The organism is Flavobacterium anhuiense, from assembly GCF_050990855.1.
In the GTDB taxonomy this organism is placed as follows: Bacteria; Bacteroidota; Bacteroidia; order Flavobacteriales; family Flavobacteriaceae; genus Flavobacterium; species Flavobacterium anhuiense_C.
The window spans coordinates 2,731,684-2,847,026 of record NZ_CP158861.1; the positions used below are offsets into that span (position 1 = coordinate 2,731,684).

The 115,343-nt window shown below is 34.3% G+C and carries 99 protein-coding genes (2 of these 99 only partly in view); 55 read left to right on the plus strand and 44 right to left on the minus strand.

Annotation, left to right across the window (positions count from 1 at the left end):
* The 3 genes from ABTV69_RS12140 to ABTV69_RS12150 form a co-directional block, all read left to right on the plus strand.
* On the plus strand, positions 1–585 hold the 3' portion of the coding sequence (locus ABTV69_RS12140) for a methylmalonyl-CoA mutase family protein (protein WP_433829086.1). The gene continues 2,856 nt to the left of window position 1, outside the view; only the last 585 of its 3,441 coding nucleotides appear in the window; its start codon lies off the left edge, out of view; its stop codon occupies positions 583–585.
* Between the two features lie 701 nt (positions 586–1,286).
* Positions 1,287–2,087, plus strand: a complete 801-nt coding sequence (locus ABTV69_RS12145) for a hypothetical protein (protein WP_433829088.1) — start codon at positions 1,287–1,289, stop codon at positions 2,085–2,087.
* Between the two features lie 186 nt (positions 2,088–2,273).
* Complete coding sequence (locus tag ABTV69_RS12150) at positions 2,274–2,717, plus strand: hypothetical protein (RefSeq protein ID WP_433829090.1); 444 nt, start codon at positions 2,274–2,276, stop codon at positions 2,715–2,717.
* A gap of 69 nt (positions 2,718–2,786) precedes the next feature.
* Here ABTV69_RS12150 and ABTV69_RS12155 read toward each other — a convergent pair whose 3' ends face one another.
* Complete coding sequence (locus ABTV69_RS12155) at positions 2,787–3,173, minus strand: flagellar motor protein MotB (RefSeq protein WP_433829092.1); 387 nt, start codon at positions 3,171–3,173, stop codon at positions 2,787–2,789.
* 315 nt (positions 3,174–3,488) lie between these two features.
* On the opposite strand from ABTV69_RS12155, the gene ABTV69_RS12160 reads away from it, so the two are divergent.
* A complete protein-coding gene (locus tag ABTV69_RS12160; protein ID WP_433829094.1) occupies positions 3,489–3,938 on the plus strand; it encodes a hypothetical protein in 450 nt (149 codons plus the stop codon).
* Positions 3,939–3,986: 48 nt separating this feature from the next.
* Here ABTV69_RS12160 and ABTV69_RS12165 read toward each other — a convergent pair whose 3' ends face one another.
* From ABTV69_RS12165 to ABTV69_RS12180, 4 genes are all read right to left on the minus strand, one after another.
* Positions 3,987–4,373: a secretion protein gene (locus ABTV69_RS12165; protein WP_433829096.1), complete on the minus strand. Its 387-nt coding sequence runs from the start codon at positions 4,371–4,373 to the stop codon at positions 3,987–3,989.
* A 538-nt stretch (positions 4,374–4,911) separates the two neighbouring features.
* The gene (locus ABTV69_RS12170; RefSeq protein ID WP_433829098.1) at positions 4,912–5,313 is read right to left on the minus strand and encodes a T9SS type A sorting domain-containing protein; all 402 of its coding nucleotides are present in this window, start codon (positions 5,311–5,313) and stop codon (positions 4,912–4,914) included.
* Between the two features lie 465 nt (positions 5,314–5,778).
* A complete protein-coding gene (locus ABTV69_RS12175) occupies positions 5,779–6,183 on the minus strand; it encodes a T9SS type A sorting domain-containing protein (protein ID WP_433829100.1) in 405 nt (134 codons plus the stop codon).
* Positions 6,184–6,912: 729 nt separating this feature from the next.
* Positions 6,913–7,278 carry a T9SS type A sorting domain-containing protein gene (locus ABTV69_RS12180; RefSeq protein ID WP_433829102.1) on the minus strand — a complete coding sequence of 122 codons (366 nt, stop codon included), beginning with the start codon at positions 7,276–7,278 and terminating at the stop codon, positions 6,913–6,915.
* A gap of 450 nt (positions 7,279–7,728) precedes the next feature.
* Here ABTV69_RS12180 and ABTV69_RS12185 point away from each other — a divergent pair, with 450 nt between their 5' ends.
* The 4 genes from ABTV69_RS12185 (at position 7,729) to ABTV69_RS12200 (ending at position 17,502) form a co-directional block, all read left to right on the plus strand.
* Positions 7,729–8,601, plus strand: a complete 873-nt coding sequence (locus ABTV69_RS12185; protein WP_202000552.1) for an AraC family transcriptional regulator — start codon at positions 7,729–7,731, stop codon at positions 8,599–8,601.
* Between the two features lie 162 nt (positions 8,602–8,763).
* A complete protein-coding gene (locus tag ABTV69_RS12190) occupies positions 8,764–9,624 on the plus strand; it encodes an alpha/beta hydrolase (RefSeq protein ID WP_433829104.1) in 861 nt (286 codons plus the stop codon).
* Between the two features lie 530 nt (positions 9,625–10,154).
* Entirely contained in the window at positions 10,155–16,766 is a 6,612-nt protein-coding gene (locus ABTV69_RS12195; protein WP_433829106.1) for a T9SS type A sorting domain-containing protein, read from the plus strand.
* A 217-nt stretch (positions 16,767–16,983) separates the two neighbouring features.
* Positions 16,984–17,502 carry a hypothetical protein gene (locus ABTV69_RS12200; RefSeq protein ID WP_433829108.1) on the plus strand — a complete coding sequence of 173 codons (519 nt, stop codon included), beginning with the start codon at positions 16,984–16,986 and terminating at the stop codon, positions 17,500–17,502.
* 77 nt (positions 17,503–17,579) lie between these two features.
* Here ABTV69_RS12200 and ABTV69_RS12205 read toward each other — a convergent pair whose 3' ends face one another.
* Together ABTV69_RS12205 and ABTV69_RS12210 are read right to left on the minus strand one after the other, a co-directional pair.
* Complete coding sequence (locus tag ABTV69_RS12205; protein ID WP_433829110.1) at positions 17,580–18,554, minus strand: TerC family protein; 975 nt, start codon at positions 18,552–18,554, stop codon at positions 17,580–17,582.
* Between the two features lie 272 nt (positions 18,555–18,826).
* Entirely contained in the window at positions 18,827–19,843 is a 1,017-nt protein-coding gene (locus ABTV69_RS12210) for a glutamine synthetase beta-grasp domain-containing protein (protein ID WP_281234583.1), read from the minus strand.
* Between the two features lie 429 nt (positions 19,844–20,272).
* Here ABTV69_RS12210 and ABTV69_RS12215 point away from each other — a divergent pair, with 429 nt between their 5' ends.
* The 12 genes from ABTV69_RS12215 to ABTV69_RS12270 all read left to right on the plus strand — a co-directional run bounded on the left by ABTV69_RS12215 (position 20,273) and on the right by ABTV69_RS12270 (position 33,356).
* The gene (locus ABTV69_RS12215) at positions 20,273–22,462 is read left to right on the plus strand and encodes a glutamine synthetase III (protein ID WP_433829112.1); all 2,190 of its coding nucleotides are present in this window, start codon (positions 20,273–20,275) and stop codon (positions 22,460–22,462) included.
* Positions 22,463–22,876: 414 nt separating this feature from the next.
* Complete coding sequence (locus tag ABTV69_RS12220; protein WP_433829114.1) at positions 22,877–23,725, plus strand: hypothetical protein; 849 nt, start codon at positions 22,877–22,879, stop codon at positions 23,723–23,725.
* Positions 23,726–23,807: 82 nt separating this feature from the next.
* Entirely contained in the window at positions 23,808–24,332 is a 525-nt protein-coding gene (locus ABTV69_RS12225) for a hypothetical protein (protein ID WP_433829116.1), read from the plus strand.
* A gap of 1 nt (position 24,333) precedes the next feature.
* Positions 24,334–24,741, plus strand: a complete 408-nt coding sequence (locus ABTV69_RS12230; protein ID WP_433829118.1) for a hypothetical protein — start codon at positions 24,334–24,336, stop codon at positions 24,739–24,741.
* 38 nt (positions 24,742–24,779) lie between these two features.
* On the plus strand, positions 24,780–25,067 hold the full coding sequence (locus ABTV69_RS12235) for a CsgE family curli-type amyloid fiber assembly protein (protein WP_433836699.1): 288 nt from the start codon (positions 24,780–24,782) through the stop codon (positions 25,065–25,067).
* 15 nt (positions 25,068–25,082) lie between these two features.
* Positions 25,083–25,490, plus strand: coding sequence for a curli production assembly/transport component CsgF (locus ABTV69_RS12240; protein ID WP_433829119.1), 408 nt, complete (start codon positions 25,083–25,085; stop codon positions 25,488–25,490).
* A gap of 1 nt (position 25,491) precedes the next feature.
* Complete coding sequence (locus ABTV69_RS12245) at positions 25,492–26,853, plus strand: CsgG/HfaB family protein (protein WP_433829121.1); 1,362 nt, start codon at positions 25,492–25,494, stop codon at positions 26,851–26,853.
* A gap of 81 nt (positions 26,854–26,934) precedes the next feature.
* Entirely contained in the window at positions 26,935–28,401 is a 1,467-nt protein-coding gene (locus ABTV69_RS12250; protein ID WP_433829123.1) for a carboxypeptidase regulatory-like domain-containing protein, read from the plus strand.
* Between the two features lie 153 nt (positions 28,402–28,554).
* On the plus strand, positions 28,555–29,733 hold the full coding sequence (locus tag ABTV69_RS12255; RefSeq protein WP_433829125.1) for an AIR synthase related protein: 1,179 nt from the start codon (positions 28,555–28,557) through the stop codon (positions 29,731–29,733).
* 183 nt (positions 29,734–29,916) lie between these two features.
* The gene (locus ABTV69_RS12260) at positions 29,917–30,273 is read left to right on the plus strand and encodes a hypothetical protein (RefSeq protein ID WP_433829127.1); all 357 of its coding nucleotides are present in this window, start codon (positions 29,917–29,919) and stop codon (positions 30,271–30,273) included.
* A gap of 157 nt (positions 30,274–30,430) precedes the next feature.
* Complete coding sequence (locus ABTV69_RS12265; protein ID WP_433829129.1) at positions 30,431–32,767, plus strand: GH92 family glycosyl hydrolase; 2,337 nt, start codon at positions 30,431–30,433, stop codon at positions 32,765–32,767.
* Between the two features lie 145 nt (positions 32,768–32,912).
* Positions 32,913–33,356, plus strand: coding sequence for a hypothetical protein (locus ABTV69_RS12270; RefSeq protein ID WP_433829131.1), 444 nt, complete (start codon positions 32,913–32,915; stop codon positions 33,354–33,356).
* A gap of 176 nt (positions 33,357–33,532) precedes the next feature.
* On the opposite strand, the gene ABTV69_RS12275 is transcribed toward ABTV69_RS12270, so the two are convergent.
* The 15 genes from ABTV69_RS12275 to ABTV69_RS12345 all read right to left on the minus strand — a co-directional run bounded on the left by ABTV69_RS12275 (position 33,533) and on the right by ABTV69_RS12345 (position 46,795).
* Positions 33,533–35,389, minus strand: a complete 1,857-nt coding sequence (locus ABTV69_RS12275) for a peptidase M61 (protein WP_433829133.1) — start codon at positions 35,387–35,389, stop codon at positions 33,533–33,535.
* A 111-nt stretch (positions 35,390–35,500) separates the two neighbouring features.
* Complete coding sequence (locus tag ABTV69_RS12280; RefSeq protein WP_433829134.1) at positions 35,501–35,779, minus strand: DUF2805 domain-containing protein; 279 nt, start codon at positions 35,777–35,779, stop codon at positions 35,501–35,503.
* Positions 35,780–35,900: 121 nt separating this feature from the next.
* Complete coding sequence (locus tag ABTV69_RS12285; protein WP_433829136.1) at positions 35,901–36,728, minus strand: sterol desaturase family protein; 828 nt, start codon at positions 36,726–36,728, stop codon at positions 35,901–35,903.
* Positions 36,729–36,841: 113 nt separating this feature from the next.
* Positions 36,842–37,081 carry a GlsB/YeaQ/YmgE family stress response membrane protein gene (locus tag ABTV69_RS12290; RefSeq protein WP_433829138.1) on the minus strand — a complete coding sequence of 80 codons (240 nt, stop codon included), beginning with the start codon at positions 37,079–37,081 and terminating at the stop codon, positions 36,842–36,844.
* A 25-nt stretch (positions 37,082–37,106) separates the two neighbouring features.
* A complete protein-coding gene (gene aqpZ / locus ABTV69_RS12295) occupies positions 37,107–37,814 on the minus strand; it encodes an aquaporin Z (protein WP_433829140.1) in 708 nt (235 codons plus the stop codon).
* A 26-nt stretch (positions 37,815–37,840) separates the two neighbouring features.
* A complete protein-coding gene (locus ABTV69_RS12300) occupies positions 37,841–38,197 on the minus strand; it encodes a DoxX family protein (protein ID WP_433829142.1) in 357 nt (118 codons plus the stop codon).
* 80 nt (positions 38,198–38,277) lie between these two features.
* On the minus strand, positions 38,278–39,183 hold the full coding sequence (locus ABTV69_RS12305) for an EamA family transporter (protein ID WP_433829144.1): 906 nt from the start codon (positions 39,181–39,183) through the stop codon (positions 38,278–38,280).
* A 219-nt stretch (positions 39,184–39,402) separates the two neighbouring features.
* Positions 39,403–40,527 (minus strand): peptidylprolyl isomerase, encoded by a 1,125-nt coding sequence (locus tag ABTV69_RS12310; RefSeq protein WP_433829146.1) that lies wholly within the window; start codon positions 40,525–40,527, stop codon positions 39,403–39,405.
* Positions 40,528–40,557: 30 nt separating this feature from the next.
* A complete protein-coding gene (locus ABTV69_RS12315) occupies positions 40,558–41,634 on the minus strand; it encodes a peptidylprolyl isomerase (RefSeq protein ID WP_433829148.1) in 1,077 nt (358 codons plus the stop codon).
* Positions 41,635–41,650: 16 nt separating this feature from the next.
* Positions 41,651–42,304 (minus strand): gliding motility-associated peptidyl-prolyl isomerase GldI, encoded by a 654-nt coding sequence (gene gldI / locus ABTV69_RS12320; protein ID WP_433829150.1) that lies wholly within the window; start codon positions 42,302–42,304, stop codon positions 41,651–41,653.
* A gap of 8 nt (positions 42,305–42,312) precedes the next feature.
* The gene (locus ABTV69_RS12325; protein WP_433829152.1) at positions 42,313–43,320 is read right to left on the minus strand and encodes a DHH family phosphoesterase; all 1,008 of its coding nucleotides are present in this window, start codon (positions 43,318–43,320) and stop codon (positions 42,313–42,315) included.
* Positions 43,321–43,637: 317 nt separating this feature from the next.
* On the minus strand, positions 43,638–44,894 hold the full coding sequence (locus ABTV69_RS12330; RefSeq protein ID WP_433829154.1) for a voltage-gated chloride channel family protein: 1,257 nt from the start codon (positions 44,892–44,894) through the stop codon (positions 43,638–43,640).
* Positions 44,895–45,042: 148 nt separating this feature from the next.
* Entirely contained in the window at positions 45,043–45,426 is a 384-nt protein-coding gene (locus ABTV69_RS12335) for a RidA family protein (RefSeq protein WP_433829156.1), read from the minus strand.
* A gap of 149 nt (positions 45,427–45,575) precedes the next feature.
* Entirely contained in the window at positions 45,576–45,881 is a 306-nt protein-coding gene (locus ABTV69_RS12340) for a chaperone modulator CbpM (protein WP_433829158.1), read from the minus strand.
* Positions 45,878–46,795, minus strand: a complete 918-nt coding sequence (locus ABTV69_RS12345; RefSeq protein WP_433829160.1) for a DnaJ C-terminal domain-containing protein — start codon at positions 46,793–46,795, stop codon at positions 45,878–45,880. The genes ABTV69_RS12340 and ABTV69_RS12345 overlap by 4 nt, the downstream gene beginning before the upstream one ends.
* 319 nt (positions 46,796–47,114) lie before the next feature.
* Between ABTV69_RS12345 and ABTV69_RS12350 the strand changes: the two genes are divergently transcribed.
* Positions 47,115–47,828 carry a hypothetical protein gene (locus ABTV69_RS12350; protein WP_433829162.1) on the plus strand — a complete coding sequence of 238 codons (714 nt, stop codon included), beginning with the start codon at positions 47,115–47,117 and terminating at the stop codon, positions 47,826–47,828.
* Between the two features lie 184 nt (positions 47,829–48,012).
* On the opposite strand, the gene ABTV69_RS12355 is transcribed toward ABTV69_RS12350, so the two are convergent.
* Complete coding sequence (locus ABTV69_RS12355; protein WP_433829163.1) at positions 48,013–48,540, minus strand: hypothetical protein; 528 nt, start codon at positions 48,538–48,540, stop codon at positions 48,013–48,015.
* Positions 48,541–48,739: 199 nt separating this feature from the next.
* On the opposite strand from ABTV69_RS12355, the gene guaA reads away from it, so the two are divergent.
* From guaA to ABTV69_RS12375, 4 genes are all read left to right on the plus strand, one after another.
* A complete protein-coding gene (gene guaA, locus ABTV69_RS12360; RefSeq protein ID WP_433829165.1) occupies positions 48,740–50,269 on the plus strand; it encodes a glutamine-hydrolyzing GMP synthase in 1,530 nt (509 codons plus the stop codon).
* A 63-nt stretch (positions 50,270–50,332) separates the two neighbouring features.
* Positions 50,333–52,246, plus strand: a complete 1,914-nt coding sequence (locus tag ABTV69_RS12365; protein ID WP_433829167.1) for a LysM peptidoglycan-binding domain-containing protein — start codon at positions 50,333–50,335, stop codon at positions 52,244–52,246.
* A gap of 93 nt (positions 52,247–52,339) precedes the next feature.
* Positions 52,340–54,412: a LysM peptidoglycan-binding domain-containing protein gene (locus tag ABTV69_RS12370; protein WP_433829169.1), complete on the plus strand. Its 2,073-nt coding sequence runs from the start codon at positions 52,340–52,342 to the stop codon at positions 54,410–54,412.
* Positions 54,412–54,813, plus strand: a complete 402-nt coding sequence (locus ABTV69_RS12375) for an OsmC family protein (RefSeq protein WP_433829171.1) — start codon at positions 54,412–54,414, stop codon at positions 54,811–54,813. Before ABTV69_RS12370 ends, ABTV69_RS12375 begins: the two co-directional genes overlap by 1 nt.
* A gap of 582 nt (positions 54,814–55,395) precedes the next feature.
* Here ABTV69_RS12375 and ABTV69_RS12380 read toward each other — a convergent pair.
* The 4 genes from ABTV69_RS12380 to ABTV69_RS12395 all read right to left on the minus strand — a co-directional run bounded on the left by ABTV69_RS12380 (position 55,396) and on the right by ABTV69_RS12395 (position 63,035).
* Positions 55,396–56,733: a Gfo/Idh/MocA family protein gene (locus tag ABTV69_RS12380; RefSeq protein WP_433836701.1), complete on the minus strand. Its 1,338-nt coding sequence runs from the start codon at positions 56,731–56,733 to the stop codon at positions 55,396–55,398.
* A 123-nt stretch (positions 56,734–56,856) separates the two neighbouring features.
* A complete protein-coding gene (locus tag ABTV69_RS12385) occupies positions 56,857–58,176 on the minus strand; it encodes a DUF3472 domain-containing protein (RefSeq protein ID WP_433829173.1) in 1,320 nt (439 codons plus the stop codon).
* 88 nt (positions 58,177–58,264) lie between these two features.
* On the minus strand, positions 58,265–59,962 hold the full coding sequence (locus ABTV69_RS12390) for a RagB/SusD family nutrient uptake outer membrane protein (RefSeq protein ID WP_433829175.1): 1,698 nt from the start codon (positions 59,960–59,962) through the stop codon (positions 58,265–58,267).
* A 10-nt stretch (positions 59,963–59,972) separates the two neighbouring features.
* Positions 59,973–63,035, minus strand: coding sequence for a SusC/RagA family TonB-linked outer membrane protein (locus ABTV69_RS12395; RefSeq protein WP_433829177.1), 3,063 nt, complete (start codon positions 63,033–63,035; stop codon positions 59,973–59,975).
* Between the two features lie 634 nt (positions 63,036–63,669).
* On the opposite strand from ABTV69_RS12395, the gene ABTV69_RS12400 reads away from it, so the two are divergent.
* The gene (locus ABTV69_RS12400) at positions 63,670–64,320 is read left to right on the plus strand and encodes a sugar-binding protein (RefSeq protein ID WP_433829179.1); all 651 of its coding nucleotides are present in this window, start codon (positions 63,670–63,672) and stop codon (positions 64,318–64,320) included.
* Positions 64,321–64,334: 14 nt separating this feature from the next.
* Here ABTV69_RS12400 and ABTV69_RS12405 read toward each other — a convergent pair whose 3' ends face one another.
* The gene (locus tag ABTV69_RS12405; protein ID WP_433829181.1) at positions 64,335–65,378 is read right to left on the minus strand and encodes a LacI family DNA-binding transcriptional regulator; all 1,044 of its coding nucleotides are present in this window, start codon (positions 65,376–65,378) and stop codon (positions 64,335–64,337) included.
* A 232-nt stretch (positions 65,379–65,610) separates the two neighbouring features.
* Between ABTV69_RS12405 and ABTV69_RS12410 the strand changes: the two genes are divergently transcribed.
* The 9 genes from ABTV69_RS12410 to ABTV69_RS12450 all read left to right on the plus strand — a co-directional run bounded on the left by ABTV69_RS12410 (position 65,611) and on the right by ABTV69_RS12450 (position 76,922).
* A complete protein-coding gene (locus tag ABTV69_RS12410) occupies positions 65,611–66,702 on the plus strand; it encodes a mevalonate kinase family protein (RefSeq protein ID WP_433829183.1) in 1,092 nt (363 codons plus the stop codon).
* 6 nt (positions 66,703–66,708) lie between these two features.
* On the plus strand, positions 66,709–67,590 hold the full coding sequence (locus ABTV69_RS12415) for a sugar phosphate nucleotidyltransferase (protein WP_433829185.1): 882 nt from the start codon (positions 66,709–66,711) through the stop codon (positions 67,588–67,590).
* Between the two features lie 165 nt (positions 67,591–67,755).
* Entirely contained in the window at positions 67,756–69,132 is a 1,377-nt protein-coding gene (locus ABTV69_RS12420) for a sugar MFS transporter (RefSeq protein WP_433829187.1), read from the plus strand.
* Positions 69,133–69,161: 29 nt separating this feature from the next.
* Positions 69,162–71,090 carry a glucosamine-6-phosphate deaminase gene (nagB, locus tag ABTV69_RS12425; protein WP_433829189.1) on the plus strand — a complete coding sequence of 643 codons (1,929 nt, stop codon included), beginning with the start codon at positions 69,162–69,164 and terminating at the stop codon, positions 71,088–71,090.
* Between the two features lie 294 nt (positions 71,091–71,384).
* Entirely contained in the window at positions 71,385–71,615 is a 231-nt protein-coding gene (locus ABTV69_RS12430; protein ID WP_135220046.1) for a DUF3820 family protein, read from the plus strand.
* 222 nt (positions 71,616–71,837) lie between these two features.
* Positions 71,838–73,454, plus strand: coding sequence for a CTP synthase (locus tag ABTV69_RS12435; protein WP_433829191.1), 1,617 nt, complete (start codon positions 71,838–71,840; stop codon positions 73,452–73,454).
* A gap of 79 nt (positions 73,455–73,533) precedes the next feature.
* The gene (gene yidC, locus ABTV69_RS12440) at positions 73,534–75,456 is read left to right on the plus strand and encodes a membrane protein insertase YidC (RefSeq protein WP_433829192.1); all 1,923 of its coding nucleotides are present in this window, start codon (positions 73,534–73,536) and stop codon (positions 75,454–75,456) included.
* A gap of 94 nt (positions 75,457–75,550) precedes the next feature.
* The gene (locus tag ABTV69_RS12445) at positions 75,551–76,276 is read left to right on the plus strand and encodes a toxin-antitoxin system YwqK family antitoxin (protein ID WP_433829194.1); all 726 of its coding nucleotides are present in this window, start codon (positions 75,551–75,553) and stop codon (positions 76,274–76,276) included.
* Between the two features lie 88 nt (positions 76,277–76,364).
* Positions 76,365–76,922, plus strand: coding sequence for a DUF4956 domain-containing protein (locus ABTV69_RS12450; RefSeq protein WP_433829196.1), 558 nt, complete (start codon positions 76,365–76,367; stop codon positions 76,920–76,922).
* On the opposite strand, the gene ABTV69_RS12455 is transcribed toward ABTV69_RS12450, so the two are convergent.
* On the minus strand, positions 76,919–78,796 hold the full coding sequence (locus ABTV69_RS12455) for a PEP/pyruvate-binding domain-containing protein (protein WP_433829198.1): 1,878 nt from the start codon (positions 78,794–78,796) through the stop codon (positions 76,919–76,921). The genes ABTV69_RS12450 and ABTV69_RS12455 overlap by 4 nt on opposite strands.
* 142 nt (positions 78,797–78,938) lie before the next feature.
* Between ABTV69_RS12455 and mnmA the strand changes: the two genes are divergently transcribed.
* From mnmA to ABTV69_RS12475, 4 genes are read left to right on the plus strand one after another with little or no spacing between them, the layout of a single operon-like run.
* Complete coding sequence (gene mnmA / locus ABTV69_RS12460; RefSeq protein WP_433829200.1) at positions 78,939–80,126, plus strand: tRNA 2-thiouridine(34) synthase MnmA; 1,188 nt, start codon at positions 78,939–78,941, stop codon at positions 80,124–80,126.
* A gap of 45 nt (positions 80,127–80,171) precedes the next feature.
* Positions 80,172–81,779: a S8 family serine peptidase gene (locus tag ABTV69_RS12465; RefSeq protein WP_433829202.1), complete on the plus strand. Its 1,608-nt coding sequence runs from the start codon at positions 80,172–80,174 to the stop codon at positions 81,777–81,779.
* A 5-nt stretch (positions 81,780–81,784) separates the two neighbouring features.
* Complete coding sequence (locus tag ABTV69_RS12470) at positions 81,785–82,729, plus strand: NAD(P)H-dependent flavin oxidoreductase (protein WP_433829204.1); 945 nt, start codon at positions 81,785–81,787, stop codon at positions 82,727–82,729.
* A gap of 20 nt (positions 82,730–82,749) precedes the next feature.
* Entirely contained in the window at positions 82,750–83,160 is a 411-nt protein-coding gene (locus tag ABTV69_RS12475) for a hypothetical protein (RefSeq protein ID WP_433829206.1), read from the plus strand.
* A gap of 156 nt (positions 83,161–83,316) precedes the next feature.
* Here the strand turns inward: ABTV69_RS12475 and ABTV69_RS12480 are convergent, their stop codons facing one another.
* Complete coding sequence (locus ABTV69_RS12480) at positions 83,317–83,754, minus strand: DUF4268 domain-containing protein (RefSeq protein ID WP_433829208.1); 438 nt, start codon at positions 83,752–83,754, stop codon at positions 83,317–83,319.
* Positions 83,755–83,848: 94 nt separating this feature from the next.
* On the opposite strand from ABTV69_RS12480, the gene ABTV69_RS12485 reads away from it, so the two are divergent.
* Both ABTV69_RS12485 and ABTV69_RS12490 read left to right on the plus strand, forming a co-directional pair.
* Positions 83,849–84,493, plus strand: coding sequence for an NUDIX hydrolase (locus tag ABTV69_RS12485; RefSeq protein ID WP_433829210.1), 645 nt, complete (start codon positions 83,849–83,851; stop codon positions 84,491–84,493).
* 132 nt (positions 84,494–84,625) lie between these two features.
* Positions 84,626–85,456 carry a lysophospholipid acyltransferase family protein gene (locus tag ABTV69_RS12490; RefSeq protein ID WP_433829212.1) on the plus strand — a complete coding sequence of 277 codons (831 nt, stop codon included), beginning with the start codon at positions 84,626–84,628 and terminating at the stop codon, positions 85,454–85,456.
* Positions 85,457–85,575: 119 nt separating this feature from the next.
* Here ABTV69_RS12490 and ABTV69_RS12495 read toward each other — a convergent pair whose 3' ends face one another.
* Genes ABTV69_RS12495 through ABTV69_RS12505 form a run of 3 tightly spaced genes read right to left on the minus strand, consistent with a single transcriptional unit; the run spans position 85,576 to position 87,814 of the window.
* Positions 85,576–86,208, minus strand: coding sequence for a hypothetical protein (locus ABTV69_RS12495; RefSeq protein WP_433829213.1), 633 nt, complete (start codon positions 86,206–86,208; stop codon positions 85,576–85,578).
* Between the two features lie 8 nt (positions 86,209–86,216).
* Positions 86,217–86,711 (minus strand): RNA polymerase sigma factor, encoded by a 495-nt coding sequence (locus tag ABTV69_RS12500; protein ID WP_008462500.1) that lies wholly within the window; start codon positions 86,709–86,711, stop codon positions 86,217–86,219.
* A 41-nt stretch (positions 86,712–86,752) separates the two neighbouring features.
* Positions 86,753–87,814 (minus strand): DUF3810 domain-containing protein, encoded by a 1,062-nt coding sequence (locus tag ABTV69_RS12505; protein ID WP_433829215.1) that lies wholly within the window; start codon positions 87,812–87,814, stop codon positions 86,753–86,755.
* A 238-nt stretch (positions 87,815–88,052) separates the two neighbouring features.
* On the opposite strand from ABTV69_RS12505, the gene ABTV69_RS12510 reads away from it, so the two are divergent.
* The gene (locus ABTV69_RS12510; protein WP_433829217.1) at positions 88,053–89,513 is read left to right on the plus strand and encodes an aminoacyl-histidine dipeptidase; all 1,461 of its coding nucleotides are present in this window, start codon (positions 88,053–88,055) and stop codon (positions 89,511–89,513) included.
* A gap of 193 nt (positions 89,514–89,706) precedes the next feature.
* Here ABTV69_RS12510 and ABTV69_RS12515 read toward each other — a convergent pair whose 3' ends face one another.
* The 4 genes from ABTV69_RS12515 to ABTV69_RS12530 all read right to left on the minus strand — a co-directional run bounded on the left by ABTV69_RS12515 (position 89,707) and on the right by ABTV69_RS12530 (position 93,764).
* Entirely contained in the window at positions 89,707–90,492 is a 786-nt protein-coding gene (locus tag ABTV69_RS12515) for a carboxypeptidase-like regulatory domain-containing protein (protein WP_433829219.1), read from the minus strand.
* A 206-nt stretch (positions 90,493–90,698) separates the two neighbouring features.
* The gene (locus ABTV69_RS12520) at positions 90,699–92,612 is read right to left on the minus strand and encodes a DEAD/DEAH box helicase (RefSeq protein WP_433829221.1); all 1,914 of its coding nucleotides are present in this window, start codon (positions 92,610–92,612) and stop codon (positions 90,699–90,701) included.
* A 203-nt stretch (positions 92,613–92,815) separates the two neighbouring features.
* A complete protein-coding gene (locus ABTV69_RS12525) occupies positions 92,816–93,394 on the minus strand; it encodes a non-canonical purine NTP diphosphatase (RefSeq protein ID WP_433829223.1) in 579 nt (192 codons plus the stop codon).
* The gene (locus tag ABTV69_RS12530; protein WP_433829225.1) at positions 93,360–93,764 is read right to left on the minus strand and encodes a DUF2809 domain-containing protein; all 405 of its coding nucleotides are present in this window, start codon (positions 93,762–93,764) and stop codon (positions 93,360–93,362) included. The genes ABTV69_RS12525 and ABTV69_RS12530 overlap by 35 nt, the downstream gene beginning before the upstream one ends.
* A gap of 220 nt (positions 93,765–93,984) precedes the next feature.
* Between ABTV69_RS12530 and ABTV69_RS12535 the strand changes: the two genes are divergently transcribed.
* From ABTV69_RS12535 to ABTV69_RS12545, 3 genes are all read left to right on the plus strand, one after another.
* Positions 93,985–95,163: a glycoside hydrolase family 88 protein gene (locus ABTV69_RS12535; RefSeq protein ID WP_433829227.1), complete on the plus strand. Its 1,179-nt coding sequence runs from the start codon at positions 93,985–93,987 to the stop codon at positions 95,161–95,163.
* Positions 95,164–95,169: 6 nt separating this feature from the next.
* The gene (locus ABTV69_RS12540; protein WP_433829229.1) at positions 95,170–95,574 is read left to right on the plus strand and encodes a hypothetical protein; all 405 of its coding nucleotides are present in this window, start codon (positions 95,170–95,172) and stop codon (positions 95,572–95,574) included.
* A 265-nt stretch (positions 95,575–95,839) separates the two neighbouring features.
* Complete coding sequence (locus ABTV69_RS12545; protein ID WP_433829231.1) at positions 95,840–96,271, plus strand: hypothetical protein; 432 nt, start codon at positions 95,840–95,842, stop codon at positions 96,269–96,271.
* Positions 96,272–96,318: 47 nt separating this feature from the next.
* Here ABTV69_RS12545 and ABTV69_RS12550 read toward each other — a convergent pair whose 3' ends face one another.
* Together ABTV69_RS12550 and ABTV69_RS12555 are read right to left on the minus strand one after the other, a co-directional pair.
* Positions 96,319–97,833: an FMN-binding glutamate synthase family protein gene (locus tag ABTV69_RS12550; RefSeq protein ID WP_433829233.1), complete on the minus strand. Its 1,515-nt coding sequence runs from the start codon at positions 97,831–97,833 to the stop codon at positions 96,319–96,321.
* Between the two features lie 37 nt (positions 97,834–97,870).
* Complete coding sequence (locus ABTV69_RS12555) at positions 97,871–98,650, minus strand: NYN domain-containing protein (protein WP_433829235.1); 780 nt, start codon at positions 98,648–98,650, stop codon at positions 97,871–97,873.
* 190 nt (positions 98,651–98,840) lie between these two features.
* Between ABTV69_RS12555 and ABTV69_RS12560 the strand changes: the two genes are divergently transcribed.
* From ABTV69_RS12560 to ABTV69_RS12580, 5 genes are all read left to right on the plus strand, one after another.
* Entirely contained in the window at positions 98,841–99,290 is a 450-nt protein-coding gene (locus ABTV69_RS12560; RefSeq protein ID WP_433836703.1) for an RrF2 family transcriptional regulator, read from the plus strand.
* A 21-nt stretch (positions 99,291–99,311) separates the two neighbouring features.
* The gene (gene azu / locus ABTV69_RS12565) at positions 99,312–99,839 is read left to right on the plus strand and encodes an azurin (protein ID WP_433829237.1); all 528 of its coding nucleotides are present in this window, start codon (positions 99,312–99,314) and stop codon (positions 99,837–99,839) included.
* A 90-nt stretch (positions 99,840–99,929) separates the two neighbouring features.
* Positions 99,930–102,164, plus strand: a complete 2,235-nt coding sequence (locus ABTV69_RS12570; RefSeq protein ID WP_433829239.1) for a nitric-oxide reductase large subunit — start codon at positions 99,930–99,932, stop codon at positions 102,162–102,164.
* A 27-nt stretch (positions 102,165–102,191) separates the two neighbouring features.
* Positions 102,192–102,923: an iron-sulfur cluster repair di-iron protein gene (gene ric, locus ABTV69_RS12575; protein WP_433829241.1), complete on the plus strand. Its 732-nt coding sequence runs from the start codon at positions 102,192–102,194 to the stop codon at positions 102,921–102,923.
* A 246-nt stretch (positions 102,924–103,169) separates the two neighbouring features.
* The gene (locus tag ABTV69_RS12580) at positions 103,170–104,336 is read left to right on the plus strand and encodes a hypothetical protein (RefSeq protein WP_433829243.1); all 1,167 of its coding nucleotides are present in this window, start codon (positions 103,170–103,172) and stop codon (positions 104,334–104,336) included.
* A gap of 319 nt (positions 104,337–104,655) precedes the next feature.
* On the opposite strand, the gene ABTV69_RS12585 is transcribed toward ABTV69_RS12580, so the two are convergent.
* Genes ABTV69_RS12585 through nirK form a run of 3 tightly spaced genes read right to left on the minus strand, consistent with a single transcriptional unit; the run spans position 104,656 to position 107,480 of the window.
* On the minus strand, positions 104,656–105,252 hold the full coding sequence (locus ABTV69_RS12585) for an SCO family protein (RefSeq protein WP_433829245.1): 597 nt from the start codon (positions 105,250–105,252) through the stop codon (positions 104,656–104,658).
* Positions 105,253–105,268: 16 nt separating this feature from the next.
* Positions 105,269–106,048 (minus strand): formylglycine-generating enzyme family protein, encoded by a 780-nt coding sequence (locus ABTV69_RS12590; RefSeq protein ID WP_433829247.1) that lies wholly within the window; start codon positions 106,046–106,048, stop codon positions 105,269–105,271.
* Positions 106,049–106,064: 16 nt separating this feature from the next.
* Positions 106,065–107,480, minus strand: a complete 1,416-nt coding sequence (gene nirK, locus ABTV69_RS12595) for a copper-containing nitrite reductase (RefSeq protein WP_433836705.1) — start codon at positions 107,478–107,480, stop codon at positions 106,065–106,067.
* Between the two features lie 284 nt (positions 107,481–107,764).
* Here nirK and ABTV69_RS12600 point away from each other — a divergent pair, with 284 nt between their 5' ends.
* Both ABTV69_RS12600 and ABTV69_RS12605 read left to right on the plus strand, forming a co-directional pair.
* Positions 107,765–109,024 carry an aminotransferase class I/II-fold pyridoxal phosphate-dependent enzyme gene (locus tag ABTV69_RS12600; protein WP_248726131.1) on the plus strand — a complete coding sequence of 420 codons (1,260 nt, stop codon included), beginning with the start codon at positions 107,765–107,767 and terminating at the stop codon, positions 109,022–109,024.
* 123 nt (positions 109,025–109,147) lie between these two features.
* Entirely contained in the window at positions 109,148–109,633 is a 486-nt protein-coding gene (locus ABTV69_RS12605) for a hypothetical protein (protein WP_433829250.1), read from the plus strand.
* Positions 109,634–109,723: 90 nt separating this feature from the next.
* On the opposite strand, the gene ABTV69_RS12610 is transcribed toward ABTV69_RS12605, so the two are convergent.
* Positions 109,724–110,842 carry a GTP cyclohydrolase gene (locus ABTV69_RS12610; protein WP_433829252.1) on the minus strand — a complete coding sequence of 373 codons (1,119 nt, stop codon included), beginning with the start codon at positions 110,840–110,842 and terminating at the stop codon, positions 109,724–109,726.
* 48 nt (positions 110,843–110,890) lie between these two features.
* The gene (locus ABTV69_RS12615) at positions 110,891–111,859 is read right to left on the minus strand and encodes a transporter (protein ID WP_433829254.1); all 969 of its coding nucleotides are present in this window, start codon (positions 111,857–111,859) and stop codon (positions 110,891–110,893) included.
* Positions 111,860–111,982: 123 nt separating this feature from the next.
* Between ABTV69_RS12615 and ABTV69_RS12620 the strand changes: the two genes are divergently transcribed.
* The 3 genes in view from ABTV69_RS12620 to ABTV69_RS12630 are tightly spaced (at most 57 nt apart) and all read left to right on the plus strand, a layout consistent with a single transcriptional unit that may run on beyond the window.
* Complete coding sequence (locus ABTV69_RS12620; protein ID WP_111378714.1) at positions 111,983–112,276, plus strand: DUF4834 family protein; 294 nt, start codon at positions 111,983–111,985, stop codon at positions 112,274–112,276.
* A gap of 49 nt (positions 112,277–112,325) precedes the next feature.
* Positions 112,326–114,779 carry a YfhO family protein gene (locus ABTV69_RS12625; RefSeq protein ID WP_433829256.1) on the plus strand — a complete coding sequence of 818 codons (2,454 nt, stop codon included), beginning with the start codon at positions 112,326–112,328 and terminating at the stop codon, positions 114,777–114,779.
* Positions 114,780–114,836: 57 nt separating this feature from the next.
* Positions 114,837–115,343, plus strand: the beginning of a protein-coding gene (locus ABTV69_RS12630) for a glycosyltransferase family 4 protein (RefSeq protein WP_433829258.1). 780 nt of this gene lie beyond the right edge of the window; only the first 507 of its 1,287 coding nucleotides appear in the window; it begins with the start codon at positions 114,837–114,839; the stop codon falls past the right edge of the window.

Here is a 115,343-nt window from a genome sequence, read left to right on the forward strand (position 1 = left end):
ACCAATGCTTACGACGAAGCAATTACAACACCAACAGAAGAATCGGTACGTCGCGCGATGGCGATTCAGCTGATTATCAATAAAGAATTAGGTTTAGCGAAAAACGAAAACCCAATTCAAGGTTCATTCATCATCGAAGAATTAACCGATTTAGTCGAAGAAGCTGTTTTACAAGAATTCGACAGAATTACAGAAAGGGGAGGAGTTCTAGGTGCAATGGAAACGATGTACCAGCGTTCTAAAATTCAAGAAGAAAGTTTGTATTACGAAACCTTAAAACACAACGGAGATTTTCCAATTGTGGGTGTAAATACATTCTTGAGTTCAAAAGGTTCGCCAACGGTAATTCCAGCTGAGGTAATTCGTGCCACAGAAGAAGAAAAACAATATCAGATTACGATGCTGGATAACCTGCATAATTTCCACGAAGCAAAAGTAAACGAGCATTTAAGCCAGTTACAAGAAGCCGCCATTAAAAACGAAAACTTATTCGATTATTTAATGGAAGCTACAAAGGTTTGTTCGTTAGGACAGATTACTTCGGCGTTGTTTGAGGTTGGTGGGCAGTATAGAAGGAATATGTAATTTTTGTACTTATAGATTTATAGAAGAACCTCTCAAGATTTTTTGAGAGGTTTTTTTGTTTTGTAAATTTTATCATTTTACAGTATTCTATCGATGAATTTAGTCTTCATACTTGTTTTCCCCAAGCTAGCGAGAGGGTCTCGCTCGTGAACACAAAGTTTATCCTCTCCAATTTGTCATTTCGACCGAAGGGAGAAATCACACTAGTAATTCTACAAAGATTGGCAATATAGATTGTCGATTTCCGAGTGTGATTTCTCCCTTCGGTCGAAATGACAATATTGTGGTTATTTCTCAATGAGTACTATAAAAGTTCCGTAGGAACGAATCATATTGTAGGGATGGATTTTAATCCATCCTCCGTATATAATGTCGCCAATCTTTGTAGAGTTTCTCGCGAAGATTTGCTTCGCTTGTTCGCTATCTATCGCTCGCGTTTCCTTACGTTAAAATGATAAGATTATAAAAAAAAACTTTACAACTTAGCTCTCGATAACTATCGGGATTGCGTGATTTTTTGATATTAAACTTTTCATCTTCGCAAATAAAAATTATACCAACATATCTCAAAAAAAATCAAAGCGTTTAATTCTTTAAGATGGTTTAAGTCTTTTATTAAATTATTCAAAGACTTTAATTTTTTTGCAAATGAACAAACGTTATTATATTTACTACAAAATAACCGAAACCAAAAACTAAAAATGAAACAGTTACTAGCTATTTTAATCATTGTTTTTTCATTTGCCTCTTGCGATAGTGAAGATCAAGAAGTAGATAATAGTCCACTAACCACAACAATTAATATTGATGTTACGTATCCTAAAAGAAGTATCCTTAGCGAGTGGGAAATAAATTTCAAATTTGAATATGATAATAACGGGAGGCTTATCAAAAAAAATGGCGGTTATGGATTATTCCCTGCCGATTTTCTTTATAATGCTTATTTTAATGATCAAATGTATACGACACTAACCTATGTTGATAATAAAGTTACTGTTCAAGATTTTTCAGAAGATCCAATTGCGCAGCCAAAGATATTTTATGTTGTAAATGGTGTAAATCGTATTGAAGAGAAGGAAAAACCAAATCTAAGAGATTCTCAATTTTCAGAAAAACTATTTTACAAATACTCTGGTGATAAATTGATTGAAATAGTAACTGTTTTTCCATATAGAACATCATCAAAATATGTACTAACTTATAGTGAAAAGTTTTATTATGATAGGAACAACAATCTGATAAAAACGGAGTCTGAGGAACTTCATAATGGAGTATATGAAGGGATAAAAACCGTTAGAACTTTTGAGGATTATGATACTTCTTTAAATCCCTTTAAAAGATTAAATTTATTGGAAGAGTACTTTTATCGTTCCCTTTCAAAGAATAATTTTAGAAAATATACAGAAGAACGTTTTGATATGTATTTAGGAAATCTTTCTTCCAGAAGTTTGACTTGGACATTTCAATATAATAATACGGGAACAATAATTATAAGGCATTAGCCCTAAAATAGAAGTGAAAGACCATTGTAAGAACAAAAAAATATCATTTTACGGCATTCCTCAATTTAAAAGAAATTTGTTTGTATATATTAGCAATCAGAAAAATAGAAATGAAAAGCTTTATTAGAAATGCTAATCAGTTTTAAAACCAAAAACTTATATACTAACTTCAAAAATTAATTTTAAATGAAAAAAAGCATTTTTATTCTAGGATTGCTATTTATTACAAGCTTGAGTTTTAGCCAGACCAAGATTAAGGAGGATGTGAAAGCAATTAATAAAACGGAAAACAAAACATACGATTCAAAACTTTTTGGATGCTGGAAAGGCTCTGAAATAGGGCAACAACAAGATGGAGTGAGTAAGTATTGGGTTTCTTGCCGTTTTGAAGACGGAACAAGTGCTTTGTTATTCGTTGTAATTTACCCAAGCGGAAAAGTCGATCAAACAACTGAAAATGGAAAATGGTGGGTTGAAAACGGAAAGTATTATGAATTACATAATTATGATGGTGTAATCGATGTTTATGACTATCAAGTTACAGAAGAAGGAATTAATTTTCAATCGATTGAATTAATGGGGAAAAAGGACAATACTTATAAATTTACCGATTATAAAATCTCAGATTAATGGAAAAGACAGGATCTGATAAAAAAACTCTCAGAAATGGGAGTTTTTTTTATATCAATTTAAGTTTTATTAAACCTTCTTTTTTATTGTTGTTTTTGGTTTACGTTTTAGTTTGTCGATAAGAGCATCAGCTTTTGCATTTTGAGAAATAGAACGTAACGATTCTGCGTAGCGGTAATAATATACAGGATCTAAATCTGTGGTTAAAGAGAAAAGTTCACTATACCATTCGGCTGCTTTTTCTAGTTCGCAATTAGAATAAGAAGAATTTCCTAGTTTTTGAAACAAGTCTACAGATTTATAGCCCTTTGCAGCAACCTTTTCGTAAGTCTTTATGACATCGACATAGACGTACTTTTCGCCGACTTTGTCAGTTCTATAATAGGTTTCATTTTGCGCAGCTGCGCGAATAGAAAATACGATTAACGGTACTAAAAGTGCTAATTTTTTCTGCATAGGTTTTAGTTTAGGTTGTGGTATTTAATCGTATTCTTAATTGTTTTTTTAAAATCTTTTTAAATGCAAAAAAAATCGCATTAAGCAATTATAAACTTCAAAATATTGTTTTTATTATAGGCTTAATGCAGTTTTTATATTACAAAGATATGAAAATCAACAATATGTGTGATTTTAAGGTCCGTTTTTTTGATTTTTATCATTTCGTTACTGTCTGAAAATCAATTGGTTTTAAATGTTTGAATATCCTTTTGGAGAAAGAGATTTAGGATCGGATTTAATGTAATAACTTTATATATAGGAAAGAATATAAAGATGAATATATCAGAATATTTTAATAAAATTGAAGCTTTACAGGAAGGGAAAAGCATAATCCTTCAAGCCAACTACGCTGATTTGGAGTTTTGTATTCAAAAAATAAAGAACATTAGGGCGGTACGGACTTTTTCTCTTGATGCTTTACGGAGCAAAGAAAATTTAGAAAATAATGTTTTAAATAAGGATATTATAAACAAGTTTTCAGGTCATTTAGGTTTGTTATTTCTTGAAGAGCAAGAATCTGGAAATGTTTGTTTTGCCAACAACGATGAGGTGAGACCAGAATACAGACAAAGTTTTAAATTGATTGATTTGCTGGATTATATTTATGCTTATATGCATTCTTCTTTTTTTAATGAATCTCAAAATATAATCCTGACGTCAGATACAAATCTTTTTTGGAAATTGGTTAGAATTGGTTCTGGTTTTAGAAAGCAGAATATATAAAAAAGCATCCGCCGCGACGGATGCTTTTAATTCTTTGGGGGCAAAAAATTAACGACGGAAAGAAGGACTCTGATTAACAGTTTGGTCTAACTTTACTGTCTTTACTTTTTTAGCAGCAACTTTAATTTCGTGTTTCGCAACTTTGTCGTTCGCTTTCACTTCAAGAACATAAGTTCCAGCAGGAAAACTTTCTAAACTAATTGTTTTTGAAACTTCTAATTTGTCTGCTGCAGATTCTCCCGCATAAAGTAAATTGTGATTCTCGTCGTAGATAGAGAAAGATGCATTTTCTACAGTGTCTAAAGTAAAGCTAACTACTTTTCCGTTTCCTGTTTTGATATTTAAAATGTAATCACCTTTTCCGTCTAGGGCGTAGGTAAACACAGTCGCTAAAAAAAAGGCAGCAACTAAACCAGCTTTGGTAAATTTTGTCATGTTTTTTTTAAATTGTTTATTACTAAATGTGGAACGCGTAAAACTACAAATACAAATTTAATTTTTAGCAATAAATCAGCATTTTTAAATGCTTAAGTTGTTGAATTGTAATTATTTCTGTATTTTGTTTGAACTATGTACGTAATTACTGTGTTTTTGGATTTGTTTTAATGAATGTTTTTTAAGACTTAAAAATCAAAGAGTTGGAATTAATAAGAATAATTTTCAGAAAATTTATTTGTTTTATGATTTTGCTTCAAACCTTAAACAAAAAAGCAGCTCTGGAAAAAAAAGCTATTCAAATTTAACCGCAAAGTACGCAAAGATTTATGCAAAGCACGCTAAGTTTTTTAGAATAAAAAAAAGTTCGAAAAGCTTAAAATTAAACTTTGCGAACTTTGCGTAATCTTTGTGTCTTTGCGGTAAAAAGCAAAGTGTAGAGCAAAAAAAACAGCTCTATAACCAAAGAGTTGTTTCTCAAAAAGTAATTTTAAAATTTTCTAACCTTGATTTAAACCTTTTCTGTACGGCTAAATCCTTAGCGGGCAGCAACACTTGAATTTTTGGCAAAACCTGCTTTGTAAGCATAAGAAATTGCATTTTTAGATAAAACTGCATTATCAGTTATTGTAATTTCATATTTTGCTTTTTTTACATTGTCTTCTACTTCTAAGAAATATGTTCCTTCCGGAAATTCTTCTAAACTGAAAGTTCTTAAAATTCCATCTTTTCCAGAGGCGCTCTCAGAATAAATTAAAGTCCCGTCATTGTCATAAATAGCTAAATTGGCTTTCTGTACTTTGTTAAGAGCGAAAGTGATCAGTTTTCCATTAGCTTTTAATACATGAAGATTAAATTCTCCATTTCCATCAATTGCGTAAGTGCTTATTCCTGTGAAAAGCAACGCTGCTACTAAACTCAATTTTGCAATCTTTTTCATGGTACTTAGTTTTTAAATTATTAGTTCTAATTCTCTGATGCTAAATTACTTATATAGTACGATGAAAAGTGCAACTGTATTTTCTGATTTCTATGCTATATTCTCATTTACGAAACCGTTATAGGTTAAAACGTGAATTATATTTATTGTTTTTGTTAATTCAGTTATTATTTTTCAATATTTTAATTGATTTTAACTTTACAGTGGGTTAAGGATTTATTTACAAAAAAAACAGGAGTTTCGCAAAGATTCACAAAGAAATAAAACACAAAGATTCGCAAAGCTTAAAAATGAACTTTGCGAATCTTTGTGAAAAAACTTAGTGAATCTTTGTGGTATAATCCAAAAAAATAAAGCAAAAAAAAACAGCTCAGTAACCACAAAGAGCTGTTTTTAAAACTTTTGAAAGTTTTTAAACTTACTAACTATCTAACCTCACTTATACTTTATGAAAGCATAACTTTTTTAGCGTGTTGCCACGCTAGTATTTTTATCAAAACCTGGTTTGTAAACGGAAGAAACTGCTTTTTGAGATAAAACAGAAACATCATCACTTACTATTATTTCGTATTTTGATTTTTTTACATTGTCTTCTACTTCTAAAAAGTACGTTCCTTCTGGAAATTCTTCTAAACTAAAAGTTCTTAAAATTCCGTCTTTACCTGAAGCACTTTCAGAATAAATTAGAGATCCATCCTTATCATAAATCGCTAAGTTGGCTTTTTGCGTTTGGTTAAGACCAAAAGTGATCATTTTGCCATTAGCTTTAATTACATGCAGGTTGAAATCTGCTGTTCCATCAATTGCATATGTGCTAATTCCTGTGAAAAGCAACGCTGCTACTAAACTCAATCTAACAATCTTTTTCATGGTATTTAGTTTTTAAATTAATAGTTCTAATTCTCTGATGCTAAATTACTTCCGTTGTAAGTAAAAAAGCACAACTATATTTTCCTATTTATATGCTGTATTCTCATTTACGAAACCGTTATAGGTTAAAATTTGAATTATATTTATCGTTTTTGCTAAAACACCTATTATTTTTCAACGTTTTTGGTGATTTTTAATTTACATTACGGTAAAGATTTCTTTAAAAATGTAGGAATGTTTTTTTTTTTAAGATGCTAAGGTGCTAAGATTCTGAGATGCTAAGTTTCTCTTTGGAGTTTTAATTGTGGAGACGAACTACAGTGCGTCTAACGTTTGGTTTGGAAGTTTTTTTTTTGTCGTTTATTTGACCGCAGAGATCGCAGAGGTTTTACGCAAAGAGCACTGAGTTTTTGTTGAGTAAATTCTATATAATAAAAAAGTTCGCAAAGCTTATAAAGATAAAGCTTTGCGAACTTTGTGTTTATGTGTATAATCTTAGTTTAAAAAAATACTTTGTGAGCTTTGCGTAATCTTAGTGCCTTTGCGGTAAAAAAATCTTAGTGGTAAAAAAGTATAGAGCAAAAAAAAACAGCTCAGTAACCACAAAGAGCTGTTTTTAAAACTTTTGAAAGTTTTTAACTTACTAACTATCTAACCTCACTTTTTATACTGTATTAGAGTATAAAGTTTTAAGTGCCTTGAAGAATTGCACTTAGCGTTACTATTTTCTTAGTTTAATGAAGTAGTTCCTTTTGAAGACAAAGTAGAACTAGTTGCATTTACTGTGATATCGTATTTTACTTTTTTGAAGCTATCAGCAACTTCTAAAATATATTTTCCTTGTGGAAACTCTTCTAAACTGAAAGTTCTTAAGATCCCTTCTTTACCAGAAGCGTTCTCAGTATAGATTAAAGTTCCATTTGTATCATATATACTGATAACTGCTTTTTGTAATTGATTAATTCCAAAAGCAATTACCTTGCCATTTCCTTTCAATACATGAAGATTTAACGCTTCATTACCATCAATTGCATAAGTACTCATTCCTGTTAGAAGTACCGCACATACTAAACTTAATTTCATAATCTTTTTCATATTCTATAGTATTAAATTTTTTTCGTTCATTTCTCTGATGCAAAGTTAGAGCAGCAGTTGTGGGATTTTAACATCTATATTTTCCAATTTATATGCTATATTCTCATTTACGAAACCGTTATATGTTAAAATTTGACTTTAATGTTGTGTTTTTGTTAATTTGATTGTTTTTCTTCAAAGTTTTTCAAAAACTAAATACTTCATAAAATTTCCGTTTTTCTTACAATTTTTAACATATTGGTATAAAATGCAGTTTTAAATGGGATAAATAAAAAAAAAGTCGGAAAAAAAAATAAGACCCTAAAAAAAAGCCAATTTAGATGTGAAATTTTCAGTATTAAGAACGTTATTTTAATGTAAAATTCGCATTTACGAAACCGTTATAGGTTAAAATTTAAATTATTTTAGGCGTTTTTGTTAAATTTGCTATTATTTTTTAAAGAAATTATCATGAAGACTATTGCCCCAGCTCTTGAAGTGATAACTAACTCATACGGAAGTTCTTTTACCTACACTAAACACGCCGAAAAGACCAATAGCAAAGCTCATTTATGGCATTATCATCCAGAAATTGAGTTGGTTTATATAAATGGTGGGGCTGGAAAAAGACAAATAGGAAGCCATGTTTCTTATTATACCAATGGTAGTTTACTTTTAATAGGAGCTAATTTGCCGCATTGCGGTTTTACAAATGAGCAGACAGGGAATACAACTGAAACTGTAATTCATATAAAACCTGAATTTTTAGGAAGCGATTTTTTTGTTGCCCCTGAAATGAAAAAGGTGCAGAATATTTTGAAACAAGCTAAAGGTGGAATTGCTTTTGGCGGTGAAACGAAAAAACGTATCGGAAAGAAAATTGAAATGATGGAAAATGAACCGCCATTTCAAAGATTGATTACGCTTTTGAGTGTTCTGGATGAATTGGAGTCAGCTGAAGAGTATACCATTCTAAATGCAGACGGATTCTCGATGGAACTTCAAACTCAAGATAACGACCGTATGAATGTGGTTTTCAACTTTGTAAAAGATCATTTTCAGGAATCAATCTCTATAGATGAGGTTTCAAGTTTGGTAAGCATGACTACGCCTTCGTTTTGTCGTTATTTCAAAAAGATTTCAAACAAAACATTTACTGAGTTTGTAAATGAATATCGTTTGGTACACGCTTCTAAACTTTTGGCAGAACAGCCAATGAGCATTAATGAAGTTTGTTACGAAAGCGGATTTAATAACTTCAGCCACTTTAGTAAATCGTTTAAACAATATACAGGTAAAAGCGCTTCGCAATACCGCCATGAACATAAGATTATAATTAGCTAAGTTTTTAAGCTGAGTTTTCTTTAGCCACTAATTCACGAATATTTTAAAAAATTCGTGAATTAGTGGCTATCTTTTTTACCGAAAACACTAGTCGGATTTTTCATATATTTTATTCTGAAAAAAAGTATATTTACAAACCCTAATCAGAAAAAAATATCGAAAATGGAAAAAATCAAAATGCTATTGTCTGCATTTTTGCTTTGTCTTACCACCATGACATACGCTGCAAAAGTAGACACTTTACAAGTTGCCAGCACGGCTATGGGAAAAACCTATAAAGCGGCTGTTGTTTTACCCAATTCTTATACAAAAAGCAAAACAGCTTTTCCTGTAATGTATCTGTTGCATGGTGCATACGGACATTTTAGCGATTGGCTTAAAAATACTCCAAACAAAAAACTAGTTCATAATCTGGCAGACCAATATAATATGATAATTGTAATGCCAGAAGGAGAGATGTTTAGTTTTTATATTGATAGTCCTGTAAATAAAGAAAGTCAGTTTGAGACTTTTATTACGCAGGAAGTGATTCAGAAAGTAGACAAAACATATAAAACAATTGCTAATAAAAACGGTAGGGTAATTACAGGTCTTTCGATGGGCGGACATGGTGCGTTGTATTTATCTGCAAAGCATCCCGATTTATTCTGCGCAGCTGGAAGTATGAGTGGAGCCGTAGATATGAGCACAATGTTGAATAGAGATTCTTCTGCGCAAATTGTGAAATTAATGCAGCCTGTTTTTGGTGATAAAAGCGGTAATACAGAATTGTATGAGCAGCATTCTGTTTTGAGAATGGCCGATAAATTAAAAGCCAATAAATTGCCATTAATTATAGATTGTGGTGTAGATGATTTTTTAATTGAACCCAACAGAGAATTGCACAGAAGGTTGGTATATAATAAAGTTGACCACGATTATACCGAAAGGCCAGGAGCGCATACTTGGGAATATTGGGAGAATTCGCTTCCTTATCACACATTGTTTTTTAGTAAGATACTGCTAAAAACTAAAGTAAAGTAGTTGTTAAAATGTTGATTTTTAGTTGATAATGTGTTTTTATTGTTTTTAGTTAAAAACTACGTTTTTTTAAGAAATTGATAAAAAACAGGTCTTTATTTTTTATTTTTCGAAAGTTAAGACCTGTTTTTCTATTGGTTCTAAATCGTTGTGTATTATTTTTCTTATTTGTGGTGTTCCATTCATCGATGATTTTTGAATGATATCGATTTTACTTCTTTTTAATTGAGGGCATTTGTGATATTAACTAATTTTAACAAATGTTTTTCCCCCTGATCGTTAATGTCAGATTTTTTCTGAGGGTCAAGTCTTTTTTTAAGAGTTTTAGATTTTGTGCTTCATAATTTTTGAAGATGGTTTATTATTTTAAATGTAATTTCCAAATCTGCAAACTTTCTGGTTTTTACTAATGTGATGGTATTCTAAATACTATGATCATGAAAAAAACTATTTTTTATCACATGAAGATTATACAATTTTGTAAAATCTTTCCTTGTTTCTTTATTGATTTAGTTTTCCCAAATTTTTATTTGATGAAAACTATTGTGCATAAAAGATATCCATTTTATTTGATGGTGTTTTTTATGCTATTTGCTTTTCACCCATATTTGTATTCGCAGGCTATATCTGGAGCAGCTGTAAAAGCTAATTTTGGTATTGACGCTGACGTTTATGCAAACAAAGAGCAATTTTTGGTACCGCCAACGGTTTCAGGTATTTATGATGATTGGTTTTTTAACTCGACTTTTGCTAATGGAACAGGTCAAAATGTTATCGATCAAACTAATTCGGCGGCACTAAAAACATCAATCCAGGCTAATAATAATTTTACATTCGAAAAAAGAATGTCGAAGCCTAAAAATACCATGGTTGGTAATTTTTTGTGGATTGATGCTGTTTACGGGCGTGATGGAAATTCAACGCAAAGTAATAACGATTCTAATACCTTTGCTGGAAATTCTAACAAGAATGGTGATAACCCCGCTACTTGGTCTTTAGGAGCAGGTAGTACTCCACAAAAGGATGACATTGTTGATGTATATGGCTATTTAAGAAGAGACTTATCTCCGGCCGCATTAGCAATTAATCCCGATGGGATTTTATGGGGATATGGAGGAGCATCTAAAATTTCTTCTGATGGGAATTCACATTTTGATTTTGAATTTTTTAGAACAGAAGTTACCTTCAGCGGTAGTGCATTAGTGGGTACAGGTGCTCAAGCAGGGCATACAGCATGGACTTTTGATGCTACCGGAAAAATACTTGTGCCAGGAGACGTACTTGTTGCGATCGATTTTGAAAATGGTGGTACAAAACCGCTTGGTAGTGTAAGGGTTTGGATGTCTAGTGCTGATATCGCTAATTTTAACTCAAGACCTAACAGACCGTTTAATCTTACTGGTGTTTTTGACCAAGGTAATGGTGCACCTCCTTACGGATATGCTGAAATAAATGCAAAAGGAGGAGGTATAAATACAGATGTTTTTGCAGTTGTTAATGTAAGTTCAGCTACACTAGGTCCACCTTGGGGAACTTTAGAAGGTTCGCAAGCTTCTTTTCAAGATAATTATAAAGCTTTGCAATTTTCAGAGTTTGGAATTAATTTGACAGCGTTAGGACTGGATAGCCGAAATGTTAACCAGAAGCCTTGTTCAAATTTATTAGGCAGTCTGATAGTAAAAACAAGATCGTCATCTTCATTTACTGCAGAATTAAAAGATTTTTCAGGACCTTATTTATTCGGAAATATTACGGATGTAGCCGTAGTAGGTAATGTTAGTAATCCATTGACTTGTACTACTACAACAGCTACTTTAACGGCAACACCAACTCCGGCAAATGCTACGATAAAATGGTACGGCCCTTCACCCGATGGTGTAGCTGATGGGCCTTTTATTTCTGGAAATGCTCCGGTTGTTTCTGTTAAGGGAGTTTATACGGTATATGCTTATACAAATTTAGAAGGCTGTTTTGCTAAAAAAACGGTTACAGTTCTTGAAGATAATGCCGCACCAAATGTTAACGCAGGAGAAGATAAAGCCTTAACCTGTTTGATAACGTCGATAAAATTGTCGGGTTCGTCAAGTACACCAAATGCTACTTATTTATGGAGTACATTGGATGGAAACATTGTTTCGGACGGTACAACTCTCACACCAACAATTGATAAAGCAGGAACATACACATTAACAGTTACTAACCCAGCAAACGGATGCCAAAAAGCAGATACAGTAGTTGTAACAAATACTCCGCCAACACCTATTAATATAACTTGTCCTGAAGATAATATCAAAAGTTCTTGTTTTTATGCCGATCAGGCCGCAGTTAATGCCGCTTTTGATACCTTTAAACAAGGCTTTACAGCTTCAGGAGGTAACGGAACTTTAACGATTACAGGATTAGAGAACTTGACTTCTCCAGCTTTATGCGGAGGCACTGTAACCGTAAATTACAATGTTACTGATTCTTGTGGATTGCAAAAATCATGTTCTGCAGCTTTCACCATCACTGTCCCATCAGCAGTAAACCCAGAAGGTCCTGTCTCAGTGAACGCTTCAGCCTGCGCTTATGCGGATCAGGCGGCGTTGGATGCGGCATTTGAAACCTTCAAAGCGGGCTTTAAAGTGAGCGGCGGCTGCGATGCGAAAGGAGAAATCCAAGGCAGTCCGACAGCTCCGAAACTATGCGACGGCGGAACCGTGACCGTTACGTATAAAGTGACAGACAAATGCTACGAGCAGACCATCAGCAGAGACTTCACCATTACGGCTCCATCAGCGGTAAACCCAGAAGCCCCTGCAGCGGTTAACGCTTCAGCCTGCGCTTATGCGGATCAGGCTGCATTGGATGCGGCATTTGAAACCTTCAAAGCGGACTTTAAAGTGAGCGGAGGCTGCGATGCGAAAGGCGAAATCCAAGGAAATCCGACTGCCCCTAAACTTTGCGACGGCGGAACCGTGACCGTTACCTATAAAATTAGCGACAAATGCTATGAGCAGACCATCAGCAGAGACTTCACCATTACGGCTCCATCAGCGGTAAACCCAGAAGCCCCTGCAGCGGTTAACGCTTCAGCCTGCGCTTATGCGGATCAGGCGGCGTTGGATGCTGCGTTTGAAACCTTCAAAGCGGACTTTAAAGTGAGCGGAGGCTGCGATGCGAAAGGCGAAATCCAAGGAAATCCGACTGCCCCTAAACTTTGCGACGGCGGAACCGTGACCGTTACCTATAAAATTAGCGACAAATGCTATGAGCAGACCATCAGCAGAGACTTCACCATTACGGCTCCATCAGCGGTAAACCCAGAAGCCCCTGCAGCGGTTAACGCTTCAGCCTGCGCTTATGCGGATCAGGCGGCGTTGGATGCTGCGTTTGAAACCTTCAAAGCGGACTTTAAAGTGAGCGGAGGCTGCGATGCGAAAGGCGAAATCCAAGGAAATCCGACTGCCCCTAAACTTTGCGACGGCGGAACCGTGACCGTTACCTATAAAATTAGCGACAAATGCTATGAGCAGACCATCAGCAGAGACTTCACCATTACGGCTCCATCAGCGGTAAACCCAGAAGCCCCTGCAGCGGTTAACGCTTCAGCCTGCGCTTATGCGGATCAGGCGGCGTTGGATGCTGCGTTTGAAACTTTCAAAGCAGGCTTTAAAGTGAGCGGAGGATGCGACGCTAAAGGCGAGATCCAAGGAAATCCGACTGCCCCTAAACTTTGCGACGGCGGAACGGTTACGGTGTCTTATAAAGTTACCGACAAATGCTATGAGCAGACCATCAGCCGAGACTTCACCATCACTGCTCCATCAGCAGTAGTTCCTGAAGGCCCTACAGCGGTGAATGCCTCAGCCTGCGCTTATGCGGATCAGGCTGCATTGGATGCGGCATTTGAAACCTTCAAAGCAGGCTTTAAAGTGAGCGGAGGATGCGATGCGAAAGGCGAGATCCAAGGCAGTCCGATGGCGCCGAAACTATGCGACGGCGGAACCGTGACCGTTACGTATAAAGTGACCGACAAATGCTACGAGCAGACCATCAGCCGAGATTTCACCATTACCGCTCCATCAGCGGTAAACCCAGAAGCCCCTACAGCGGTTAACGCTTCAGCCTGCGCTTATGCGGATCAGGCGGCGTTGGATGCTGCTTTCGCAGCTTTCAAAGCGGACTTTAAAGTGAGCGGAGGATGCGACGCGAAAGGCGAGATTCAAGGAAATCCGACTGCCCCTAAACTTTGCGACGGCGGAACCGTGACGGTGTCTTATAAAGTGACAGACAAATGCTATGAGCAGACCATCAGCCGAGATTTCACCATTACCGCTCCATCAGCGGTAAACCCAGAAGCCCCTGCAGCGGTTAACGCTTTAGCCTGCGCTTATGCGGATCAGGCGGCGTTGGATGCTGCTTTCGCAGCTTTCAAAGCGGACTTTAAAGTGAGCGGAGGATGCGACGCGAAAGGCGAGATCCAAGGAAATCCGACTGCCCCTAAACTTTGCGACGGCGGAACCGTGACGGTGTCTTATAAAGTGACAGACAAATGCTATGAGCAGACCATCAGCAGAGACTTCACCATTACAGCTCCTGCGGCCGTAAGCGCTGAAGCTCCGACAGCGGTTAACGCTTCAGCCTGCGCTTATGCGGATCAGAGCGCATTGGATGCTGCTTTCGCAGCTTTCAAAGCGGACTTTAAAGTGAGCGGAGGATGCGACGCGAAAGGCGAGATTCAAGGCAGTCCGACGGCTCCTAAACTTTGCGACGGCGGAACTGTGACGGTGATGTATAAAGTTACCGACAAATGCTATGAGCAGACCATCAGCAGAGACTTCACCATTACGGCTCCATCAGCGGTAAACCCAGAAGCCCCTGCAGCGGTTAACGCTTTAGCCTGCGCTTATGCGGATCAGGCTGCATTGGATGCGGCATTTGAAACCTTCAAAGCGGACTTTAAAGTGAGCGGAGGATGCGATGCGAAAGGCGAAATCCAAGGCAGTCCGACAGCTCCGAAACTTTGCGACGGCGGAACGGTGACGGTGATGTATAAAGTTACCGACAAATGCTATGAGCAGACCATCAGCAGAGACTTCACCATTACGGCTCCTGCAGCGGTAAACCCAGAAGCTCCGACAGCGGTTAATGCTTCAGCCTGCGCTTATGCGGATCAGGCTGCATTGGATGCTGCGTTTGAAACCTTCAAAGCGGGCTTTAAAGTGAGCGGAGGATGCGATGCGAAAGGCGAAATCCAAGGCAGTCCGACAGCTCCGAAACTTTGCGACGGCGGAACGGTGACGGTGATGTATAAAGTTACCGACAAATGCTATGAGCAGACCATCAGCAGAGACTTCACCATTACGGCTCCTGCAGCGGTAAACCCAGAAGCCCCTACAGCAGTGAACGCTTCAGCCTGCGCTTATGCGGATCAGGCGGCATTGGATGCCGCATTTGAAACCTTCAAAGCGGACTTTAAAGTGAGCGGAGGATGCGACGCGAAAGGCGAGATCCAAGGCAGTCCGACGGCTCCTAAACTATGCGACGGCGGAACTGTGACGGTGACGTATAAAGTTACCGACAAATGCTACGAGGAAACCATCAGCAGAGACTTCACCATTACAGCTCCATCAGCGATAAGCGCTGAAGCTCCTTTGGCAGTTAACGCTTTCGCTTGTACTTATGCCGACCAGGCAGCATTGGATGCGGCATTTGAAACCTTCAAAGCGGGCTTTAAAGTGAGCGGAGGATGCGATGCGAAAGGCGAAATCCAAGGCAGTCCGATGGCGCCGAAACTATGCGACGGCGGAACCGTGACCGTTACCTATAAAGTTACCGACAAATGCTACGAGGAAACCATCAGCAGAGACTTCACTATCGCTAAAATTAATTTGCTTAACGTCTTAAGTCCTCCAAACAAAACAGTTGTTTGTGGCGAAAATCCTGATACTGCATTTGCTACATGGATTGCCGGATTCAAATTTACCGGAGGATGTGCTGGTAATATTCAGGCTACAGATTTATCTCAATTTGTGAAACCTCAGGTAGGAACATCATTGGTTATTGAATATGTTGTTTCGAACAATTGTGAAACGATTAAAAAAGTATCAACATTTTTGATCACTCCATGTACAACTCCAATTTGTACGTATACTCAAGGTGCTTATGGAAATCTTGGTGGTACAGCATGTGTAGGAGGACAATCTTACAATACTGTACAGCTTATTGCGAAAGCATTAAGTAGTTATCCAGGAGGAACAATGACAATTGGTTTAGTTGGAAAATCTGTTTTAGTATCTAATAATCAAACTGACATTAATGCTGTTATAGCAGTTTTACCAGGAGGCGGACCAAGTAAAGTTTTAGCAAATGGTAATCCTCATATTAGCGCATTACCAGCGTCATATCTTAAAAAAGGAGCAATCGATAATACATTATTGGCTCAAACCATTACTTTGGGACTTAATTTAGGTATTGATGGTGAGTTAAGTAAATTCAAATTGCAGGCAGGTATATTATCAGTTGCTCAGCCTGAAGGTGGTTGCGGATCTAAAACTCCAAAATTGCGTTCTTGTAATCCTGATGGAACAGTAAGTAATGAATACAAATATTACACTATTCCGAACAATGTAGTTAGTAAACTGGCAGGAGATAAAACGGTAGGTGATTTGTTTAACTTGGCTAATCAAGCATTAGGAGGCGGAAACAGTTATGGACTTTCTCTTTCTGACATTGCAAGTTTGGTAGATTTGATAAACAATGCATTTGATGAATGTAGAATTGCAATAGGATACAACATTCAGCCTCTTGCTTGTGGAACTACTCAACAATCAATAGTTACTCAAACTTCTACAACCCAAGAAACAGTTGTAGTAGAAAGTACAGGAAAAGAAAGTAAAAAACCTGGTTTTGATGCTTATCCTGTTCCATTCAAAAATTACATTACCATTCGTTATAACTTTGATTATGCGACCGATGTTAAAATAGAATTGTTTGATGTTTCTGGAAAATTGTTGTCTTCAAAAACAGATACAGATTCTTACTTAGGAAAAGAATATAACTTTGATATTAATTTCTACGTAGGTAAATTCCAAGTTTACATTCTACAAGTTACGACTAATAGAGGAAGTAGCACTAAAAAAATCATTTCTGATGGTAATTAAATTAATTTATAACTCTTATTTAAAGCATCCGTTAAAAGCGGGTGCTTTTTTTTGAAAATTATTTTTTTGTTTATCTCTTAAGGATATGTGTTTTACAAGTAGAATACTTTAGCTAATACACATACGATTAAAAAAAATAAGGGAAAAATGATGTTTTTCTTTTTTTTGGTTTAATTTTTGGAATACCTTTATAGTATAATCCTTAAAAAATATAATTATGAAAAAGATACTTACCTTATTTGCAGTTATCGGTTTAATTGCATTTTCTAGCTGTGAAGGGCCAGAAGGGCCTCCGGGGCCTCCAGGATATGATGGAGTAGGAACTGTCTATGAAAATGTTCCGCCAAATTATTATAATTTTACTACAGCTAACAACTTTAGAGTTAGGTTTGTTTTTCCTCAACGTATTTTGGATTCGGATGTAGTTTTAGTTTATAGATTTGCAGGTGTTGACAGTGGTAGAGATGTTTGGGAATTTTTGCCTGAAACTCATTATTTCGATGATGGTACAAGAGATTTTTCTTTCGATTTTACATTTAGTGATTCATTTGTCGACATTTATTTAAATGGAGGAGGTTTAACGGATCCAGAACTTGATCCTTATCGATTGAATCAGATTTTTAGAATTGTAGTAGTTCCTGCTGATTTTGCTAAATCTGTTAATAAGACTAATTATCTAGAGGTAATGAAAGCTGCTAATCTAAGTGAAAGTCAAGTACAGAAAATTAAGTTTTAATATCATTAATACACAATGATAAAAAAAGGAAATCATATGATTTCCTTTTTTTTTTTATGCAATACAGTTTTTTAATATTATTCTTCATTTAAATGAGAATCGGTTAGTATTTTCTCCTTTCCAAATTTAAGAGAAACTAGAACTCCGACTAAAAGGGATAACGCGATAAAGCCCAAAGAAGCCCATTCTGGAACTTCGATATAATCGTGCAATAGCATTTTTAATCCAACAAATGCTAAAATAGCGACTAAGCTATATTCTAGATAACTGAATTTTGCCAGCATATTAGCTAAGAAGAAATACATAGAACGTAATCCTAAAATGGCAAAAATATTAGAGCTAAATACTAGAAACGGATCTTTTGTAATAGCCAAAATTGCAGGAACGCTGTCTACCGCAAAAAGTACGTCCATAACTTCAATTACAATTAAAGCAACAAATAAAGGTGTTGCCGCTTTTTTAGCCGTTTTGGTGGCGATAAAGAATTTTTCGCCATCAGTTTCTGAAGTAATCGGCATTACTTTTCCTAATGTCTTATAAATAAAAGAGTCTTTCGGGTGGAAATCTTCGTCTTCGCCAGAAAAGAGCATTTTTATAGCAGTAAAAATTAAGAAGATACCAAATACGTAAGTCGTCCAAGTGAATTTACTAATCAGCATTACGCCAAAGAAAATCATTAAACCACGGAAAACTATAGCTCCGAGAATTCCCCAGAATAAAACGCGGTGCTGGTATTTTTGCGGAATTTTAAACGAAGCAAAAATAATAGCAATAACAAAAATGTTATCGACACTTAGTGAAAGCTCAATTAAATAACCCGTGATAAACTTCATGGAAGCGACTGCTGGTTTTAAATTATCTGGGTTTGCAATATAATCTGTGGTGTATAGCCAATAAATTACTCCTGAGAATAAAAAGGATAGAGTAACCCAAACCAGTGTCCATTTGCTGGCTTCTTTAGTGCTGATAATATGGGGTGTTTTGTTGAAGACACCTAAGTCTAAAGCAAGAATAAAAACTACAGCAAGTAAAAAGAGAGTCCAGACTATCATAATGATTTTGTTTAAATGATTTACAAAGATAAGTTTTGAAGTTCAACTTAAAAATTAAATTTAGTACTAAAATTAAGTAATATTTGTTATTTGTAAAATGTTAAGTGTTATAAAGTTATGAGATTTTTAAATTCGAAATAACGGTTTAAACCTTAAAATCAGATGAGAACTTTGTCAAAGTTTTAAACTTTGACAAAGTTGAAAGATGATATATAAAAAAAGTGCCAACAAATAAATGTTGACACTTTTTAGCATATAATGTGAGCTTTGAATTATAGCGCTGAGTTAACAGTTTTGATAATTCTAGCAGCAATTTTGTAAGGGTCTCCGTTTGAAGCTGGTCTTCTGTCTTCCAACCAACCTTTCCATCCTTTTTGAACTGTCATTAAAGGAATTCTGATAGAACATCCTCTGTCTGAAACTCCATAAGAGAAATCGTTGATAGAAGCAGTTTCGTGTTTACCAGTTAAACGTTGATCGTTGTAAGCTCCATAAACTTCGATGTGCTCTTTTGTAACAGGACGGAAAGCCTCACAGATTTTCTCGTAAGTTTCTTGAGAACCACATGTTCTAAGAACTGTGTTAGAGAAGTTAGCGTGCATTCCAGAACCATTCCAGTCAGTATCTCCTAGAGGTTTTGGGTGATATTCGATATAGTAACCATATTTCTCAGTTAAACGGTCTAATAGGTAACGAGCAACCCAGATTTCGTCTCCAGCTTTTTTAGCTCCTTTAGCGAATAATTGGAATTCCCATTGTCCGCAAGCAACCTCTTGGTTGATTCCTTCAAAGTTGATTCCAGCAGCGATACATAAGTCAGCGTGCTCTTCAACTAATTTTCTACCGTGCGTGTTTTTTCCACCTACTGAACAGTAGTACATCCCTTGTGGAGCAGGGTATCCTCCAACTGGGAAACCAAGTGGAAGTTGTGTTTTAGTATCCATGATGAAATACTCTTGTTCGAATCCAAACCAAAAATCATCATTATCATCATCAATTGTAGCTCTACCGTTAGAAGGGTGTGGTGTTCCGTCAGCATACATAACTTCGCACATTACTAACCATCCATTGATACGAGTTGGATCTGGATAAATTGCAACTGGAACTAATAAACAGTCAGAAGATCCACCTTCAGCTTGTCTTGTTGATGAACCATCAAATGACCAATTTCCAAGTTCTTCTAATGTTCCTTTGAAGTTTTCGTGCTCTTCAACTTTAGTTTTACTTCTAAGATTTTGAGTTGGTTCATATCCATCTAACCAAATGTACTCTAACTTAATTTTAGCCATAATAATATAAATTAATTTTTTTGTTTTTTTTCGTTGGGTCAAATATAGATTTATTTTTTCAGTCCCAAAAATTAGGGGGCTATTTTGTTTTACGAAGTATAATTTTTTGGATAAGCGTAATTTTGATAGGGGTATATTTCAAAAAAAGCAATTTTAATAACCTTAAAAAAACAAATTCGTAATAATTACGGTGCTTTTTTGAATTTCTGAGTTAAGAAATTATGAAAAAATGTTTATTTAATCAATATTACCGTACAGTTTTGTTATATTTCTGTGATTTGAATTCATTATTCTTTGAAAAAAGCAATTTATATTGAGAAATTCTATTTCAAAAATCTAATATTTATATTCCGAATAGGTATTTTAATTGTTTATATTTGCTGATCATTTTTTAATGAAAATTATTACGAATTTAAAATATATATAACCATGTCAACATTACGTTTCCAAGCTTTACAACAAGCTTCAAACAGAAAGCCGGTGCCTTTTGAAGAAATTGGCAGAAAATCTAATCTTTTCGGATCAAATGTGTTTAATGAAAAAGCAATGAAGCAATATTTGACTTCGGATGCTTTTAGAGGAGTAAGAGATGCTATTCAGCATGGTACAAAAATAGACCGAAAGCTTGCCGATTATATTGCTATGGGAATGAAGGAATGGGCTCTTTCTAAAGGTGTTACACATTATACACACTGGTTTCAGCCACTTACAGGAACAACAGCAGAGAAACATGATGCTTTTTTTGAAACTTCTTATGACGGTAGCGAATCTGTGGAAAAATTTGGCGGTGCGCAATTGGTACAGCAAGAGCCGGATGCATCAAGTTTTCCAAACGGCGGAATCAGAAATACATTTGAAGCAAGAGGTTACACCGCTTGGGATCCAACTTCTCCTGCTTTTATATATGGTACAACTTTATGTATTCCGACAGTATTTATTGCTTATACAGGTGAAGCTTTAGACAATAAGATACCTTTATTAAGAGCATTGTCTGCAATTGACGAAGCAGCTACAGAGGTTTGTAAATATTTTGACAAAAACGTAAAAAAAGTAACGGCTACTTTAGGATGGGAGCAAGAATATTTCTTGATTGACAAAGCTTTGGCAAATTCTCGTCCAGACTTAATGATGACAGGAAGAACCTTATTAGGACATACTTCTGCAAAAGGACAGCAATTAGATGATCATTATTTCGGATCTATTCCAACTCGCGCTCTTACTTATATGAGAGATTTGGAGCAAGAATGTATGCTATTGGGTATTCCGGTTAAGACACGTCATAACGAGGTTGCACCAAATCAGTTTGAGTTGGCTCCGATTTTTGAAGAGACCAACCTAGCGGTAGATCACAACTCTTTATTAATGGATGTAATGCAGAGAGTGGCTGAGCGTCATGACTTTAAAGTATTATTTCACGAAAAACCATTTAAAGGAGTAAACGGTTCTGGAAAACATAATAACTGGTCTTTAGCAACAGATACAGGAGTTAACTTATTGAGTCCGAGCAAAACGCCAATGAGTAATTTACAGTTCTTGACTTTCTTTATCAATACAATTAAAGCGGTAAACGATAACGAAACTTTATTAAGAGCTTCTATCGCAACAGCAAGTAATGACCACAGGTTAGGAGCAAACGAAGCACCGCCAGCAATTATGTCGGTATTTATTGGTGCTCAATTGACCAAAGTTTTATCTGAATTAGAAAGCGTTACAACAGGGAAACTTTCGCCAGAAGAAAAAACAGATCTAAAACTAAATGTTGTTGGTAAAATTCCAGACGTATTACTAGACAATACAGACAGAAATAGAACTTCGCCATTTGCTTTTACAGGAAATAAATTTGAGTTTAGAGCGGTGGGTTCAAATTCAAACTGTTCTAATGCAATGACAACGTTGAATGCAATTGTTGCAAAACAGTTAATTGACTTTAAAAATGAAGTAGAAAACTTGATCGAGTCGAAAGACATGAAAAAGGATGATGCTATTTTTAATGTTTTAAGAGAATACATTAAACACTCTAAAAAAATCCTTTTTGAGGGAGACGGTTATAGCGAAGCTTGGGAAAAAGAAGCTGCGAAGCGTGGATTGAGCAACTTCAAAACAACTCCAGAAGCAATTAAAGCTAAAGTTTCTAAACAAGCTTTAGACTTATTTGAGCAATTAGGAATCTTTAATCACGTAGAAGCTGAAGCGCGTTACGAAATCGAATTGGAAGAATACACTAAAAAAATCCAAATCGAAGGAAGAGTTTTAGGAGATATTGCAAGAAACCATGTCATTCCAACTGCAATTCGCTACCAAAATACATTAATTGATAATGTAAAAGGATTAAAAGAGATTTTTGCAAAAGAATTTGAATCATTAGCAAAAGAGCAAATTGTTCTAATTAAAGAAATTTCAGGTCATATTGAAGGAATCAATTCTAAAGTATTGGCGATGACTAACGAAAGAAAAAAAGCAAACCAATTGACAGACGCTCAAAAAATGGCGGAAGCGTATTGTAATAACGTAAAACCATATTTTGACGAAATTCGTAATCACTGTGATAAATTAGAATTATTAGTGGACGACGAAAGTTGGACATTGACTAAATACAGAGAATTATTGTTTACGAAATAATCTGCTCTTTATAAAATAAAAACCCGTCTCAAAAAGACGGGTTTTTTTGATTCAAAATAGTAAAAAAACACTTACGCAATTTCAGTTATATAACCATTCTAGGTGCTTCAAATGTAAGTAAATTGTGATAAGTAACTTTTTTCTTATAAAAATTTCTTACAAGTTGAGTAGTTCATCGGGATAGTTTTACAGTTTGTCGAAAAGAGATTAACTTATTGTAAAATAGGTGTTTATACTTGAGTGGTTTTTGGATAAGTTTTCTAATTTTGGTCACGAGGTTGAGAAAACATATTTAAAGATTGTTTTCAAATGAATGAAGTTATGAAGTCCCCCCTTCTTATTTTACCCAAATTTAGAAACCTGCATATTACCTACATAATAAGTTGTATTAATAACCAATTAAATATATTTATTATGAAAAAAGTAATTTTAAGCATCTCAGCGATGCTGTTTGTAGGATTTGCGGCTATTGCGCAGAACACTTCGGCTGTAGGCCAAGTAGGAAATGGTAATACTGGTAATGCTTCTCAGAACGGATCTGATAACAAATCTACTGTTGCACAAAATGGAGACACAAACAAGTCTGAAGTCTTTCAAGGACTTCAACCAGGTTTGTATAATGCACAGAAAAACCTTGCTGATGTTAAACAAACAGGTAATTTGAACACTTCATGGGTTTCTCAAAGCAACAAAAACAATGAGGCATACCAAGATCAAAAAGGGAACTCAAACAAAGCTACAATCTGGCAAGATCAAATAGCAGGGCCTGGGTCTGCACTTAATGGTGGAGATAAAGCTTGGCAATTCCAAACAGGAAACAACAATGAAGCAACTGTAGACCAAGGAACAACAGGAAACGAAACGCCAACAGGACTTCCTTTTTCTGCTGCTCAAATTGCACAATTACCAACCACAGTTCCTATCTCGCCTAATGGAAGCAATAGAGCTACTCAAACTCAAACTGGAAACCACAATTTAGCTTACACAAGCCAAGGTGGTACAGCAAACATTTCTGAGCAAACTCAAAACTCTACATCAGTTGGCTTAGCAGATAGAAATATCTCAAGACACTATCAGTATGGTAATGGCAATAGATCATTGACTACACAAGGAAGAAATAATAACCAAGAAAACACATTGCAAATTGGTAATACTAACACTTCAATTGTAACTCAGAACAACTTATCTGGATTAGGTAATCAACAAGTTGGTTTCTCTAAAGGAAATAACAACAGTATTACTGTAAGTCAAACAGGATATTAATTAGAGAATTATTTTTAGATATGAGATAGTCCTAGAACGACTGTCTCATATCTCTTTATTTTTAATATCTAAAAAAGCAATCATGAGAGTTTTAGTTTTAAATATAGTACTGGTACTTCTTTGCTGTCCTGTTTTTTATGGTCAGGGGAAAGAAGATAATTCGGAGTTTAAATCCTATAGTTCATCGGTTTTTAATTCTAAAGAAGCAGCAATGACTGTCGTTTCTGGATTAAATAAACAGGCTCAAAATAATTTGAATTTAAAACTGCAATCTGGAATACAAATTCAGCAAATTGGAGATTTAAATAAAGTAAATGCAACTTTAAAAAGCAGCCAATCAAAAGTTTACGTAGAGCAAAATGGAGACGGAAACAATGTTCTGATTGATAAAAATGGAAAATCTATTGTTCAAAGTGTTCTTCAGCAAGGAGATAATAATCGGCTTTTTGATTTTACATACAAAACCAATTATGATATAAATATGGAGATTGTTCAAAAAGGAGACAATCAAAATATTCAAAATATTGGCACCAATTCCTTGTCGAAAAACATGAAAATTACACAGACAGGAAATGGAGCTTCTGTAATTCTTATTAATAAGTTGTAATATGTATTTTCTTAATAGATCTATTATTATACTGTTTTTATTCTGTGCTGTAATTTGTTATGGGCAAGTTCCTCAGGATAAAATAAAAGCAAAAATAGAAATCGAAAAAGTAGAAGGCAACGTAAAAATTACTGGTACTGCCGAAAACATGACCGATGTGATTAGAAGTGCTGCCTATAGATTATCTGTGATTAAAAATAATGATAGTAATAATAATCAGTCTAAGAATGAACAGGTTGGTATATTTACCTTACAACCAAACGAAAAACAAAAATTATCTACATCTCAAATAAACCTAATTGAGACAGACGAGGTGATTATTATGTTGTTGTTTTATGATGAAGACAAACAAATAATAGCAAAAGACCGAGTAGTTTTAGGTGAAGAAAAAAAAAAGATGGGCCCGTAATACTGCTTCAAGATGAAGGATTCGAATTACGAGGCATCATTACTGATGATACTAAAACGAAAATGGGTAAGGATTTTTATGATAGATATTATTATAGATATAATGAGATTGAAATAAATTCTAAGAAGATAGTAACCATAGGTGAAGAATATAGTTTTGCTAGAAATACAGCAATTACAATAACTATTGAAAATGAAGTTGTTTATGAATTTTTGGTTCGACCGGATGATGAATTTTTAGATGCAGTCGCACAAGAAGCTGTAGATGCCACCTTTACATATTTAAAAGAAAAAGAAAAAGAACGCAAATATTTCACTCAGTATTAATTTATTATTAAAGATATGAAACCCATACTAACCATAATCGTGTGTCTGTTTTTTTCTGTCTGTACTAATGCTCAGGCTTTAGTTTATAAACCTGTAAATCCTGCATTTGGTGGAGATACTTTTAATTACCAATGGCTATTAAGTAGTGCCGAATCGCAAAACAAACAGAAAGATAAAACAGCTGCAACAACAAAAGAACAAACCGATTTAGAAAAGTTTAAAGCCAATTTAAATGCGCAATTATTAAGTCAGATTTCAGGTTCTCTTTATCGACAGCAGTTTGGAACCGATGGTATTAAAGAAGGCTCTTATACTTTTGGAACGTATTCGGTTGATGTCTTTCCTTCTACAGAAGGACTTACACTTAATATCTTAGATACAAATACAGGAGAGCAAACCCAAGTTATCATCCCAAATCAATAATATGAGATTACATCACTACCTATTAATTGTATTTGTGTTTCTTTTTACTGGTTGCGGCGCTTATTATAATCAACCCACTGGAGTGCAAAAGGCTGTTTTGGGAGAAGGGACACCTGCGACTTCTTTATTAAAAGATTTGCCAAAACCTAAAGAGCAAGTTGTGGTTGGTGTCTATAAATTTAGAGATCAGACCGGACAATATAAACCTCAAGAAAACGGAAGCAGTTTTAGTACAGCTGTTACCCAAGGCGCAACTTCTATCTTGATTAAAGCTTTGGAAGATTCGAAATGGTTTATTCCAATTGAACGTGAAAACATTGGAAATCTCTTGCAGGAACGAAATCTTATTCGTTCTACCCGTCAGGAATACATAAAAAATGCAAATCCAAATGAGCCGCAATTGAGCCCATTATTGTATGCGGGAGTTTTATTGGAAGGCGGAATTGTTTCTTACGATTCTAATATTATTACAGGCGGATTTGGAGCAAGATATTTTGGAGCGGGCGCCTCTGTAAAATACCGTCAGGATCGCGTTACAATTTATTTGAGAATGATTTCTACCTCAAATGGAAAAATTTTAAAATCAGTTTATATTTCAAAAACCATTTTGTCACAGGCAATTGATGAAAGCCTTTTTAGATATGTAAATTTTAAAAGACTTCTCGAAGTAGAAACGGGATATACAACTAACGAACCTGTGCATATGGCTGTTACAGAAGCGATAGAAAAAGCAGTAGAATCTTTAGTTTTAGAAGGTATAAAAGATAATGTATGGGAAGCTGATGCACCAAAATGGCAAGTCGATAATTTGCTAAAAGCTTATGCAGAAGAGAATAAAACCGCCGATGTAACAGGACTTTATGATAGAGTTTTGGAAAACAGAAGGAGTAAATTTGCGATAGAACTTTCAGGCGGAACTACTTTGATGGATGGAGATTATAAAGATCCGCAACTTAGACCTTTCGGTCGCGGCGCTTTAAAATTCTTTATTTCTCCAAGTTTTAATGTAAGTGCTTCTACAAACGTGGTAAATCTTGCTAACAAAAATTTATTAGATGTTGGCTATATTACATACGACCTTAATATGGAATGGGTCATACTTCCTAAAGACCGCCTTACACCTTACTTATATCTAGGTGGGGGGTACGGAATGAACAGTAAATTTGAAAATACACACAGCAAAATACAATACGGCGGAGGTCTTGAATACATGGCTTCAGATCGAATAGGGATAAAACTCTTTGCTGAACAAAATATCAATTTCAGTGATAACATTGATTATATCGTTGCAGGAACTCGGGACGATTATTATTATAAATTCGGATTAGGACTGACGTATTATTTTGCAAAAAAGAAAAAATAATGTTCATGATCTGAAATTTATAGATTGAAGTTTAAAATTAAAATAGAATTGATAATGAGGTGTTTAGATAAAATTTACAGTGTGCTTTTTTTATTATTTTTAGTTTCATGCAGCGAAGAGAAAATAGGAGAACAAGCAGAGTATGGCACTGTTACAGGAAAAGTTGTTTTTGCAGATACTTTTGAGCCCATGGAAAATGTGAAGATACTTTCAAGTCCTACGACAAGTACCGTGTTTACAGATGCCGAAGGAAAATTTATAATTTCTAATATAAAAGTTGGGGAATACTCTTTTCAAGCTCAAAAAGAAGGATACGTTTCTAAATTTGAAGCCGTGACGGTTAATGCTAATGGAACTTCTGAAGTAGTCTTTGAACTCAAAAAAGTAACAACAGATAATAAACCTCCAACAGTCCCTGTGTTGGTTAGTCCAACAGATAATAGTACAAATCAGCCTGTTTCGTTAGATTTAACTTGGACGGTAACAGATCCGGATGACGATGAGCTGACTTTTAAGGTTACCCTTAGAAATGATAGTAATTCTGAAGTAAAAACATTTGAAGCCATAAAGGAAAAAAAGCTTTCGCTTACAAATCTTATTTATGGCGCAAAATATTATTGGCAGGTTGAAGTTAATGACGGAGTCAATACTCCTATTTTAAGTGCCATTAGTGCATTTTCAACAGTAACTTTCCCAACATCAAGATATTTGTTTGTCAAAGAAGTTAACGGTAATAATGTGATTTTTACGGCAGATGATGCAGGAAAACAGTATCAATTAACAAGTTCCGATAAAAATTCGTGGCGTCCTAGACGAAATAATCAAGTTAAAAGGATTGCTTTTATAGCAACAAATGGTTCTAAAAATGATATTTACATGATGAATTTTGATGGTACTGGCGTTAAAAAAATCACTAATTCGGTTTCTGTCGCTGGATTTAATTCAGATTATGTAGGATATTCATGGAATACTTCAGGAAGTGCCTTAATTTATCCAAATTTTGATAAGCTCTATAAAATTAATAATGATGGAAGTGGTTTGTCAAAAGTATTTCAAACGCCAAACGGCAAGTTTATTTCAGAATGTGATTGGAGTGCTGACGAATCAAAAATTGTAATTAAAGTAAATGATGCAAATGGTTATAATGTTGAAATTTATGTTATCAATATGTCGGGGACTATAATTGCAAATGTCATTTCGGGTCAAGCGGGCGCTTTTAGCGGGTTGAATTTTTCGGTCACAGGGCAAAAATTAGTTTATTCCTGGGATATTACAGGGTACGAAAGTGCAAACTATCGTCAGTTGGATTCAAGAATCTTTGAATATAGTTTCGCTACAGGAACTTCAGCACAAATTTTACTCGATAAAACTGTAGGAACAAATGATTTAGATGTGCGATATTCTCCAAATGAAGCGGAAGTAATTTTTGTAAATACTTCTAATGATGGTATATCAGAAAAAAAGATTTATAAAGCATTAGTGAAAAATACCAATGAAAATATTAGAACATTATTGTTCTCAGGTACCACAATGCCTGATTGGAAATAAAAGTAGTAAGCCAAAGCTTCATAACCAATTTTATTTCAGGAGATCGGCAGAATATATACTTCTGCCGATTTTTTTAGCAATCAAATAATCGAATAAGGCAAAGAATTAAAAAAAGGGATTATCTTTGCAGCACATCAACACAAACTAATTTTCATGAGTTCAGATTCTAGCAAAAGATATGCACAAAGAGGTGTTTCGGCATCCAAAGAAGACGTACATAACGCTATAAAAAATATTGACAAAGGTTTATTTCCGCAGGCCTTCTGCAAAATCGTTCCTGATTATTTAACTCAAGACAATGATCACTGCCTTATTATGCATGCTGACGGAGCGGGTACAAAGTCGTCTTTGGCGTATATGTATTGGAAAGAAACTGGAGATCTTTCGGTTTGGAAAGGAATCGCTCAAGATGCGTTAATCATGAATATTGACGATTTATTGTGTGTGGGTGCAACAGACAATATTTTGCTTTCTTCAACAATTGGAAGAAATAAAAACTTGATTCCAGCTGAAGTAATTTCTGCCATTATCAATGGAACAGAAGAATTAATCAACGAATTAAAATCTTTTGGAGTTACCATTCATTCAACAGGAGGGGAAACTGCCGATGTTGGAGATGTAGTCCGTACAATCATTGTAGATTCTACAGTAACTGCACGTATGAAACGTAGCGATGTTGTAGATAATGCAAACATCAAAGCTGGAGACGTAATTGTTGGTTTGGCTTCGTTCGGACAAGCAACTTATGAGAAAAGCTATAACGGCGGAATGGGAAGTAACGGATTAACTTCTGCTCGTCACGATGTTTTCGGAAAATATTTGGCTAAAAAATACCCAGAAAGCTACGATGCAGCAGTTCCAGAAGAATTAATCTATTCAGGACAAGTAAATTTGACTGATGAAGTTGAAAATAGCCCAATCAATGCTGGACAATTAGTGCTTTCTCCAACAAGAACTTACGCGCCAATTATCAAGAAAATTTTAGATAAATATACTCCAGAAGATATTCACGGAATGGTGCACTGCAGTGGTGGAGCGCAAACTAAGATTTTGCATTTCGTAAAAGATTTACACGTTATAAAAGACAATTTATTTCCAGTACCGCCATTGTTCAAATTAATTCAAGAACAATCAAAAACAGATTGGAAAGAAATGTATCAAGTTTTCAATTGCGGTCACAGAATGGAGCTTTATGTTCCAGAAAGTATCGCACAAGATATTATCGAAATTTCAAAATCATTCAATGTTGATGCGCAAATTGTAGGTAGAGTAGAAGCTTCAGATGCTAAAAAACTGACTATTACAAGCGAATACGGGACATTTAATTATTAAAAAATATTTAAACCATATAAGTTATATAAGTTCATTTTAATTTGACAGATCAGATTTTGTCAGACTGAGCGTCCCGAAGCTTCGGGAGAAGCCCTATTTTGATTTGGCTGTCTTTTATTTTCATTTAGAAAGAATTTATATTTTCTTATATAACTTATATGGTTTAAAAAATACACACAGAGTATGTACGAATTACTTTTTTGGAGATATCTAGATGAAATTTACCTGAACAATCAGGAAGTTTATGAAGCTCTTGTAGAAAAACAAGAAGTTGAAGGTCTGGCTGCGCTTCAAGTAGAAGTAATCGTGAACAGAATTAATTCGGTCTTTTCGGAATGGGAAAGAGTGGATGAAAACAGCTGGAAAAATCCAAAAGGAAAAGGCGCATTCCAAGTTATTACCACACCTCAAAGCGTAAAAATTGACTGCTACGGAACAGAAGGAAAAACCATGAACAAATTAGTTGATGTTATGGAAGAATTCAAATGTCCGCTTTACGACCCGCAGGTTCCAGAACGTTACGATGAAATGAACGAGTAGGCTTTTGGTTTATTTTGTTTCAAGTTTCATGTTTCAAGTATTTATGCAAAGTTTTGGAATTTAAAATATCAATTCTCCATTATGTTTTTTTAAAATAGATTTTGTTGTATTTTTCTGCATTAAAATAACAGAATATATTTCAACGAAAAACTATAAAATGACTAAGACAAAATTTAGCAATTTGCTTTTTAGTATATCGGTTTTAATGCTTTTTTCCACTACAATGAATGGACAAAAAAAAGTGGAAGGAAACCGAAATCTTATCCAATACGTCGATCCAATGATTGGAACAGCCAAAATGGGACACACCTATCCAGGTGCAACAGTTCCTTTTGGAAGCGTACAATTAAGTCCAGAAACCGATACTATTGCTTACAGTCTAAACGGAAAATATAACGGAGAAGTTTATAAATACTGTGCCGGTTATCAATACGAAGACAAAACGATTGTAGGATTCAGTCATACTCATTTCAGCGGAACGGGACACTCAGATTTAGGCGATTTCTTAATTATGCCCACAACCGGAAAATTGCAATTGAATCCAGGTGTCGCATCAAAACCTTTGTCAGGTTATAGATCGGCATTTTCGCATTCGACAGAAAAAGCAGAACCAGCTTATTACAGCGTTTTTTTGGAAGATCATAAGATTAAAGCAGAATTGACGGCAACCACACGCGTAGGAATGCATCAATATACTTTTCCAAAATCGGATCAAGCGCATATAATTTTAGACTTAACTTCAGGAATTTACAATTACGATAAAAAGAATGTTTGGACATTTGTTCGTGTAGAAAACGATACTTTGATAACTGGATATCGCCAAACAAACGGATGGGCAAGAACCAGAACCGTTTATTTTGCGATGTCTTTCAATAAACCAATTAAAAGTTACGGACAAGCGGCTCAAGAAAAGAGTGTTTATAGAGGTTTTTGGGGAAGATTCGACCAAACGAAAAACTTTCCAGAAATGGCAGGACAAAATCTAAAATTGTTTTTTGATTTTGATACGAATGAAGGAGAAAAAATAAAAATAAAAATGGCTTTGTCTCCTGTGAGTTCTGCAGGCGCATTAGAAAATATGAAAAAAGAAGTTCCAGGCTGGGATTTTGAAAAAGTAAAAAAGCAAAGCCAAGAAGTTTGGAACAAAGAATTGAATAAAATTCAAGTTGAAACGATTCAAAAAGAAGATCTAGTTAATTTTTATACGGCTATGTACCATGCTTTTCTCGGTCCTACAGAATATATGGACTTAGATAAAAATTATAAAGGACTTGATATGAACGTTCATAAAGCAGAAAATTTTACCAATTATACCAGTTATTCGCTTTGGGATACGTATCGTGCTTTGCATCCATTATTTAATATTGTGCAACCAAAAAGAAACGCCGATATGGTAAGTTCAATGTTGGCACATTCTGATCAAAGTGTTCATAAAATGCTTCCAATTTGGTCGCATTATGCAAATGAAAATTGGTGTATGATTGGCTATCATTCGGTTTCTGTTGTGGCAGATGCTATTGTAAAAGGCAATATTAGTTTTGATGCCGAAAAAGCACTTCAAGTTTGTGTAAATACTGCAAAAGTGCCTTATTATGATGGTTTAGAATTTTACATGAGTAAAGGATATGTTCCGGAAGATAAAAATGGAGCTTCGGTTTCTAAAACTTTAGAGTATGCTTACGATGATTGGGCAATTGCACAAGCGGCTAAGAAACTTGGAAAAACAGATATTTATAATGAATTCATCAATAGATCGAAAAATTATAAAAATGTATTTGATGAGAAAACAGGTTTCATGCGTCCGAAGTTGAATGACGGAACATTCAAAAAAGAATTTGATCCGTTGGATACGCACGGACAAGGATTTATTGAAGGAAATTCTTGGAATTACAGTTTGTATGTTCCGCAAGATCCTGTTGATATGATTCAATTGATGGGCGGAAACGAGAAATTTAAAGTCCGTTTAGATTCTTTGTTCAATATGCATCTTCCAGATAAATATTTTGAAAACACAGAAGATATCACCAGAGATGGAATTATCGGAAACTATGTTCACGGAAACGAGCCTTCTCATCATGTAGTTTATTTGTACAATTGGACAGATTCGCCTTGGAAATCACAAGATAAAATTAGAATGATTTTGAAGAAAATGTACAGAAATGGCGCTGACGGTTTAGGCGGAAATGACGATTTCGGACAAATGAGTGCTTGGTACATTTTCAGTAGTTTAGGATTTTATCCAGTTGCTCCAGGTTCTGACGAATATGCTTTAGGAAGTCCGTTATTGAAAAACGCGGTTTTGAATTTAGAAAACGGAAAAACTTTTGAAGTCGCAACAGTGAATCAGTCGGATAAAAATGTGTTTGTTTCAAAAGTGATTTTAAACGGAAAAGAACTTTCTACACCTTTCTTAAAACATGAAGATGTTATGAATGGTGGGAAAATTACTTTTTATATGAGTAGTAAACCGAATAAAAAGAATTTTAAAAATTAATGTCCAATAGTAGACCTAACAGGTTTTGAAAACCTGTTAGGTTTTTGGGTCAGATGAATATAATTTAAATTCGATAAAATTTGTGCAATTCGTGGCGAAACAACAAAAAACTTCACGAAATTTGCACTTCAAATAAAAACGAAACATGAAAATAAATCTAAAATCAGGAATTGATAAACTACTTTTCGGAATGAAGCAGAATGATGTCACGGCTGCTTTAGGAAAACCTGATAAAAACTATAAAGATGAAGATGATAATGTGATTTTTGTTTACAATGCACACAAAATCAGATTGACTTTTTACGAAGAAGAAGATTTGAAATTAGGATATATTGTAGCTTCAAGCACTGATCTAGAGGTTTTCGGATTCAAATTAATCGGAAGAAAAATTGCTGATGTAAAGAAAGATTTGGCAACAAAAGGAATCACAAAATACAATCAAGAAACTTTTGATACTTTCGAAAATTACTTTAATGAAGACAATTGGTTTATCCTTCAAACAGAATTTGATGAGGTGGTAAAGTTTGAAATCGGAGCTATCATTAATAGCAAAGATGAGTTTGATTGGAAATTTCCTGTGAAGAAATAAGAAGAAAGAATAAAGAGGAAAGAAGTTGAATCTAGCATTGTCAGGCTGAGCGAAGTCGAAGCCACGCAAACTGAATCACAGCGTTAGACTTCGACTTTGCTCAGTCTGACAAAAATGTATAAAAAAACCGTCTCGTTAATAAAACGAGACGGTTTTTTTATTGTCTTGAAAAGAAATTATCCCTTTAACCATGCATTTTTTAGTTTCTCTTTTGAGGCGTCAGTTGCTTTAAAAGTTTCAGATTCTTCAAATGGTAATTTCACAGTTCCTTTTATTGTCTCTTCTTTAGTGCCACGTTTAATTTTAAGCGTAATTGGATCGTTGTCTTTCCAGTTTTCACTTTCTGTAATCAAATCATAAATGTTATCCAAATTGTATGATTTATTGTTTACAGCTAAAATTTTATCTCCACCTTTTAAATTCAGGTTTTTATAGAATGATATAGATTCTGACTCAGGGCGAACCGCGATTTCTTTTGTTGCTTTATCAATGCTAATGTTTGGAATTTGCCCTTTAATAAATGGATTTCCTGATTTTTTTTCCATTGCTTTTGTAACACCCACCTTCGCTAAGTAGAAATCATAAGGGATTGGAGTAGTTCCTGCAACATATTTGTTTAAAAAGTCACCAACTTCTGGATAAGTTAGCGAAGTGATTTTTGCGAATAACTCTTCGTCATTGAAAGGTTTTTCAATGCCATATTCATCAGATAATTTATGCATTAGATCGAGAATTCCTCTTTCTCCATTGCTTTTCTCTCTAATGATAATATCGATGCACATCCCAATCAAAGCTCCTTTTTGGTATACGTTTAAGTATTGGTCTTTATAAGGCTGTTCTAAAACATTTTTACTCATTACCGTAAACGACATCGTGTCATTTAATTGCTTCGATTGCTCAATTTTATCAGCAATACGAGTGTAAAATTCTGCTTCATCAATCAAACCTTGGTTGATTTGGAAAAGATTAGCAAAATATTCGGTTACACCTTCATACATCCATAAATGCTGAGACATTTGTGGTGCATTGTAATCAAAAAATTGAATTTCTTTTGAGTGAATAGTCAAAGGAGTTACAATGTGGAAGAATTCGTGAGAAACTACATCTTTCATAGATTCCACTAATTTTTCTTTCGGCATAGATTCTGGTAAAACTACAGTCGTAGCAGTAGGATGTTCTAATGCTCCAAAACCGTGAGCATCATCTTTTGCCATACTTGAAAGATATAATAACACGGTATATTTTTTCGTAGAATTTACTTTTCCTAGAAAGTTTTTCTGTGCGGTCATCATGGTTTTCATTTCTGGCGTAATGCTTTCAGCAGTATATTTTCCAGTAGGCGAGTAGACTGCAATTAAAATATCCATTCCGTTTACATTAAAAGTAGTGTAATCCGGTTTAGAATACATAATTGGATTTTCCACCAAAATAGCATAACGAGAAGTTGTAAACACATCAGAAGTAGTGCTAGCATCTTGATCTGTCATAGAAGTAGCTCCCCATAGTGTTTCTGGGTGTGTCACAGTAACTTTGTACGGAACATCTAATTTATCTTTAAAGTATCCTACAAAACCATGAGTGTTAACCATGAAATTTTTTCCGGCATCTATGTTAGTTCCTGCTGGAGAAAAAACATCATCATTTCCAAATCCAGTTCCTTTTTCGGTATCAAAAGTGTCGTTTACTAGATAAGTGATTTTTTTTAATGCTTTTGCGTTTGAAATAGACCAAGAGTTGTCGTCTAATCTTTTTACCGTAAGAAGATTGCCTTTAGCATCAAATGCTTTGAAGTCTTCTGAAAATTTTCCGTAATTATCTGTCGAGTAGGTACCTGGAACAGTTTTCGGAATACTGTAAACAATTTCGTCAGTTTTTATTGCTGGTGGAGTGACGGTTACCAAAACTTTATCGTCTTTAACATCGGTTAAATTGATATTAACTTCAACTATATTGCTTTTTGCGGCACCAGTGCTTCCTGTTTTACAGCTCCAAAAAGTTACCGCTAGAGCTAAGGTGTAAAGTATTTTTTTCATTTCTATATGTTTAGTTAATTGTATTTGACACAAAAAGTGATGAAAAGTTACTGAAAAATAACATTAAATTTAAAAATAAAAAAAAAACTCCTGAAAAACAGGAGCTTTATGTTAGTCTAATTTATTCTTGATATAATATTTTCCATCCAAATCTTCGTCAAAATCATCTATTTTTACAGGTTTGGGTTTGGGCTTATTTGCGATTGCCTTCTTTTTCCACATCTCAAATTTTTCAAGAGGCATTTTCTGTTTCATGATGTCCAGGACTTCTTTTTCTGCCAATCCAAATTCTTTCTTTATAATTTCAAATGGATTTCTTTCTTCTAAAGCTAACGAAACAAGTCTTTCGGTTTGTTCCGGAGTTAATTCTTTGCGGCTACTCTTTTTCATCTCGTGAAAATTAATTCAAAATAGGGTGTTAATTATTAATAGATTGATTTTCAATTTCTGTATCAATATTAAAAAAAAAAATAATAAGTTGGTTCAGTAAAGTTCACTTTTTTTAATGATTTTAACTGTTTTTGAAGGATCTTGATTTTTGAAATGGAATTTTTAGCAGATTCTTTAATTGATTGTTTTCCTCAGGCTGCATATGAGTGTCTACACCATATTTAAGCTGATCTTTAGGTAAATAGGTAAAGGTTCCAAAAAGCCGGTCCCAAACAGAAAAAATATTTCCATAATTGCTATCGGTGTAAGGCAAAACGTAATGATGGTGTACTTTATGCATATTTGGTGAAACGATAAAATAACTTAAGAAAACATCTAACTTTTCTGGAAGCGAAATATTGGCGTGATTAAATTGTGAAGCAATAACAGATAAGGATTGATAGAGAAAAACCATCCACATTGGAGTTCCCACAATTAAAACGCCCAAAGTGGTAAAAATAAAGCGAACAACACTTTCTCCAGGATGATGTCTATTTGCAGTTGTAGTATCGATCCAAGTATCGGTATGATGAACCAAATGAAACTGCCATAGTATTTTTACTTTATGTTCTACTAAATGTGCTAAATATGCTCCAATTAAATCCAAAAGCAACAAACCAAGCAATGTATAAAGCCAGATTGGCATTTGAGGAAGCCACTGCAGAATTCCGAAATTATGATCGATTGTCCAAGCAGCAGTGCGTATTAAAATAAATGCCAAAATAAAGTTGACGACGATGGTGGTAAATGTAAGAAAGAAATTTATTCCTGCATGCGGCCATTTTTTGTACTGCATTTTAAAGAGCGGAAAACTGTTTTCGATAAGCCAGAAAATAGTAATACCGCCAACCAAAATTAAACTTCTGTGTGAAGAAGGAATCGTAGAAAAATAATTAATAATGTCATTCATGGTACACAAATATTTGAATTAATTAAAGCTTTCTTTCGATTTTACTCAAAGAAAAAGAGAAAACCAAATATAAATATATCTGATTTTCTCTTTAGAAAGTATTATTTAAGATATTATTTTTTGATAAAGCTTATTATAAATAATAAAACCCAAGCGCCTCCAACAGCAATTAGAATTTGCCAAAGAAGTCCGCCACCACCAATACCGAGTTTGCCAGCAATCCATCCTCCGATAAATCCTCCGACAATACCAACTACAATATTGCCTATTATTCCAAAACCGCGACCTTTCCAGATTTGACCTGCTAACCAACCAGAAATAGCACCAATAAGTAAAAAATATAAAAAATCCATATTTTTTATCTAGTGTATGATTATTTTAGGCTTCTTCGTGATTTTGCAATAATGTTTTATAAAGAAAACCAGCAGCCAAAGCGCCAAGAATAGGAGCGACCCAAAATAGCCAAACTTGAGACAATGGTTCCCCGCCAACAAAAATAGCTTGTGATAAAGATCTTGCTGGGTTTACAGACGTATTTGTAATTGGAATACTAATTAGGTGGATTAAAGTTAATCCCAAACCAATTGCAATTCCGCAGAAAGGCGTATTTGATAATTTGTCTGTTGCGCCTAAAATGATTAGTATAAAGAATAATGTAAGTACAAATTCTGCGATGAAACAAGCTTGTAAAGAATAACCATCAGGAGAAAATGCTCCAAAACCATTAGATGCAAATGCTCCCGCTTTTGTATTGTCAATTGCGAAGCCAGCCTTTCCAGAAGCTATTGTGTATAAGGTTCCTGCGGCTGCGGCGGCTCCTACGCATTGTGAAATGATGTACGGAACAAGCTCTTTACCAGAAAATCTTCCGCCAGCCCATAGACCAAAAGAAACAGCTGGATTAAAATGACCACCAGAAATATGGCCAACAGCGTATGCCATTGTAAGTACTGTTAAACCAAAAGCTAAAGCAACACCTGCAAATCCGATTCCTAAATTTGGAATTCCTGCAGCAAATATCGCACTTCCGCACCCTCCAAAAACAAGCCAATAAGTTCCAAAAAACTCTGCAAATAATTTTTTCATAATAAAATAATTTAAATGGTTAATGTTTAGAATGTATATTGGTAAGCCCAATAAATCAAAACGATTTGTAAGGGCAAACGTACAAATAAAATCCATGATGGTAAACCAAAACCTGCTTTTTTATTTTGATACATATACAAATTGGCAGGAAAAACGGCGATTAACAGCAATATTATTCCCCAAGCAGCAAAATGTGTAGTAAAAGGCAGGATTAATAAGGTGCCCAAAATGATTTCTGCGGCACCACTTAAAATATTTATTAATTTGGGGTTTTTAAATGCGGGTGGAATGATTTTGATGTACATTCCAGGTTTTCTAAAATGATTTATCCCAGCAAGAATATATAAAGAAGCCATTAAATATAGATGCCAAGGTAAAATCATGATATTTAGTTGTTTATCACGAAATTATAAAAAAATTAACAATTATTGCATTACAGATCTTATTTTTTTGTACTGTTTATTTAACCTTGTTTTTTGGATTTGAAATTTACATTCATAATAATGATGGCAAGTATAATAAGAACAATACCAATCCATTGAGAAAGGATTACTTTTTCATTTAATAAAACGTAGGCCATTGTAACAGAAACAGGCAGTTCAAGTGCAGAAACAATACTTCCTAGTCCGATTCCTGTCAATGGAAAACCTGCAGTCATTAAAAGTGGCGGAATTATAGTTCCAAACAATGACAAGACAATTCCCCATTTTAAGAAAATTTCAAAATTGAAAGCGGTCACTTGTGTTGCAAAGGCAAAAGAAAAAACAATAATAGCTCCACCCAAAAGCATATAAAGACTTCTTTGTGCTGATGAAATCTCAGTAGCAACACGATTGGCAGTAAACATTGTCGTAGTAAAAGAAGCTGCTGCCAGCATTCCCCAAACCAAACCTCTCCAATCTAGTTCAATATCATTATGAATAAGATTTGTAGCTAGGACAGTTCCAAAAAGAACTATGAATACCGCGATTACTTTTTGTTTTGAAGGCAATTTTTTTTCTAAAATCATTTCAAGTAAGACGCCCATCCAAACGGTTTGCATCAATAAAACGATTCCTATAGAAACGGGAATATATTTTACAGCCAAGTAATAGAATAAGCTTGTCATTCCTAATGAAGTTCCAGCAAGCATTAAATTAAAAATATTTTTCGGAGAAGCTTTTACTGCTGTATTTTTGTTTTTTACGCGTTGAAAAAAATTGATTATAAGAATTCCTATAATTCCATATATAAACTGTGATGTCGTAACTTCTGCAGTTGTGTATCCTTCAGAATAAGCCATTTTTACAAAAGTAGCTAGCATTCCGTAAGTAGTAGCTCCTAGAGCAACCAAAAAAACACCCTTTAATACATTATTTTGCGACGTCATAAATTATCTGTTTAAAAAAATTAGCCGGCAAAGGTAAGCTATTTTGTTTAGGATTTTATAGCACTATGTTGAAAATAGTAATTTAATGGCAATAAAATTCAATTTTAAAGTCTTGAATTATGAATTCTTTAAAGAAATTAAATACTGAAAAAGAGAAAGCCATCAAAAATAATTCTGATGGCTTTTTATTAATAAAGATTAAAAAAATCTCTGTACTAATTACTTAGGTTGGTTTTGGTACGTTTCGATTTCGAAAATCAAAGTAGCATTTGGTGGAATTACACCTCCGGCACCTTTTTCTCCGTAAGCTAAATTTGAAGGCAAGAAGAAAATTGCTTTTTCTCCGTCAGTCATCATATCAAGAGCTTCTAGAAATCCAGGAATCATTCCGTCTTTTTTGCCCACTGTGAAAGGAAAAGCTTTATAGCCGCCTTGTGCGTCTCTATTCGCATCATATTTTCCGTATATTTTTGTTACAGTAGCCATACTGCTGTCAAATAAGTTACCATCTTCAAAATATCCAGCATAATGGAAATAGATTGTAGAACCTTCGGCTCCTTTAACACCTGTACCTTTTTGAGTAATAACATATTTTAAACCAGAAGCAGTAGTTGTAGCTTTTGCTTTTGTTGCTGCAAAATACGCAGCTTTTGCAGCTACTACTTTTTTAGCCTCTTCTTTTTTAGCAGCTTCTTTTTTAACATCGTCGCTTAAAACTTTTAAAGGATCAAATTTCTTTGCTGCCGCACCTTTGCGTGTAATAACAATTTTTGTCATTACATCATCCTGAACAATTTTATTTACGACATCCATTCCAGAAACCACATGACCAAAAATTGTGTGTTTTCCGTTTAACCAAGGCGTATCTTTATGTGTAATGAAAAACTGGCTTCCGTTTGTTGCTGGACCAGAATTTGCCATTGCTAGAACACCGCCTTTTTCAAATCTTAAATCGTCTACAAATTCATCTTTAAAAGAATATCCAGGACCTCCAGAACCATTTCCGTCGGGATCACCACCTTGAATCATGAAATCATTAATAACTCTATGGAATTTTAAGCCATTATAAAATGGTTTTCCTTTAAGAGATGCTTTAACGTTAGGATTTGTACCTTCTGCCAAAGTAATAAAATTGGCTACGGTAACAGGAGCTTTAACATATTCTAAAGAAAGGATAATATCTCCTTTTGTGGTAGAAATTGTAGCGAATATTCCATCACCTGGATTTGCCGCCGCCGCCGCTGTAGTTGTAGGTTTAGCTGCTGGTTTAACAGCAGGTTTTTTAGTTTGAGCTTGTATATTTACTATTGCTAAGCAAAACAGAAATAGAAATTTAAATTTCATTGCTTTTTTAATTTTAGGTCTTTAATTTAATTATTGTTTGTCCGAAATCTCGATTTCAAAAATAATATTTGCGTTTGGCGGAATTACACCTCCAGCGCCAGTTGCTCCATAAGCCAAGTGAGATGGGATAAAAAGAATCGCTTTATCGCCATAAGACAATTGCTCAACGCCTTCGATAAAACCAGGAATTAAACCGTCTTTTTTACCAGCTTTAAATTCAATTGGTTTGTATGCTTGTGCTTGTGCTCTCGCAGCATCAAATTTTCCGAATTCTTTTGCTACTTCTTCAATGCTAGTATCAAATAAAGTTCCGTTTTCTAGAAAACCAGCATATTTAATATAGATTAGATTTCCGGCAACCGGTTTTTTACCGTTTCCTTTTTCTGTAATCACGTATTCTAAACCGCTAGCCGTTTTAATTGCTTTTGGTTTTAAAGTGGCGTAAGAATCTACTTTTTCTTTTTGAACTCCTGCCGCTTTCTGTTGTTCTTTAGCGATGTCAGCAAAATAATCGTGGAATATTTTTACAGCATCAAATTTTTTAGCCGCTTCACCATTTCTGATAATAGTTACAGAAACGATATTATCGCCTTGTACTACTTTGTTTACTACTTCTTGATCTTTTGCACTTACAACATGACCAAAAATAGTATGTAGATTATCTAACCAAGGAGTTTCTACGTGAGTGATAAAAAATTGACTACTGTTTGTTCCAGGACCATTATTTGCCATTGCCAAAACTCCAGCTTTGTCAAATTTCAAATCTGAAAATTCATCTTTAAATTTATACCCAGTATCTCCAGAACCAGTTCCTAATGGGTCACCACTTTGAATCATGAAATTTTCAATTACTCTGTGGAATTTTAGACCGTTAAAAAATGGCTTCTTTTTTAATTGTTCGTGTGTTACAAACTCGTTTTTACCTTCAGCTAAAGTAACAAAGTTAGCTACTGTTATAGGTGCTTTTTTGTAATCAAGTTCTACAATGATATGGCCTTTGGTTGTTTCGATATCGGCATATAAACCATCAGGCAGATTAGCGTGGTCGTCTTTACAAGAATAAAATGAGCTTACTGCTAATAGTAATAATAAAATACTCTTTTTCATTTTAAGATGTTGTTTTTTATGGAGTTAATGTATCTTTTTTAGCTGGTGAAGCAGGTTTTGTAACCGCTGGTTTTGGTGTTACGGCCGAAGGCTGAGCAGCAGGCTTTGCCGTTTGTGCCGCAGGATCTGGAACAAAATTTCTAAGCGTGACTGTAACAATCAAAGATTCGTTTGGACCGATTTTTTTGTTGTCTCCATGGTATCCGTAAGCGATGTGTGATGGAAATAGAAAGGTAACGGTTTCGTTTTTGTGCATTCTTTTAATACCATCACGAAGTCCCATCATAATGTCTTGCTTGTCTACATAATACGTTTGCGGACCAAGGTCTGACTCAGAATAAATAGTAGCCCCTTTAATGTCTTTTATTTCCATATTAAAGTACGCGATATCACCTTTTCTTGGAGCTGCAGTTTCATTTATGTTTTTTTCGTCGTAAGAAAACCAATAGCCTTTAGGTGTAGCGTAATATTTTACTTTCGGATTGCTTTTGATTATTTTCTTAATGACATCTTCTTCATTTGCCACTAATTTTTTGTTTCTGTCCGCCGATTTTTTCATGAATGTTCCCGAAGTCCTGGAGATAGGTCTTCTGGCTTCTTCATGATGCTTACAGCTGCTTAACAAAACGGTAAAAAGCAAAGTGTAAATGCTAAGTTTTAGATACTTCATGATTTGGACTATAATTTTAGTTTTTTTACTAAATCTTCAAATTTATTAACCGTTTCCTCCATCGAATTTTGAGATCTTCCGCCAGCTGCATTGCTATGTCCACCACCATTGAAATGATCTCTTGCAAACTGATTTACATCAAAACCTCCTTGCGAACGGAATGAAATCTTGATAATGCCTTCGTCTTTATTTTCGATAAAAATAGCAGTAAAAACAATATCTTTTATACTTAAGCCGTAATTTACAATTCCTTCTGTATCACCTTTGACATAATTAAAAGAATCTAGCTCTTCTTGTGTTAACGTCGTATACGAAGTTTTATGATCTTCAAATATCTTCATATTTTGCAAAGCACGTCCTAATAACTGTAATCTGCTGAAAGAACTATTGTCAAAAAGCAGCACAGGAATCTGAGTATTCTCAACTCCTAAATCAATCAATTCGGCTATAATTCTGTGTGTATTTCCTGTCGTTCCCGGAAAACGGAAAGAACCAGAATCGGTTAAAATTCCTGTATAAATACAAGTTGCAATGTTTTTATCAATATCTTCTCTTTTGTTTAAGAAATCGATAAAATTATAAACCATCTCGCAAGTTGATCCGTATGAAGTGTCTGAATAAGTGTATGTAGCATAATCATCAGGTTTTTGATGATGATCGATCATAATGAAAGTCGCTTTCAGTTTTTCTAAAGCTTGTTCCATCATTTCGCCTGTACGGTGAAAAGCATTAAAATCAAGTGTAAAAATGATTTCAGCTTCTTCTAAAATTTGTGTACAAGCCTCAGTTTCTTTTTCGAATATTTTTACCGTTTCAGATCCTGGAAGCCAAGCTAAAAAATTAGGAAAATCATTCGGAGCAATTACCGTTGCCTGATGATTGTTTTTTATTAAAAAATGGTATAAACCTAATGTTGATCCCATTGCGTCGCCATCTGGTCCTCTGTGTGGAATTATGACGATTTTCTTTGGGGTGGCGAGTAACAATTGAATCGCTTGAATATCTTGTATTTTCATAGTGTGCGAATTTACATTTTTTTAATGTAATGCTGAAAATAATTTTAGTACTCAGTCTCAGTATTCAGTCTCAGTCTCAGTGACAGTGTTCAGTTTTTTAAAGTACTTAGTCTTGATGCAATGTTCTTTTATTTTTAAATGCTTAAAACTTGAACGCGAATGAAACGGATTCGCTATCGCGAAAACGCTGATTTGGCGGATTTTTTTTATTCACTAGTTCCGTAGGAACGAAATATATTTTAATTGGAATTTGAAATTTTACTATTGGAATTTTTACCCCAGTTTGGAATGTGGGATTTTAAAAAGTGGAATTTCACTTAAAGATTTTGTAGTTCTTCTTTACGAAACTTTTGATACAGTTTATGTTTAGCACCTTTCACAATTTGAGATTTGTAAATTCCAATAGAACCAGAACAGAAATATGCAATGATACAAGCGATTGCGATGAAAACGCCAGGAGCAATTCCGAATAATTCCATGCCCATGATTGTGCAGGCGATAGGAGTGTGGGTTGCGCCAGAGAAAACGGCAACAAATCCAATTCCTGCTAAAAGGGCGATTGGCATCGGAATTACAGTTGAAAGAGCACTTCCTAAAGTCGCGCCAACAAAGAATAATGGCGTTACTTCGCCACCTTTAAAGCCAGCTCCTAAAGTAAATCCGGTAAACAAGATTTTAAGCAGAAAGTCGTACCACTGATTCGGATTTGAAAATGAATCGACAATTACAGGAACGCCTAATCCTGAGAATTTGGTGAATCCTAAGCCTGCAATTGCAATAGCCAAAACAACGCCGCCAATTACAGGACGAAGCGGTGGATATTTTATATTTTTTGAAAAAAGAGAACCCCAGAAATGAGTGCTTCTAGAAAATAATAAAGCAGCAAATCCAGATAAAAGGCCAACAATTATGGTATAAAAAACGTTACTTAAACTAAGTGCTGGAATGGTTGGAATGCTGTAATGCGTATGCTTTATTTCCCAAAATTCTACGGTGAAATACGCAGCATAAGCAACTAAAAAAGAAAGTAAAATGCTTTTAAAATTGATTTTACTGAAATATAAAACTTCCAAAGCGAAGATTGCTCCTGCTAAAGGAGTTCCGAAAACAGAAGCAAAACCAGCACTGATTCCGAGAATGATTAAAATTTTGCGTTCTGAATTATCAAGTTTAAAGAGTTTGGTAAACTGATCGGCAATTGCGCCTCCCATTTGTACCGCAGTTCCTTCTCGTCCTGCAGATCCTCCAAACAGATGCGTCAATAAGGTTCCTAAAAGTACTAAAGGTGCCATTTTAAACGGAATTACTTTTTTAGGATTTTCGTATTCTTCCAATAAAAGATTGTTTCCTTTCGCGACAGATTCTCCCCAATAATAATAGCTCAATCCAACCAGAAATCCGCCGAAAGGCAAAAGCCAAACAATCCAATCATGCTGAATTCGAAATTGCGTAACCCATTCTAAAGAAACTAAGAAAAATGCTGAAGCCAATCCTGAAAGAATGCCGATCAAAGCACAAATAACAATCCATTTCGGAATATCAAGAAGTAATTGTTTTGGATTTAGGGAATTCATTAAAAGGTAAAAAAAAGTTTTAGCCACGAATTTCGCCAATTTTCACGAATTAAAAGAAAAAAATAATCATTTTTAATTCTTTATCCCGATAGCTATCGGAAGTGGCAATAAGAAAAATAATTAGTGCAATTCGTGGCTAAAAAAAATATTACTGAACAACAGCAGTAAATTCTATTTCAACCAAATATTCTGGAGCAACCAGTTTACTGATTTCGTAAAATCCTGTTGTTGGTTTTACATCTTTAAAGAAAGCAGAGTGTGCTCTTGCGACTTCTTCGAAAGTAGAAACATCTGTTGTGAAAATCCTAGTTCTAATAACATCTTTCATGCCTACATTTAAATCTTCTAAAACTTTTTCAACTCGCTCCAAAATATTATAGGTTTGAGCGTAAGCGTCATCAGCTTTTACTTTTTCGCCGTCAACAATGGCTACAGTTCCAGAAACTTCAACGATGTTGCCAATTCTTACCGCTCGGCAATATCCCATTTTGTCTTCCCACGGAGATCCAGTTAAGATGTTTTCTCTTTTCATTTTTATGATTTTTGCGAATTTGTTTGTTGGTTTTAAAAGCAAATTCAGGTTAATTAAAGATGCTGCAATTTAAGAATTATGCTTCTGAAAGTGCTTAAAAAAAGCTTGAAATCAGTTCAGAAATCAAGCTTTTTTGTGATATTTAATTGTTATTCCGTTTCTCTTTCTTCGTAAAGGCGAAGCTTATTTTGAATCGTATTTATGTTTTGCTGTAAGGCTTCAATTTTATTCAGAAGGTTAGAAATGGCATCAATACCTTCCAAATTAATTTTGAGGTCGTAATGCATTCGGATCATTTTTTCTACCGTAGGAAGCTGTTCAGGTTCGAGGTATTCGTCATTTTCTTCTGTAATGATATGAATGAGTCCGTAGTTATGAAGTTCGGTTATAAAGGTATTTTCAATTTCGTGATAAATACAAAACTGTTTGATCTGGATTAAGTTTTTATTTTTCATGATTTTCTTAGTTTTGCTAATTCTTCAAATAACTCTTTTTCTTTGTCTGACAATTTTGTTGGAAGTTTTATACTATATGTGATGTATAAATCACCAAATTGATTTTCTTTTTTGTAAACAGGAAAACCTTTACCTTTCAGCTTTACCTTAGTTCCCGGCTGCGTTTCTGCTGGAACTTTGATTTTTACTTTTCCGTCAAAAGTATTGATGTGCGTTTCCCCGCCCAAAATTGCCGTATACAAATCAATCGGCGCTTCGGCGTACAGATTATTTCCGTCACGTTTAAAATCGGAATTATTAGAAATAATAAATGTAATGTATAAATCTCCGTTTGGACCGCCGTTTACTCCAGGTCCGCCATGGTTCGGAATTTTTATGATTTGTCCGTTTTCTACACCAGCAGGAATGGTGATTCGGATATTTTTACCGTTTACAGATAAGTTTCGTTTATGTGTTGTGTAAGCTTCAGCTAAATCTAATTCTAGTTCGGCATTAAAATCCTGACCTCTATATTTAGATTGTGATCTGCTTCGTCCACCGCCGCCATACATTGAATTGAAAAAATCGGAGAAATCGCTTCCAGAAAAGTCGCCGCCAAAACCAGAAAAATCGCCTCCAGAATATTGAGAACCGCTTTGTCTGCTTTGCTGCTGATTCGGGTCGTAACCAGCTTTTTCAAACTCATCGGCATGTTTCCAATCTTTTCCGTACTTGTCATATTTTTTTCGGTTTTCGGGATTGCTTAAAACTTCGTTGGCTTCATTGATTTCTTTGAACTTTTTTTCAGCTTCCTTATCATTCGGATTCAAATCGGGATGATATTTTCTCGCCAGTTTTCTATATGCTTTTTTGATGTCTGCGTCGTTAGCAGATTTTGCAACATCCAATACTTTGTAGTAATCTATATAATCCATTTTAGTATGATTTTATAAATGGTAAATAAAGACTTCAAGGTAAGAATAAGTTGCTAATAATCAAAATGCTGCTTTAAGTTTTGGAGTGAAAAGAATATTCGTTGGGATAGTTTTTGGAATTTGGATTTTTAAAAAGTTGGAATTTATTTTTTGCGAAGTGAAAAATCAGTTTGGCAGGTTTTTTGATTCCAAAAATTAGCTTAATTTAATGTTATAAAACTCCTAAAGTTGTAGTGCCTAACGAAATTATACTATTTTTGTGATGCTGGACTTTTGATTTATATTAATTATAAAAGGCGATTCGATAATACTTTTTTCAATGAAGCACATTTTATTATTCATATTATTTTTTACGGGACTGTCTTTATCAGCCCAAATTGAGTCTAGTACTAAATTCAAAACTATTCCTGGGGGGAAATTTACTGCCAAACCTAAAAAGACTCCAATTCCTGAGGTCAAAGATCCACAGGCAGAATTTAATGATATGCCAGCAATTAAAACTCCAAATGTTTTTGAAAATACGACTATAACTCCAAAATCAAAATTTCAGATTGGAGAAGAAAAAAGCAAATTTACTATGTCTACAGAAACAGATTTTGCTAATCCAGGCGATCGATACGTAGCAAAAATGGAAAAGGATTTGGATAAAAGTCTAAAAGATGCTGGTTTAAGAGAAGGACGTGGTGTCTTAGTAAAGAGAAATATTTCGTTAGGAGATTTTAAAACGAAATCGGAATATTTTGTTGTGAAGTTTAGAGATTTTGGTGCAATCGATGGTGATCTTGTAAAGGTGTCTTCTAATGATTATGTGATTAGAGATCGAATTTTGTTGGATTCAAACTTCCAGTCAGTAAAAATCAATTTAGCACAAGGTTTTAATAAACTAGACTTCGAAGCCTTAAACATCGGTACATTAGGAGGAAACACAGCGGAAATACAAGTCTATGACGATAAAGGTAATCTGGTAACAAATGATTATTGGGATAATCTTGCAGCAGGATTTAAGGCGTCGATTGTTGTTACAAAAGAATGATTTTTTTAAAGATGCTAAGTTTCTGAGATGCTGAGATTCTAAGTTTCTTATTTTGTGGAAATATAAAACGACATTATGATATAAAAAGAGAGGTTCTAAAATTTAGAACCTCTCTTTTTATATCTAAAATTCTAAAAACTTAGAATCTTAGAATCTCAGCATCTTAGTATCTCAGAACCTCAGATTAAAATGGATCCGCAGTAACCTTAAATTTCATATCGGCCTTAACCGTTACATCTTTAGTTAAAGTTTCTTTTAAAGTTACTTTAGTTCTTATTTTGTAGCTATCGGCTTTAATGTATTCGTCTAGTCTTTTATCGGTACAAATCAAATCGATTGAATTGCTTGATATGTTGATATTGTCTGCATAGGCTAACTCGATTTCTTCTGAATTAGCTGTTGAAATATACAAGTGAACCGATTTTAAAAATGTAAAAGTTTTATCGGACGGATCTGTAATCGATAATTTCAGCGATTTGATTTTAACATCCTTTACTAAGCTAGCTTTTGTTTTATTGTTTTGGAATTCAGCCGAAGAATTAGTTGTCACTTCTGGCGTAATAATTTCCGAGGGAAGATTAATTGGCGAAGTGCTTTGAATTTTAATCGAAGCATTATTCGAAATTGTAAAAGTCAATAAATCATCAACTGTGTTACAAGAAGAAAAAAAGATTGACATAAAAACAGTCAAGGCAATAAGTTTTGATTTCATAGTTAATTTAAATGGGTTTTCCGTAAATACGAAATTTTGGATGGTTTGGATTTTTTACGAAGATACTAAGTTGCTAAGATTCTTAGTCACTAAGTTGGAAAAAGCTTAGAATCTTAGCAACTTAGTATCTTAGAATCTTTTGATTAAAAAAAATCAAAAATCAATTTTTCAATTTCAAATATAAAAAGTACTTTTGCGCATGCAACACAACGTACTTATTTTAGATTTCGGATCGCAATATACCCAGCTTATTGCGCGTAGAGTTCGCGAATTAAATATATTCTGCGAAATTTTTCCTTACAATCACATTCCAAGTGATTTATCAAGTTATAAAGCCGTAATTTTAGGAGGAAGCCCTTTCTCTGTTAGAGGAGAAGATGCACCACATCCTGATTTATCGCAAATTAGAGGCAAAATGCCTTTGCTTGCCGTTTGTTATGGAGCTCAATATTTAGCTCATTTCAGCGGAGGTGAAGTAGCAGCTTCAAACACAAGAGAATACGGAAGAGCTAACTTGTCTTATATTAAAGAAAACGAAACTTTCTTTGACGGAGTTTCACCAAACAGTCAAGTTTGGATGAGCCATAGCGATAGCATCAAAGCGCTTCCAACAAATGCTGTAAAACTAGCAAGTACACATGATGTAGAATTCGCAGCGTACAAAATTGAAGGCGAAACTACGTATGCAATTCAATACCATCCAGAAGTTTATCACTCTACAGAAGGAGCAAAAATGTTGGAGAACTTTTTAGTGAAAATTGCTGAAGTTCCTCAAAACTTTACACCAAATGCTTTCGTAGAAGAAATGGTAGGAGAATTGAAAGAAAAATTAGGAAACGACAAAGTGGTTCTTGGTTTATCTGGAGGAGTAGATTCTACTGTAGCAGCAGTTTTATTAAACAAAGCAATCGGACAAAACTTATACTGTATTTTCGTTAACAACGGACTTTTACGTAAAAACGAATTCCAAAATGTATTAGATCAATACAAAGGAATGGGATTAAATGTAAAAGGTGTTGATGCTGGAGACCGTTTCCTTGGAGAATTAGCAGGAATCAGTGATCCTGAAACAAAGCGTAAAACAATTGGTCGTGTATTTATCGAAGTTTTTGATGATGAATCGCACTTATTAGAAGACGTAAAATGGTTAGCACAAGGAACAATTTACCCAGACGTAATTGAATCTGTTTCTGTAAAAGGGCCGTCTGCGACAATTAAATCGCACCACAACGTTGGTGGATTGCCAGATTATATGAAATTGAAAATTGTTGAACCACTTAGAATGCTTTTCAAAGACGAAGTAAGACGAGTTGGTGCTTCATTAGGAATAGATCCAGAATTATTAGGAAGACATCCTTTTCCTGGACCTGGATTATCAATTAGAATTTTAGGAGATATTACTCCAGAGAAAGTTAGAATTTTACAAGATGTAGATTCTGTTTTCATCGAAGGATTAAAATCTTGGGGATTATACGATAAAGTTTGGCAGGCTGGAGCAATTTTGCTTCCTGTAAACTCTGTTGGTGTTATGGGCGATGAGCGTACTTACGAAAAAGTAGTAGCGCTTAGAGCTGTAGAATCTACAGATGGTATGACGGCTGACTGGGTTCATTTACCTTACGATTTCTTGATGAAAGTGTCAAACGACATTATCAATAAAGTAAAAGGCGTGAATCGTGTAGTTTACGATATTAGTTCAAAACCACCTGCAACAATTGAGTGGGAATAGTAGTATAATTTAAAATTAAGGTCTTACATTTGTAAGGCCTTAATTTTTTATAACCTACTATTTATGAGAGAACTTTTAACGATTTCTCTTGTGTTTATTTTGTCTTTTAACAAAATAACTGCACAAGATGCAATAATTGAACACAGAATTCAAAAAGGAGAAACCGCTTTTTTCATTGCCCAAAAATACAAGGTTTCTGTAGACGAGATTTACAAACTCAATCCCGAATCGCAAAATGGAATCAAAGACAATCAGATTATCAAGATTCCAATTCACCCCTCAGAAAATACAAAAACAAAGCAACACACTCATATTGTTGCGCCCAAAGAAACATTGTTTGGTTTGTCTAAACAATACCATGTTTCGGTAGAAGCCATTCAAAATGTCAATCAGGAAATTTTGGCTAGCGGACTTCAAATTGGTCAAGAATTAGTAATTCCCCAAAATTCAGATACAACAGTAAAATCGGAAACGGCTGTTTCTTCCAAAACTACACATCAAGTTGTGGCTAAAGAATCTTTATTCAGCATTGCCAGACAATACAATGTTTCGGTTCAGGATTTAGAAAATTTAAACAAAGACATTTTAATTAACGGATTGCAGATTGGTCAGACGATTTCAATTCCGAATAAAAGAAAAACGTTGGACGGAAGAGTTCGTGTAATTAATGAGGAAACCGTTTTTCATGTTGTAGAGCCCAAAGAAACAAAGTTTTCGATTGCTAAGAAATACGGAATTTCAATAGATCAATTAGAATCGCAAAATCCAGAAATCGTAAACGGATTGATTGTTGGGAATAAATTGGCCATCAATACCGCAGCAATAAAACCATCAAACGAAAGTGAAGAATTGATGTTGGCTTTGGCTGAAAAACAAGTTGTGGTTGAGAAAACAAAAGCCAAAACAGTTGAAATTGAGGATTTAAAAGATCGTTTGGTTGTTCAGAAAGAAATGAATCAGAAAATTATAAAAATTAATGATCTGAAAGTGAATCTGAACGATATGAATGGTTCTAAAGAAAACTCGGTAGAAAAACTGCGTTTGGTTTTGGAAGCCAATAAAAATGTTCAAGATATTTTAATGGCAAAATTAGATTCGCTTGTTGCTTCAATGAACAATGATTTGAAAGAATTAAAGCGAATGGATATTTTAAACGTGGAAGAATCTAAAAGGCTGGAAAAACAATCTTCGGAAGGAATTAATAAAACAAATGAATTATCATCTCAGCTGAAAAAAGAATTGGCAGAAAACAGAAAAGCCTATGCCGGTTTAATGAATAAGGTCGAAAAAATCGCAGTTGAGGAAAATCAGGAATACAAAAAGAAAATCCGCGAAAGCGAAAAAAATAATAATACGGCATCTTTGCAGCAGCGTTTGTCTTTAGAAGAAATAAAAAAATATAAAGCAGAGCAGGAAAAAGGCGATGCGCAAAATCTGCTTTTGATTGCAAAAATTGATTCTTTGGATAATCAGAAAAAAATTGAAGTCAAAAGGCACATCAGTAAAGCTTCTTATTACAGCATGGAAGCTCGAAAATTTGATGATAAATTGGCTTTGGTCAAACTGAAAAAATATCACGATGAAGCGGTTAAAAAGCAACAGAAAAATAATTCGGGAGAAAATTCAAAAATAATTTCATTGGAAGAAATGAAGCAAGAATTGAAAGACAATCCGTTGAGGGCTGATAAAACAGTAAAAGTAGAAGTTTATGATAATCTTAGAGAAGTTTCAAACGGGTATTACTTAGTTTTAGGTATATTTACAGACGCGGTTGACCGAGATAAGCTTATTATGAAACTCATTGATTCTGGTGAATTTAACGCTAGTTTCTTTTTCAATATTAACAGCCTTTCGTACTATGTTTACGCCGATAAGTTCGAAAACATGGAAGAAGTGCTTTACAAATGCAAGAAAAAGGAAGAAGATGAGTTATATAAAGAAATCATTATTGCAAAAGTAGAAATCGATTTGAGGTAATTTTTACGGTGATAAACAAACGGCGCGAATTTTGCTTTTAGTAAAATTGTAACTTATTTTAGAATTAGAAATTAAATTGTTTTAAGCCTTATTATGAAATATTATTTAACAGTATTGTCTCTCGTATTTTTTATGACTTCAAGCGCATTTTCGCAAGAGAAAGTGGTGAAGTATAAAGTGTCGAGTGGTGAGACGATCAATCAGATTGCACAAAAATTTAAGGTAACGCCTTATGATATTTACCAGCTCAATCCAGACGCAAGAACAGGATTGGTGCCAAATTCTGTGCTGTTGATTCCGACAAAAACAGGAGAAGCAAAAAAAGAAGTTTCTGAAACTAAAGCTGCTGTAACTTCAGGGAAAGAAATTATTCATGAAGTGCAGCCAAAAGAAACGTTTTACAGCATTGAGCATAAATACGGAATTTCAGATGAAGCTTTAAAAGCTGCAAATCCGTTTTTGGAAAAAACTGGTGTTCAAATTGGGCAAAAATTGGTAATTCCAGCAAAAGGATCTGCTCCAAAAGCAGTTGCAAAACCTGCCAAAGAAAAAGGTGCTGAAAAATATGTGTATCATGATGTGCAGCCAAAAGAAACTAAATTTGGTATTGCAAAACAGTACAATATGACTGTTGAAGAATTGGAAAAACGAAATCCAGATATCGTTAACAATTTGCCTGTTGGTTATAGATTGACTATAAAAGGAACAGCTCCAAAAACAGAAGCTGCCCCAGTACAAACGGCAAAAGCTGTTGAAAGTAAAAAGCCTGCTGAAACTTCAAAAAAAGCGGTGACTTACATGGAATATCAGGTAAAACCAAAAGAGACTTTTTACAGTCTGGGAAGAGTTTTCCATTTGTCGCAAGATGAACTAGTAGCATTAAATCCGTCACTTTCTGAAGGTGTGAAAGAAGGAATGGTTTTAAAAGTTCCTGCAGGGTATATAGCTCCAGCTCCAATTGTTACAGCTCAAATACCAGATAAACCAGCTGATTCTTCATGGAATAAACCAGTTGAAAATACAGGAGGTGGAATTAAGATTGTTGATAAAGTAAAATCGACTGAAAACGAAGACGCAGAAATTGTAGAGTTAACCAAAAAGAAAGGGCTTAATGAGCGTAAAAAAGTAGTTTTATTGCTTCCTTTTAATATGGCTAAAGTGCAAAGCGATACTTCTGGCACAGCTAACAGAATTAAAAACGATAAGTTTTTAAACATGACTCTGGATTTTTATTCTGGAGCGATGATGGCGATTGATTCCGCAAAAGTTTTAAAATTGCCAATTGACGTTGCGATCTACGATTCTCAGGAAACTAAAACAACATCTAATGTGGTCGGCTTAACTCCGAAAATTCAAGATGCAGATGCTGTAATTGGGCCATTTTACCAAAGTAATGCAGAAACGACAGCGAACATGCTTCGTTCGTACAATGTTCCTGTAATTTCGCCATTATCAAAAGATAGCGCGAATCCAATTGATAATTTATACCAAACAATACCTTCAAATGACGTGATTAAAAATTCGGTTTTTGATTATATGCGTTCTAAAAACGGAAATATTGTAGCGGTTGTAGATAAGAAAAAGGAATCGGTTATTAATTACATTAAACAAAATCAAAAAGGAGTTGCATTTGCTTCGTTGACAGAAACTGGAGGTTTGGATGTGGCGAATTTGAAAAGCTTATTGATTCCAAATCGTATGAATTACGTGGTGATGGAAACAGGTAATACGGCTATGGTCAAAGCTACGATTAAAGCTTTGTTGGACTCTCAGAAAACGTGTCAAGTTCAATTGGTGATTTTAGAGCCAAACAGTACATTGGATACAGACGAAATCAGTTTTGATAATTTGGTGAAATTGAAATTGATGTATCCTTCTGTAACACGCGAAAGTGATGAACAACCGGTTTTAATTTATGAAAAACAATACCGTTTGAAAAACAAAGCCAATCCAACCACCTACGCAACAAGAGGATTTGACGTAACGTTTGACACAATGATGCGTTTGTCTCAAGGAAAAACATTTCAAGAAACAGCTGATTTAATGACAACTCAGCAAGTAGATAATAAATTTCAGTATTATAGAAAAGAAGATGGCGGACACGCCAATAAAGGGGTGTACATCTTGTATTATGATAGTGACTTAACTTTAAAAGTAGCAAATTAATGACATCAAAAGTAACCTATTTAGGAGATTTAAGAACAAGTTCAATTCATGTGCAATCAGGAAGTGAAATCATTTCTGATGCACCAGTGGATAATAACGGAAAAGGTGAGGCATTCTCTCCAACAGATACTGTAGCAAATGCTTTGGCGAGCTGCATGATGACGATTATGGGAATTAAAGCTCGCGATATGGAAGTAGATTTTGTTGGTTCTACTGCAGCAGTAACAAAAATCATGAATGCAGAACCAAGACGAATTGGAGCAATCGAAATCGTGTTTGAAATGCAAGGTGTAGCTGACGAAAAAAGCAGAACTATCTTAGAACGCGCGGCAATGACTTGTCCTGTTTTTTTAAGTTTAAGCAGTGAAATCGAAAAAAGAATTACATTCAACTGGAATTAATTTTAGAATAAATATTAAAAAGGGAGCTATTTCAAAAGAATAGCTCCTTTTTTTTGTAAGCCTCAGAGAAGTAAAATATTTATAGTAAAGAATATTCATTTCTTCATATATAGCTCTGTAGGCTTAGGAGCGATATGTTTTTCAAAATCTATTAGATTGCGCTTCTCTGCAGCTTTTTTGAAGGGATTGTTGAATTCTATAGATATTTCGCCCCGATGGGGGCTTTGAAAATCTTTGCCACGTATAATAGGAAGTAATTTTTGTAAACATAAAAATAGGCTCTCGCAAAATACCAACCTATTTTTTAGCCCCATTTGGGCGAAATATCTATAGAATTGTATTTGTGTATCTTTATAAAAAGCTCTGTAGGAGCGAAATATGTTTTAGGCAAGCATAGCCAATGGTTTTAACCATTGCGAAAAAGTATAGATTATCGATTGCGCCCCAATGGTTGGAACCATTGGCTAAGTGTCTTTGTGATCCGTAATGTAAAAAAGGATTTTTTTGTTTTTACGAATGGCTTAAAACAAACAAGAGAGCAATGTTAACTTTGCCCTCTTGTCTTCTTTAACTAACCAATATTTATTCTGAGAATTCTAATTTTTTTAATTTATTCCAGCCGCCACGAGTGAAATCTGGTATTTCAACAGGAGCAGAATTATTGTCTAATGAAATTTCTGTTAGTGGACCAAGGCAAGACCATTCAGCTAAATCGTAAACGTCCATATCTAAAGGAAGTCCTTTTTGCAAGCAGTAGATTAATCTGTAATCCATGATGAAATCCATTCCGCCATGCCCTCCAACTTTTTTAGCTTGTTCTTCAATGCCTTTTGCAATTGGATGCTTGTATTTTTCCATCAAAGCTTTTTTAACTTCTTCTGGAACAAAAGAGTGAGCGCTTAATTTTTCGTGATTTGGTTTTACATCGCCACTTAATTCTTTTCCGTCAAGAGCATAACCTTCTAATGGGTATTTATTTGCAAAACCTTTTGTACCACTTAACTGGTACATTCTGCTGTACGGACGAGGAGAAGTTACGTCATGTTGAATCTGAATTGTTTTTCCGTTTTCAGTACGAATCATTGTCATGGTGTGATCTCCATTTCTAAAATCTTTAATTTCTTTTCCAGATTTTTCTTTGATATAAGCAGGATTTCCAACCGCTTTTGTATCCATAGAAACCAAGAAATTCATTTTATCTCCACGGTGAATGTTTAATGCCTGACAAGCTGGTCCCATACCATGCGTTGCGTAAACATCTCCACGGTGTTTAATGTTGTAGTCCATTCTCCAGTTGTTCCAGTATTCTCCCCAAAAAGGCTGTAAGCCGTGAATGTAAGAACCTTCAGCATGAAGAATTTCTCCAAAAACACCTTGCTGTGCCATATTTAAAGTAGTCAATTCGAAAAAATCGTACACACAATTTTCTAATTGCATACAGTGTTTACGAGTTTTTTCAGAAGTATCAATCAATTCCCAAATTTCTTTCATTGTTAAAGCACCCGGAACTTCGATTGCGACGTGTTTTCCGTCTTTCATGGCTTGAACTCCAATAATGGCATGATGTTTCCAATCGGTCGCAACATATACTAAATCTACGTTTGGTAGAGCAGTAACTTTTCTCCAAGCATTTTCATCGCCGTAAAATTCTTGCGCTTTTGGAAAACCAGCTTTCGTTAAAATTTCATTTGATTTAGAAGTATTTTCTTGTGTCATGTCACATAAAGCCACAATTTCAACACCGGGAATATGTGTCATGCGTTCTACAGCTCCAGGGCCGCGCATACCAAGTCCGATAAAGGCAACGCGAACAGTTGGAATTGCCGGCGCAGCCAAACGTAAAACATCGGTTTGACCTTTAGCACGAGCTGGAGTTTTTGTTTTTATCATTTGAGCCGATGCAAATGTCCCCCATAACATAATGCATACGGCTAAAATGAATTTTAAATTACTGGTTTTCATAATTAATTTGTTTTAAAATGTTTTGATAATCAATATTATGATCATCGGAAATAGTGAGATTTTTTATTTTTTAGAAATTGTCTACGGTAAATTAGTAAAATTTATTTCAGGTTTTTTGTTCGTAAATGCTCTTGTAAAATTAGTTTTTGGTGTGGTATAATTGTTAAAAAAGCCTCCATTTTTTAGATAGAAAGAATTGTTTTCTGTTCCGCCCGAAAAATCCATTCGGTATTCTTTTGCACCCGTATTGTCGTTGGTAAATCTTGCTGTGTTTATTGCTGTCCAATTGCCTTTTTCATCGCAAATCCATTGATTGTTGAAAAGAACTTTACGAGATAAGTCGCCTTGTTCTGGAATGAAATTTTCTAAAAACGAATGAAATCTTTTTAGATAAGTATTCGTTTCTGGACGATTAAAACTCGCAATCAACAACCATTTATTTTGTTCAGGTGCATAAAAATAGGCTGTGTATGTTGTGCTGTTATTTCCGTTTGGAAATCCTCTCAATAAAAATTTATACGTTGTACCCGCTTTCCAATTGTATTTCAAATAACTCTGTCCGCCAGATCCTTCATTTCCGAATTCTCCTGTATGAACATTTTCTCCCTTTTTGAGCATTTTAATTTTGTGCGATTCAGGAATACTATTTGGATCATCGGTTGTAAACGGACTCCAAACTGAGAATAAAACTCTCCGTTCTGTTGCCGAGTTTACTTGAATTCCGAAATAGCCTTCGCCAAAACCATTTGCCATAAAATAAGAACCAATTTTGTCTTCGTTTTCAGGAACAGTAATTTCGTTATAAAACCATTCAGCATTAATGTTTTCAGGAATAGGATAATTTAAGTGAACGGATGGTCCGCGTCGTCCCCAATGATAAAAATTACCTTCGTTATTTGGGACAAAAGAAATTTTCCCGTCATAATCAGCGCTGGAAATTTTTAATCTGTTGATGGATGGAAATCGATCCCCATTTTTACTAATTCCTTTAATTTTCAATGCCACATAACCTTCCTGATTGATTTTCCAATTTCCAACTAAAACGGTTTTTTTTGAGGAATTGAAAGTCACTTTTTTGGCTTCGTTGTGAATTGAAAATTCGAGTTCTGATTTCCCATAAACTTCAACCGATTCTTCAACAGCAATCTGAAAAGTTCCGGGTTTAAAAATTCGGAAATAAACCGTAAAGGTCTCGTCAGCATTTTTCCAATTTTCAATTCCATTATCTGTGATGACATCGCTTTCTAAATGTTTGGAACTGTATGCATTTCCTGCTAATGGAAGTGAAATTTCTGTTTTCGGATTTTCTAATGCAAGATCCGTTTCTTCTGTTTCATTGTGACCTGCACAAGAAAAAGACAGAAGTGAAAAAGCTAAAATCAGGCTAAATAAATTTTTCATTAGTAAGTGTTGAAGGATTAACTTTTTTAAACCTCTCTAATTTTGCAACTAGAGAGGCTGTTAAAAACAATAAACAAATCTAAAACGATTATGGATTTTGGGTTAATGTTCCCGGATATGCATTAATTTCTGATTGTGGAATGTACTGAACTACACGCAGACTTGTTGCCGGAACATCATTCATTGGTAAATGAGGACCTGGGTAACGACGTATCATAGTTTGTCCGTTTCTGTAAACATCATAACCACGATGTGCTTCAAAAGCAAGTTCTAATTGACGTTCTTCGTCAATTCTTTGTACCGCATTTGTACTGTTTAAAGAAGTATAGCTTCCGCCTAAAATTGCTCTTTCTCTTACTTTATTCAAATTTGTTAAGGCATTGCTGTAATCTCCTTTTTTGGCATACGCTTCAGCCAGATTCAAATACATTTCAGCCAATCTCGAAATAATAGGCGAGTGCAAGTGAGAATCATTATCTTGAAGCGAACATTTTGTAACATAATACATTGGATACACACGATTTAAAAGCATCATGTAATCTTTTTCGCCCGTATAGTTTTTTCCTTCATAAACAATTGAATACTGATTTTCTGCGGCGTTTACAGTTGTCAAATTGTAATTTGTTGTTCCAATTGTAATATAAAATGAACCATCAGGATTACGTTTTAAAGGTTGTTGCATGTAATTATATCCAGTTTGGGTTCCTCCTGCATTAAATACATCGTAAATAAAACGGAAAGCTTCTGTTTTGTTTCCTGCATCATCAGTAGCATATTGCGGATCAATAAAGGCCCAACGTGCATCATTTTTTCCTCCCGCTTTTCTAAGCAGATCTAAATACTTTGCACTGGCATACATTTCTCCCCAGCCTTGACCTTGAATGTTGGCATACATACCCCCAATTCCGTAATAATGATCATATCCAGAGAATTCAGAAGCCACTTGTTTCACTGCAAAAATGGTTTCTGTTTGTTCCGGAGCATCTGGAGCATAAGTATTATATTTCATAAAACTTGCACGGCTCAATAAATTGTAACGACCACTAGCAATTACTTTATTTGAATATTCGATAGACTGAGTTGCATACTCTTGATTTGGTGTTTCATAAGTACCACTCATATACAAATAGATTCTGGAAAGCATTGCTTGAGCGGCCTCTTTCGTTGCATAAGCAGCCGTTTTATTTGCATTCATTAAAGTTTCAGCTTTTTTCAAATCATTGATTGCCTGAGCGTAAGTATCTTTTACAGTCGAACGATCTGGTAAAGTCAAATTGTTTAAATCTGCTGGAAGTCCATTTACAATCGGCACCCCCAAATTAGTTTCAGGAGATTGTGCGTAAGGTCTTCCGTAAGTTTTACACAAATAAAAGTAAATCATACCTCTTAAATAGTAAGCTTCTCCCAATTGTTGATCTACAGCATCACTTTCTCCTTCTTTAATAATTTTAATTAAATCACTTGATTGAGAAATGATTTTATAACTGTTATTCCAAAAAACAGATAAACGATCGTTATTGGTAACATGCTGATAGGAAATAAAAGAATAAAAAGAATCAGTAGAAGTTCCTCTAATCATGATATTGTCACCAGGATACTCGCCAACTCGGTGCATAACATCAGACCAGCCTTTAAGCTGTGCGTAACATCCGTTTAGTAAAACTTCAATAGAAGCTTCCTTATCTTCCTGAATTTTGTCTTGTGTGTAGGAATCAAATGGCTCTCTGTCTAACTCACATGAAGACAGGAAACTAATTGCTGTAAATAATAAAAATAGCTTTTTCATGATTTTGTTTTTAAAGAGTTAAATTAAGTCCTAATACCACTTTTCTTGTCGAAGGATACACTTGTGTTGCAACACCAGAAATAGCGCCGTTGATTGGCGGAATTTCAGGATCAACACCAGAATAATGAGTAATCGTAAATAAATTTTCCCCAGCGATGTACAGTCTTAAATTAGAAATGTAAAGACTTTCGATTGGCATGTTGTAGCCTAAAGTCATACTTCTCATTTTTACATAAGTTCCAGTTTCTAAGAAACGAGAAGAAGCTTTGTTGGAGTTGCTTGGATTGTTGTAAATCGCCTGCGGATGTGTAGCAATATCTCCAGGTTTTTCCCAACGGCTCCAACCGCTATGCAAATTCATTTGATTACGATCGGTATAAGCTCCATCTGAGTCAAATTCTGCTCTCGCGTAGTTGTAGATTTCTCCACCAACAGAATAACTGAAAACGGCAGCAAAATCAAAGTTTTTATAATTCAAATTGGTAGAAAAACCTCCAAAGAAATCGGGAGTATAAGCTCCAATTACTTTTTGATTTTTAGAAGCATCTCCATAATTGTACGTTTTAACACGAGCTCCATTTGCATCGGTTGTCATCCATTGTGGTTTTCCATTTTCAGGATCAACGCCAGCCCATTCTGTTAAGTACCAACTGTCAACATCTCTTCCTGGAGTTAGTAATTTACTCGCAGAACCAGCAATACCGCTTCCGTCTCCAACGATAATTTGTGTTTTACCACCGTAAAGACTTGTTACTTTATTTTTGTTTGTACCAATATTAGCATCAACAGACCATTTAAAATTGTCATTTTTAATAATATCAACATTGATGGATGCTTCAAAACCTCTGTTATTTACTGCTCCAACGTTTCTCCAAATGCTGGTTACACCAATTACACCTGGAAGAGGTACTCTGTACAAAAGATCCGAAGTATTTTTGTTGTAATAATCTAAAGTAATATTCACTCGGTTGAATAATCCGATATCTAAACCAATATCACCTGTATATGTTTTTTCCCAGCTTAAATCTGGATTGGCCAATTGTGAAATTAAAGCACCTGGATTTTCATTATAACTTTGTGAAAAAGAATATAATGGAAGGTGAGGGTACAAGCTATTTGGTCTGTTTCCTACTGAACCATAACTCGCTTTCAATTTTAAGTTATGAATAAAATCTGCGTGGAAAAAGCTTTCTTTATGGATGTTCCATCCACCACTTACAGAAAAGAAATTTCCGTATTGTGCATTTTTACCAAAGTTTGAAGCTCCATCACGACGGAAAGAAACTTGTGCCAAATAACGGTCATCATAAGAATAATTTACATTTGACAATAAAGATTGTACTGCCCATTGCGATCTTCCTCCCGCTACTTTTTCTGGAACTGCCGCAGCATCTGCAACCACGATTCCCGGCGGAATTCCCGTTGCTATTCCGTTGCTGTATTTAGAATTGTATTCGTTCCATTCATAACCTGCAACAGCATTAAAGCTATGTTTGTCAAAAGTTTTATTAAATCTTAAAAGCTGATTGGTGTATATTCTATCATAAGTACTGAAATAATCTTCAATTCTTCCTTTCACCGCTTCTCCAGATGAAGATCTTGGGTCTGAATAGTAGGTTGAATTATAGTTTCCAAAAATATAGTTGTTTACAGAAGCAAAAGTCAGCCAGCTTGTAAGTTTGATGTCAAAATCTAAATTAGCACGAACCGTGTAATTTTCAGTTTCACCGTAATTCCATTGTAAATCATACAAATAATTTGATCCAGTTGTATTTACCCAAGTCGGATTTGGAGCATTTCCTACCAAAGTGCCATCCTCTAAAGAGGGACTATCCCAAGGCATGTTACCGTACAAAGCACCTACAGAATGCTGTTGATCAAAAGTAGTTTGTTTCGTTAAGTTAATTTGAGGACGCAATGTAAACCAAGTATTCGGTTTGTATTCAAATTTCATTAACCCATTATATCTTTTGTAGTCGTAACCTTTTATAGCACCAGTTTCATCATAATATCCTAAAGAAACATAGCTTTTAAAATTGTCTCCGCCTCCGCTGATCGACAAGTTGTAGTCGTTTGCTATTCCTGTTTTACTGCCATTCTTCCACCAATCGTAGTTTTTGTTTCTCAATTCTGGGTTCCACCACCAAACATTTTGAAAATCTTCTTTGTTAGCAAAAGAATCATATAAATCATATAATTCTGAACCATTCATAATATCAAAATTTCCGTTGTTGATCATAGTCATTGCAGTTTTTGTAGAAAAACTAATAGATGGTTTTCCTTTTTTTCCACTTTTTGTAGTTACTACAATAACCCCATTGGCACCTTGCGAACCGTAAACTGCGGTAGAAGCAGCATCTTTAAGAACAGTAAGCGTTTCAATATCGGCTGGATTCATGTTCCCAGAGCTATTTCCAACAATTACTCCATCAATAACCCATAGCGGGTCTGTACTACCGTTTACAGTAGTTCTACCACGAATAATAATCTTTCCAACAGATCCAGGCTGGCCTCCGCCTGTGTTTACAAAAACTCCTGTCGCTTTTCCTGCAAGCATATTTTCTACTGCTGGAGTTGTGACGTCAACGATTTTTTTGTTGTCTAATGTTTGAAGCGATCCAGTTAAACTCTCTTTTTTTACTTTGCTATATCCCACTACAACCACTTCATCCATTTGTTGGTCTGATTCTTTCATTGTAATTTTTAAAGAAGAATTTCCTGCAGCAACCTCTTGTTCCTGCATTCCAAGAAATGAAAATACTAATATCGTTGAGGCGCTTGGTACTTCAATGGCAAAGCTACCATCCATATCGGTTTGAACGCCTGTTTTACTTCCTTTAATCACAACATTAACTCCAGGAATTGGAGTCCCTTTTTCATCTACTACTTTCCCTTTAACAATTTTTTGAAATGCTAATAAACTGGTTTTGTTTGAAACGATTTCACTAATGGGTGCTGCAGACGCTGCTTGAATGCTTAAAGACAACAATGAAAACAAAGCAGTTTTTAAGCTTTTTTCAAGTACTGAATGCATTCTAAAAGTACTAGACTTTTTAGCGAATACTTTTTTCATACTCTGGTTAGGTTTTGGTTAATAATTGAGTCCTTGTTTAGTCGTTTTATTTTTCTTTTTACAGATTAGAATTTTAGTTTTTAAATTCAATTTTTTTAGCTAAAAATGATCGAAAATGAATGCAAAAAAGATGGTGTAAATTCTAATTGTTCGACGAAACTATAGATTAAAAATTTATAAAACAAGAAAAAACACAAAAAATGTGCTCGAACACACAAAATTTATGTTCTCGAGCACATAAAATTGTAGCAATCATTTTTTTTGGCTGAAAAAGTTGATGATTTTTTAAAATAAAATGTAAAATCAACAGTTGTCTGATTTAATCGGATTCTTCGCGGGAAGTTTTATTTTTTACAGAATATAAAGTGCTTTGATTTTTTACTGATAATTTCGCAATTGATGATTTTAAATTCTAATAATTAATCAAAGATTTTTAAGAGCTTGAGATGTGAGTTTTTTCTTTCTCTTATTTTTTTGTTTTGAAAGTTTAGAAAAATGAGATTGGATTTTCTTAGAAAGTTTGCCTTATATTAGCATTTTTAAAAGAAAGAAAAAGAGTGTGTTTTTTGAAATCGAAAATGCGACCTTAAAACGACGTTTTATATTTTGAAAAATTGAATTAAAAAACAGAAAAATGAGTTCAGATTTAAAAGCCTACAAAGTCGGTTTCGTTAAACAAAGTGAAAAAGTAGATATCGAAAATTTAGATGCTGATTTTTGGCAAAAAGCAAATTGTCTGACCGATTTTTGTTCGCCTTGGAAAACGGAATCATTTTCTAAAATCGAATTCAGAGCAAGATGGGATTTTGATTATCTATATTTTAATTTTCAAGTTTTTGATTCTGAAATTTACATTGATAGAAAAGACGATTCTACAGACAGTATTTGCAACTCAGATAGAGTAGAGCTCTTTTTTAGAAAAGATGAAAAATTGAGTCCGTATTATTGTTTAGAAATGGATGTTGATACTCGAATTTTAGATTTTGAAGCGTATCCTAATTGGAATTTTGATTACGATTGGAAATGGCCAAAAGGACAATTGGACATCTACTCGTTTAAAAATCCAAATTCTTTTACCGTTCAGGGAAGAATAAGTATGTCTTCTCTAAAAGAATTAGATTTAATTCAAAATAATGTAATCGAAGCAGGTGTTTATCGTGCAAAATTTTCGCAAAACGAAAATATGGAATACGAGCCAACATGGATTTCCTGGGTGAATCCAAACACAGAAACACCCAATTTTCATATTCCTTCTTCATTTGGAAAGTTTATTCTCGAAGAGTAATTTTTTAAGAGAATTTAGTAGATATAGAAATCAGCATTTTCGACATTAATAATGTCGATTGGCAATAAAATAGTTTCAGGAATTTCTTTGCTGTACAAGAAATGTTCTGCTAATGTGCTCACGCCCAAATAAGCCTGTCTTTTTTGATTTTGATGAATTAAAAAATGAAGTAATCCTTGATTTAAATAGCTAACATTCTTTTCTATTAAATCATAACCAATCAGTGCTATCTTCTTTTTGTCTTTTACTGTTGAAAGCGTATTAGCAATTTGGTACGCTTTAGAAGTTGTGATAAAAATACCAGTCAAATCAGGATTTTCTTCTAAGAAATTTAAAAACTTACTTTCAACATTCGGATGTTTTAGTTTTAGTGTTGTCAACGTAAAAGAGTTTAGATTTTTTTCTTCAAAATAACTTCTGAAACCTTTTTCTTTTTCCTGCATGTGGACGGCATTTTTCAGACTTTCATCAATATGGACAATAGCGATTTGTCCTTTAGACAAAACAAGATTCATTAAACTTGCTGCAACACGACCGCTTTTGTAAAGATCCTGACCCACAAAACATTTTACAGAATTCGATTCTACCTGATTGTTGAAAGTGTTGACAATAATATCCAGTTCAGCATACGTCTTAACGGCTTCAATAGTTTCTTTATGAAAAACAGGAGCTATTAAAACAGCATCAGGTTCAAGACCTAAAACCGTTTCATTCGTATTAACGAAAGATTTTTTGCTTTCTGGATTAAAATAATGAATACTAATATTGACACTGTAAGGCTTAAATTCCTTTACCGCATCCTTAATACCGTTGACACACGGAAGCCAGTAAGAATCTATTTCTGGATCTGGAAGCAAAACACAGATTTTATAGATTTTAGTGTTTTTTAAATTTCTTGCAATTAGGTTCGGCTCATAATCAATAACATTCAAGACTTCATTGATTTTTTCAAGTGCCGCAGGAGAAACTTTTCCTCTATTATGCAAAACCCTGTCGACAGTTCCTTTAGAAACGCCGGCCATTTGCGCAATGTCTTTAATAGTATATTTTTTATCCATATAAGCAAATATATAAATTACATTTAATTTTTTGGAATAATAGTTTGGCTAATTTGAAAAATGTGCTCGAGAACATTTTTAAGTGTGTTCGAGCACATTTTTTCTAAATTTATTTGTTTTATCAAAATATAATCTATAGTTTCGTAAAATTAAAACCCAAAATCAGAATAAATTTACTAATCAAAATATACTTTAAAACCCTGTTTTTTAGTATTTTAATATCTTGTTTTTAATGAGAAAAATTACAGCTTCAGCGCCAGGTCGAACCTGTCTCTTTGGAGATCATCAAGATTATTTAGGATTGCCTGTTATAGCCTGCGCTATTGATCGAAATATTAAACTAATTGCAAATGAAAATCAAACCGATACTTTCGTTCTCAATATGATTGATATTGATGAGATTCGGGTTATAGATATATATGCTTCATTTGAAAAATTAGAACCTCGAGATTATTTTGCTTCTTCGTTGCGTGTATTACGCAGATACGGTTGCATACCAACAAAAGGCTACACGATTACGATTACAGGAGATATTCCAATAAACTCAGGAACATCAAGTTCTTCTGCTTTGTTAATGGCATGGATCCGCTTTTTGATAGAAGCTTTTGGAATTGATCATGAAGTTACGCCAGATTTTCTTTCCAAGTTAGGATATGAATCAGAAGTATTAGAACACGGAGAGCCAGGTGGTATGATGGATCATTTTAGCATTGGAGTTGGGAATATCGTGTACATTAATACTAAAAAGCCTTTTTCTTTTGATGTAATAGGAACAGAATTAAAAGGTTTGATCACAGGTGTTTCAGGTGTGCCAAAAGAAACAATTGGTTTGCTAGGGGAACTGAAAGGGAATGCTTTGATGGCAATTGAGATGGTAAAGCAAAATTACCCCCTGTTTGATCTTTATACTTCAGAAATTGAAGATGTAGATAGATATAAAAACTGCCTTCCAGATCGTCTGATTCCGTTTTTTGAGGCGGCAGTCAAAAACTTTTATTATACAAAAGAAGCTTTAAAGGAGTTTGAAAAGCCAGTTTTGGATCTTAAAAAAATTGGCGCTTTAATGAATGGGCATCATGAAGTTTTACGCGATTTATTGAAAATTACAGTTCCAAGAATTGATGAAATGGTAAATGCAGCGCTAAAAGCAGGAGCGTACGGCGCTAAAATTGTGGGTTCTGGCGGCGGCGGAAGCATTGTTGTAATTGCAGATCCTGAAAATGAGGATGTGGTTATTAAAGCGATTTTAGATGCTGGAGCGCAAGAAGCCTATGCGGTAAATGTGGATCCAGGAGTACGAATTATTGATAATATTGAAAATTAAAATAAAATGCATGACAGTTTAGTGATTTTAGCCGGTGGAGCTTCTTCTCGAATGAAAAAAGAAGCGATCACGAATAATTTATCTCAAGAAGAGATTGCGCAAGCTAATGAAAGAAGTAAAGGTTTAATAGGTGTTGGTGCAAGCGGAAGGCCTTTAATGGATTATCTTTTATGGAATGCGAAAAAAGCGGGGTATAAAAACATCTATATTATTATAGGGGAACAAGGCGAATTGTTTAAAGAGTTTTATGGAAGTAAAATGAAAGATAATGATTTTCATGGACTTAATATTTCATTTGCGATTCAGTACATTCCTGAAGGAAGAGTAAAACCTTTTGGAACGGCAGATGCTTTGTTTCAGGCGGTAGAGCAATATCCAGAGCTAAACTCTCAATTTTATTCAGTATGCAATAGCGATAATCTGTATTCGGTAGAAGCATTGCGTAAGTTAAGGGAAACAGATAGTCCGAATGCTTTTATAAGTTATGACCGTGACGCAATGGATTTTCCGTTAGAGCGTATTTCTCGTTTTGCAATTGCTAAATTGGATGCAAATAATCAGTTGCTGGATATTTTAGAAAAGCCTTCAGAAGATGTTTTGGAACAATATAAAGATACAGAAGGAAAAATACGTGTCAGTATGAATGCTTTTAAGTTTAATGGCAAAACCTTATATGCACATCTTAAAAATTGTCCGGTTCATCCAGAGCGTGACGAAAAGGAGCTGCCAACTGTACTTTTAAACTCTGTAAAAGAAAATCCGAATACGACGGTCGGAATTCCGTTTTCTGAGCACGTTCCAGACCTAACAGCCAAAGAAGATATTGCCGATGTAAAAACATATTTGGCAAAATATTATCCTGATTTAAATTGGAATAACAAAAATTAACAAAACTTTCATATCTAAATTAGGAAATAAGGAAATTTAATGTACTACTTTTGTTTTGCAAAAAAAATGCAGATATTTGCATAAATTACGCAATCAATAATGTGAGAGTTGATTCTAATTTAGATTTTGAATTAAATAAATCTATAAACTAATCAACCAAAAATTATGACAAACATTCAAAGTACATTACAAGCAGAGAAAAAAAGTGCCATTGTTCCGATGGTTATTTTAACCTTATTGTTTTTTATTCTAGGATTCGTAACCTGGCTTAACGGACCACTAATTCCGTTTTTTGAATTAGCTTGCGAACTAACCTCTTCGCAAGCCTATTTTGTGACTTTCGCCTTTTATATTGCCTATTTTGTAATGGCAGTTCCTTCCTCCTATATCATTGAAAAAGTAGGATATAAAAACGGAATTTCTCTAGGATTATTGATTATTGCTGCTGGAGCTTTTATGTTTTATCCAGCGGCTTCAAGTCGTACATTTCTCTTGTTTTTATTGGCATTATTTATAATGGGAACTGGATTGGCAGTTCTGCAAACAGCATCAAACCCATATGTGGTGGTAATTGGGCCAAGAGAAAGTGCTGCGGCGAGAATCAGTGTTTTAGGAATTGCCAATAAACTAGCTGGATTTGTAGCACCAATTGTGCTTACAGTTCTGGTTCTGTCTAATATGCAGGACTTTACATCCGATAAAATTGCTTTGATGGATGAAGCTGCAAAAACGAGTGCATTAAATTCTCTTGCTTTACAATTGCAAACACCGTATCTTTATATGGGATTGATTATTACTGTTTTAGCTTTGCTTGTGAAATTTTCTCCACTACCAGAAATTGATTTGGACGAAGAAGGAAATGTTTCTGAACTCAGTATTTTTCAACAGATTAAAAATGCTTTCAAATATCCGCAGTTAGTTTTAGGAGTCATTACTTTGATGCTGTATTTGTCTGCCGAAGTTTTGGCCGGAGATTCTATCGGAGCTTTCGGAAAACAGCTTGGAGTTTATGGTACAGAAGGGAATTTCTATCTTAAATTAACCTCATTTACAATGTCGGCAATGGTTGTTGGATACGTTCTTGGAATAGTGTTGATTCCTAAATATGTTTCGCAAGTGACAGCTTTAAAAGTGTCTGGAATGCTTGGTTTAGTGCTGGTTTTAGCAATTGTTTTGATTTCGCCAAAAATAATGATCGCATTGCCAGGAACTCCAAATATACCATTAGTAATATTATTAGTAGCATTTTTAGGATTAGCAAATGCATTGTGCTGGCCGGCAATTTGGCCAATGGCTTTGCAGGATTTGGGAGGCTATACAAAGATCGGAAGCGCTATTTTGATTATGGGAATTATCGGTGGGGCAGTTTTTCCACTTTTTTACGGAATGATCACAGAAAGTATTAATTCTGCAAATATTGCAAAAAATATGCAAGATGTTTCAAAAAGTGGAAATCAGTTGGCGTATTTGATGTTACTGCCGTCGTATGCAATGATTTTGTTTTATGCTGTAAAAGGGCATAAGTACAGGAAATGGAATTAGTTGAACAAAAAATAAAAAATTAATATATCATGTTAAAAAGTAAAATCGACAAAGCAACAGGTTTCGAAAAACGATTCGAAAACATCAATACTGTTGTTTTTGAAAACTCAACAGATGCTTCAAAAGAAGTAGCGCAAGAAATTGCAGCTTTAATCAAAGAAAAGCAAAAAGAAGGAAAACCATGTATTCTTGGTTTGGCAACAGGTTCTTCTCCAAAAGGATTGTATGCTGAATTAGTGCGTTTGCATAAAGAAGAAGGGTTGAGTTTTAAAAACGTAATCAGTTTTAACTTGGATGAATACTATCCAATGGAACCAAATTCAATCAACAGTTATGTTCGTTTCATGAAAGAGCTTTTGTTTGATCATGTCGATATTTTACCTGAAAACGCTCACGTTCCAGACGGACTTTTGACGAAAGAGCAAATTGCAGATTATTGCCATGAATATGAAGCTAAAATTGAAGCTCTAGGCGGAATCGATCTTCAAATTCTTGGAATTGGAGGGAACGGACACATTGGTTTTAACGAATCAGGTTCGCTTCAAAACTCTAAAACGCGTTTAGTGGCTTTAGATCACATTACAAGAGTTGCGGCAAGTAAAGATTTTTATGGTTTGAACCATACGCCAAGAACTGCAATTACGCTTGGAGTTAAAAAAATCATGGAAGCAAAAAGAGTAATCTTATTGGCTTGGGGAGAAGGAAAAGCAAGTATTGTAAAGAAATCTGTTGAAGATGAAGTTACAAACAGAGTTCCAGCTTCATTTTTGCAAGAGCACAATAATGCAGTTTTTATTTTAGATAAAGAGGCTTCTTCAAAACTTACCAGAGTTAATAAGCCTTGGTTGGTTGAGAAAATTGTTTGGACAGATAAATTAATCCGTAAAGCAGTTTTAGGATTAGCACTAGATCTTAAAAAGCCAATTTTGATGCTTACAGATGCAGATTATATCGAAAATGGTATGAGTGATTTGTTGGCAGATTCAGGCCCGGCTTACGATATCAATATTAAGATTTTTAATAAATTACAAAATACAATTACAGGTTGGCCAGGTGGAAAACCAAATTCAGACGATTCAAACCGTCCAGAAAGAGCAGAGCCAGCAAAAAAACGTGTATTGATTTTCTCTCCGCACCCAGATGACGATATCATTAGTATGGGAGGAACTTTCATGCGTTTGCAAGAGCAAGGTCATGAAGTTCACGTGGCCTACCAAACTTCTGGAAACATTGCAGTTGCTGATGATGAGGCCTTGCGTTTTGCAAGATTCGTAATTGATTACAACGAGAAATTCGGAATCAAAAGTCCAGAAGCAGATGATATTTACAAAAAAGCAGAAGCTTTCTTAGAGAACAAAAAGAACAGTGAAATTGATATTCCTGAAGTTCGTTATATTAAAGGTTTAATCAGAAAAGGAGAGGCGAGAGCGACAAGTTATTTCGTAGGTCTTCCAGATTCTCAGATTCACTTTATGGAATTGCCTTTCTACGAAACAGGAACAATTGAGAAAAAACCAATCGGACCAGAAGATATTCAGTTGACAGTTGATTTAATTGAGAAAATTAAACCACATCAGATTTATGCAGCTGGTGATTTAGCAGATCCACACGGAACGCACAAAGTTTGTTTGGATGCTATTTTTGAAGCAGTAAAAGTTTTAAAACCAAAAGAATTCATGAACGACTGCTGGTTATGGTTGTACCGTGGAGCTTGGCAAGAATGGGGAATTGACGAAGTTGAAATGGCAGTTCCAATGAGTCCAGATCAGGTTTTAGCAAAACGTCACGGAATCTTCAAACACCAATCTCAAAAAGATGGAGTTGTTTTCCAGGGAACAGACGCAAGAGAGTTCTGGCAGAGAGCAGAAGACAGAAACCGCGAAACAGCTGAATTGTACCACCAATTAGGTTTAGCAACTTATGCGGCTATGGAGGCTTTTGTGAGATGGCATTATTAAGACACTAAGGTTCTAAGTTGCTAAGATTCTAAGTTTTTTTAGTTTCTAGACAATTAGAATAGATAATATTTTTGAAGCAGGGAGAGGGAACGAAAAGAAGTTCTTTTTTCTTGCTTCTTTTGTTTAGTTTCTAAGTTGCTGAGATACTGAGATGCTAAGATTTAAACTGATAATTATTTTATCCCGATGACTATCGGGAGTGGCAAAAGAAAAAAATAATAGTAGTTTTGCATACAGTGAAATAAGCGAAAAGGCGAATCAGTCTTTCCTCTTGCTTCTTTCCTCTTCTAAACTATGGAACAAGACAAAAAACAACTCATAAAATTAGCCCACACCAAAATGCCTTTCGGAAAGTATGAAGGAAAATATTTAATTGATCTTCCAGAATATTATGTCGTTTGGTATCATAATAAGGGTTTTCCAAAAGGAGAGCTTGGGCAACAACTGCAACTTATTTACGAATTAAAACTAAACGGTCTAGAAGAATTAATTCGAAATATAAAAAAGCAATATCCTAAACCATAAAATAATTAAATAATGAGAAAATAAGAAAATTAGATAATGTTTAGAGAGATAACATTAAAATGTTGCTTTAAAGTGAATTTAATTCATTGTTTTCTAATATCACTTATCTATTTCTTAAATTTTCTAATTGATACATTTTCTAATTTTCTAATTAGCAAATTGTCTAATTAAATTTGTACTTTTGCCAAGTTTTTTACACAACTACTTACAAACAACAACAGAATGAATCAAACAAAATATATTTTTGTTACAGGAGGTGTGACCTCTTCATTAGGAAAAGGAATTATCGCGGCATCTTTGGCAAAATTGTTACAAGGAAGAGGATACCGCACGACTATTCAGAAATTTGATCCATACATTAACGTAGATCCAGGGACACTAAACCCGTACGAGCACGGAGAATGTTATGTGACAGACGATGGAGCTGAAACTGACTTAGACTTAGGGCACTACGAGCGTTTCTTGAACGTTCCTACTTCTCAGGCTAATAACGTTACTACAGGAAGAGTTTATCTTTCGGTTATTGAAAAAGAAAGAAGAGGAGAATTTTTAGGAAAAACAGTTCAAGTTGTTCCTCATATCACAAACGAAATCAAAGACAGAATGCAATTGCTAGGTAAATCTGGCGATTATGATATTGTTATTACTGAAATTGGTGGTACTGTTGGTGATATCGAATCTCTACCTTATATAGAATCTGTTCGTCAATTGGTTTGGGAGTTAGGTGAAAATAACGGAATTGTTATTCATTTAACTTTAGTTCCTTATTTGGCTGCAGCGGGAGAATTAAAAACAAAACCAACACAACACTCTGTTAAAACTTTAATGGAGAGTGGTATCAAAGCCGATATTTTGGTTTGTAGAACAGAGCACGAATTGTCTCAGGAATTACGCCAAAAATTAGCTTTATTCTGTAATGTGAAGAAAGAAGCGGTTATTCAATCTATTGATGCTTCTACAATATATGAAGTTCCAAATTTAATGCTTGAAGAAGGATTAGATGTTGTGGCTTTAAAGAAATTAGATCTTCCTAAAAAAGCATCTCCAGATTTAAAAACTTGGAATACTTTCTTAAAAAGATTAAAAAGTCCAAAACAAACGGTAAACATTGGTTTGGTTGGGAAATATGTAGAAATGCAAGATTGCTACAAATCTATTTTAGAGGCGTTCATTCATGCAGGTGCTGCAAATGAAACTAAAGTAAATGTAATTTCGATTCACTCAGAGCATATTAATGCTGAGAATGTAGAAGAGAAATTAGGATCTCTTGACGGAGTTTTAGTTGCTCCAGGTTTTGGAGAAAGAGGTATTGAAGGAAAAATCGAAGCGGTTCGTTTTGTACGTGAAAACAACATTCCTTTCTTCGGAATTTGTTTAGGAATGCAAATGTCTGTTATCGAATATTCTAGAAATATTTTAGGTTACGCTGAAGCGAATTCAACAGAGATGAACGAGAAAACGTCTCATCCAGTTGTGAGCTTAATGGAAGAACAGAAAAACGTAACAGACAAAGGAGGAACAATGCGTTTAGGTGCTTGGAAATGTGATATTAAACCAGACACTTTAGCGTATAGAATTTACGGAGAAAAAACTATTTCGGAGCGTCACCGCCACCGTTATGAGTACAACAATAAATATGCTGATGAATTGCAAAAAGCTGGTTTAAAAGCTTCTGGAGTTAACCCAGATACAGGTTTAGTAGAAATCGTAGAGCTTGAAAACCACCCATTTTTCATTGGTGTACAATACCACCCAGAATATAAGAGTACAGTTGCGAATCCGCATCCTATTTTTGTAAACTTTGTGGCAGCTGCTGTAAATGCACACAAAAAACAGTAATTAATATTTGGAGAAGTTTGTAACTTTTGAGATAGACTCAGTACTAATAGACTTCAATGAATAACTTTTTTAAATTATAATGGAAGAAAAAAAATTAGACCTTAATTCGATCATCGGTTTTGTATTGATATTCGGAATTTTGATTTGGATTATGTACCAGAATCAGCCTTCTGAAAAAGAAATCGCTGCAGAAAAAGCTAAGAAAGAATTAGTTGCTAAACAAGAAGCACAAGCAAAAGCAGATAAAGCTAAAACTGCGTCATTACCAGCTGCTGCTGTAACTCCTGGAGATACAGTTCAATTGGCACAATTGCAAAAAACTTTAGGAGGATTTGCTTATTCTGCAACACTTCCTTCTGCAAAAGAAGCTTTCACTACAATCGAAAACGAAAAATTAAGATTGAAGATTGCTAATAAAGGTGGTTATATTGTTGAAGCGACTTTAAAAGAATTCGAAAGATTAAAAAAAGGTTCTGGTCAATTAGTTGAGTTAATTAAAAATAACAACTCAAATTTAAATTTACAGCTTCTTACTACAGATAATAGAACATTAAATTCTAAAGATTTGTATTTTGAACCAACATTAGAAAAAATTGGTGCAGACCAAGTTTTATCTATGCGTTTGAAAGCAGGAGCTAACGAATTTTTAGAATATAAATATATTCTTAAACCAAATGATTATTTAGTTGGTTTTGATATCCGTTCTCAAGGTTTAAACAGAGTTTTAAATGCTGTTAAGCCAGTTGATATGCAATGGGATTTAAAAACATACAGAAACGAAAAAAGCGTTGCGTATGAAAATCGTTATGCACAAATCGATTATAAATACGAAGAATCGAAATATAATAATGTAACTTCTCGCGGACAAGGAAAAGAAGAGACGCCTACAAAAGTTAGTTATGTAGCTTTCAAACAGCATTTCTTTACCACTATTTTATCTACAGAAAAACCTTTTGAAACTTCAAAATTACAATCTGACGATTTAGTTAAAGATGAAAAAATCGATACTGTTTTTACAAAGCAGTTTAGAGCTAGTTTGCCTTTAGCATTTTCTAATGGAGAGATCGATTACAAGATGAATTTGTATATGGGTCCTGCAGATTACAAAACTTTAAAAGCTTACGATAAAAACTTCGAAAAGATTATTCCATTAGGATGGGGAATCTTCGGATGGATCAATAAATGGATTTTCATTCCTTTATTCGGTTTCTTAAGCTCAACAATTGGATTGTCTTTAGGAATTGCGATCATTATTTTTACCATTATCATCAAATTGGCTATGTCGCCAATTACGTATAAGTCATTCTTGTCTCAGGCAAAAATGAAAGTTTTAAGACCTGATATTGCAGAGTTGGGAGAGAAATTCAAAAAAGACCCAATGAAGAAACAACAGGAGACAATGAAACTATACAACAAAGCAGGTGTAAACCCAATGGCAGGATGTATCCCAGCATTGATTCAGTTGCCTTTTATGTATGCATCGTTCCAGTTTTTCCCTGCAGCGTTTGAATTAAGACAAAAAAGCTTCCTTTGGGCAGACGATTTATCTTCTTTTGACTCGGTTGTAAAATTACCTTTCAATATTCCAATGTATGGAGATCACATCAGTTTGTTCCCAATCTTGGCAGCAATTGCGATTTTTTTCTACATGAAAATGACTTCTGGAGATCAGCAAATGGCTGCTCCTCAACAAGAAGGAATGCCGGATATGGCAAAAATGATGAAAATCATGATTTATGTTTCGCCATTAATGATGTTAATTTTCTTCAACAACTACGGTTCTGGATTATCTTTATACAACTTTATTTCGAACTTAATTACAATCGGAATTATGTTTGTGATCAAGAATTATATTGTAGACAGTGATAAAATTCACGCTCAGATTCAAGAGAACAAGCAAAGAGAACCTAAAAAGCCAAGTAAGTTCCAACAGCGTCTTCAAGAAGTAATGGAACAGCAAGAAGCGGCAAAAGCAGCTCAGGCAAATAAAAAGAAGAAATAATTCTAAATAAAAAAATCTCGATTTATCGGGATTTTTTTATACCATTATACTTTATAATTCAGTTTTTCGTTAAGCATATAAAATAAAATTTATCATGATCTCAAAAAGAATCTTATTTGGTTTATTGTTCCTAATAGCATTGGTTTCGAATGCGCAAACTGATAGTAACAAACTTGATGCTGCAGGAAAAAAAGACGGACTTTGGAAAGGAACTTATGCAGAATCTAAACGCCCGCGTTACGAGGGCACTTTTGATCATGGAAAAGAAACGGGTGTTTTTAAATTTTTTGATGATACAAAGAAGGGAGACATTATCGCTACAAGAGATTTTAGCGCAAATGATGGAAGTTCGTACACCATTTTTTTCGATCAAAATAAAAACAAAGTAAGCGAAGGGAAAGAAATCGGTAAAGCTCGTGAAGGCGAATGGAAATATTATCATAAAGCTTCTAAAATTGTAATGACGGTAGAGAATTATAAAAATGGAAAATTGGAAGGCTTAAAAACGATTTATTATCCAAATGGCAATGTTGCAGAAGAAATGAGATATAAAAATGGTTTGCAAGAAGGAGCATATAAAAAAATAGGAATCGATGGGACGCTTCTTGAAGAATCCAATTTTAAAAATAACGAATACAACGGAGATGCTATATTTTACGATTCAGACAAATCGATTGCTTCTAAAGGTAAATTTATAAATGGTAAAAAAGCAGGAATTTGGCAGTTTTATCAAAAAGGAAAATTGGTTAAAGAAGTTAATATGAGCGATCCTAAAAATACCAATAAAGCTGCTGAAAAAGGAGGAACAACTAAAAAATAATAGTTTTAAAAGCTGAGGTTCATTGTTTAAAAAAATAAATGGTTAAATTTAAAATGTTTACTTTTGATTAACCAATTATGCCCAACTAATGGATTTGCAAGAACTTTTAGGACGATTTTTATTGCTGTTTTTCTCGATTTTGGTTTTGTATTTTTTCTCTAATAGAAAAGATAACGCCACCATAAATCCGTTAATGGTTATTGTGGGACTTTGCACTTTTTCTCTTTGTTATCTTTTTACCAAAATAGAAATTGGAGTCGGAATTGGTTTCGGACTTTTTGCGATTTTTTCGATACTCCGTTTTAGAACACAATCTTTTACCGTCAATGCGATAATATTTCTTTTTGCGACAATAACTTTGTCAATTTTGGACATTATGTATCCATTTGAAAAGATAGAATTGCTTTTGTTTTTTCAAATCACTATCATCGGATTTTATATCGCCGCTTCGGTGATCGTAAATAAAAAAGTTTCAAAATATCTGAATTCTGTCGATTTGAAAATTCCGCTTGATGAAAACTTTTCTTTGAACTCAGAAGCAATTCGAAAGTCCATTCAGGAGAAAATAAAGATTGAAGATTTTGATTTTAGAATTGTTTTAATCAATACATCTGCCAACGAAATAGATTTATTAGTTTTCTACTAATCGTTGAAAGGACGGACTTGCTTGATATATAAATCTCTTTTTTCGCCGACAATTTTAAACTCAATATCTACAGGATGAAATTGGTTTTTACGCCAATAGCGATACATTTTACTCTCAATTTTCTTGCTGACATCATAAAGATTGCTCATTTCTTTTCGTGTCAATAAAGGTTCATTATTGTTCAAGTTGGAATTGGACGTGTAATCAATATCAAAATCAGTTTCGTCTTTTCCGTCATTAAAATGATAAGCAACAAATTGTTCGCAGATTTCCCCTTTTTCGGGTTTTACAACCGAATTTTCTCCTTTTTGAACATTAACTGTAATACCTGGGAAATTAGCTCTAAATATATTTTTAGTGATAATTACGCCATTTACCAATTCATCAGGGAAAGAGCGATGCACTAAAACTCCCATTGCAATATTTTGCTGATCGATTCCAAAAAGCTCCCTTTCGTTATACGAGGCTTCATTCCAAACGCTTGCCCAAACTTGTTTTATGGCTTTTTCGAAAGTTTTGACACTGTCGCCTAATATTCCAGTTTTAGAATCGTACAATCCTGCACCATTAAAATCATCTAAATCTTCTGCATTTGTTGACGAACGAAATCTGAAGTTTTTGAATTTTGCATTTTTAAAAGTTTCATTTAGTTTGGCAATCAATGCGGGATCAACGTTTTCTTTTTTTATAGCCTCTCTAATTTTTTTCAGTTGCTTGTTAATCCAAATTGTAGAATCTTTATGCGGATAAGCCAAAAGTTCTGCAATTAAAGGAGAAATAGAAGCTTTCTGAATATGTTGCGTATAAAAATAAAACGGAATGGCATGTGCATCTTCTGGAGTTTTAAAAGGAATTTCTTTTGAAATTGCAATCAAATACGCCATGTTTTGCGCTTTCGAACCAATATAATTCACTCCTTTTTTAGGAATTGTCGATAAACTGACTAATTCGGTGATAGAATTGTCAATCGTTAGTTTTTTCTTTTTTTCGACTGATTTTATAGGGATTTTCTTGGAAGTTTCTTTTATGAAAAAAGTATCGACCTGAATTTTTAATTCTACTTTTTTAGAAAGCAATCTTTTGATGTTATTGTCTTTTTCAATATCAGTGTACGCCATAATCGGAATCTTTCTGTTTTTACCTAAAAGTACCAAATGGCTTAGTGGAGTTTGAAGTTCGTTTACAATAATTCCTCTCACATTCGGGAGGATATCTGGCGTTCCATCCAAGATAATAATTTCGTCAGAATTCGGTTTTACGGTTTCTAATTCTTTAATTTTGTATTGCTTCAAAATTCCAATATTTGTTCCTCGAACAACTTCTTGATATTTAATTTCTCCAAAAATATAATCTGATTTTACGCAAGGAATTTTGAATTTTTGTTGCTGAAACCATTCCATCATTTCTGAATTATTTAGATAAAATTTTAATTTTTCGCCAATAAATGTGGAGTTTTTGACCATATTAAAAAAACGTTCAATCAAAGGCAAAGGCATATGATCGGACGCAGCCAGTTCAAAAATCCATTTGTCGGTTCCTTTAATGTGATTTAAATTTCCGAGAAGAAAATCCCTGTTTTTTTCTGTATCGCTATAATTTTCATTGTTGAATATTTCAAGATCTTGGCTGTAGCCTAAATAATTAACTACAAAATCGTAATGAAGCGGAATAACGCTGCTGTTGAAATAATACATTTTCTGTTTTCGAAGATCGTAAATCACTTTTACAGACTCAATATTCGAAAATTTATCCGACAAAGGTTTTCCTCTAAATACTTTATATGCTTCATAATTTGGCAAAGAGGCGCTAAATCGCTGCGCGCTAAGAGAAGTTAGAGCGAGAAGGAAAAATAGACTGTAAATGTATTTTTTCATGCTGTAAAAATGTATGATTAAATGTACTTAAAAAAGCAATAAGTTTTATCTACAGCAGCATTACTTAAACTAATGCAAACCTTTGTGCAATTTTCTATTATTTGGCGTACCTTTGCAACCTTAAAAAATTAAACATTTCAAAATGAAACGAGTAGTTGTTGGACTTTCAGGTGGAGTAGATTCTAGTGTTGCAGCCTATTTATTGCAACAACAAGGATACGAAGTAATTGGCCTTTTTATGAAGAATTGGCACGATGATTCGGTTACTATTTCTAATGAATGTCCTTGGCTTGAAGACAGTAACGATGCTTTGCTTGTTGCTGAAAAACTAGGAATTCCGTTTCAAACTGTTGATTTAAGCGAAGAATACAAAGAAAAAATTGTTGATTACATGTTCAACGAATACGAAAAAGGACGAACTCCAAATCCTGACGTGCTTTGTAACCGCGAAATCAAATTTGATGTGTTTATGAAAATCGCTTTAAGTCTTGGTGCAGATTACGTTGCAACTGGACATTATTGTCAAAAAAGCGAAATTGAAGTAGACGGAAAACCGGTTTATCAATTAATTGCTGGAGTAGATAATAATAAAGATCAATCTTATTTCTTATGTCAGCTTTCGCAAGAGCAATTGTCTAAAGCTTTGTTCCCAATTGGCGCTTTAACTAAACCAGAAGTTCGTGAAATTGCGGCTGAAATGGAGTTGGTTACAGCAGAAAAGAAAGATTCTCAAGGTTTGTGTTTTATTGGAAAAGTTCGTCTTCCAGAATTTTTGCAGCAAAAACTACAGCCAAAAGAAGGGAAAATTGTTCAGGTCGATAAAAACGATCCGATTTATAATTCTGAAATATCAGGTGAACTTTCTTCGGAAGAGCGATTAAAATTTGAATCTCGAAAATTAGAATATCTTCCAACAATGGGAAAAGTGGTTGGGAAACATCAAGGAGCTCACTATTTTACAGTTGGACAAAGAAAAGGTCTGAACGTAGGAGGAACTACAGATCCTTTGTTTGTAATTGCAACCGATGTGGAAACTAATACTATTTATACAGGTTTGTCAAGCCAACACCCTGGTTTATTTAAAAAAGCACTTTTTGTTGGAAAAACTGAAGTACACTGGGTTAGAGAAGATATGGCACTGAAAGCTGGAGAAAAAATGGAAGTAATGGCTAGGATTCGTTACCGTCAGCCTTTGCAAAAAGCCGTTTTATATCAGTTTGAAGACGGAATGTATGTTGAGTTTGAAGAACCACAATCTGCTATTACAGAAGGACAATTTGTTGCTTGGTATTTAGAAAATGAATTAGTTGGTTCGGGAGTAATTTCTTAGCTTTATACTTTAATTTAGGACTAAATCCCTAAAAGGTATAAATGAATGAGATATAACTTTACTTTACTTTTATTATTTCTTTCGTTTGCGGTATTTGCACAAGAAGATGCATGGGTATATTTTAACGGAAAACCTAATGCACAAGCTTTTTATGATAATCCGCTAACCGAACTTTCGCAAAGAGCCTTGGATCGAAGAACGAACCAGAATATCGCTTTGGATATTACAGATGCTCCTTTAGAAACTTCTTATATAAATCAAATTGCGGCAAGTACGGGAATTACAGTAAAGGCGCAATCAAAATGGCTTAATGCACTCCATGTTCAAGGAAGTCAGGCTAATATTAATGCTTTAAAATCTTTAGCGTTCGTTCAAAAAGCAGAATTTGCAGATAGAACTTTAAACACTACAGGGAAAAAAGTTTCTGAAACTGCAATCAATCAGACAAAAAAGCAATCACAAACCGCTATTGATTATGCTTACGGTAATTCAGCCAATCAAATTCAGATGTTGAATGGGCAGGTTTTACATCAGCAGAATTATACTGGAGAAGGTAAAGTTATTGCTGTTTTAGATGCTGGATTTCCGGGCGTCAATACCGCTCAGCCTTTTGCAAATCTCAGAAATAATAATAAAATTTTGGGAGGATACGATTATACTACTCGAAATGCTAATTTTTATGCTGGGGGAGATCATGGAACAAAAGTGCTTTCTACAATGGGCGGTTACAAAGAAAATGCTCTAATAGGAACGGCTCCAAATGCTTCCTATTATCTTTTTATAACTGAAATTGATGCTGAAGAAAATCCGCTTGAAGAATCGCTTTGGGTTGAAGCTGCTGAGAAAGCAGATGCTTTGGGGGTTGATATTATTACAACTTCACTCGGATATTTCCTTGATCGTGATGAAACCAGATATAATCATACTTACAGCGATATGAACGGAACTACTACTTTTATTTCTCGTGGTGCTGAAATCGCTTTTAGTAAAGGAATGTTAGTTTTGGCTTCTGCTGGAAATGAAGGAACTCAACCTGAAAAGCATATTGGCGCTCCTGCTGATGCTATTTCTGTTTTAGCCATTGGTTCGGTTACGGCATCTAAAGTGAAAGCGAGTTCCAGTTCAATTGGACCGACTTATGATGGTAGAATAAAGCCAGATGTTATGGCTCAGGGTGCAGCAGCAATAGTTTCTGATCCAAATGGAACTATTGGAACTGCAAGCGGAACTTCTTTTTCGTGTCCGATAATGGCAGGAATGGCGGCTTCTTTATGGCAGGCTTTTCCATCAAAAACAAACAAAGAAATAAGGCAAATGATTTTGGCTTCCGCCGATCGATATACTAATCCAGACAATAATTATGGATACGGAATCCCTAATTTTGGTGCAGCATTAAGTGTGGATAGTTTTATTGCTGAAGCTTCTTTTTCAGTATACCCAAATCCAGTCAAAAATGAAATTTCATTTTCTTTTTTAAATGAAAATAATACAGCTTCGGTAACGATTTATTCCATTTTAGGGCAAAAATTAATCGAAGAAAAAATCAATAATTCAAATCCAGTTCTTTCCTTGCAATCGCTTCAAAATGGACTTTACATTTATAGTTTTGATGCCGATAATCTGCATAAAACAGGAAAGATCATCAAGCAATAATTTTAATGAATAAAATCACCCAGCTTTTTAATATAAAATACCCAATCATTCAAGGCGGAATGATTTGGAATAGTGGTTACAAATTGGCTTCGGCAGTTAGCAATGCAGGAGGTTTAGGACTTATTGGTGCGGGTTCTATGTATCCAGAAGTTTTAAGAGAACATATTCAGAAATGTAAAAAAGCAACTGATAAACCTTTTGGCGTAAACATTCCAATGTTGTATCCGAATATTGAAGAAATCATGAATATTGTGGTTGAGGAAGGAGTGAAAATTGTTTTTACTTCAGCAGGAAATCCAAAAACTTGGACCTCTTTTTTGAAAGAAAGAGGCATTACAGTGGTTCATGTGGTAAGCAGCAGTGTTTTTGCTTTAAAAGCACAAGATGCTGGAGTTGATGCTGTCGTAGCTGAAGGTTTTGAAGCGGGCGGACATAACGGACGCGAAGAAACTACTACTTTAACGTTGATTCCGATGGTAAAGGAAAAAATAAAAATTCCTTTAATCGCAGCGGGCGGAATCGCAACTGGAAGAGGAATGCTGGCTGCTATGGTTTTAGGAGCAGACGGTGTTCAGGTTGGAAGCCGTTTTGCAGCATCGCTAGAATCTTCTGCACACAATAATTTTAAAGATACTATAGTTAGTACTTTAGAAGGAGGTACGCAATTGACATTGAAAGAATTAGCGCCGGTTAGATTGGTTAAAAATAAGTTTTATCAGGATGTTCAAGATTTGTATCAAAAATGTCCTTCCAAAGAAGAATTGGTACAGCTTTTAGGTCGAGCAAGAGCCAAAAAAGGAATGTTTGAAGGAGATTTGGATGAAGGAGAATTGGAAATCGGACAAGTTGCAGGTCTGATTCATGAAATTTTACCGGTTGAAGAAATTATTCAACAAATGATTGCAGAATTTGAAGTCGCATCCAAAGAAAAGACTACATTTGAGTTTTAATTGACTGCAAGAAATAAACTATGAATTCTATACGCACATATATTTTATTACTTTTTTTAGGATTGGGTTTTCAACAAGCTAGAAGTCAGTCATATCATTTTAAAACTTCAGGATTTAGCGTTCTAGAAAAAAACGAAAGAGGAAAATGGGGCGAGTGGTCCAATCTAGATTTAGTAAATCTTTCGGTTGTTTTAGATACCAATAAACACAGAATTGTAGTTTACTCGCAAGAAATCCAGCTTTACAATATTTTAGATTATATCGAAAGAGAAGAAAACGATACCGATATTGTGTATTCTTTTATGTGTAAAGACAACGACGGAAAAGAATGTAAACTGTCAATTATTACGAGAAAAAAACAAGATTATCGTAAACAGCTTTATATTAATTACGATGATCATATTATTGTTTATAATATTATTACAGTTTAGTTTTAAGGTTCTGAGATACTAAGATGCTAAGGTTCTAAGTTTTTTTTAGAGCTTGCACAAAATAATAAACCCGACAGGTTTTTAAAACCTGTCGGGTTTGCTATATGAAATCAGAACTTAGAATCTCAAAATCTTAGGATCTCAGCATCTTAGGCCTCAATTCTCAACATCTTTAATAAACTCGTCGTATTCTAAATAGAACATTTCCAGAGCGTGCATATTTTCGTTGAAAAAATCAAAAATAGTATCCCAAGTATTTCGGTTGCTAAAACCAACTCCTAATTTTTCAACCCAAATTCGGCTGATATTTTTACCGCTTTCTAGAGTGTGATTTTTTTCAAAAACCAGATCTTTAATAAATTCTTCTTCTAAGATGTTTTTTAGAGCTTCCAATTTTTCAAAATACGCATAACGTTTTTCATCGCTTCGTTGTTCAATATCAATTAAAACTTGCGCCTTTTTATTGTCAACATAAAATTTAAAAGAAAAGTCTTTAATCTTTGTATCATAAAGCACCCACTTACGAGGATATTTTTCTGCAAAAGCTACCCAAAATTCTCTTTTTATTCGTTGCGATTCTTCTCTGCTGTACATTTTTTTTTAGGCTTTAAGATTAGAAAACTTGCGGTACTGCGTTTTCTGAAGTATATTTATGTTTTATTTGAAAGTACAAAAATAAGCTTTGATTATGAATTTTCAAGACTTTTTGAAATATGTTCCCAATATAATTCCTGTAGAGCTGCCAGCTGTAACATCACACTTAAAAATGGCTCCAAAAGAGCGTATAGAGGGATTAAAAAATCTTGATATTGATGCTTTAAACGCTAGAATGGCGGGGGTAATGATGCTGTTTTATCCAAAACAGGAAAAAACGCATTTGGTTTTGATTGTTAGAAATGCTTATGATGGAGTTCATTCAGCTCAAATTGCATTTCCTGGTGGAAAATACGAAAAGGAGGATATAAATTTTGAAACCACAGCACTTAGAGAAACACATGAAGAGGTCGGAATTACGGGAGATAAGATAGAAATTATTAAACAATTTTCTCCAATGTATATTCCGCCAAGTAATTTTTTGGTGCATCCTTTTTTAGGAATTGCAACAGAAGAACTTTCTTTTTATCCCGATATACGTGAAGTTGCTGGAATTATCGAATTGCCTTTATCAGTTTTTTTAAATGATGATATCATTATCGAGGCCAGATTATCAACTTCTTACGGAGCTAATATTTTAGTTCCTGCTTTTAATATTCAAAATCATATTGTTTGGGGAGCCACCGCAATGATTTTGAGTGAATTGCGCGATGTTTTAAATACCGCTATTGCGAAATAAATTTGATAAAGTTTATTTAATGATTTGATATTCATTTGGATAACTGTTAATTCGAGAAATTGTTTTAAAGTGTTGCTAAAAGAATAATTTTTGTATGTTTGCGACCTAACAAAAAAATAAGACAAATTAGTTATGGGATTGTTTAAACGAAATCCTTTTGGGCATATTTTATTCATCAAGAAATGGTTGATCCGAGTTCTGGGTGCAATGACTCATAAGAGATATAGAGGTTTTAATGAATTGCAGATTGAAGGGTCTGAAATTATTAAAACACTTCCAGATACTAATGTTTTGTTTATTTCCAATCACCAGACTTATTTTGCAGACGTTGTAGCGATGTTTCATGTTTTTAATGCTAGTTTATCAGGACGTCAGGATACGATTAAGAATATTGGTTATTTGTGGCAACCAAAAATGAACATCTATTATGTAGCAGCAAAAGAAACTATGCAAGCTGGATTGCTGCCACGAATTTTAGCTTATGTGGGAGCTATTACAGTTGAAAGAACTTGGCGTGCAAAAGGTGTTGATGTTACGGAAAAGAGAGAAGTAAATCCTAACGATACAGAAAATATCAGAATTGCACTTGAAGACGGTTGGGTTATTACTTTTCCGCAAGGAACTACAAAATCGTTTAAACCAGTTCGTAAAGGAACTGCTCATATTATTAAACAGCACAAACCAATCGTTATCCCTATTGTAATTGATGGTTTTCGCCGTTCGTTTGATAAAAAAGGACTTCGAATGAAGAAAAAAGGAATTCTTCAATCTTTCATTATCAAAGAACCTCTTGATATTGATTATGAAAATGACACCATCGATCAAATCGTTGAAAAAGTAGAATACGCAATCGAACAGCATCCTTCATTTTTAAAAGTTATCCCTGCTGAAGAAATAAAAGCACAAGAAGAACTTAATGAAATGAGAAGATGGAGCTACAAGGATTCAGAAAATGAATATTAAGATTTTAGATTTAGGAATTCTGATTTTAGATTTCAGATTTTTTGTTTCAAGTTTCAAATTTACTCCAAGCTTAAAAAAAAACTTAGAACCTTAGAATCTTAGCACCCCATAACCTTTCTTTAGAAATCTATCTTCTTCAACTCTTTATAATTCGCATATAATCTGCGCAAAAGTGTTCCGTAAATAACTCTATAGAAACACCAGAACAATCCAAAGAAACCTAAAATTACTAGGAACAATATGCCGATTGTAGCAAACATTGCTTTTCCGTTCAGGGCTAATTTTTCTCTAAGAAACTCCATATCTGGATTGTAGACAAAAGCAATAAAGAAGCTTAAAATAGCTGTAATGACAATCATTCCCAGATTGTACCAAACGTAATACTGTACTGTTTTGCGAGTTTTGAGAATAGCACTCATCAAAGATTTTGTAGCTACTGTAGTCGAAATAGTTTTGTAATTTTTGTAGAAAATGTAAACAAAAATCAATACCACAACGTAATTGAAGTACGTTAGAAACTCTAAAGCAGTAACAATTTCAGGATGATTTATTTTCCGCAGTACATCATCTGTATTAATGAATAAGTTTGAAAACGTCCAAAATGAAATTTCTAAAATACTGATAATCAATATCCATTTTACAATAGAGGATGATTTTTTGTGGATCATCTTATAGATTTCAGTTTCAGAAATTTGTTGAAAAGAAGCAGCGCTCTTTTGCCAGTCTTTTTTTAGTAAATCCAGTTCTTTCATAATAATTTTTAAGGATTTAATATTTTTTTAAGTTTCCCTTTGATTCTGTTCATTTTCACGCGTGCATTCACTTCGCTGATTCCTAAGGTTTCAGCTATTTCTTGATAATCTTTGTCTTCTAAATACATAAAAACTAATGCCTTTTCGATGTCATTCAATTGATAAACCGCTTTATACATCAGTTTAATCTGTTCTTCTTCTTCATAATTGTAGTCAACATCTTTTACAAAATGCTGATGGTTTTCATAATCTACGGTCGATATAGTTCTTTTGGTTTTTCGGTATAAGGTAATTGCTGTGTTTAAGGCGACACGATACGTCCAAGTCGAAAATTTACTGTCGCCTCTAAATTTTGGATAAGCTTTCCAAAGCTGAATAGTAATTTCTTGAAACAAGTCTTTATGAGCATCTTCGCCAGCAGTATACAATCTACAAATCTTGTGGATTATATTCTGATTTGCCTGCAGCTGCGCAACAAATGACTGTTCTAGATTTTCGCTCATACAGTATTAGTAGTTATGAAATCATTTTTGTTACAGTTGAATTATAATTTTCTCGTTTTATAATAATTTATCGTCAAATCGATAAACTTACTATAACTTTCCATTCCGTCTTTCTGGTTATTTGTTTTTAAGAAATTATCCCACAGAAAGTGAAATCCTTCGTCTATAAAGGTGTCATATTTTTTCCAGAAATCTTGGCTTTCCATATAGTTTTTTAGAATTCCTACGTGAACGGTTTTCTTCAATTCGTTAAATATCTTTTCATTTTTATATTTCCAGATTCCTAAACAATAACTTAAAGTAAAGCTATATCCTGAATATTGGTAATAAAGGTTTTCGTTTTTAACCGAAGCCAATACGCCTATGAAATTACATTCGCTTTCACTAGCAAAACCAATCTGATGTGCCATTTCGTGAGAAGTTGTTAGAGGGAAATTGTACATTGGCAACAAATAATTAAGCTGAGCTTCGTTTGTAAAAGGGTTTAAATAACCGCCAAACCCCATATAAGTTAATGGAACGCTGAATAGTGATTTCTTTACACTTAAAGTTTTATATTTAAAATAAGGATGTTCTTTCGCTAAATTATTATAACCATTTAAAATCAACTCAAATGATTCTTTTTGCGAATAAGGAAAAACAACTTTAGCGCTGTCATTTTTGGTGATTTGAAACTGAACTTCATTTGTCTTTGCAATTAATCTTTTAGTGAAAGCAAGAAGATCGGCATCGGTATATTCTCTTTTGATTTCCATTTTCTCAAAAAGCGGTTTTCGATAATAATTGAAAGCCCAAAGAAGATGGAAGAAAAAGTAAAAAACAGAGATCTTTCCTAAGATTTTCAGAAGATGATCTTTCCAATCCGTTTTCCATGTTTTTCTAATTTTCCAGAACCAGCTAATAATCGAAAGTATTAGAATTGCATAAATAATGTCGCCTACAGAAAACGGAATTTTACCTAAAACAGTTCTTGAAAAATGAGAAATTCTAACAAATAGATTCTTGCTGTAAAAGCCTTCCACAAAATCAGGGAAGTAGGGCAAGATTTTATAGAAAATAATCTGAACAAGAAGAAATATAGGTAAAACGTATTTTGATTTCACAGTGTAATTTTTAGATAAGTAAATATAAATACAAATATTAACGGATGAAAAGAAGTTCGTTAGGAATTCTGAGAATTTTCGCTAAACAATAGTCCTTAATTGTCAAAACAAGAATTTGTTCGATAAATTGTATTTTAATTTCAATAAGATTAGTGCTAATTCATGGAATTCGTGGCGAAAAGACTTTGAAACTTTGTAACTTTGGAACTCTTAATTGTTAAACATCAAACAAAATATAATGAGTCAAGAAATAAGAAATCTGGAGCCAAAAGCACTTTGGAACAAATTCGCAGATTTAAACGAAGTTCCTCGTCCATCTAAGAAAGAAGAGCGTGTAATTGAGTTTATGAAAAACTTCGGAAACAGCCTAGGTTTAGAAACTTTTGAAGATGAAATTAGAAACGTAATCATCAGAAAACCGGCAACTCCAGGAATGGAAAATCGCAAACCAATCGTAATGCAAGGACATTTAGATATGGTGCATCAAAAAAATGCAGATACCGTTTTTGATTTTGATACGCAAGGAATCGATATGTATGTTGATGGTGATTGGGTTCGCGCGCGCGGCACAACACTTGGAGCTGATAATGGGTTAGGAGTAGCCACTATCATGGCTATTCTAGAAAGTAAAGATATTCCGCATCCTGCAATTGAAGCTTTGTTTACTGTGGATGAAGAGACTGGAATGACAGGAGCTTTAAACTTAAAAGGAGGCATTTTGCAAGGTCAGATTTTATTGAATTTGGATACGGAAGAAGATGATGAAATTGATATTGGATGTGCTGGTGGAATTGATGTAACAGCAACTAGAACGTATCATGAAGAAGAAGTTCCAGAAGGTTCTGTTGGTTATACTATTACAGTGAAAGGCTTAAATGGTGGGCATTCAGGAATGGATATTCATAAAGGCTTAGGAAATGCCAACAAAATCATGAATCGTTTGTTGTTTGATGCATTTGAAAACTTTGGTTTGCAGATTGTAGAAATTAACGGAGGAAGTCTTAGAAATGCAATTCCGAGAGAAAGTGTTGCGAAAGTAATTATTTCTCAAATGTTTGATGAAGCTTATGTATACGATATGCAGGAAATTATTGCTGATATCAAAGCTGAATACAAAACAACTGAACCGAATTTAACTATTGAAATCGTAAAAGGTGATTTACCTGAAAAAGTGATGGATTTAGGGGTTCAAGAAGGAATTATCAGAGCTATTTATGCCGCTCAAAATGGCGTTTACAGAATGAGTGCAGATATGGCTGATTTAGTAGAAACTTCAAATAATATTGCTCGTGTCGTGATTAAAGATGGAGAAATCTTAGTTGGGTGCTTAACACGTTCTTCTGTTGAATCTTCAAAATTTGATTTGGCTAATTCGTTGCGTTCAGCTTTTGAATTGGTTGGATGTGAAGTGGAGCTTTCGGGTTCTTATCCAGGATGGACGCCAAATGTAAACTCTGAAATATTAGAAGTTTTAAAAGAAATTTACGAAAAGCAAAATGGAGAACAGCCTAAAGTTGTGGCTTGTCACGCTGGTTTAGAATGCGGAATTTTAGGAACAAATTATCCAGGTATGGATATGATTTCTTTTGGACCAACAATTCACGGAGCACACTCGCCAGACGAAAGAGCAAGTATTTCATCTGCACAGAAATATTGGAAATTTGTATTGGAAATTCTTTCTAATATACCGTTGAAATAGTGTTCAGTGATCAGTTTTTTTTTAGTGTTCAGGTAATATCTGTGAGCAAAAAAAAACTTGTATGCAAATAAAAAAGAAAGCGATTCAATAATTTGAATCGCTTTCTTTTTTTATTTTAACTGATCGCTAAAAGCTGATCACTGAATACTATTCAGATGCTGATCACTAAAAAATTGACCACTGACCACTCAGATTAGTTTCTCTTTAAGACTTTATATTGTTCGTAACAAGCGCTAATGGCGTCCATAATCTGTAGATCATTTGCACTTTGAATGAAAGAATCAGAATAATTGCAACGGTGCATAATTTCAGGAATTTCATCCTTGCTAATGCCTAATAATACTGCAACTGTTTCGCGATCGTATTTCGATTCTAAAAGCGTTCGTACGGTATCATCCTTTTTCATTTCCTTCAGCTTCTTGAGTTCTTTTCCGTTCTTTCCAAAGAAATTATAGAGCATATCGGCCGGGTTAAAGATCGAACCGAGAACTTTTCCAAATGCATTTGGAGCATATTCTCCCGCTTCATAACCTTGTGTAAGACCCGAAATACTATAACGATAGTTTTCTTTTGTTGGAATTAATTTAGAATCAATTTCAAGATATCCTGTCAGAGAGAAAGGAGCAATAACTACTTCTTCCAAAGCAATTGCTTTTTCTGTAAGCTGAATTCTAGTTACTTTATTCTTGATCCAGTCATTTGTAACTCTGATTCTTAGCGATTGAAATCCTAGAATAGAAAAATGAAGCGTATCGTTGACTTGGACGTCAATTTCAAAATACCCTTTTTCGTCCGATTTTGCACCACGCACTTTGTTGGTATTAATGATGTTTACTCCAGCAAGTGGCTGTTTGCTGTCGTCATTAATAACATAACCTGAAACTCTTTGTGGAACTGTTGGCTGTGTATCTTGTTGCGTATCTTGCGCAAAACCAAGGTTAGCGAGAAGTGTAAAAAAGAAAACTGCGAAATATTTCATATCCTGATTTAAAGCTCTAAAAGTAGTAAATCGGGATTAAATATCTCGCAGTCTATGAATTTAATTATAAGAAAATTAACAAAGGCTATCGTATTGCTTTTTTGAATTGTAAAACTCGCTTACAGAGAACGAAATTCTTGTGTAAAAAAAATCCCAAGTTCCAGTTATGTTTGGAATTTGGGATTTTGTATTAAGAAATTGAATTATTAATCTCTTCTAGATCTTCTTGGTCGTGAGTTATCGCCAAAATTTTCCGAACGTCTTGGAGCTCTATCAGAACCGCCTTCGTTTCTTGGGGCAGAACTTCTAAAACCTTCTCTTCTTGAAGATGAGTTTCTGTCGCTTCTGAAACCTCCATCACGAGATCCGCCATCGCGTGAACCTCCGTCTCTTGAAGAATTTCTATCGCCTCTGAATCCACCTTCACGTCTTGGAGCGAAGTTTCCGTCTCTTCTTCCAGAATCGCGTCTTCCTCCACGGTTGTTGTGGTCACGTCTTCCTCCACCATCATTTTTAGAAATCTCAACATTAATACGACGACCTTCTAATTGTACGTTGTTTAAAACGTCCATTACTTTGTCTGTATGCTGTGGATCTGTGTTGAAGAAAGAGAATCCTTCTTTTACATCTACTTTAAAGATGTCATCACGACCTAAGTCTAATGTTTCTTTTAAGTAATCTTTTAATGACATCCAATCGAAGTTATCTCTAGAACCAATGTTTACGAAATAACGAACGGCTCCATTATTGCTGAATTCTCTTGGCTCCGAATCACCTCTTTCACGTCTTTCGCCACCAGAAACAGAAATGTCTCTGTTTTTCTTGTAGTAAGCAATGAAACGGTTAAATTCTACAGATACCATTTTCTTAATCAATTCTTCTTTAGATAAATCTTCAAGAACATTATTGATTGCTGGTAAATAGTTGTCAATTTCGTGATCAACCTCAGTATCTTTAATTTTGTTTGCTAAGTGCAATAATTGAATTTCACAGATTTCGATTCCAGATGGAATAGATTTTTCTTCAAATTTTTGTTTGATGATTCTCTCGATAGAAGAAATTTTACGTAATTCACTTTTTGTAACGATTACAATAGAAGTACCTAATTTTCCAGCTCTACCTGTACGTCCAGAACGGTGGTTGTATGTTTCAATTTCGTCAGGTAATTGGTAGTTTACAACGTGAGTTACGTTATCAACGTCAATACCACGTGCAGCAACATCAGTAGCAACAAGCATCTGAATTTGTCTTCCACGGAACGATTTCATTACACCATCTCGTTGTGCTTGAGATAAATCTCCGTGTAACGCAGCGGCGCTATATCCATCCTCAATTAATTTCTCAGCAATAGCTTGCGTATCTCTTTTTGTACGACAGAAAACTACAGAGAAAATGTCTGGATTAGCATCAGCTAAACGTTTTAGAGCTTCGTAACGGTCACGAGCATTTACTAAATAAAATTCGTGAGAAACTGTAGAAGAACCAGAGTTTTTAGCTCCTACAGTGATTTCTAATGGTTCGCTCATGAATTGTTTTGCAATTCTGGCAACCTCTTGCGGCATAGTTGCAGAGAACAACCATGTGCTTTTTTCATCTGGAGTATCTGATAAAATAGATACAATGTCATCATAGAATCCCATGTTTAACATTTCGTCAGCCTCATCCAAAACACAGTAATCTATGTTTTTGATGTTAACCAAACCTCTGTTAATCATGTCTTGCATTCTTCCTGGAGTTGCCACAATAATTTGTGCACCTCTCTTTATTTCTCTAGCTTGTTCTGTTATACTAGCTCCTCCGTAAACTGCTACCACATTAATACCTTTTTCGTATTTTGAGTAGTTTTTAAGTTCGTTAGTAATCTGTAAACATAACTCGCGTGTTGGCGATAAAACTAATGCTTGTGTATTTCTGTTGTCGGCATCAATTTTTTGAATTAGCGGAAAACCGAAAGCTGCCGTTTTCCCTGTCCCTGTTTGAGCCAACGCAACCATATCCGTGTCTTTTTCCAATAATAGGGGAATCGCCTTTTCCTGTACCTCTGACGGATTTTCAAATCCTAGATCTAAAATCGCCTTCAGTAACGATTCATTCAATCCTAATTGTTCAAATTTATTCATATGTGTTTTAAAATAGGGTGCAAAATTACTGTTAATTATTCAGATAAACTAATGCAATTTTAAGAATTATGTATTTGTTAAGAATTGATTATCAAAAAGTTACAGTTTTATTAAAATTATTTTTTCATTGAATTGACGAAATGCCCCAAAAAATACGTCGCGAAATGTAAAATTTAGCCTCTAAATTGTTGTATTTTAAACAATTATTTTGTGGTGTTCAGAAAATCAATCAGTTGCTTAACGGCTTTTCCGCGGTGACCTATAGTGTTTTTGGTTTCTAACGGCAGTTCTGCAAAGGTTTCGTTGAAATTTTCAGGTTTAAAAATAGGATCATAACCAAATCCATTTGTTCCAGTTTTTACATGTGTAATTTCTCCTTTTGCAATTCCAGTAAATAAATATTGTTTTCCTTTTAAGTTTAAAGTGATAACGGTCTTAAATTGTGCGTTGCGATTTTCTTCTTCTTTCAAAGCTTCTAAAAGCTTATTCATGTTGTCATCTGCATTTTTTTGTTCTCCTGCATATCGCGCAGAATAAACTCCAGGTTCTCCATTTAAAGCGCTTACTTCTAAACCTGTATCATCTGCAAAACAGTCGTAACCATATTTTAGAGTTACATAATCGGCTTTTAGAATTGCATTTCCTTCAATAGTTGCTGCTGTTTCTGGAATGTCTTCGAAGCAATTGATATCTTCTAAGCTTAAGATTTTAATGCTTTCTGGCAGCATGCTCTGAATTTCTGCGATTTTATTCTTGTTGTTTGATGCGAAAACGAGATTCATGTTTTGTGATATTTAAAAATGATTTTTCAGTAATTAAAGCAAATGCGATTCCAAATGTATAAGCAAGAATATCAGACCATAAAAATCCTTGACCTAAAACATATCTGCCGAAAAGTGTTTTTCTAAGATCAACCATCCATTCCCCTTGATAAAGCTGCAAAAATTCAATGCAATAACAAATAAAAAGAGAAAGTAGTATGATAAAGAAGAACTTTTTTGATGGGAAAAAGACTCGAACTAAAAAGTAAATCATGACAGCATAAAGAAAATCGCCACTCCATAAAGGAATAAAAGAGATTTTTCTTGAAAGTATTCCGAAGAAAATAGTGCTTAGAAAAACGAAGAAATAGCAGATTCTTGATTTGTTCAAAATTTGGTCTGGTTTATTGAAAAACAAATTTACAATATCTTTTGAATATTTTTTGATGTGATCACTTTGTCAAGGTTTTAAACTTTGACAAAGAGGAATAAACGAGATAATTTGGTATTGTATAATCCCATTATGGTGGTAGAAAAATACAAAGTATACGATAAGTTTACTTTATTTTATAAATTTATCGGTTCAATTAACTATCTATCCAAATAACCACATGAAGGCAAAATTTTTTACCCTGATTGCTGCTTCGTTTCTTTTAGCAAATCAAGGCTATTCTCAAAAAGATAATTCGTTTAATATTAAAAGGCAATTGGATTATTGCGCAGCACAAGCTTCAAAAACTTTACAAGTAATTCCGAACGACGGAACATCCCCTAGAACAGTTCCAAACGGAAGCAAGGAATGGAAATTTGTTGGCTACAAAGATTGGACAAGCGGATTCTGGCCTGGAGAATTGTGGTTTTTGTATGAAGCAACAAAAGATAAAAAATGGGAAAAAGAAGCCGATAAATTCAGTCGTTTTTTAACGCCGTTGTCTGTAACTAAAGCAGGAGATCACGATTTAGGTTTTCAGATTTTCAATAGTTTTGGAAACGCATATCGATTGACTAAAAATCCAGAATACAAACAAATTATTCTCAAAACTGCCGATACATTGGCCACACTTTTTAATCCGAAAGTGGGAACAATTCAATCTTGGCCTCACAATAAAATGGGCGGTCATAATACAATTATCGACAATATGATGAATTTGGAGCTTTTGTTTTGGGCTTCAAAAAATGGAGGAAGCAAAAAATTGTATGATGTTGCTGTAAAACATGCCGAAACTACAATGGCAAATCATTTTAGGCCCGATAATACTTCGTATCACGTAATTATTTACGACTTCGAAACAGGAAAAAAGATAAAAGGAAGAACAGCGCAAGGATACAGTGACGACAGTATGTGGGCGCGCGGACAAGCGTGGGCGATTTACGGATTTACAATGACGTATAGAGAAACTAAAGACACTAAGTTTTTAGATTTTGCTCATAAATTGGCGCGAGTTTATTTGGATAAATTGACGACAGAAGATTTAATTCCGTATTGGGATTTTAATGCGCCAAATATTCCGAACGAACCAAGAGATGCTTCTGCAGCGGCAATTGTTTCGTCTGCTCTTTTAGAATTGAGTTCTTATACAAAAGATAAGAATTTGAAAGCAGAATACTTAACAAAAGCTAAAAAGATGATCGTTTCGCTTTCAGATCATTATCAAAGTCATGATGTGAATTCGGCATTTTTGTTGCATTCAACTGGGCATAAACCTGCGGGAAGCGAGATAGATTGTTCTATAAATTACGCAGATTATTACTATCTTGAAGCACTTTTAAGACTTCAGAAACTAAAATAAAAAATTATGCTAAAGAAAATAAGCCAAATTGCCTTCGCAATAATGATGGTAGTAATGCTTGCGAGCTGTAAAAATACCAAACAAAAACTTCAAGAGTATGTTGTAACCTACAACAAAACTATTGCGCCGAGTTTTAGAGCCGAAAATGTAACGCTTACCACAGCAAGAGGTTACATTAATGATAATAAAATTGAATTACGTTTTGAAACTAATTTAAAACAAGAGGATGCTAAAAAAGTTGCAACCTCTGTGGCATTTGCAAAAATGAGACAATCGATGATTAAGAAAAATCAGATTCCAACAGAATTAATTGAAGAAGGAGTAGAATTTCACCTTTATTATTTAGCTGATGATAATACTGTTTTAAATAAGGAAGTGCTCACAAAGGAATCGCTGCAGTATTTAAAATAATCAATCCAATTTTTATAGCATATACAGATTATATTCTTACATATTAAAGGTCTCTTTAAATAAATTTTAAAGAGACTTTTTTGCGTTTAAGGCCAAAAGTTAAGTTTGAAAGAACTTTTTTATTCTTACAAAAACTCCCTTTTTTTTAGGTATAAAAGGTTTGTTTTCAAAGAATTAGTGATGTTCTTTTTCTAATTGAATGTTGTTTTTGTGTTATGAATTAATTATGTTTGAGTTAAAAAAATAACTATTAAACCAAAAAATTATGAAAAAAATTACCCAAATCGCATTTGTTTTAGCATTTGCTTTATTTTTAGTAAGCTGTAAAAATACCAAACAGAAGATTCAAGAACATGTAAGTAATTACAATAATTCTGTTTCTATCAAAGGAAATGGTATTACGAGCACATCTGCCAAAGCTTTTCTAAATGACAATAAAATCGAAATTAGAATTGAAACTAATTTAGAAGAAAACGATGCAAACAAATTGGCCTACAAAGAATCTTTTCCTGACTTATTGAAAGAAATGATCAAGAACGATCAAATTTCGTCTTCTTTGATTGCAGAAGGAGTAAAGTTTGATGTTTATTTCTTGGCTTACAATAATGCCATTTTAGCGCAAGAAGTAGTAGATCAGGATGAATTAGCTGTTTTAGAAGGAAATGCAAAAGCAGGTAAAGAAACTGCTAAATTATAATCGCAATTACAGATAAAAAAAACCTCTTCATTTGAAGAGGATTTTTTTTATGAGAACTGAGTAACATTTTTCAAATTATCAGGGAAATAAAGTTCTGATAAGTTGGTAAACTCATCTCCGCGCATAAAAATATTTATATCAACATCTGCAAACGATGTTTTTCCAGCTGCCGCTAAAAGTTCATTTGCAGAATGAAGCGTATTTTTGTGGAAATGATATACTCTTTCAGATTTGTCTGTAACCACCAAACCTTTCATTAGCATTTTATTTTGTGTAGCCACTCCCGTTGGACATTCGTTATTATGACAACGCAAAGCTTGAATGCAGCCTAAAGAAAACATAAATCCTCTTGCGCTATTACACATATCTGCGCCCAAAGCAATTGCATGTAAAATAGAATAACCAGAAATGATTTTTCCGCTTCCGATAATGCGCATTTTATCGCGAATCCCTAAACGCACCAAGGTTTGATTAACAAAGATCAAAGCTGGTTCAAACGGCATTCCGACACCATCAGCAAACTCAAGCGGCGCCGCTCCAGTTCCTCCTTCAGCACCGTCAACGGTAATGAAATCTGGATAAATATCTTCATTAATCATTTCTTGACAGATATTTTCAAATTCAGCAGTATTTCCAATACACAATTTAAATCCAATTGGTTTCCCATTAGATAAATCACGTAATTGTTTAATAAAATGTATTAGTCCTTTGGCATCATTAAAAGCATGGTGGCCAGGAGGCGAAAGAATCATAGTGTGAGGCACAACACCCCTAATTTTTGCAATTTGTTCCGTGTTTTTTCTAGCCGGAAGAACACCGCCATGACCAGGTTTTGCACCTTGAGAAAGCTTAATTTCAATCATTTTTACATTCGGAAGATTAGCTTTCTCTTTGAAGTTTTCTGGACTAAAATTTCCTTCTGCATCACGGCATCCAAAATATCCAGTTCCAATTTGCCAAGTAATATCGCCACCGCCAGCAAGATGATATTCGGTCAATCCGCCTTCACCTGTATTTTGATAAAAATTTCCTTTTTGGGCTCCAATATTAATCGCACGAACGGCGTTTTCGCTAAGAGAACCAAAACTCATCGCCGACACATTAAATAAAGAAGCTGAATAAGGTTGTTTGCAGTCTTTTCCTCCTACTAAAACGCGAGGTAATTCTTCGTTTACTTTTGCTGGGAAAATAGAATGTTTGATACCTTCGTAACTTTCTGTATTTAAGTTTAATTGCGTTCCAAAAGGAGTGCTCGAATCAATGTTTTTTGCTCTTTGATACACTAATGAACGCTGATTTCTAGAAAAAGGTTTTCCGTCGGTAGATCTTTCAATAAAATATTGTTGGATTTCGGGAGCAATCATTTCAAACAAATATCTGAAATAACCCAAAACAGGAAAGTTTCTTAAAATAGCGTGTTTTTCTTGAATAGCATTGTAAATGCCTACTACTAATAATATAGGTAGAATTATAACCAATAGAAATCCGCGCTCAGTATAGTAATAAATTGTGGCAACAAGAAGAAACACTAAGAATCCGTATATAAAGAATTTTTTTCTCATGTTTTAAAAAAAATAAAATGGTAATAAATACACTAATTTAGTTGAATCTTAAACGTACATAAACGTGTTTGATTCCTTTTTTGTCAGACTCTCTTTCGTCAATTTCCAGAATATCTGTTAATGATTTAAGCATTGGAGTCAGTTTAGAATAGCCATAATTTCGGGGGTCAAACTCGGGTTTTTTCTTTACAATCAAATTCCCTACATCTCCCAAAAATGCCCATCCATCATCATCTTCAATATCTTCGATTGTAGCTTCAATAAGTTCAATAGTTTGTTTGTCAACTTTATGAAGTGCTTTTTCTGCTGGTTTTTCAGTTGGTTTTTTGGTATCGGCAGCAACAGTTTTTGGTTTTTTCTTTTGAGTTGCTCCGTCCAAAACTTCAATATAAATAAATCGGTCGCAGGCTACAATAAACGAATTTGGTGTTTTCTTTTCTCCAATTCCAATTACTTTCATGCCGGATTCACGAAGTCTTACGGCCAGTCTAGTAAAATCGCTGTCGCTCGAAACAATGCAAAATCCATCCAATTTTCCAGAATAAAGCAAATCCATGGCATCGATAATCAAAGCCGAATCTGACGAATTTTTTCCAACGGTATAACTATATTGCTGAATAGGAGTGATGGCATGTTCCAATAAAACGCCTTTCCAGCCATTTGCATTTGGTTTTGTCCAGTCGGCATAAATCCTTTTTGTAGTTGGTGTTCCCAGTTTTGCAATTTCTTCCATCATGCCTTTTACATTACTGTAGGGCACGTTGTCTGCATCAATAAGAACAGCCAGTTTTAAATCTTTTGAATTGCTTAAAGGCATTATTTTAATATTTAAAATTAAATACACTCAAAGTTAAAATTAAAATTGGTTTTTATCAGAATTCAATGATGAATTAGTGTTTTTATGAGTATTAATTAGTTTCATTATAAATAATATAAAAATTAATTAAAGATAAATTTGTCTTTTATATAAAAGCTTTCTATCTTTGTCTAGAATTAATCAGGGATGTATGTTTTCAAAAGCGTGTGAATACGGAATAAGAGCTTCAATATTTATTGCAACTAAATCTTCCAAAGGGATGAGAGTTGGAATAAAAGATGTTGCAAAAGAAATTGATTCGCCAGAACCTTTTACAGCCAAGATTATGCAGATTTTGACCAAAAATGGCATTATTCATTCGACAAAAGGAGTAGGCGGTGGTTTTGAAGTTTCGCCAGAAGCATCTAAAAAAATAAAATTAATTCAAATTGTAGATGCTATTGACGGGAATAAAATATACAGTGGTTGCGGAATCGGATTAAAAGAATGCTCAGAAGAACATCCTTGTCCAGTTCATCACGAATTCAAAAAAATAAGAGGTTTGCTTTTGGAAATGCTTATGAAAACAACTTTAGAACAGCTTGCTTCCGATGTAAAATCAGGTGATTTCTTTCTAAAAACACTCAACACAAACGAATAATATTAATAAACTATCATAAAAATGAATACAAAAACCAAAATTTCAGTATTAATCCTAATGGGATTTTTAGCAGTTACTTCTTGTGGTAAAAAAGAAACAGCTCCTGCTGATCAAACGGAAGCAACTGAAACTTCTACTGAAGGAGAACCAGCTCCAACAACTGCGCCTACTGAAGAAAACGTATTGGTCATTGAAGGAAATGACCAAATGCAGTTTAGTGCAAACGAATTGAAAGCTGTTGCAGGAAAATCAATCAAATTGACTTTGAAACACGTTGGTAAAATTCCAAAAGAAGCAATGGGACACAATTTAGTGATTTTACAAGAAGGAACAGACCAAGCAGCTTTTGCTTTAAAAGCAAATGATGCTAAAGCAACAGATTATATTCCAGAATCTGAAAAAGCTTCAATTATCGCTCATACAAAATTAATTGGCGGTGGAGAAGAAGATACAATCGAGTTTACAATTGATAAAAAAGGATCTTATCCATTTATTTGCTCTTTTCCTGGTCACGTAGCCATGATGAAAGGTGTATTAATTGTTGAGTAAATAATCAAAACTCCAAATGCTGTACTAAGATTTGGAGTTTTTTTAAAAACTAATAAAAGATAAAAATGTCTTTTATTAAATAAGAAAAGAATGAAAAGAGAGAAAAAATTATGGATAGTTTTTGCATTGGTAATGAGTATATCATTTGCAGTGCTTGGTTATTATGGTTACGAAATCTATCAACAGGCACCACCAGTTCCAAAAGAAATTATAACCGATTCTGGTAAAGCTGTTTTTAGTGAAAGCGAAATTAAAGACGGACAAAATATCTGGCAGAGTATAGGAGGCCAGGAAGTAGGATCTATCTGGGGGCACGGCGCCTATGTGGCCCCAGACTGGACCGCAGATTGGCTGCATAGAGAAGCTTTGTTTATACTAGATATTTATGCCCAAAAAGATTTTAATAAAAAGTATGAAGAATTAGATGCTGAAAAGCAATCGGCATTAAAAATACGTCTTCAAAAGGACGTAAGAACCAATCGATACAATCCAGACACAGGAGTACTTACAATTTCTGAAAACCGTTTGGCAGCAATTGAACATTTAAGCGAATATTACAAAGGCCTTTTTACGAATGATCCGAAATTTGATAAACTGAGAGGCGACTATGCGATTCCGAAAAACTCTATTACAGATGTCGAAAGAATGCATAAAATGAATGCCTTTTTTTTCTGGGCAACTTGGGCAACAGTTACTAATCGTCCTGATGGAGATATTTCATACACGCACAACTGGCCTTCTGATGAATTGGTTGGAAATACTGCCACAACAGAACTTTTAGCGTGGTCTGGAGTAAGTATTATTTTATTGATTTTAAGTGTCGGAATTTTAGTTTTCTATCATGCAAAATCAGGTGAAGAAGAAGAATTTCCGTTGCCAAAAGAAGATCCGTTGATCAAGCAGGGTAAAACCAAATCGATGGGATTGGTAACCAAGTATTTTTGGATTGTGAGTTTGCTGATGGTTTTGCAAATGGTTTTCGGAATCATCACAGCGCACTACGGAGTAGAAGGAAATGGTTTATACGGAATTCCAATTGATAAAATCTTGCCTTATGCTGTAACGCGCACATGGCACACGCAACTGGCGATTTTCTGGATTGCGACGGCTTGGCTGGCGACTGGATTATACATTGCTCCAGCGGTTTCTGGTAAAGATCCTAAATTCCAGTGTTTTGGTATCAACTTCTTGTTTATTGCTCTGTTGATTATTGTTTTAGGTTCAATGGCTGGGCAATGGTTTGGAGTAATGCAGAAACTGAATTTAGTGCAAAACTTCTGGTTTGGACACCAAGGTTACGAATATGTTGATTTAGGTCGTTTCTGGCAGATTTTCCTTTTAGTGGGACTGTTTTTATGGTTGGCTTTAATGATTCGCCCGTTACTTCCCGTTTTAAAGAAAAAAACAGAAGAGAAAAATCTAATCATTTTGTTCTTGGTTTCTTGTACTGCAATTGCGATGTTCTACGGAGCAGGATTAATGTGGGGAAGACAAACCAATCTGGCAATTGCTGAATATTGGAGATGGTGGGTGGTTCACCTTTGGGTTGAAGGTTTCTTCGAAGTATTTGCAACAGTTGTAATTGCCTTCTTATTTGTTCGCTTGGGATTGTTAAAAACTAAAACAGCGACTTTAAATGTGCTTTTCGCAACGATCATTTTTATGTCTGGAGGTATTTTAGGAACATTCCATCACTTGTATTTCTCTGGAACGCCAACAGCAATTATGGCTTTAGGAGCGACATTTAGTGCATTAGAAGTGGTGCCTTTAACTTTAATCGGATTTGAAGCGTATCAAAACTATAAAATCTCAAAATCAACACAATGGATTGCCGATTACAAATGGCCGATTTATTTTATGATTTCTGTTGCTTTTTGGAATTTCCTTGGAGCTGGAATCTTCGGATTCATTATTAATCCGCCAATTGCGTTGTATTATGTTCAGGGATTAAATACAACTCCTTTACACGGACATACCGCTTTATTCGGAGTTTACGGAATGTTAGGAATTGGATTGGTCTTATTTGTACTAAGAAGTTTATATCGAAATGTGAGCTGGAATAACAAACTGCTCAAAATTACTTTCTGGTCTTTAAATATTGGTTTATTTCTAATGGCAATTTTGAGCTTATTACCGATTGGAGTTTGGCAGGCAGTAGAAAGTATCAGTCACGGAATGTGGTACGCTCGTTCATCAGAGTTAATGCAGCAGCCAACGATGATTACTTTAAAATGGCTGCGTGCTATTGGAGATTCGATTTTCGGAATCGGATTTATTACGATGGCTTGCTTTGTATTTGAACTGACATTAAAAAACAAAAAATAAAACACACAAAATATAAAATAGAATATCATGGAAAATTTAAAAAACAAAACAATAGGATCGTTTGTAGCTGAGGATTTTAGAACAGCTGCTGTATTCTCTAAATATAGAATTGATTTTTGCTGTAAAGGAAACCGAACAGTAACTGAAGTTTGCGAAAAACAAAATATTGATGCCGATACTTTATTAGAAAATGTGCTTCAAGTTGTGCAATCAGAAAATGGTGGAAGCATTGATTTTAACTCATGGTCTTTAGATTTATTGGCAGATTATATCGAGAAAACACATCACCGTTATGTAGAAGAAAAAACAAATGTTTTGCTTCCGTTTTTAGATAAATTATGCAAAGTTCATGGTGCCAATCATCCTGAATTATTTAAAATAAACGAATTGTTTATTGGCTGTGCAGGTGAATTGTCGCAACACATGAAAAAAGAAGAATTGGTTTTATTTCCATTTGTAAAAAGAATGGTGAAAACCAAAGAATCTGACGGAATTTTATCTCAGCCTTCATTCGGAACCGTTTCAAATCCGATTGCGATGATGATGCACGAGCATGATAATGAAGGCGAACGTTTTAGAGAAATCGCAGCTTTAACGAATAATTACACTCCGCCAGCAGATGCTTGTACGACTTACAGAGTAACTTTTGCGATGCTAAAAGAGTTTGAAGCAGATTTACACAAACACATTCATTTGGAAAACAATATTTTATTTCCAAAAGCTGTGATTTTAGAAAAAGACTTTGTTGAAGTAGAGTAAAGGTTAATTTTAATAGTTGGGAAAAGCACCGATAAAATATCTAAATATGATAATTATCGGTGTTTTTTATATAATTCAAATTTTAAAACCATATAAGTTATATAAGTTCATTTCAGCAAAACTTATAATTTCTTATGTGACTTATATGGTTTAATTTTTCTATATCTTTAGTATATGAATTCTCAAAAAGCCTGGATACTTTGCTGTTTTTTTAATTTTCTGATTGCCTGCGTTTTCGGATTATTAATGCGGTTGATATATCTTTTTCCTTTAGATTCTTTAAACTATAGTTTTCTACTTCATGCGCATTCTCATGTGGCTATGTTAGGCTGGGTTTATATGATTGTTTATGTTTTTGGGGTTCATTTTTTTATTCCAAAAGAAAAGAAGCAGAAACCTATTTATAACCGTTTGTTTTGGCTGACAGAGTTTTCGATTATCGGAATGATGATTGCTTTTCCAATTCAGGGATATGCTTTGTTTTCGATTATTTTCTCAACGATGCATATTTTATTGAGCTATGTTTTTTGCCGTTTGGTTTGGAAAGACAGTTTAAAAGATAAATCGCCATCGCAAAGACTTTTATTGGTTTCGATTCTGTTTATGGTTTTATCGACTTTCGGAGTTTGGTGTCTCGGACCAGCTGTAAGCACGTTAGGAAAACAAAGCGCTTTCTATCAAATTGCCATTCAGTTTTTCCTTCATTTTCAATTTAATGGCTGGTTTATTTTGGCAATTTTAGCTTTGTTTTTAAAACAATTTCAAGACAAAATAGATGAGGTAACGTTTAAGAGATTTTATTTTTTAATAATTATTTCAACAATAATAACTGTTTGTTTTCCGATTCGCTGGTTCATCGAAAATGATATTTTGAGCTATCTTAATGGATTTGGAGTTTTAATACAACTAGGAGCTTTTGTTTGCTTCTATAAAATGCTGGAACCGAAAATAAATCATTTCAAAAGCACTTTAGATAAAACAACAAAAATAGTTTACAGTTTGGCTGTGTGCTCTTTGTTTTTGAAAGTCGGAATTCAGTTACTGACTATTTTTCCAAACTTAGCTGAAGTTTCACATCAAATCAGAAATTTTGTAATCGGATTTATTCATTTAACAACTTTAGGAATTATAACTGGATTTCTGTTTGGAATTCTACTTCAGAATAAAATGCTTTCAGCGAATTCTTCGTCATTAAAAATAGGAGTGAAGTGTTTTATTTCAGGATATATTTTGACAGAAGTTTTATTATTTCTTCAGGGCTGGTTTTTCTTTTTTGGAGAAGGAAGTATTCCAGGATATTTTCAAAGCATTCTGATTTTTAGTATTCTTTTGGTTTTGGGATTGATTCTAATCATGCTATCAATAATAAAATTAAAATTTGATGTTTTAGAAAATAAATTAATGATTAAGTAAAAAGTCCCAGCGGGACGACATATTTATAGAAAAAGAGATCGTATAGAAAAAAAGCTCCAGCGGAGCGAAATATTTATAGAAAATGTTTTAATAAGAATAAAGAGCCCCAGCGGGGCGAAATATTTATCGATTTATGATGTTTTTTTATATGTCGCTCCGCTGGAGCTTTACAACATATCGTGTAATAATGTTATCTATAAATATTTCGCTTCTCCGAAGCTTTACAATATGTTTCTTTCTTAATTTATTATAAATAAAAAACAAGAGCCGATTTTATTATAAACCTGCTCTTGTTTCTTACTAATTAACCTATTTAAAACTATATTTTTCCTGCTTCCATATTTATTGCTTCAATTGTTTTATCATTGTTTACTCCTAGACCTTCTTGTTGAAAAACCAATTCGCCTTCTGGATTAAAAACGCTGATAATATTCGAATGCGAAAAATCTATTGGTGATATTTTTTTATAATTTACCGCTAAAACTGCTGCGAATTCACGAGTATTTTCTTCAGATGAACGAAGGAAAATCCAAGGATCTTGATTCATTTTGTTTTCGATAGCAAATGATTTTAATCTTTCTGGCGTATCGGTATTTGGATCTATACTAACCAAAATCAATTTTACGTGTTGTTTGGTTTGCTTCTCCAATTTGGATTCAATATCGCGCATATCGGCAACTAATCTCGGGCAAGCCGATTTACAACTCGTGTAAATCATTACCATTACCAAAACGTTTCCTCTCAGACTTTTTAATTCAATGTCTTTTCCGTCTTGAGTTGTCCATTTAGAGGGTAGATTATAAATCGATAAATCACTGATTTCCTTTTTTATTGCTGTTTTAACTTCTTTTTTATCCGTTTCTTTACAGCTGTAAAATGAGAATAAAAGAAGAAAAGCAAGTGCTATTTTTTTCATTGTAAACGAATTTAAATTAGATTTTAGGTTTTGTTGTGCTGGCGCATCTAAATCCGAGGTTTCGTGTTGAATATTGCGCTTTCAAGCTTCCGCGAAAAGCGTAACGCATAAAAGCGGCATAATCCATTAAGTCTGATGCATTTACAGAAGCGCTTCCGCAAAAGAGGTTCTTGTCACTGCTTTTGTCTTTTCTAGATTCTCCAGATAAAAATATGCTATTGAAATCAGAAGTCCATTCCCAAACTAAACCGTGCATGTCGTAAACTCCCCAATAATTTTTGAAAGTCTTTCCAATTTCATTTTCATACGTTTTCGATTTCTCATACCAAGACAAAATATATTCGTTGAATTCTTTCTTGGTTCTGGCATCGCTTTTTTGGGTATCCGCCATTGCTACATATTCCCATTCATCCATTGTGGCTAAACGTTTTCCTTGGCATTCGCAGTATTTTTTTGCGGCAAACCAAGAAACGCTTGTAACAGGCGATTTGGGTTTGGCATTTCCAAAATCTAAATCAGTCGGCCAATACGACAAATAACTTTTGTCGGCAAAAATTCCTTTAATTTTTGATTTTTGGTATGAAGGATTTTTTTTGACAAATTCTAAAAACTCGCTATTTGTTACAGGAAAAGCATCGATATAAAAAGATTGTACTGTAACAGGTTTTTGAGAAACAGCTCCATAAAGAGGGATATAAGATCCCTCTTTTATGAAAGCCATTCCTTTTTCCTGAGCTTTCATGACACTAACCGCAGAGAAAAAGAAAATTGTAAGTATGAAAATGTATTTTTTCATGCTAGAAGTTTTGCTGTTATCTTAATGCTTTAACCATTTCTGGAGTAATTTCTGTTTTGTTATTTCCCCAACTACTATAAATGTAGGTTAGTACATTTGCAATTTCATCGTCAGATAAATTCTGAGCCGGCATTACGTTGTTGTATTTTTTACCGTTCACGGTTACTTCTCCAGTTAAACCATGAAGAATCGTATTAATAGCACGTTTAGAATCAGCATTTAAATAATCTGATTTTGCCAAAGGAGGGAAAGTATTTGGAATTCCTTGGCCTTCAGATTGATGGCAAGCGAAACAAGTCGTTCCAAAAATTTGTTTACCAATTTTGACCTTTTCTTCAATTGTACGTTTTGGAACTGCAACTTTAGCTGCTGCCGTTCCTGGCATTTTCTGAATTGTTCCGCCTTCAGGCAAATAAATACCTTCTTGAATAGTTCCTGAGTAAATGTTTTTATTTTCTTTTCCTTCAACTTTGAGCATTCCTAGTGCCCCTTTATTAAAGGCTCTGAAAATAGAATGGTCTACTAAAATGAAAGTTCCAGGAGTTTCTACTTTAAAATCTACAATTGCGGCGCCACCAGCAGGAATCAAAGTCGTTTGAACATTTTTATTTACAACACTTCCGCCTTCAATGTGCACACTATCGAATATTTCACCAATTACGTGGAAAGAAGAAACCAAGTTTGGTCCTCCGTTCCCAACAAACAAACGTACTGTTTCGCCTACTTTAGCGGTTAATTCGTTTCCATTCGTTAAAGCGCCTACTTTTCCATTGAAAACTACATAATCTGGTGTCTCTTTTACCGCTTTATTCATGTCAAAGGCCTGTAATCCTTTTGCTCCATATTCGCCTTGAGTGTAAAAATCACCTTGCATGACGTAATATTCTTTATCAACAGGAGGAAGTCCGCCTTCTGGTTCAACCAAAATCAATCCATACATACCATTTGCAATATGCATTCCCACAGGAGCAGTTGCACAGTGATATACGTATAATCCTGGATTTATAACTTTAAAACTGAAAACTTTTTCGTGTCCAGGAGCCACAAGAGACGAAGTTGCTCCACCGCCAGGACCAGTTACAGCGTGTAAATCGATGTTGTGAGGCAATTTGTTGTCAGGATGGTTTTTTAAGTGAAATTCTACTTCATCACCAACTCGAGTTCTAATAAAGCTTCCAGGAACAGAACCTCCAAAAGTCCAATAGGTATATTTTACACCATCAGTCATTGTTCCTTCTTGTTCTTTAATTTCCATGTTAAGTTTCAGTTTCATCGCCGTTCTATTTCCAACAGGTTTAGGAACGTGAGGAGGCGATGTAAGCTCTGCGTTCATTTCTCCTTCAGTCATGATGTCTGCATAATTTTTATCTTCCTCTTTTTTGCAACTGCCTAAGAGAAGAATCATAAAAAATGAACATAACAGAATGTTCATTTGAGTCCAAAATTTGATATTCTTTTTCATAATCACTTGGTTTTGTTTTCGTTTAAATATAGATCAAAAATAAAAGACTATTTTATCTTTTATTATGATAAAAATCATGTTCGAAAATTATTTTGATTCAAAGATTGAATAAGTATATATTAAATTTGAAGACAAATCTTACAAACTGTAAATCTAATATTATTTTTAAATAAAAATAATTGAGGCTCTTCATTTTAAATTAATAATGATTATTTTTGCTCGCTGATAAGTAAAAAAAATTACTACAATATATTATGGTAAAAGATTTATTCGAAAGAATTCAGGACAATAAGGGACCTTTAGGAAAATGGGCTTCTCAAGCAGAAGGTTATTATGTTTTCCCAAAGTTAGAAGGAGAGTTGGGTCCTAGAATGCAATTTCACGGAAAAAATATTTTAAACTGGAGTTTAAATGATTATTTAGGTTTAGCCAATCATCCAGAAGTTCGTCAAGCAGATACAGATGCGGCAATTCAGTTTGGTGCGGCGTATCCGATGGGAGCTCGTATGATGTCTGGACATACTACGTACCACGAACAATTAGAAAATGAGTTAGCTGAATTCGTAATGAAAGAATCTGCTTATTTATTAAATTTTGGTTACCAAGGAATGGTATCTATCATTGATGCTTTGGTTACTAAAAATGATATTATTGTTTACGACGTAGATTCACATGCTTGTATCATTGATGGTGTTCGTTTGCACATGGGTAAACGTTTCACATACAAACACAATGATTTGGAAAGTATGGAGAAAAACTTGCAACGTGCTACCAAAATGGCAGAAGAAACAGGCGGAGGTATTTTATTTATTACTGAAGGTGTTTTTGGAATGCGCGGACAGCAAGGAAAATTAAAAGAAATTGCTGAATTAAAGAAAAAATACAATTTCAGATTATTAGTAGATGATGCACACGGTTTTGGTACACTTGGTAAAACAGGTGCTGGAGCAGGTGAGGAGCAAGGAGTTCAAGATCAAATTGATGTTTACTTCTCTACTTTCGCAAAATCTATGGCTAATATTGGTGCTTTCGTAGCGGCTGATAAAACAGTTATCGATTACTTGAAATACAACTTACGTTCTCAAATGTTTGCTAAAGCGTTGCCAATGATTCAAACAATTGGTTCTTTGAAACGTTTAGAGTTATTGCGTAAATCTTCTGCAATTAAAGATAAACTTTGGGAAAACGTTAATGCATTGCAAAACGGTCTTAAAGAAAAAGGATTTAATATTGGAGATACCAATACTTGCATTACACCAGTTTACTTAGAAGGAAGTATTCCTGAAGCGATGGTAATGGTAAACGATTTAAGAGAAAATTATGGTATTTTCCTTTCTATCGTGGTTTATCCAGTTATTCCAAAAGGAATCATTTTGTTAAGAATGATCCCTACAGCTTCTCATACATTAGCAGATATCGAAGAAACTTTAACAGCTTTCGAGGCAATCCGTGAGAAATTGACTAACGGAACTTATAAAGAAATTGCAGAACGTACTACTGTTGACGTTTCGTAAATTCAAAATAAAATAGATTTCCTTAAGTGGGAATTATGTAAAAAAATCCATTTGTTCTACGAATGGATTTTTTTTATTTAGGGTAACTTTAATATCATAATCACAAGATAAAAATAAAGAATTATGAAAAAAGTACTTACAATAGCGGTAGTAGCGCTGACTGTTTTTGTCTCTTGTAAAAAAGAAGCAACTACGACAGAGCCGATACAAATTACGCCAAGTCCGCCAAAAGAAGCTGAAATTGTAGAACCGGCTGGAGATCAATGTTATGCTTGGAAATCTAACGGAAGTGTAATCGAAATGAGTTTTAATGTTAACTCTCATCAGGAAGTAAACGGAAAACTAAGTTATAATCTGGTTGGAAAAGATAAAAACGAAGGAACCTTAATAGGGAATATGAAAGGCGATACTTTAATTGCTGATTATACTTTCAATTCAGAAGGAGTTTCATCTGTAAGAGAAGTTGCTTTTCTTCAAAAAGATGGATCTTTTATTGAAGGATACGGCGATATAGTAACTGCTAATGATAAGGTTTCTTTTAAAGATAAATCAAAACTAAAATTTGATCAAAAAAATACTTTGGTAAAAGTAGATTGCAAAGTAGAGTAATGATGTGTTTTATAAAGTGAAAAATCCATTCGTTTTGGGGCGAATGGATTTTTTTATTTTTTTTACGTTTTACTTTTTTACATTTCACTTTTAAAGATTCTTCAAATAAGTTTTTCTTTGGCAGTGAATAATTGGATCAAAGTTTTTCCAAAGCAAGTGTATCGCATTATTTTCTAATAACTCTGGAGTTCTAATGCAGGTCTGAATTCCTTTTGCAGAAAAAGTCTTGTAATATTCATCAAAAATAAGCGCTGTTACCCCTTTGTTTTGGTAATCAGGATGAACTCCGATAAGGTAAAACACAACATCTTTACTGTGTTTTCTGGCCTTTAATAAATGAAGAAAACCAAATGGAAATAATTTACCTTTCATTTTCTGTAATGCCTCAACAAAACTTGGCATTACAATGCTGAAAGCTACTAAATTATCGTCTTTATCAACCACAAATTTGATATATTCGGGATTGATGAAGCTAATGTATTTCTTTTTAAAATATTCTTTCTGTACATCTGAAATGGCTACAAACGAAGCCAGTTTTTCATACGATTCATTAAACAAATCGAACATCTTGTCTACGTGAGGCATAATGTCTTTTGTTTTTGTAAAAGTTAGAGATTTAAGTCCGTAGCGTTTTTGAATTAAAGTTACAGCTTTTTGGAAAAACTCTGGTTTTACATTTGAGAAAGGAAATATACTTTCTATATATTGTTTTTCAATCTGAAAGCCTAACTGCTCCAAATGTGTTACATAATAAGGGTGGTTGTACCAGGTAATCATGGTTCCAATTTGATCGTACCCTTCGGTTAAAACGCCAACTTTATCTAAATTCGAAAATCCCATTGGACCTTCAGCGTGTTCTAAATTGTGTTTTCTTCCTAATTCGAAAACTTTTTCAAGTAAAGCTTTTGTAACTTCAATATCATCGATTACATCAAACCATCCAAAACGCACTTTTCTTTTGTGCTGATTGTTAACTTCAGCCCAATTGATGATGGCTGTAATACGCCCAACAATTTTATTGTCTTTATAGGCTAGATAAAAATAAGCTTCGGCATTGTCAAACGCAGGATTTTTGGTTTTATCGAAAGATTCCAATTCGTCTGAAATAATGGGTGGCACCCAATACGGATTGTCCTTGTATAATGAAAAAGGAAATTTGATGTATTCGGTTAATTCTTTCTTGCTTTTGGCTTCTTTAATTGTAATCATTAAGATATTATTGAGAGTCTTTATAAAAGCCTCTGGTTATTTTACGCTTTATTCGTATTTTGCTTTACGTTTTCTTTCTTTTTCTTGATAATCAACTTTTTTCTCGTTGTCGGGATTCTTTTTGGCTCTAGCAGCTGCTTTGTCCTCAATAACTTTTTCTTTGTACCATCCGTCATAACGCCATGATACTCCAACACCTCCGTATAAAATAGATGGAGTGTTTTTGAAATTGGTACTTATAGATGCATCGACCTGCATGTTGGAAGAAAGAAGGAAAGCAGCGCCTCCGCGAAGAATTGAATCGCTGTAGAAATCGCTTTTATACCCTTGATTTTCAATAAATCCAGACCATCTGTCATTAAATCCGTGCGTCAAAGTTAATACATATCCGTAACTTGGATAGTCTGTTCCGATATAATCTGCAATAATATTTGTCACAAAGACCCAAGATCCACCTCCTAATATGTTTTGTGTTATCAAGGAAACCTTAGGAGAAATAGCACCATCAGGAGAAAAATAATACGGATTATCTGCTCCAACAAAATTTGCTCCTGCGAAAACAGAAACAGCTGGAATTAATTCGCGCCATTGAAAATTACGATTGGCTTTATAGCTGTAGATGTTTACTTCTCTTTTATAGTTTTTGTAGGGATCATAGATAAGATATTTAGCACCTAAAACCGTTTGTCTGAAATTGTTCTTTTTATAGCTTGTGTAAGGAGTGTCAAAATTTTCTGTTTGATATTGTATGTCGGCAATAAATTCTAATTGTTCTAGAAAAGCTCCAAATCTAATGGTAAGATCTGTACCAAATCCGCTAGCATCGTAATCTAATAAATCGTGTTTTTCTTTAATGCCATAAACGCCAAGTTCGGCTTGAATTACGGATTTTCCAACAGCATAGGCAGACATGGTTTCTCCTGGGCGGTTGGAATTAATAACGTCGGTGTATTGCGCAAAAAACAGTTGTGGAATAAAAAAAAGTACCGGGGCAAGTAAGTTTTTAATTTTGAACATATAATTTTTTTTGGGTTAAAAAATAATAACGCATTTCAAATGTACATATTTTATTATTTATTTAAGATTCATATTTTATTTTTAAAGAATGGATTTATTAATTTTGGAAAAAAATATATAGTTATGCAAGAAGCATCTTTTTCAGGTTTGTTTAAGACCATCATGTGGGTTATAGCTTTTTATTACATTTTTAAATTTTTAGCTAGAATCTTTTTGCCAGTATTGGTTAAAAAGGCGGTGGAAAATGCTAGTGAAAATTTTCAAAGACAACAACAGCAATATAATCAAGGCAATACGTATCAGAATAATCGCAATACAAATAATAATGATGAAATAATCATTAACACCGCTAATGCTAAAAATCCGCGCGAAACCAAAAAAGTGGGAGAGTATGTCGATTACGAAGAAATAGATTAGATTTGTGTCCTGAAAATTTAGGATTCATTTTAACCCAAACTAGCCAAAATTGAAAATAGTAAATAAGTTCTATCCGCATGCCCTTGTTATCTTGGGCTTTATTTTTGTTTCGTTAATTTATTTTTATCCAGTTCTACAAGGAAAACAAATCTTCCAGTCAGATATTGCTCAATACACTGGTATGGCAAAAGAGCAAAATGACTTTAGAGCAATGGAAAATGCTGAGCCTTATTGGACCAACTCTGCTTTTGGAGGTATGCCAACGTATCAGCTTGGAGCAAATTATCCGAACGATTTTATAGGTAAGGTAGATGACGTTTTGCGTTTTCTTCCGCGTCCTGCAGATTACTTGTTTTTATATTTCCTTGGTTTTTATGGCTTATTATTGGTTTTAAAAACAGATCCGTTAAAAGCTTTTATCGGTTCAATTGCGTTTGGTTTTTCAACGTATATGATCATCATTTTAGGAGTTGGTCACAATGCCAAAGCCCACGCTATTGCTTACATGCCTTTGGTAATAGCTGGATTTATACTCGTCTTTCAGAAAAAATACATTAAGGGAGGTCTGCTCACCATGTTTGCAGTGGCATTAGAAATTAGTGCCAACCACTTCCAAATGACATATTACCTGTTGATCTTCTTATTGATTCTATCAGGTTACTACGCTTATAATTTTATCAAAGAAAAAGACTTTAAAGGACTTTTGATCTCTTGCGGCGTTTTACTAGTTGCTGGAATTTTTGCTTTGGGAGCAAATGCTGGTAATTTGATGGCAACAAACGAATATGCTAAATATAGTATTAGAGATAAAAGTGAGTTGACATTTAATCCAGACGGATCTAAAAATGAAACCACTGCATCTATGACTACAGACTATATTACAGAATATAGTTATGGTATTGCAGAAAGTTTAAACTTAATTGCTCCAAGAATTTTTGGAGGTTCAAGCCATGAAAATGTTGGTACAGACAGCCGTATGTATGCCTTTATGCTTGAACAGGGAGTTCCTGCTTCTCAAGCAGAAGATTTTGTTTCGGGAATGCCAACGTATTGGGGAGATCAACCAATTGTTTCTGCACCAGCTTATATCGGTGCTGTAGTTTTCTTCTTGGCAGTCTTAGCTTTATTCATAGACGAAAGAAAAATCAAATATGTTTTTCTTACGGGAGCACTTTTTACATTAGTGCTTTCTTGGGGTAAAAACTTCTCTTTATTGACAGACTTTTTTATCGAATATGTTCCGTTGTACGATAAATTTAGAGCGGTATCTTCAATTCAGGTTATTTTAGAATTGTGTTTCCCTGTTTTAGCTGTTATGGGATTACAGTCTTTCTTTAAAGCTAAAGATGAACCAAAATTACAGCAGAAAGCATTAGTTCAGACAGGAGTTTTTGGTTTAGGAGTTTTGGTTATTTTGCTAATCGCAAAAAGCTTCTTCCATTTTACAGGAATGAACGATAATGTTTATCTAGAAAGCTACGGACCAGGCTTTGTTGATGCTTTAAAAGAAGACAGAATGACGATGTATTATGCAGATGTTTTGCGATCTGGATTCTTGATCATTGTTACTTTTGCGGTATTATGGATGTTTATTAAAAACAGATTGTCTCAAACGACAACATTAATCGTTATTGGAATTGTAATGATTTTTGATTTGTTTTTTGTAGATAAAAAATACGTTTCTGCTAAAGATTTTGTAAGCCCAGTTCAAATTGCGGCACCTTTCCAAGAAACGCAAGCAGATGCTCAGATTTTAAAAGATACTTCAGTTTACCGTGTATTCGATCTTCAGGGACAATTGCAAGGAAGATCTTCTTATTTCCATAAAACAATAGGAGGGTATAGTGCGGTAAGACCTAGAAGAATGCAGCAATTGTATGATTATCAAATTGCTAAAAATAATATAGAAGTGCTTAACATGCTAAATGTTAAGTATGTAATTCAAGTAGATAAAGACGGAAACCAAATTCCAGGTGTTAATCCAGATGCTAACGGAAATGCTTGGTTTGTAGGCGCGGTAAAACTGGTAAATAAACCAGATGATGTAATGAAAGTGTTGAATACTTTAGATACTAAAAAAGTGGCAGTTTTCAATGTTCACGAGCATGAAGGTAAATTTCAAAATGCTAGAATGAAGAAAGCTTTTGATACTACAGGAACAATTAAAGTAGTGACCTATAAGCCAAATTATATCAAATACAAATCTGAAAATAATGGAGACGGTTTAGCTGTTTTTTCTGAAATGTATTATAAAAACGGCTGGAATGCTTATATAGATGGTAAATTAACAGATCATTTCCCTGTTGATTATGTTTTAAGAGCAATGGAAGTTCCTGCAGGAAAACACACGATTGAATTTAAATTTGAACCGCAAATTATCAAAACTGGAGGAACAATTACTTTAATAAGTTCAATAGGAATGTTATTGCTTTTGGCTGGAGGAATTTATTTTGAGTTCTTTCGCAAAGATTCACAAAAAAGCCACGTAGATACTCAAAAATAATTTAAAAAGACTTTGCGATGCTTAGTGTTTGCTTTGCGAATCTCTGCGTAATTGAATATGGAACAAAAAAAACTTTTAATAATTACCTATTATTTTCCGCCTGCAGGTGGGCCGGGAGTACAGCGTTGGCTGAAATTTGTAAAATATCTGCCAGAATTTGATGTACAGCCTATTGTTTATGTTCCAGAAAATCCGACTTATCCAATTGTTGATGAAGGATTGATAAGTGAGATATCAGACAAAGTAATTGTATTAAAAAATAAAATATGGGAGCCTTATCAATTGGCTTCCATTTTTTCGAAAAATAAAACTAAGAAAATTAGTTCGGGTATTTTTCCGCAAAAGAAAAAACAGACCTTTTTGGATAAAACGTTTCTTTGGGTTCGAGGAAATCTTTTTATTCCAGATGCGCGTGTTTTTTGGGTAAAACCATCTGTTTCTTATTTAGAAAAATACATTCAAGAAAATAATATCGATACCATTGTAACTTCTGGGCCGCCGCATAGTTTGCACTTAATTGGTCTAGAATTGCAACAAAAGCTAAAAGTGAAATGGTTTGCCGAT

Coding starts and splice junctions, on each gene's coding strand:
- ABTV69_RS12145 (WP_433829088.1), top strand. CDS start 1,287: ATGAAACAGTTACTAGCTATTTTAATCATTGTTTTTTCATTTGCCTCT.
- ABTV69_RS12150 (WP_433829090.1), top strand. CDS start 2,274: ATGAAAAAAAGCATTTTTATTCTAGGATTGCTATTTATTACAAGCTTG.
- ABTV69_RS12155 (WP_433829092.1), bottom strand. CDS start 3,173: ATGCAGAAAAAATTAGCACTTTTAGTACCGTTAATCGTATTTTCTATT.
- ABTV69_RS12160 (WP_433829094.1), top strand. CDS start 3,489: ATGAATATATCAGAATATTTTAATAAAATTGAAGCTTTACAGGAAGGG.
- ABTV69_RS12165 (WP_433829096.1), bottom strand. CDS start 4,373: ATGACAAAATTTACCAAAGCTGGTTTAGTTGCTGCCTTTTTTTTAGCG.
- ABTV69_RS12170 (WP_433829098.1), bottom strand. CDS start 5,313: ATGAAAAAGATTGCAAAATTGAGTTTAGTAGCAGCGTTGCTTTTCACA.
- ABTV69_RS12175 (WP_433829100.1), bottom strand. CDS start 6,183: ATGAAAAAGATTGTTAGATTGAGTTTAGTAGCAGCGTTGCTTTTCACA.
- ABTV69_RS12180 (WP_433829102.1), bottom strand. CDS start 7,278: ATGAAAAAGATTATGAAATTAAGTTTAGTATGTGCGGTACTTCTAACA.
- ABTV69_RS12185 (WP_202000552.1), top strand. CDS start 7,729: ATGAAGACTATTGCCCCAGCTCTTGAAGTGATAACTAACTCATACGGA.
- ABTV69_RS12190 (WP_433829104.1), top strand. CDS start 8,764: ATGGAAAAAATCAAAATGCTATTGTCTGCATTTTTGCTTTGTCTTACC.
- ABTV69_RS12195 (WP_433829106.1), top strand. CDS start 10,155: ATGAAAACTATTGTGCATAAAAGATATCCATTTTATTTGATGGTGTTT.
- ABTV69_RS12200 (WP_433829108.1), top strand. CDS start 16,984: ATGAAAAAGATACTTACCTTATTTGCAGTTATCGGTTTAATTGCATTT.
- ABTV69_RS12205 (WP_433829110.1), bottom strand. CDS start 18,554: ATGATAGTCTGGACTCTCTTTTTACTTGCTGTAGTTTTTATTCTTGCT.
- ABTV69_RS12210 (WP_281234583.1), bottom strand. CDS start 19,843: ATGGCTAAAATTAAGTTAGAGTACATTTGGTTAGATGGATATGAACCA.
- ABTV69_RS12215 (WP_433829112.1), top strand. CDS start 20,273: ATGTCAACATTACGTTTCCAAGCTTTACAACAAGCTTCAAACAGAAAG.
- ABTV69_RS12220 (WP_433829114.1), top strand. CDS start 22,877: ATGAAAAAAGTAATTTTAAGCATCTCAGCGATGCTGTTTGTAGGATTT.
- ABTV69_RS12225 (WP_433829116.1), top strand. CDS start 23,808: ATGAGAGTTTTAGTTTTAAATATAGTACTGGTACTTCTTTGCTGTCCT.
- ABTV69_RS12230 (WP_433829118.1), top strand. CDS start 24,334: ATGTATTTTCTTAATAGATCTATTATTATACTGTTTTTATTCTGTGCT.
- ABTV69_RS12240 (WP_433829119.1), top strand. CDS start 25,083: ATGAAACCCATACTAACCATAATCGTGTGTCTGTTTTTTTCTGTCTGT.
- ABTV69_RS12245 (WP_433829121.1), top strand. CDS start 25,492: ATGAGATTACATCACTACCTATTAATTGTATTTGTGTTTCTTTTTACT.
- ABTV69_RS12255 (WP_433829125.1), top strand. CDS start 28,555: ATGAGTTCAGATTCTAGCAAAAGATATGCACAAAGAGGTGTTTCGGCA.
- ABTV69_RS12260 (WP_433829127.1), top strand. CDS start 29,917: ATGTACGAATTACTTTTTTGGAGATATCTAGATGAAATTTACCTGAAC.
- ABTV69_RS12265 (WP_433829129.1), top strand. CDS start 30,431: ATGACTAAGACAAAATTTAGCAATTTGCTTTTTAGTATATCGGTTTTA.
- ABTV69_RS12270 (WP_433829131.1), top strand. CDS start 32,913: ATGAAAATAAATCTAAAATCAGGAATTGATAAACTACTTTTCGGAATG.
- ABTV69_RS12275 (WP_433829133.1), bottom strand. CDS start 35,389: ATGAAAAAAATACTTTACACCTTAGCTCTAGCGGTAACTTTTTGGAGC.
- ABTV69_RS12280 (WP_433829134.1), bottom strand. CDS start 35,779: ATGAAAAAGAGTAGCCGCAAAGAATTAACTCCGGAACAAACCGAAAGA.
- ABTV69_RS12285 (WP_433829136.1), bottom strand. CDS start 36,728: ATGAATGACATTATTAATTATTTTTCTACGATTCCTTCTTCACACAGA.
- ABTV69_RS12290 (WP_433829138.1), bottom strand. CDS start 37,081: ATGGATTTTTTATATTTTTTACTTATTGGTGCTATTTCTGGTTGGTTA.
- aqpZ (WP_433829140.1), bottom strand. CDS start 37,814: ATGAAAAAATTATTTGCAGAGTTTTTTGGAACTTATTGGCTTGTTTTT.
- ABTV69_RS12300 (WP_433829142.1), bottom strand. CDS start 38,197: ATGATTTTACCTTGGCATCTATATTTAATGGCTTCTTTATATATTCTT.
- ABTV69_RS12305 (WP_433829144.1), bottom strand. CDS start 39,183: ATGACGTCGCAAAATAATGTATTAAAGGGTGTTTTTTTGGTTGCTCTA.
- ABTV69_RS12310 (WP_433829146.1), bottom strand. CDS start 40,527: ATGAAATTTAAATTTCTATTTCTGTTTTGCTTAGCAATAGTAAATATA.
- ABTV69_RS12315 (WP_433829148.1), bottom strand. CDS start 41,634: ATGAAAAAGAGTATTTTATTATTACTATTAGCAGTAAGCTCATTTTAT.
- gldI (WP_433829150.1), bottom strand. CDS start 42,304: ATGAAGTATCTAAAACTTAGCATTTACACTTTGCTTTTTACCGTTTTG.
- ABTV69_RS12325 (WP_433829152.1), bottom strand. CDS start 43,320: ATGAAAATACAAGATATTCAAGCGATTCAATTGTTACTCGCCACCCCA.
- ABTV69_RS12330 (WP_433829154.1), bottom strand. CDS start 44,894: ATGAATTCCCTAAATCCAAAACAATTACTTCTTGATATTCCGAAATGG.
- ABTV69_RS12335 (WP_433829156.1), bottom strand. CDS start 45,426: ATGAAAAGAGAAAACATCTTAACTGGATCTCCGTGGGAAGACAAAATG.
- ABTV69_RS12340 (WP_433829158.1), bottom strand. CDS start 45,881: ATGAAAAATAAAAACTTAATCCAGATCAAACAGTTTTGTATTTATCAC.
- ABTV69_RS12345 (WP_433829160.1), bottom strand. CDS start 46,795: ATGGATTATATAGATTACTACAAAGTATTGGATGTTGCAAAATCTGCT.
- ABTV69_RS12350 (WP_433829162.1), top strand. CDS start 47,115: ATGAAGCACATTTTATTATTCATATTATTTTTTACGGGACTGTCTTTA.
- ABTV69_RS12355 (WP_433829163.1), bottom strand. CDS start 48,540: ATGAAATCAAAACTTATTGCCTTGACTGTTTTTATGTCAATCTTTTTT.
- guaA (WP_433829165.1), top strand. CDS start 48,740: ATGCAACACAACGTACTTATTTTAGATTTCGGATCGCAATATACCCAG.
- ABTV69_RS12365 (WP_433829167.1), top strand. CDS start 50,333: ATGAGAGAACTTTTAACGATTTCTCTTGTGTTTATTTTGTCTTTTAAC.
- ABTV69_RS12370 (WP_433829169.1), top strand. CDS start 52,340: ATGAAATATTATTTAACAGTATTGTCTCTCGTATTTTTTATGACTTCA.
- ABTV69_RS12375 (WP_433829171.1), top strand. CDS start 54,412: ATGACATCAAAAGTAACCTATTTAGGAGATTTAAGAACAAGTTCAATT.
- ABTV69_RS12380 (WP_433836701.1), bottom strand. CDS start 56,733: ATGTTATGGGGGACATTTGCATCGGCTCAAATGATAAAAACAAAAACT.
- ABTV69_RS12385 (WP_433829173.1), bottom strand. CDS start 58,176: ATGAAAAATTTATTTAGCCTGATTTTAGCTTTTTCACTTCTGTCTTTT.
- ABTV69_RS12390 (WP_433829175.1), bottom strand. CDS start 59,962: ATGAAAAAGCTATTTTTATTATTTACAGCAATTAGTTTCCTGTCTTCA.
- ABTV69_RS12395 (WP_433829177.1), bottom strand. CDS start 63,035: ATGAAAAAAGTATTCGCTAAAAAGTCTAGTACTTTTAGAATGCATTCA.
- ABTV69_RS12400 (WP_433829179.1), top strand. CDS start 63,670: ATGAGTTCAGATTTAAAAGCCTACAAAGTCGGTTTCGTTAAACAAAGT.
- ABTV69_RS12405 (WP_433829181.1), bottom strand. CDS start 65,378: ATGGATAAAAAATATACTATTAAAGACATTGCGCAAATGGCCGGCGTT.
- ABTV69_RS12410 (WP_433829183.1), top strand. CDS start 65,611: ATGAGAAAAATTACAGCTTCAGCGCCAGGTCGAACCTGTCTCTTTGGA.
- ABTV69_RS12415 (WP_433829185.1), top strand. CDS start 66,709: ATGCATGACAGTTTAGTGATTTTAGCCGGTGGAGCTTCTTCTCGAATG.
- ABTV69_RS12420 (WP_433829187.1), top strand. CDS start 67,756: ATGACAAACATTCAAAGTACATTACAAGCAGAGAAAAAAAGTGCCATT.
- nagB (WP_433829189.1), top strand. CDS start 69,162: ATGTTAAAAAGTAAAATCGACAAAGCAACAGGTTTCGAAAAACGATTC.
- ABTV69_RS12430 (WP_135220046.1), top strand. CDS start 71,385: ATGGAACAAGACAAAAAACAACTCATAAAATTAGCCCACACCAAAATG.
- ABTV69_RS12435 (WP_433829191.1), top strand. CDS start 71,838: ATGAATCAAACAAAATATATTTTTGTTACAGGAGGTGTGACCTCTTCA.
- yidC (WP_433829192.1), top strand. CDS start 73,534: ATGGAAGAAAAAAAATTAGACCTTAATTCGATCATCGGTTTTGTATTG.
- ABTV69_RS12445 (WP_433829194.1), top strand. CDS start 75,551: ATGATCTCAAAAAGAATCTTATTTGGTTTATTGTTCCTAATAGCATTG.
- ABTV69_RS12450 (WP_433829196.1), top strand. CDS start 76,365: ATGGATTTGCAAGAACTTTTAGGACGATTTTTATTGCTGTTTTTCTCG.
- ABTV69_RS12455 (WP_433829198.1), bottom strand. CDS start 78,796: ATGAAAAAATACATTTACAGTCTATTTTTCCTTCTCGCTCTAACTTCT.
- mnmA (WP_433829200.1), top strand. CDS start 78,939: ATGAAACGAGTAGTTGTTGGACTTTCAGGTGGAGTAGATTCTAGTGTT.
- ABTV69_RS12465 (WP_433829202.1), top strand. CDS start 80,172: ATGAGATATAACTTTACTTTACTTTTATTATTTCTTTCGTTTGCGGTA.
- ABTV69_RS12470 (WP_433829204.1), top strand. CDS start 81,785: ATGAATAAAATCACCCAGCTTTTTAATATAAAATACCCAATCATTCAA.
- ABTV69_RS12475 (WP_433829206.1), top strand. CDS start 82,750: ATGAATTCTATACGCACATATATTTTATTACTTTTTTTAGGATTGGGT.
- ABTV69_RS12480 (WP_433829208.1), bottom strand. CDS start 83,754: ATGTACAGCAGAGAAGAATCGCAACGAATAAAAAGAGAATTTTGGGTA.
- ABTV69_RS12485 (WP_433829210.1), top strand. CDS start 83,849: ATGAATTTTCAAGACTTTTTGAAATATGTTCCCAATATAATTCCTGTA.
- ABTV69_RS12490 (WP_433829212.1), top strand. CDS start 84,626: ATGGGATTGTTTAAACGAAATCCTTTTGGGCATATTTTATTCATCAAG.
- ABTV69_RS12495 (WP_433829213.1), bottom strand. CDS start 86,208: ATGAAAGAACTGGATTTACTAAAAAAAGACTGGCAAAAGAGCGCTGCT.
- ABTV69_RS12500 (WP_008462500.1), bottom strand. CDS start 86,711: ATGAGCGAAAATCTAGAACAGTCATTTGTTGCGCAGCTGCAGGCAAAT.
- ABTV69_RS12510 (WP_433829217.1), top strand. CDS start 88,053: ATGAGTCAAGAAATAAGAAATCTGGAGCCAAAAGCACTTTGGAACAAA.
- ABTV69_RS12515 (WP_433829219.1), bottom strand. CDS start 90,492: ATGAAATATTTCGCAGTTTTCTTTTTTACACTTCTCGCTAACCTTGGT.
- ABTV69_RS12520 (WP_433829221.1), bottom strand. CDS start 92,612: ATGAATAAATTTGAACAATTAGGATTGAATGAATCGTTACTGAAGGCG.
- ABTV69_RS12525 (WP_433829223.1), bottom strand. CDS start 93,394: ATGAATCTCGTTTTCGCATCAAACAACAAGAATAAAATCGCAGAAATT.
- ABTV69_RS12535 (WP_433829227.1), top strand. CDS start 93,985: ATGAAGGCAAAATTTTTTACCCTGATTGCTGCTTCGTTTCTTTTAGCA.
- ABTV69_RS12540 (WP_433829229.1), top strand. CDS start 95,170: ATGCTAAAGAAAATAAGCCAAATTGCCTTCGCAATAATGATGGTAGTA.
- ABTV69_RS12545 (WP_433829231.1), top strand. CDS start 95,840: ATGAAAAAAATTACCCAAATCGCATTTGTTTTAGCATTTGCTTTATTT.
- ABTV69_RS12550 (WP_433829233.1), bottom strand. CDS start 97,833: ATGAGAAAAAAATTCTTTATATACGGATTCTTAGTGTTTCTTCTTGTT.
- ABTV69_RS12555 (WP_433829235.1), bottom strand. CDS start 98,650: ATGCCTTTAAGCAATTCAAAAGATTTAAAACTGGCTGTTCTTATTGAT.
- ABTV69_RS12560 (WP_433836703.1), top strand. CDS start 98,841: ATGTTTTCAAAAGCGTGTGAATACGGAATAAGAGCTTCAATATTTATT.
- azu (WP_433829237.1), top strand. CDS start 99,312: ATGAATACAAAAACCAAAATTTCAGTATTAATCCTAATGGGATTTTTA.
- ABTV69_RS12570 (WP_433829239.1), top strand. CDS start 99,930: ATGAAAAGAGAGAAAAAATTATGGATAGTTTTTGCATTGGTAATGAGT.
- ric (WP_433829241.1), top strand. CDS start 102,192: ATGGAAAATTTAAAAAACAAAACAATAGGATCGTTTGTAGCTGAGGAT.
- ABTV69_RS12580 (WP_433829243.1), top strand. CDS start 103,170: ATGCGGTTGATATATCTTTTTCCTTTAGATTCTTTAAACTATAGTTTT.
- ABTV69_RS12585 (WP_433829245.1), bottom strand. CDS start 105,252: ATGAAAAAAATAGCACTTGCTTTTCTTCTTTTATTCTCATTTTACAGC.
- ABTV69_RS12590 (WP_433829247.1), bottom strand. CDS start 106,048: ATGAAAAAATACATTTTCATACTTACAATTTTCTTTTTCTCTGCGGTT.
- nirK (WP_433836705.1), bottom strand. CDS start 107,480: ATGAACATTCTGTTATGTTCATTTTTTATGATTCTTCTCTTAGGCAGT.
- ABTV69_RS12600 (WP_248726131.1), top strand. CDS start 107,765: ATGGTAAAAGATTTATTCGAAAGAATTCAGGACAATAAGGGACCTTTA.
- ABTV69_RS12605 (WP_433829250.1), top strand. CDS start 109,148: ATGAAAAAAGTACTTACAATAGCGGTAGTAGCGCTGACTGTTTTTGTC.
- ABTV69_RS12610 (WP_433829252.1), bottom strand. CDS start 110,842: ATGATTACAATTAAAGAAGCCAAAAGCAAGAAAGAATTAACCGAATAC.
- ABTV69_RS12615 (WP_433829254.1), bottom strand. CDS start 111,859: ATGTTCAAAATTAAAAACTTACTTGCCCCGGTACTTTTTTTTATTCCA.
- ABTV69_RS12620 (WP_111378714.1), top strand. CDS start 111,983: ATGCAAGAAGCATCTTTTTCAGGTTTGTTTAAGACCATCATGTGGGTT.